This window comes from Kitasatospora cineracea (assembly GCF_003751605.1).
GTDB classification, from domain to species: Bacteria; Actinomycetota; Actinomycetes; order Streptomycetales; family Streptomycetaceae; genus Kitasatospora; species Kitasatospora cineracea.
In genome coordinates this window covers 172,652-284,728 of record NZ_RJVJ01000003.1, presented here as the reverse complement: position 1 = coordinate 284,728, position 112,077 = coordinate 172,652, and the positions used below count along the sequence as shown (strand labels likewise).

Sequence of the window (112,077 nt, the reverse complement as noted above, 5' to 3'; positions counted from 1 at the left end):
GACGAACGGCCAGGTGAGGGCGTGGCCGCCGAACGGGGCGGTGACCGCGCCGAGGGCCGGGGTGAGCAGGGTCGCGGTGGCCGCGCCGGCCAGGGCGTACCCGAGGCTCCACCCGCCCGGGGCCAGGAACACCCCGTGCAGGGCGAGGGCCGTCAGCACGCCGCTGTAGCCGAGCAGGCCCTGGCCGACCTGGTCGCCGGGCGCGCCGAACGCCCAGGCGGTGAGCAGGGCGGTGGCGCTGCCCGCGCAGGCCGCCAGGCCGGCGAGGCGGCCGGCGGCGAACAGTCCGGCCAGGAACAGCAGGCCGGCGTACCACTGCGGGAGGAAGAAGACCTGGCCGATGTTGGCGAAGAACCCGTGCCAGAGGTCGCCCCAGCCCGGCGCGGTGGTGCCGGTCGCGGGGGCGGGCAGTGCGGCGGGCGCCGGGGCGCCGTGCCACAGCTGCCGGAAGCCCGGGGCGGCGGCCGTGAGGGCGGTGGCGACCAGGCAGAACGGCGCGGTCAGGACGGGCAGCGCGGCCTTGGCGAGCAGTGCGGCGAGGCCCGCGGTGAGCACCACCGCGACCGCCGCGCCGAGCACCGCGACCGCGAGGGTCGCCGGGTGGCCCGCGCCCAGGAACACGGCGCAGGCCAGCGCCACCAGGCACCCGTTGTACCCGTGCAGCCCCGCCCCCACCGCGGTCCGGTCCAGCCCCAGCCCGTACGCCGCCGCGGTGGCGACGGCGCTGCCGAGCAGCCCGTAGAGGCCGTACTGCGGGCCGGCCGCGAACAGGGCCGCCGTGAAGAACAGCCCGCACACCGCGGACGGCATGAAATCGACCTGCGCGACACCGCGCAGGACTTCCCCGGGGAACCGGCCGAATACCGGCCGGATCGCCGCGGCGGCTTTCTCCCCGCCCCATTGCTGCCCCATGACTGCGCACCAATTTCCGGTACGGCCGGCCTGCCTGGAAGTTGGCCCCGGCGATTCCTCCGGAACCGTACTCCTGCGGATTGCGAATTCCATCAGGAGCAGGGAGTCACGCCAAATCCACGGAGCGTCACCACTCGGCCGCTGATCTGCAACAATCTGTTGAAGCAGCAGCCCAGCGGGACCGCCGGGAGGGGCATCCTTTGCCAATTTTTACCGGCTCGTGACGCTCCGTCGGCTTCGGTGACGGCTGCGCTTTCGCCGCAAAACAGACTTGGGCCGACAATTCAGGCGGCCGTTTGGTCGAGCGGACCGCCCGAATGCCGGGGCAGAGCCGGATCAGTTCCAGGGGCCGCTTCCCGGGTCCGCGCCGGGGTCCTCGTCGTCCTCGTGCAGGAACCGCGGATGTCCACCCACTGCTGCTCGATCGAGCCACACCCGAAGGCGTCGATGAACTGCCGCTCCCCGCCGTAAAGGCCGCACGCGTCCCGGCACCGGCTCGATGCCCAGCCACGGGCCGGCCGTACCTCACGTGCTGATCACGACGGGCCGGGCATCGTTCGAGCCCTACTCGCTGCAGATCTCACACGCGGTCCCGGGCGGCGTCCGCGCCGAGCATCCGGCGGAAGTCGGCCACCGCCGCGTCGAAATGACCGTGGTAGCCGCCCTGGGCCAGCCGCAGCACGAAGGCCACGGCGTCGTCCGGGTGCGGGTCGGTGTACGGCTGCCCGTTGTAGTCGAGGAACAGCAGCATCGACTCGAAGGCGGTGCGCTTGTTCCGGTCCGTCATCGGGTGGTTGCGGGCGAGGGACTCGCCGAGCGCGACCGCCTTGGCCCACACGTCCGGGTACGCGTCCGCCCCGAACGCCGAGGCCCGCGGGCGGCCGAGCGCGGAGCGCAGCAGCGAGCGCTCGCGCACCACCGCGACGCGGCCCAGCAGGTACTCGATGTCTTCCTCGTCCAGGTGCACGGCGGCCTCGTGGCGGGCGCTCACAGCTCGGCCAGCCTCTCCAGCGTCTCGGCGTTCGCCGCCCGGATCCGCGCCACCAGCGCGGCGCGGCGCGCGGCGTGCTGCTCGGACGGCCGGTCCTGCTCCTGCCGGTCCTGCTCCTGCTGCTCCACCGCGGTGCCTCCTCCCGGACGGGTTCGATCTCCGGGGTGGAAGCTAGCGGGCGGGACGGGGCGCGGTCGACCGGTTATTCGACCGGGCGGGCGGCGGACAGCGGGGGACGGCGGGGGACGGCGGTTCAGGCCGGGTGGTCGAGGTGGCCGGCGGCGGTGGCGAGAGCGGTGAGGACGGGGCGGATCAGGGGGTGGAGTTCGGCGCCGGCCCGGGTCGCGGCGAAGACCTTGCGGGTGGCGAGGGCGCTGTCGACGGGGCGGACGGCGATCGCGTCCGACTCGGTGCCGCGCAGGGCCGAGCGCGGGACCAGGGCCACTCCGGCGCCGGCCGAGGCCAGGGCGGTGACGGCCCGGAAGTCGTCGGAGGAGTGGACCAGCCGGGGCTGGAAGCCCGCGTGCTCGCAGGCCAGCAGGACCACGTCGTGGCAGGGGTTGCCCGGGTAGGGGCCGATCCAGGGCTCGGCGGCCAGGTCGGCGACCGCGACCGGACCGGTCCCGGCGGCGAGCGGGTGGTGCAGCGGGAGGACGGCGTCGAAGGGTTCGGCGTACAGCGGCAGCCGGGTCAGTCGGCGGTCGTCGGCGCGCGGGGCGCCGCGGTACTCGACGGCGACGGCGATGTCGGCGCGTCCGTCGAGCAGCATCGGCAGGCTGGCGTCGCCCTCCGCGTCCAGGACGCGGACCCGCAGGTCGGGGGCGCTGCCGGCGAGGGCGGCGACGGCGGGGGCGAGGACCAGGGCGATGCCGGTGGCGAAGGCGGCGACGGTGACCTCGCCGGCCGCGCCGGAACTGTAGGCCGCGAGGTCGGCCTCGGCGCGTTCGAGCTGGGCGAGGACGGCGTCGGCGTGGGTGAGCAGGATCTCCCCGGCGGCGGTGAGCCGGACCCCGCGTCCGGCCCGGACCAGCAGGGTGTGCCCGGTCTCCTGCTCGAGCGCGGCGAGCTGCTGGGAGACCGCGGAGGGGGTGAGGTAGAGCGCGGCCGCCGCGGCGGTCACGGTCCGGTGGTCGGCCACGGCCCGGAGGGTCCGCAGCCGTCGTGCGTCGATCACGGGTCAATTCTGCCAGCGCGGCGGACCCGTCCGGGACGGGGGCCGGACCCGGGACGGCGCGGGGCCCCGAGCAGGCTCGGCGCGCGACGGCACGGGGCCGGGGAAGGGGGTGGCGCGGGGCTCGGCGCGGGGCAGCGCGGAGTTCGGCGCGCGACGGCACGGGGCCGGGGAAGGGGGTGGCGCGGGGAGCCGGGAGTGGCTCCCCGCGCCGGTGGTCCGTCCCCGGAAGGGGGGTGGGGGGACGGACCCGGGTGGGACGCGGTTGAGGGTTCCCGCGCCCTGGTCGGGAGGGGGGTTCAGGCGCCGGGGGCGTCCAGCGCGGCGCGGGCGTCGATGAAGGCGGCGACGGCGCGTTCGACGTCCGCGGTGCTGTGGGCGGCGGAGAGCTGGACCCGGATGCGGGCGGCGCCGTGCGGGACGACGGGGTAGGAGAAGCCGATCACGTAGACGCCGCGTTCGAGGAGGAGTTCGGCGAGGCGGCCGGCCCGGGCGGCGTCGCCGACCATGACGGGGGCGATGGCGTGCTCGCCGGGCAGGATCTCGAACCCGGCCTCGGTCATCTTGGTCCGGAACAGCTCGGTGTTGGCGCGCAGCCGGTCGCGCAGGTCGTCGCTGGTTTCGAGCAGGTCGAGGACGGTGAGCGAGGCGGCGGCGATCACCGGGGCGAGCGAGTTGGAGAACAGGTAGGGGCGCGAGCGCTGGCGCAGCAGGGCGACGATCTCGCGGCGGGCGGCGACGTAGCCGCCGGACGCGCCGCCGAGGGCCTTGCCGAGGGTGCCGGTGATGATGTCGACGCGGTCCGTCACGCCGTGCAGTTCGGGGGTGCCGCGGCCGGTGGGGCCGACGAAGCCGACGGCGTGCGAGTCGTCGACCATGACCATGGCGTCGTAGCGGTCGGCGAGGTCGCAGATCTCGGCGAGCGGGGCGATGTAGCCGTCCATCGAGAAGACGCCGTCGGTGACGATGAGGCGGCGGCGGGCGTCCTGGGTGTCCTGGAGCTGCTTCTCGAGGTCGGCGAGGTCGCGGTTGGCGTAGCGGTGGCGGCGGGCCTTGGAGAGGCGGATGCCGTCGATGATGGAGGCGTGGTTGAGGGCGTCGGAGATGACGGCGTCGCGCTCGTCGAGCAGGGTCTCGAAGACGCCGCCGTTGGCGTCGAAGCAGGAGGAGTACAGGATGGTGTCCTCCTGGCCGAGGAACTGGGAGAGGCGCTGCTCCAGTTCCTTGTGGACGTCCTGGGTGCCGCAGATGAAGCGCACCGACGCCATGCCGTAGCCCCAGCGGTCGAGGGCGTCCTTGGCGGCGGCGACCACGGCGGGGTGGTCGGCGAGGCCGAGGTAGTTGTTGGCGCAGAAGTTGAGCACCTGGCCGCCGTTGCCGGAGGTGACGGCGATCTCGGCGGACTGCGGGGTGCCGATGACGCGTTCCGGCTTGAACAGGCCGGCTTCGCGGATCTCGGCGAGGGTGGCGGCGAGGTCGTCGCGGACGTTCTCGAACACGGGGGTGTCGCTCCTCACGAGGGGTCGGTGGGCGTGCGCGGGTGGCGAGTTACAGCGTCGTCCAGTCGAGGATGACCTTGCCGCAGTTGCCGCCGGCGGCCTCGTCGAAGGCGGCCTCGAAGTCCTGGGCGGCGTGCCGGCCGGTGATCACCGGGGTGAGGTCGAGTCCGCCCTCCAGCAGCACGGACATCGCGTACCAGGTCTCGAACATCTCGCGGCCGTAGATGCCCTTGATGGTGAGCATCGAGGTGACGACGTGCGCCCAGTCGACCGGGAAGTCCTCGGCGGGCAGGCCGAGCACGGCGATCTTCCCGCCGTGGGTCATGTTGGCGATCATCGACTGCATGGCCTCGGGGCGGCCGGACATCTCCAGGCCGACGTCGAAGCCCTCGCGCAGGCCGAGCTGGTGCTGGCCGTCCTCGATGGTGTGCTGCGAGACGTCCAGGGCGAGGGTGACGCCGAGCTTGCGGGCCAGGTCGAGGCGGTACGGGGAGACGTCGGTGATCATGACGTTGCGGGCGCCGGCGTGCTTGGCGACGGCGGCGGCCATGATGCCGATCGGGCCGGCGCCGGTGACCAGGACGTCCTCGCCGACCAGCGGGAAGGACAGCGCGGTGTGCACGGCGTTGCCGAACGGGTCGAAGATCGCGGCGACGTCGAGGTCGACGGGGACGCGGTGCACCCAGACGTTGGAGGCGGGCAGTGCGACGTACTCGGCGAACGCGCCGTCGCGGTTGACGCCCAGGCCGATGGTGTTGCGGCACAGGTGGCGGCGGCCGGCCAGGCAGTTGCGGCACTTGCCGCAGACCAGGTGGCCCTCGCCGCTGACCAGGGCGCCGACGGCGATGTCGGTGACGGCGGCGCCGACCGCGGCGACCTCGCCGACGAACTCGTGGCCGATGGTCATCGGGGTCTTGATGGTCTGCTGGGCCCAGCCGTCCCACTTGCGGATGTGCAGGTCGGTGCCGCAGATGCCGGTGCGCAGGACCTTGATCAGGACGTCGCCGGGGCCGATCTCCGGTTCCGGGACGTCGGTCATCCGGAGTCCGGGTTCGGCGTTCAGCTTGACGAGTGCCTTCACGGCGAGCGCTCCTGACGCGGGGTTCGGGCGGGCCTGCGGGTCGGCAGGCCCGGGTGCGGGCGTGCGGCGGTGCGCAGGCCCGGTGGGGCGGCCCGGTGTGCGGCGGCCACCGGCCGGGCAGGGTGAAATCTGCCTGGTCACGGTGGGTGCGGTCCATCGAGGAATTCTTAACGGGTGCCACAGCTGGGCTGAACGATCGTGCCCGAGCTGCCGCTCGGGTCCGGTTGCGGCATGCCGCAAGACACCCGGACGGAGCAGCGGGAGGGGCGCGGCAAGGGTGCGACGGGGGTGTCGGCCCGGCGGTGCGGGGCGGGTGGTGAGCGGGTGGCGGGCGGGTGCCGGGTGGTGTCCGGCGGGTCGCTGACGGAGGGTCAATCGGGTGTCCGGGTTTTGACCTAGCCTTGACATTCGGGATTGGTCCAGTCCATTTTGTTGTGCGCGCTCCCTACGCACCTCCGCCCCCATCCCCCACTGGAGGTACCCGTGCACGCCCCCAACCGCCGCGCCACCGCGGTCGGCGCGGCCGCGCTGCTGCTGGCCACGGCCGCCGTCGCGGCCGTTCCGAGCAGCGCGAGCGCTGCCAACATCCTGACCAACCCCGGCTTCGAGACCGGCACGCTGAGCGGCTGGTCCTGCTCCGGCGGGCTCGGCTCGGTGGTCTCCACCCCCGTCCACGGCGGCTCGAAGGCACTGGCCGGTGCGGTCAGCGCCTCGGACAACGCCAAGTGCACCCAGACCGTCGCGGTGCAGCCCAACACCACGTACTCGCTGTCGAGTTGGGTGCGCGGCAACTACGTGTACCTCGGCGTCACCGGCGGCACCTCGACCTGGACGCCGGCCGCGGCCGACTGGAAGCAGCTGACGGTGAGCTTCACCACCGGCGCCGCGCAGACCAGCGCCGAGGTGTACCTGAACGGCTGGTTCGGCCAGGGCACGTACTACGCGGACGACATCAGCCTGGACGGCCCGGGCGGCGGCACGCCGGACACCCAGGCCCCGACTGCGCCGGGCAACCTGACGGCCACCTCGACCGCGGCCACCCAGGTCTCGCTCTCCTGGGGCGCCTCGACCGACAACGTCGGCGTCACCGGCTACGACGTGTACCGGAACGGCACCCTGGCGACCACCGTCACCGGCACCACCGCGACGGTCACCGGCCTGAGCGCGGGCACCGCGTACGCCTTCACGGTGAAGGCGCACGACGCGGCGGGCAACGCCTCGGCCGCCTCCAACTCCGTTGCCGTAACCACGCCTTCGGGCGGTGACCAGCAGGCCCCGACCGCGCCGGGCAACCTGACGGCGACCGCCACGGCGGCCACCCAGGTCTCGCTCTCCTGGGACGCGTCCAGCGACAACGTCGGCGTCACCGCGTACGACGTGTACCGGAACGGCGCACTGGCCACCACCGTCACCGGCACCACGGCGACCGTCACCGGCCTGACCGCCTCGACCGCGTACACCTTCACCGTGAAGGCCCGGGACGCGGCGGGGAACACCTCGGCCGTCTCCAACTCCCTTGCGGTGACGACGCCTTCGGACGGCGGCGGCACGCCCGGGACCTTCAAGCAGGCCGCGCCGTACCTGTACAACGGCTGGGGCAACCCGCCGGCCGCGAGCACCGTGATGAACGCGACCGGCATCAAGTGGTTCACGCTGGCCTTCGTGCTGGCGCAGAACGGCTGCAACCCGACCTGGGACAGCCAGCGCCCGCTGCTCAACGGCGTGGACCAGCAGACCATCAACGCGGTGCGCGCCGCGGGCGGCGACGTCGTCCCGTCCTTCGGCGGCTGGTCGGGCAACAAGCTCGGCCCGAACTGCGCCGACGCGACCGCGCTGGCCGGCGCCTACCAGAAGGTGATCGACGCCTACAAGCTGAAGGCGATCGACATCGACATCGAGAACACCGACGAGTTCGAGAACTACACCGTCCAGGACCGCATCCTGAACGCGCTGAAGATCGTCAAGCAGAAAAACCCGGGCATCAGGACGATCGTCACCTTCGGCACCGCGATCAGCGGCCCGACCGCCCCCGGCAACCGGCTGATCGAGCAGTCCAAGGCGCTCGGCGCGGACATCGACGTCTTCACCATCATGCCGTTCGACTTCGGCAACGCGTCGACCGACATGTACGCCGCCACGGTCAGCGCCGCGACCGGCCTGAAGAACAAGCTCAAGTCGGTCTACGGCTGGGACGACGCCACCGCGTACTCGCACCTGGGCATCTCCGGCATGAACGGTCTCAGCGACAACAACGAGACCACCTCGATCGCCAACTGGACCGCGATCCGCGACTGGGCCAACACCAACCACATCGCCCGCCTGGCGTTCTGGTCGGTCAACCGGGACCGCGGCTGCGCGGGCGGCGGCCTGCAGGAGACCTGCTCCGGCATCGCCCAGTCCGACTGGCAGTTCACCTCCATCACGGCCGGCTTTACCGGCTGACGCGCCACCACTCCCCGACGGCCCCGGTCCCACCCCACAGGGACCGGGGCCGTCCCCGTGCCGGGGTTCGCGCTACGAGACGTCGGGGCGGGTCATCAGCGGTGCGCGCAGGTGCAGTTCGAGCCGGGGGCCGGTCAGCGGCACGGTGCTCCACACGGCCGTCGCGGTGCCCGCGGCGGCGTCGACGGACAGCCGGACCCGGTGCGGGGTGGTGACCAGGTGGAGGTCGGCGGTGAAGGTGTCGCCCTGCCAGGCGCCGGACGCGACGACGGGGCGGCCGAGCGGGGCGCTCTCCCGGCGGTCGCGGTGGCCCACCGCGAGGCTGATGCCCGTGCCCGTGCCCGTGCCACTGCCGGTGCCGGTGCCGGTGCCGGTGCTGGTGCCACTGCCGGTGCCGGGGAGCGGGCCGAGGTGCAGGTGCCAGCCGGTGCCGTCGGCGGCGGGGTCGACGCGGACGGCGGTGCCGTCGGGCAGTGCCGAGTCGGGGACGGAGGCGTCGAGCAGCGCGCAGGCCGTCCGGCCCGGGTCGGCGGTGCCCGGCGGCAGGGGCAGCGACAGCGTGCGCAGCCGGTCGGCCAGCTCGCGGTCCTCGCGGGGGCCGTCCGGGTGGTCGAGGCCGGGCAGCAGGCACTCCCAGAGGGCGTCGAACACCTCCTGGGACTCCCCCTGGGCGGTCACCGCGACCACCAGGTCGTGCCCGGGCACCACCACGCACTGCTGGCCGAACGCGCCGTGGCCGTGGTAGCCGTGGCGGGACATCCAGAACTGGTAGCCGTAGCCGCAGGAGAAGTCGGCGTCCGTGGCGCCCTCGATGAACGGCGCGCAGTCGACGTGCCGGCGGGTGGCCCGCTCGACCCACTCGCGCGGCACGAGCTGCCGCCCGGCCCGGCTGCCGCCGCGCAGCAGCAGTTCGCCGAAGGCGGCGACGGCCTCGGTGGTCAGGTGCAGGCCGTGGAAGCCGAAGGCGGCGCCGCTGGCGACCCGGTCCCACTCGGCGTGCTCGACGCCCATCGGCCGGAACAGGCGCTCGTCGAGGAACTCCGGCAGGCTGCGGCCGGTGACCCGTTCGACCATCCGGGCCAGCAGGAACGCCGCCGCGTTGTCGTAGACGTGCCGGGTCCCCTCCGGCGCGGTGAACGGCAGCCCCAGGAAGCCCTTCACCAGGTCCGTCGGCTCCCGCTCCCAGGCCGCGGCGAGGCTGTCCACCGGGTGCCCTGCGGTCATCGTCAGCAGGTGGTGGACGGTGATCCGGCGCCCCTGCCCCACCAGCCCGGCCGGAACGTGCTCGGGCAGCACGTCCACCACCCGGTCCGCCGGGTCGAGCAGCCCGTCGGCGACCGCCAGCCCCACCGCGACGGCCGTGAACGACTTCGTCAACGAGTAGAGCAGGTGCGGCCGTTCGGCCGTGTACGGCGCCCACCAGCCTTCGGCGACGACCCGCCCCCGGCGCACCACCATCAGCGAGTGGCACTCCACCCCCCGCGCCTCGAGCCGGTCCAGCACGGCGGCCACCGCCCGGGACGAGACCCCGACCTCGGCCGGCGCCGAACGCGGCAGCAGCGCCCCCCGGACGGACGGATCGAACAGCACGTGCGGGGCGGCCATGCGAACTCCCGGTCGAGCGAGGCGGATCCGGCCCGGAACCGGACCGTCGGCCCCGGCAGGCTACGGCCCGCACGGCCCCGGCTCCACGGATTTTCCACCCCGTCAGGAGCACGGACGGGCCGGGGCCCGGCCCTGCGGCTGCCGCGGCCGGACGCGTTGCGCGAGGGAGGTGAGGGAGGTGAGGTAGGCGAGGTGCTCGGGGTCGAGGTCGGTGGCCCGGCCGCGGTCCTCGATCGCGTGCAGCAGGGTGGCCCGGGCCAGGAAGCGGTACGCGAAGACCTCGGTGCTCGGGGCGCACCAGAACAGCTCGACCGGCGGCGGGGGGACCGACTCGCCGTCGGGGCCGTACCGCTCGCCCCGGTCGGCGGTCAGGTCACGGTTGCTGTGGACCACGGCGGAGCTCCCGTCGCGGTGCAGGTAGAGGTACAAGAGGTGGCAGTCCTGCGGTTCGCGCAGGAGCAGCACCAGCCGGTCGTCCGGGTGCAGCGGGCTGGGCAGCGGGCCGTGCGGATCCGTCCGGTAGCCGCTGGCCCGGTCCAGGCAGCGGTGCAGGCCGGAGCGGGTGATCAGGGCCGTGAAGTCGGCGGGGAGGGCGAGCCCGTCGGCTGCCAGGGCGGCCGCGATCCGGTCGGTCACAGGGGTGCGGTGCTCCAGTGACTCGCCGGTCTCCCCGAACCAGGCGTAGTCGCCGGTGAAGGACGCCTCGTCCAGCGGGGGCAGGGCGTCGAGGGGTTGCTCGGGGAACATCGGCCACCGGTGCGCGTCCCGCCGGTAGGGGTCGACCGTCGCGCCGAGCCAGTGGGCGGGGAGGCGGAGGGCCGTCGGGCCGGCGCCGATCGTGCGGTGACCGGGGTCCGGGGCGGCCGGGCCGGGCGGCGGTGCGGCGAGGACGCGGGTGTGCGGGCTCCAGCGGGCCGGGGGGAGTTCGGTGGCCGGGTGGCCGAGTTCGTCGGGCGGCGGGACCCGGCCGGGGGCGTCGCGCGGGTCGGGCTCCGGTCCGGGGACGAGGAAGTCGCCGAAGCCCTCGCGCAGTTGCTCGGGCCAGCGGGCGTCGACGGCGAGCGCCTCGGCGGTGCAGGCCGGGCAGTCCCCGTCGCTTCCGCCCCACATGCCGAACGGGGAACCCGACAGGTCCGACCGCTCGATCCCGCACAGGGTGCGGCGCGGGTGGGCGTGGGCGTGCCGTCCCGGTTCCGGCAGCAGGTCGGAGACCGCCCGCTCCCAGCGCGTCTCCCACGGCGCGTACGGGCTGCGGCTGACCCGGAGTTCCGGGCCGTGGGTGGTGGCCGTCGCCCGGCACCACGGGCACTCCCAGGTCTCGCGCCGCCACCGGGTGGGCGGCTCGTCCCACTTCGCCATGGCGTGGCCGCAGACTTCGCATCGCATGGCGGGCATTGTGGCGTCCGGCGCCGACACCCGGCGCCGACAGCCCACAGCCCACAGCCGGGACCGGCGCCCGGCGCCGGGGGGGCTCAGGCGAAGGAGTACGTGTAGTCGGGGAGTTCGATGTCGGCGGCCTTGGCGGCCTGGGCTTCCATCAGGTGGCGCAGCGGCCAGCGGGTCATCCAGCGCATGGAGGCGGCGCGCAGAGCGATCATCGGGGCGGTGGTGGGGGCGTAGCCGCGCATGCCGCCGGGCGGGAGTTGCTGGGCCTGGGCGGCGTAGGGGCGCAGGTGGTGCTGGTAGGCGGGGTAGGCGGTGGTGAAGTCGCCGCGGGCGGTGGCGAGTTCGCCCGCCAGGAGGTACGCGCCGACCAGGGCGAGGCTGGTGCCGAGGCCGGTGAGGGGGGTGGGGCAGCAGGCGGCGTCGCCGACCAGGGCGGTCCGGCCGCGGGTGTAGTGCGCGAGGCGGACCTGGCCGAGGTGTTCGAGGAAGAAGTCGTCGGAGTCGGCCATCGCGGCGAGCAGGCGGTCGGTCTCCCAGCCGGCGCCGGTGAACTTCTCGGTGAGCAGGCGCTGTTGGGCGGCCCGGTCGCGGCGGTCGAGGGCGAGCGGGGCGGAGCGGAAGCTGAGTCCGGCCTTGGTCTCGCCGGGCAGGCGGCCGGGGCGGGCCATCGCCACCAGGCCGCCGGGGGCGTTGTACATCAGGAACCAGCCGTCGAGGTCGAGGTCGATGCGGGTGGTGAACCAGGCGGTGTAGCCGCCGAGGGGGACGAAGTGCTCGCTCTCCGGGCCGAAGGCGAGGCGGCGGGTGACGGAGTGCAGGCCGTCGGCGCCGACCACCAGGTCGAAGCGGCGGGGCGGGGCGTTCTCGAAGGTGACGTGGACGCCGTCGGGGTCCTCGTGCAGGGCGGTGACGGTGTCGTCGAAGAGGTACTCGACGTCGTCGGCGACGGCCTCGTACAGCAGGTCGGCGAGGTCGCCGCGGAGGATCTCCAGGTCGGAGACGATGCCCTCGCCGCCGAAGAGTTCGGTGGGCAGCCGGGCGGTGTGCCGGCCGCGGCGGTCGACCAGGGCGATGCCGCGCTGGTCGACGGCGAGTTCCCGGGCCCGGTCGAGCAGTCCCATCCGGGCGATGACGGCGCGTCCGGCGCCGCGCAGGTCGACGGTCTGGCCGCCGGGCCGGGGGGCGGGGGCGCGTTCCACCACGACGGGGCGGAAGCCTGCCCTGCGTAGCCAGTACGCCAGGGCGGGGCCGGCGATGCCGCCGCCCGAGACGAGGATGTCGGGGTTGGTCGTCGCGTTCCTCATGACACCGAACGTACGGCGTACGCGCTGCACCATGCAAGCCTGAAAGTATGGAATTCGGGGATTGCCGCACTAGTGCACTAGTGCGGTGGGAAGGGGGCGGGAGCTGGTGCCGGGACGGCCTCGGCAGCTAGCATGGCTGCTCACTGGTGCACTAGTGCGGAGGTGGGGCGGGTGGACCGCTACGAGCAGATCGCGGGCGAACTGCGGGAGCGGATCGAGCGCGGCGAGCTGCGCCCGGGCGACCGGGTGCCGTCCACCCGGGAGATCACCCGGCGGTGGAACGTGGCGATGGCGACGGCCACCAAGGTGCTGGCGGAGCTGCGCGGCCGGGGCCTGGTGCGGGCCGTCCCGGGCGTCGGCACGGTGGTCGCCGGGAGCCCGGGCCCGGCCCCCTCCCCCGCCCCGGCGGCGGAGCGCCCGCCCGGGCGGCAGCTGCCCCGGCGCCCGGCGCCGGAGGGCGTCCTGACGGCGGAGCGGATCGTCGCGGCGGCGGTCGCGGTGGCCGACGGCGAGGGGCTGGAGGCGCTGTCGATGCGCCGGGTCGCGGCCGAGCTGGACGTGGCCACCATGTCGCTGTACCGGCACGTCCCGGACAAGGACGGCCTGGTGCACCTGATGATGGACCGGGTCTTCGCCGGGGTGTCGTTCTCCGCCGCGGACGCCGCGCTCGGCTGGCGGGCCCGCCTGGAGCTGGCCGCGCACCTGCTCTGGCGGACCTTCCGCGCCCACCCCTGGCTGGCCTCCGCGCTGTCGGTGACCCGGCCGCAGCCGGTGGCCAACGCGCTGCCGTTCGGCGAGTGGGTGCTGTCCGCGCTGGTCGCCGAGGGCCTGGACGTGTCGAGCGTGTTCACCGCCTACCTGACGCTGTTCAACTACGTCCGGGGCACCGCGCTCAACCTGGAGATGGAGGCCGCCGCCGAGGCCGCCACCGGGCAGGACGCCGAAGCCTGGATGGACCAGCAGGAGGACATGTTCATGGAGCTGGTCGCCGCCTACCCCACCTTCGTCCGGCTCACCCGGGAGGGCTACGACTTCGACCTCGACCAGCTCTTCGAGTTCGGCCTGCAGCGCCTGCTGGACGGGCTGGCGGTGCTGATCGGGCAGGTGGCACCGGACGGCAGGACGCCGCCCGGTCAGGACAGCAGGTCGCCCAGGTCGTAGGAGACCGGCTCCTCCAGCTGCGCGTACGTGCAGCTCTCCGGGGTGCGGTCGGGCCGCCAGCGCTTGAACTGGGTGGTGTGCCGGAACCGGGTGCCCTCGAGGTGGTCGTAGCCGACCTCGGCCACCCGCTCGGGGCGCAGCGGCACCCAGGAGAGGTCCTTGCTGCCGGTCCAGCGGCTGACCGCGCCGGGCAGCCGGCCGCTCGCCTGGGCCTGCGCGTCCTCCCAGCGCGCCCAGGGGTGGTCGCCGAGGTCGGCCGGGTCGAGGCGCAACGGGGCGAGTTCGGCGGCGAGTTCGGCCCGGCGGGCCATCGGGAAGGAGGCGCTGACGCCGACGTGCTGGAGGCGGCCGCCGGTGTCGTACAGGCCGAGCAGCAGCGAGCCGACCACCGGGCCGGACTTGTGCTCGCGGTACCCGGCCACCACGCAGTCGGCGGTGCGGGCGTGCTTGACCTTGAAGAGGGTCCGCTCGCCCGGCCGGTACGGGGCGTCCAGCGGTTTGGCGACCACGCCGTCCAGGCCCGCGCCCTCGAAGCGGGAGAACCAGTTCCGGGCGGTGTCCAGGTCGGTGGTGGCGGGGGCGAGGTGGACCGGCGGGACGGCACCGGCCAGCAACCGGGCGAGTTCGGCCCGGCGTTCGACCAGCGGGCGGCCGGTCAGGTCGTCCCCGTCCAGGGCGAGCAGGTCGAAGGCGACGAGGGTGGCGGGGGTGCGCTCGGCCAGGGTGCGGACCCGGGAGGCGGCCGGGTGGATGCGCTCCAGCAGTTCCTCGAAGTGCAGCCGCCCGTCGTGCGCGACGACGATCTCGGTGTCGACGACGCAGCGTTCGGGCAGCTGCTCCCGGACCGCGTCGACCACCTCGGGGAAGTACCTGGTCAGCGGCTTGGCGGTGCGCGAGCCGAGTTCGACCTCGTCGCCGTCGCGGAACACGATCGCCCGGAAGCCGTCCCACTTCGCCTCGTACTGCATGCCGGGCGGGATCGCGGCGACGGGCTTGGCCAGCATCGGGGACACCGGCGGCATCACGGGTAGCTGCATGCCTCCGATGGTGGCCCGGCGGAACGGCGGCGGGCGGCGTGTCGGGTCCGCTTCGGCGTGTCGGCGGGCGGGGGCGGCGCGGCAGCGGGGCGGCGTGCCTAGCGTGGGGGCATGGCTGGAGCAGCGGTGGAGCTGGAGGTCGGCGGCCGGACGGTGCGGCTGTCGAACCCGGACAAGGTGTACTACCCGGAGCCCGGGTACACGAAGCGGGACGTCGCCGAGTACTACCTGGCGGTCGCGCCCGGGGTGCTGCGCGGGCTGCGCGAGCGGCCGACCACGTTGCAGCGCTTCCCGGACGGGGTGGACGGCGAGTCCTTCTACCAGAAGCGCGCGCCGAAGAACCTGCCCGGCTGGCTGCCGACCGCCCGGATCGCCTTCCCGTCCGGGCGCAGCGCCGACGAGGTCTGCCCGACCGAGGAGGCCGCCGTGCTGTGGGCGGCGAACCTCGGCTGCCTGACCTTCCACCCCTGGCCGGTGCGCCGCGCGGACACCGAGCACCCGGACGAGCTGCGCGTCGACCTCGACCCGCAGCCCGGCACCGACTTCTCCGACGCCGTCCGGGCCGCCCTGCAACTGCGGCCGCTGCTCGAGGAGTTCGGGCTGACCGGCTGGCCGAAGACCTCCGGCGGCCGGGGCCTGCACGTGTACGTGCCGATCGAGCCGCGCTGGACGTTCACCGAGTGCCGGCACGCCGTGATCGCGCTCGGCCGCGAGCTGGAGCACCGCTCGGGCGGCGAGGTGACCACCGCCTGGTGGAAGGAGGAGCGCGGCACCCGGATCTTCGTCGACTACAACCAGATGGCCCGCGACCGCACCATCGCCTCCCCGTACTCGCTGCGCCCCCGCCCGCAGGCCACCGCCTCCACCCCGCTGCGCTGGGAGGAGCTGGAACGGGTCTCCCCCGCCGACTTCACGCTGCGCACCGTCCCGGCGCGGTTCGCCGAGCTGGGCGACGTGCACGCCGGGATGGACGGTCGGCGGGGCTCGCTGGAACGGGTGTTGGAGCTGTACGCGCACCAGGGGGCGGGCGACCTGCCCTACCCGCCGGACTTCCCGAAGATGCCGGGCGAGCCGGACCGGGTGCAGCCGAGCCGGGCGCGGGGGCGGGGCCGGGGGCGGGCCGCGGAGCAGTGAGCGGCGGGGCCGCTGCGGCGGCCGGTCAGTCGGTGGCGAGGCGGGCCGGGAAGCCTCCGGTGGCGATCGGGCCCCAGCGGCGCGGGGTGATCCGGATCAGCGACTTGCCCTGGCGGCGCATCGCCTCGCGGTACTCGTCCCAGTCCGGGTGCTCGCCGGAGATGTTCCGGTAGTACTCGACCAGCGGTTCCAGCGCCTCCGGCAGGTCCAGCACCTCGGCTTCGCCGTCGATCTGGACCCAGGGGCCGTTCCACTCGTCCGAGAGCACCACCACGCTCACCGCGGGGTCGCGCCGGGCGTTGCGGGTCTTGGCCCGTTCCGGGTAGGTGGAGACGACGATCCGGCCGTCGTCGTCGACTCCGCAGGTCAGCGGGGACGCCTGCGGGCTGCCGTCGGCGCGGCGGGTGAGCAGCAGCGCCCGGTGGCGGGGGCGGACGAAGTCCAGCAGCGCGGCCAGCTCCACCCGGGTGTTGGTGGCGATCGAAGGGCTCATGGCTGCCAGCCTAGGCGGTGGGGCGGCGCGCCCGGTGCGGCCCTGACGGGGTGTCGGGGTGTCGGGGAAGCGGGGTGGTCCGGGGACGGCGGGGTGTCGGGCGCGGCGGGGTGTCGGGCGCGGCGGGGTGTCGGGCGCGGCGGGGTGTCGGGCGCCGCCGGTGGTCATCCGGGGCCGGTGGGGCGGGTGCGCAGGCGTTCGCCCTGGGGGCCGAACAGGACCAGGTACTCGACGGGGCGGTCCGGGGCGGCGTTGGCGACGGCGTGCGGGGTGCGGGTGTCGAACTCGGTGGCCTCGCCTGCGGTGAGCAGCAGTTCGCGGTCGCCGAGGGCGAGGCGGAGGCGTCCGGAGAGCACGCAGAGCCACTCGTGGCCGGGGTGGGAGACCGGGCGCGGCCTGGGCGGGGGTGCGGTGGCGGCGGGCAGGACGTGCTTGTGGGCGTGCAGGCCGCCGACGTAGTGGGTCAGCGGGAGCACCGTCTTCGCGGCGCCCGGGTCGGTGCGGCGGTGCGGGGCGGGGCGGGCGGGGGCGGTGCCGGCGAGTTCGTCGAGCGGGACGCGGTACTCCCGGGCGAGCAGCAGCAGTGCCTCCAGGGTGGGTTTGCGGCGGCCGTTCTCCATCCGGGAGAGCGTGCTGGGGGCGAGGCCGGTGGCCCGGGAGACCTCGCCGAGGCTGCGGCCGTCCTGGGCGCGGGCGGCCCGCAGGCGCGGGCCCATGGTGGCCAGCAGGCGGTCCACGTCCGACGGCCCGTCCGGCCCGCCGGGTGCGCCGGGTGCGCCGGACGGGCCCGTCCCGCCCGGCTTGTCCGATCCGCCGGGCCCGTCGGGTCCGTCAGGTCCGTCGAGTCCGGCGGGTCCGTTCGGTCCGGTGGTTCCGGTCATTGCGGCCACTCCTCCCAGCTGCGGTGTTGCCAGTTCGGCAAGGGTAGTCGCCCCGGCGGACGGGGGCGGCGCATGATCGACGTGTCCCCGTCGCCGTTCCGCTCGTTGGAGGATTCGCCATGTCCGCTTCGCAGTCAACTCGCCGTCCCGGTGCGCCGGTTGCGGCCAGGCACCGGACCGTCGCCGGGCCCGCCGGGCGGCTGCACGCGGTGGAGCAGGGGGACGGGCCGCTGGTGCTGCTCGTGCACGGGTTCCCGGAGTCCTGGTACTCGTGGCGGCACCAGCTGCCCGCGCTGGCCGGGGCCGGGTACCGGGCGGTGGCGCTGGACGTGCGCGGGTACGGGCGTTCGTCCCGGCCGGCGGATCCGGCGGCGTACCGGATGCGGGAGCTGGTGGCGGACAACCTGGCGCTGGTGCGGGCGCTGGGCGAGGAGACGGCGGTGGTGGTCGGGCACGACTGGGGGTCGAACATCGCGGCGGCGTCGGCGCTGCTGCACCCGGAGGTGTTCCGGGCGGTGGGGCTGCTGAGCGTGCCGTACGCCCCGCCGGGCGGGCCGCGGCCGGGCGAGGTGTTCGCGGGGATGGGCGGGCCGGAGGAGTTCTACGTCTCGTACTTCCAGCGGCCGGGGCGGGCGGAGGCGGAGATCGAGCCGGACGTCCGGGGCTGGCTGGCGGGGTTCTTCGCGGCGCTGTCGGCGGACACCATGCCGGGGGCAGACGCGCCGGATCCGCACTTCGTCTCCCGGGCCGACGGCGGGACGCTGCGCGAGCGGTTCCCGCGGGGGGTGCGGCCGGCCTGGCTGTCGGAGGCCGATCTGGACGTCTACGCGGGCGAGTTCGAGCGCACCGGCCTGACCGGGGCGCTGAACCGCTACCGGAACATGGACCGGGACTGGGCGGAGCTGGCGGGGCTGGCGGGCCGGCCGCTGGAGCAGCCCGCGCTGTTCGTCGGCGGGACGCGGGACGCCTCGACCACCTGGATGGCCGAGGCGATCGACGCCTTCCCGCGCACGCTGCCCGCGCTGGCCGGCGCCCACCTGCTGGAGGGCTGCGGCCACTGGGTGCAGCAGGAGCGCCCCGCCGAGGTCAACGGGCTGCTGACCGGCTGGCTCGACGCGCTCCCGGAGATCTGACGGTTCGTCAGGAGAATTGCATGGAGCGCTCCTTGGCGGTTTCGGGGGTGGCGGTCGCGGCGGCGGCCGGGCGGCGCACCAGCAGGACGACCAGGGCGGCGGCGAGCAGTCCGGCCGTTCCGGCGGCCAGGTAGACGTGGTCGAGGGCGGTGGCGTAGCCGTGCCGGGGGTCGGCGGCGGGGTGGTCGCGCAGGGTGTTCTGGAAGACGGTGCCGAGGACGGCGATGCCGAGCGCGAGGCCGAGTTGGCGGGCGGTGTTGAAGGCGCCGGAGGCCATGCCGGCGCGTTCGCGCGGGACGGCGGCCAGCGCGGTGGACATCATCTGCGGGGTGGCCAGGCCGACGCCGACGCCGGTGAGCAGCAGTCCGGGCAGCAGGGCCGTCCAGCCGGTGCCGGGTGAGACCAGGGTGAGCAGCAGGGTGCCGCCGCCGATCAGGGCCAGGCCGAGGGCGATCGGCAGCCGCGGGGGCGCGCCGCGCAGCAGGCGGGTGGCGGCGGGGGCGGTGACGAACGCGGCGGCGGCCAGCGGGCAGACGGCGAGGCCGGCGTCCAGCGGGCTGAGGTGGAGGACCTGTTGGAGCCAGAGCCCGGTGTAGGTGAGTGGGGCGAAGGCGGCGGCGGTGAGCAGCAGTCCGGCGGCGGCGAGGCCGAGGAAGGCGGGGTTGCGCAGCAGGCGCAGGTCCAGCAGGGGGCGGGGGGTGCGCAGTTCGACGGTGGTGAAGGCGGCGAGGGCGAGGGCGGCGGTGGCCAGGGTGGTGAGCACCAGGGGGTCGCTCCAGCCGCGTTCGCCGCTCTCGATCAGGCCGTAGGTGAGGGCGGCGGCGAACAGGGTGAAGGCGGCGGCGCCGGGCAGGTCGGGGCGGCCGGTGGCGGGGCGGGGGCGGTCGGCGGTGAGGCGGCGGACGGTGAGCCAGCCGGCGAGGGCGGCGATCGGGAGGTTGACCAGGAAGATCGAGCGCCAGCCGAGCTGCTGGGTGAGCAGGCCGCCGAGCACCGGTCCGGCGGCGGCCGCGGCGCCGTTGACGGCGCCCCAGACGCCGAACGCGGTGCCCCGGTCGCGGCCCTGGTAGGCGGTGTTGAGCAGGGCGGTGGTGGAGGTCATCATGGCGGCGCCGCCGATGCCCTGGGCGGCGCGGGCGGCGATCAGGGCGCCGGCGTCGGGGGCGAGGGCGCAGACCAGTGAGGCGAGGCCGAAGACGGCGAGGCCTGCCAGGTAGAGGCGGCGGTGGCCGAGGCGGTCGCCGAGCGAGCCGAAGGCCATCAGCAGGGCGGCGAGGGTGAGGGCGTAGACGTCGACCACCCACTGCAGGGCGGTGAAGGTGGAGTGCAGGTCCTCGGACATCTCGGGCAGCGCGGTGTTCACGATGCTGGCGTCGACCAGCAGCATGAACGCGCCGACGCAGATCGCCGTCAGGGGTATCCACTTGCGCACGGGCGGGGTCGTCCTTCCGGGGACGGGGGTTTCGTTCTCCCCCGCACTGTCGCCCGGGGGCGTGGCTTTCCCCTAGCCGGTGCCTGTTTCGCGGCGCTTTTCGACAGGCCCTACGCTGGGACGATGGAATCCGACAGTCACGACGCTCTGGACCGGCGGCTGGTGCACGCGCTGCAGTTGGCGCCGCGGGCGGCGTTCAGCCGGCTGGCGGCGGTGCTGGGGGTCTCGGACCAGACGGTGGCGCGCCGGTACGGGCGGCTGCGCGGGGCGGGGGCGATCCGGGTGCTGGGGCTGTCGGACCCGGAGCGGCTGGGCGAGGTGCGCTGGCAGTTGCGGGTGCGCTGCTCGCCGGACTCGGCGGGGGCGGTGGCCACGGCACTGGCCCGGCGGGAGGACACCGTGTGGGTGTCGCTGAACTCGGGCGGCACCGAGATCGCCTGCTCGACCCGGACCCCGCCGGACCGTTCGGACCACTCGCTGCTGCTCCAGCACCTGCCGCGCACGCCGAGCGTGCTGGGGGTGAGTGCGCACTGCGTGCTGCACACCTTCTTCGGCGGCGCGCAGAGCCTGGCGGTCAAGTCCGGTGCGCTGAGCGCCGGGCAGGTCGCGGAGCTGGCGGCGGCCGGTCCGCGGGTGGCCGAACCGGACGGCCCGGTGCCGGAGTTGGACGCGGCGGACCGCCGGCTGCTGGCGGTGCTGGCGGTGGACGGGCGGGCCCCGCTGGCCGAACTGGCCGCGGCCTGCGGGAAGTCGGAGAGCACGGTGCGCCGCCGGCTGGAGGAGCTGGCCGCCTCGGGGGTGCTGTACTACGACCTGGACGTGGACTGGCTGATCTTCGGCCTGCGCACCCACACCTGGCTGTGGCTGAACGTGGTGCCGTCCGAACTCGCGGCCGCGGGCGCGGCGCTGGCCGGGCACCCGGAGGTGGCGTACGCCTGCGCGACCACCGGTCCGAGCAACCTGCACGCGGTGGTAATCACCCGCAGCGTGCGGGAGCTGTACGCCTACCTGACCACCCGGGTGGCGGCGCTGCCGGGGGTGCAGCACCTGGAGACCGCGCCGACCATCCGGATCGTGAAGGGCCCGGGGCCGCTGCCGCTGTCCTCCCCGCGCGACATCTGACGGTGCGTCAGCGGGTCGGCGGGGAGGGAGGATCGGGCTTCCTCAGCTGCGCAGGAACTCGCGGTTCAGGCGGGCGATGCCGGACAGCGGGATGCCCTTGGGGCAGGCGGTGGCGCACTCACCGGTGTTGGTGCAGCCGCCGAAGCCCTCGTCGTCCATCGCGCCGACCATGTTCCGCACCCGGGAGGCGCGTTCGGGGGCGCCCTGCGGGAGGACGTTGAGGTGGACGACCTTGGCGGCGGTGAACAGCATCGCGGAGCCGTTGGGGCAGGCGGCGACGCAGGCCCCGCAGCCGATGCACTCGGCGTGCTCGAAGGCCAGGTCGGCGGTCTCCTTGGGGACGGGGGTGGCGTGCGCCTCGGGGGCGGAGCCGGTGGGGGCGGTGACGTAGCCGCCGGAGCCGATGATCCGGTCGAGCGCGGAGCGGTCCACCACCAGGTCGCGGACGACCGGGAAGGCGCCGGCCCGCCAGGGTTCGACGTCGATGGTGTCGCCGTCGGTGAAGTGCCGCATGTGCAGCTGGCAGGTGGTGGTGCGTTCGGGGCCGTGGGCCCGGCCGTTGATGACCATGCCGCAGGCGCCGCAGATGCCTTCGCGGCAGTCGTGGTCGAAGGCGACGGGGCGCTCGCCGCGCAGGATGAGTTCCTCGTTGAGGGTGTCGAGCATCTCCAGGAAGGACATGTCCTCGCTGATGCCGGAGACCCGGTACTCGGTCATCTCGCCCGGGGTGTCCGGGCCTTGCTGGCGCCAGATGCGCAGGGTGAGGTTCACGCGTAGCTCCGCTGGGTGGGGTGGACGTGCTCGAAGACGAGCTCTTCCCGGTGCAGGACGGGGGCTTCGCCGGTGCCGGTGAACTCCCAGGCGGCGGCGTAGCCGAACTCCTGGTCGCGGCGGGCGGCTTCGCCCTCGGGGGTGGCGGACTCGGTGCGGAAGTGGCCGCCGCAGGACTCGGCGCGGTGCAGCGCGTCCAGGCACATGAGTTCGGCGAGTTCGAAGTAGTCGACCAGCCGGTTGGCCTTCTCCAGCGCCTGGTTGAGCTCCTCGCCGGTGCCGGGCACCTTGATCCGGCGCCAGAACTCGTCCCGGATCTGCGGGATGCGCTCCAGCGCGCGGCGCAGTCCGGCCTCGTCGCGGGCCATTCCGCACTCCTCCCACAGGAGTTCGCCGAGTTCGCGGTGGAAGGAGTCGGGGGTGCGGTCGCCGTCGACGGCCAGGATCAGGTTCAGCCGGTCGGCGGACTCGGCTTCCACGGCGGCGAGTTCGGGGTGGTCGGCGGGGACGGCGGCGAGCTTGGTGCGGCCCAGGTAGTCGTTGAGGGTGGGCGGCAGCACGAAGTAGCCGTCGGCCAGTCCCTGCATCAGGGCGCTGGCGCCGAGCCGGTTGGCGCCGTGGTCGGAGAAGTTGGCCTCGCCGATGGCGAACAGGCCCGGGACGGTGGTCTGCAGGTCGTAGTCGACCCAGAGCCCGCCCATCGTGTAGTGGATCGCCGGGTAGATCCGCATCGGGACGGTGTACGGGTCCTCGGCGGTGATCCGCTCGTACATCTCGAACAGGTTGCCGTACTTGGCCTCGACGGCGTCCCGGCCGAGCCGGGCGATCGCGTCGGCGAAGTCCAGGTAGACGCCCTGCCCGCCGGGGCCGACGCCGCGGCCCTCGTCGCAGACCACCTTGGCGGCCCGGGAGGCGATGTCGCGGGGCACCAGGTTGCCGAACGCCGGGTAGATCCGCTCCAGGTAGTAGTCGCGCTCGTCCTCGGGGATCTGCGCCGCCGGGCGGGTGTCGCCCTTCGCCCTGGGGACCCAGATCCGGCCGTCGTTGCGCAGCGACTCGCTCATCAGGGTCAGCTTGGACTGGTGGTCGCCGGAGCGCGGGATGCAGGTCGGGTGGATCTGGGTGAAGCACGGGTTGGCGAACAGGGCGCCGCGCCGGTGGGCCCGCCAGATAGCCGTCGCGTTGGAGTTCTTGGCGTTGGTGGACAGGTAGAAGACGTTGCCGTAGCCGCCGCTGGCGAGCACCACGGCGTCCGCGGTGTACGAGCGGATCTCGCCGCTGACCAGGTCGCGGGCGACGATGCCGCGGGCCCGGCCGTCGACGACCAGCAGGTCGAGCATCTCGGTGCGCGGGTGCAGCTCGACGTTCCCGGCGGCGATCTGCCGCGACAGCGCCTGGTAGGCCCCGAGCAGCAGCTGCTGGCCGGTCTGGCCGCGGGCGTAGAAGGTGCGGGAGACCTGGACGCCGCCGAAGGAGCGGGTGTCGAGCAGGCCGCCGTACTCGCGGGCGAACGGGACGCCCTGGGCCACGCACTGGTCGATGATCTCCACCGAGACCTCGGCGAGGCGGTGCACGTTGGACTCGCGGGCCCGGAAGTCGCCGCCCTTGACGGTGTCGTAGAACAGCCGGCGCACCGAGTCGCCGTCGTTGCGGTAGTTCTTGGCCGCGTTGATGCCGCCCTGCGCGGCGATCGAGTGGGCGCGTCGCGGGGAGTCCTGGAAGCAGAACTGGACGACGTGGTAGCCCTGTTCGGCCAGCGTGGCGCCCGCCGCGCCGCCGGCCAGGCCGGTGCCGACCACGATCACGGTGTGCTTGCGGCGGTTGGCCGGGTTGACCAGCTTGGCCTCGAACCGCCGCTGCTCCCAGCGCTGTTCGATCGGCCCGGCCGGGGCGGCGGTGTCGGCGACGGGCGTACCGAGGGTGTAGTCGAGGTAGCTCATTCCCGGGCTCCCGGTGGGGTGTTGGGGGTTCGACGGGTGCGGCACCGGGTTCACCGGACCAGTCCGGCCATCACGGCCACCGGCACCGACAGGAACCCGGCGGTCAGCAGCAGCGCCAGCGCGTTCGCACCGAGCTTCAGCGCCCGGTCGCGGCGCGGGTTGTTGACGCCCAGGGTCTGCGCGGCGCTCCAGAAGCCGTGCCGCACGTGCAGGCCCAGCGCCAGCATCGCCAGGCAGTAGATCGCGCCCGAGTACCAGGTCGAGAACGAGGCCACGATGTTCTGGTACGGGTGGCCCTCCTCGGCGGCCGGGTTCACCGTCAGGGTGGTCAGGTCGAGGATGTGCCAGACCACGAACAGCCCGAGGATCACCCCGCCCCAGCGCATCGTCCGGGTCGCGTAGGTGGCCCGCTGCCGCTGGTGGACGTACTTCACCGGGCGGGCCCGCAGGTCGCGGCGGGAGAGCTGGTAGGCGGCCGTGCCGTGCGCGACCACGGCCGCCAGCAGTCCGGCCCGGGCCAGCCAGAGGAACCAGCCGTGGTGCAGGAAGGGCTGGCCGATGGTGCGCAGCCAGTGCGCGTAGCCGTTGATGTCCGCCGGGCCGAAGAACACCTTGAGGTTGCCGAGCATGTGGGCCACCAGGTACGCCAGCATCATCAGCCCGCTGACCGCCATCACGGCCTTCTTGCCGACCGAGCTGCGCCACAGCGCCGCCAGGGAGGACGGGTGCCGGCCGGGGGCGGGGGTCCGGTTCGTCTGGTTCACCCGGTTCGCCCGGGTAGCAGGAGCCATGACCATGACCGTAAGCCGGGCCCGTCAGGGGTGTCCAAGACATGGAAGCGCGGGTCACGATAGGCAGTGCCTATGATGGCTGGTGTGCAGTTGCAGCAGCTCGCCTACTTCGTCGCGGTCGCCGACGCCCGGCACTTCACCCGGGCCGCCGAGCTCAGCCACGTCTCGCAGCCCTCGCTCTCCCAGCAGGTCCGCGCCCTGGAGCGGGAGCTGGGCGCCGAGCTGTTCCACCGCTCGCGCTCCGGGACGACCCTGACCGACGCCGGGGAGGCGCTGCTGCCGCTGGCCCGCCGGATCCTGGCCGACGCCGACAGCGCCCGGCGGGCCGTCGCCGAGACCGTCCAGCTGCGCCGGGGCCGGGTCCGCTTCGGCGCGCCGCCCTCGCTGTGCGCCAGCCTGGTCCCGCAGGTGCTGGGCAGCTACCGGGCCCGGCACCCCGGGGTCGACCTGCGGCTCACCGAGGGCGGCTCGCGCGACCTGGTCCGCGACCTGGAGGCCGGGCAGCTGGACCTCGCGCTGGTCATCACCCCCGCCTCCGCCGCCACCGACCCGCTGGCCGTCACCCCGCTGCTGCACGAGGACCTGGTGCTGGTCTCGGCCGCCCCGCTCCCCCGCCGCCGGGCCCGGATCACCGACCTGCGCGGCCGGGCCCTGGTGATGTTCCGCGAGGGCTACGACGTCCGCGAGACCACCCTCGCGGCCTGCCGGGCGGCCGGGTTCGAGCCCTCGTACGCGGTCGAGGGCGGCGAGATGGACGCCGTGCTGGCCGCCGTCCGGGCCGGTCTGGGCCCCGCGGTCGTCCCCGGCATGGTCGCCGCCAGCGCCGCCCTGCCCAGCACCCCCTTCGCCCCGCCCGGCCTCGGCCGCACCATCGCCCTCGCGCACGGCCGCGACCTGCCGCTCACCCGCGCCGCGGCCGCGTTCCGCGAGACCCTGCTCGCCTACCTCCGCGAGGCCGACCGCACCGACTCGCTGCCCCCGGGCACCCGGCTGCTCCCCGCCCCCCGGACCGGGACGGGCCCCGCGTAGGGTGGGTGCACGGAACATCGGTGCGACGAGAGGTGGTCCGGGTGACCGGGAACGTGGTGGCGGTCAGCAGCAACGGGGAGTACTCGTTCACGAAGCCGAACCGGGAGGGGATCCGGCTGGTCGAGGGCCTCGGGGTCGAGGGGGACGTGCACGCCGGGGTGACGGTGAAGCACCGCTCCCGGGTCGCGCAGGACCCCTCGCAGCCGAACCTGCGGCAGGTGCACCTGATGCACGCGGAGCTGTTCGGGGAACTGGCGGAGGCCGGGTTCACCGTCGCGCCGGGGCAGTTGGGCGAGAACGTCACCACCCGGGGCGTGGACCTGCTCGGGCTGCCGGTCGGGGCGCTGCTGCGGTTCGGGGCGGAGGCCGTGGTCGAGGTGACCGGGCTGCGCAACCCGTGCGCGCAGATCGACAACTTCCAGCACGGGCTGCTCAAGCAGGTGGTGGGGCGGGACGGGAGCGGGGCGCTGGTCCGCAAGGCCGGGATCATGGGCGTGGTCCGCTCCGGCGGCGAGATCCGCCCCGGCGACGGCATCACCGTCACGCTGCCGCCCGAACCGCACCGCCCGCTCGACCGGGTCTGAGCACCGGCCCCGGCGCGGTGCGCCCACGGAGCTTCACTATGCTCCGGGTTCCACTCGTTCGATCTTCACAAGGGGAACCCATGGACCGACGCGGCCTGCTCAAGGCGACCGGCGGCGCTCTCGGCGTGCTCGGCGGCGCCCAACTCGTCGGGGCCCAGTCCGCGCAGGCGGTGACGGGCGGCGGCCCGGTGGTGAACGTGCTGGACTACAAGCCGGCCGGCACCGACGACACCACCGCGTTCCACAACGCCTTCGACGGCAACCCGGGCGCCACCGTGCTGATCCCGCCGGGCACGTACACCCTGACCATGGGGGTGCGGCTGACCGCGGGCACCACGGTGGTCGCGTACGGGGCCCGGATCGTCCGGGGCGCCGACGCCTGCTCGGCACTGCTGCACAACGTCAACGGGGGCGTCGAGGCGCCGGGGTACACCGGGCCGGGCCGGATCAGCGTCCTGGGCGGGACGTGGGACATGGCGGGAGCGACGCTGACCCGGCAGACCGACGCGTTCGCCTTCGCGCACGCCGCGGACCTGCTGTTCCGGGACTGCGTGATCGTCAACGTGCCCTCGGCGCACGCGATCGAGCTGAACGCGGTGCGCGGGGTGCGGGTGCTGGACTGCGTCTTCGAGGGGATGAGCAGCGCCTTCGGCGCGGACAAGGAGGCCGTGCAGATCACCGGCGCGACCTCGTCCGCGAACCTGCCCGCGCCCCCGTACGACCTGACCCCGTGCGTGGACGTGCTGGTCTCCGGCTGCACGCTGCGACCCCCGACGGCCCCGGGCTACGTCAACTTCGGTGCGCTGTGCGGCGATCACGGCGGCGCGACGGGCATGGTGCACAGCAACGTCCGGGTGGTCGGCAACCGGATCGAGGGCGCCACCCTGGCCGCCGTCCGGGTCGTGGACTGGCAGCGCTCGGTGGTCAGCGGGAACACCATCGAGTCGGCGTCCAACGCGGGCATCGACGTCCGCTCGCTGGCGTCGAACCCGCTGGCGGGCCTGCTGGTCCAGGGCAACACCATCACCGGCACCGGCAATAGCGGCTCCCTCAGCGGCGGCATCACCGTGTCCGGCCGGGCCGAGGCGCCGATCACCGGCCTGGTGGTCAGCGGCAACGCGGTCGCGAACACCCAGGGCGAGCACGGCGTGTACGTCGGCTACGCGCCGCAGGCCGTGGTGAGCGGCAACACGGTCACCCGCACCCTGCGCAACGACAAGGCCAGCAACTGCCAGGCCGTCCAACTGGACTACTCGCCGGGCAGCGTGCTGACCGACAACACCGCCACCGACATCGCCGGCGACGGCCTGTTCGTGAACGCCAGCACCGGCAGCCTGGTCAGCGGCAACCGGGTCACCGGCTGCGCGACGCACGGGCTGGCCGCCAGTTCGGACGACCTGGCCGTCCGGAACAACGTGTTCTCCGGACTGAACACGGACGGCGCGGCGGACAAGTACGGCATCCGGGTCGGCGCCAACGCCAAGAACGCCTCGGTGCAGGGCAACGTGGTGCGCAGGAGCGGCGGCGCCCAGGACGCCACCGCGGCCGTCGCGGTGATGCCCGGCAGCACCGGCACCTGGGTGACCGGCAACGACCTGCGCGGGTGGGGCGCGGCGGCGCTGCTGAACCAGGGCACCGGCACCCTGACGGGCGGCGCCGACAACCTGTCGTAGGACACCGGTCAGTCCCGGTGGCGGGCCAGTTCGGCCCGCCCCCGGACGCCGTACTGGCGGTAGAGGCGGGTCAGGTTGGCCTCGACGGCCTTGACCGAGAGGTGCAGCCGGGCGGCGATCTCCCGGTTGGTGGCGCCGGAGCGGATCAGCGCGAGGATCTGCTGCTGCATGGGGGTGGGGTCGGCCTCCAGCGCGTCCAGGGCGGCCAGGGCGGCGGCGGCGTGCTGCTGCCAGGGCAGGCAGCCGGCCGCGGCGTAGCGGGTGTGGGCCTCCTGGAGGGCGGCGCGGGCGGCGGCCCGGCGGCGGGCGCGGCGCTCCAGGGCGCCCAGCGCGAGGTGGGCGCGGGCGAGTTCGAGGGGGTAGGGGTGGGTGTCGGGGATGAGGGCGCGCAGGGTGTCGGCGGCGCGGCGGGGGTCGGTGGCGGCGGTGAGGTGGGCCTCGGCGCGGTGCAGGCCCAGGGTGAGCACGTCGCGGCCGAGCCGGGTGGCGCGGTCGCGGGCGTCGGCGAGGGTGGCGGCGGCTTCCAGGTGGCGGCCGGAGAGGGTGAGCGCCTCGGCCAGGTCGGCGTCCACCAGGAAGAGCGAGGGGTCGGTGAACTCCATGATGCGGAGCATGAGTTGGCACTGCAGGAGGTGCTCGACGGCGGCCGGGTGGTTGCCGCGCAGGAGTTCGACCCGGCCGCGCAGGCCGTGGGCGTAGGAGAGCCATTCGCGGTCGTGGTCGCTCTCGGCGGCGCGGATCGCGGAGTCCAGGAGCTGGGCGGCGCGGTCGGCGGTGCCGCCGTTGAGCTCGGCGGCGCCGCCGAGGACGCGGGCCGGGCCGGGGCTGGGTTCGATCCGTTCGCGCAGGTCGTGGGCGGCGCGGCCGGCGGCGTACGCCTCGGTGCAGCGGCCGGCCCGCTCGTAGACGGAGGCGGCGATGTAGAGGACGTTGGCGAGGTCCTCGGTGCGGCCGGCGGCTTCGACCTCGGCGCGCAGGGCCTCGACCTCGGCGACGGCGCGGGGCAGGTCGCCGGTGCGCAGGGCGGCGACGGCGAGTCCTTCGCGGCAGAACACGGCGGCGGCGGTGGGGGGCCGGCCGGCGGCGAGGCGGCAGCCGCGTTCGAGTTGGGCGAGGCCGAGGGCGGGGTCGGTGAGCAGGGTCAACGGGGCGCGCTGGGCGAGGAGTTCGACCAGCAGGTCGGGGTCGTCGGCGTGGTCGGCGTGCTTCTCGGCGGTGGCGAGTTCGGCGAGTCCTTCGGCCCGGTCGCCGTGGTGCAGGGCGCGGACGGCGCGTTCCTGGTGGACGGCGGCGGTGAGCGCGGGGTGGCCGCCGGTGTCCTCGGCGGCGGCGGCGAGCAGGGGTTCGGCGCCGGGGTGGTCGGGGCCGAGCAACCGGGCGAGCAGCAGTCGGGCGTGCACCCGGACGTCGGCGGCGGGGGCGTCGGCGAGGCGTTCGCCGCAGGCGCGGGCGAGGTCGGGCAGGCCGGCGGCGGCGGCGTTGCGGGCGGCGGCGAGCAGGCGGCGTCCGGCGGTGTCGGGGTCGGGGGTGTGTTCGGCGGCGAGGCGGAGCAGTTCGGCGGCGGTGCCGGGGGCGCCGCGGGTGAGTGCGGTGTCGGCGGCGCGGTGCAGCCGGGAGGCGAGCTGTGGGTCGGGGGCGTCGGCGGCGAGGGCCTGGTGGCGGACCTGTTCGACCGGGTCGGCGGCGAGCTGGGCGAGCAGGCGGTGGGCGGCCCGCAGCGCTTCGGGGGCGGCGTCGGCGAGGACCACCTCGGCGACCAGGGGGTGGCTGAACTGGGGTGCGCCGGTGGGGTTCTGCTGGACGATGCCGTGGCGGCGGGCGGCGGCGAGCGGTTCGGTGACGGTGGCGGGCAGGTCGGTGCCGGGCCGGGCGGCGGCCAGGACGGTGAGCGACTGCCGTGCGGGGTCGGGGAGTTCGCCGAGCCGGGCGGAGACCAGGGCGCGCAGCCGGTGCGGGACGTCGAGCGGGCGGGCGGGGTCGGCGGCGAGTGCGCTCTCGCCGCCGCCGGCGGCCAGTGAGCGGCCCAACTCCAGTGCGTAGTAGGGGTTTCCGCCGCTGACGGCGTGCACCCGGGTGAGGGTGAGGCCGCTCAGGCGCAGGCCGAGGCGTTCGCGCAGCAGGGCGCCGGTGCCGCGTTCGCCGAGCGGGCCGACCGGGATCTCGCGGGCGGCGGGCGGGCAGAGGGCGCCCATCTCGGGTGCGGCGTCGGCGTGTTCGGTGCGTTCGGTGACGGCGATCCGCAGCTGCCGGTCGGTGAGGCGGCGGGCGGCGAAGGCGATGACCTGGCGGCTGGCCTCGTCGAGCCACTGGGTGTCGTCGAGCAGGACGAGCACGGGGCCGCGCTGGGCGAGCCGGCGGAGTGCTTCGAGGACGGCGACCCGGACGGCCAACGGGTCGGTGGGGGCGCCGGGTTGGGGGGCGCGGTGGAGCAGGGCGCACTCGAGGGCCTGGCGCAGGTGGTCGGGCAGGTCCTCGGCGAGGCCGGGGAGGGCCTCGCCGAGGAGGTCGATCAGGGCGAGGTGCGGCAGGTCCGCCTCGGCGGCGGTGGGGCTGCTGCGCAGGACGGTCTCGCCTGCCGTGCCGGCGTCCTGGGCGAGGGTGTCGAGCAGGGCGGTCTTGCCGATGCCGGCCGGTCCGTGCAGCAGGACGCCGCCGGTGGCGGCGAGTGCGGTGCGGATGTCGGCGAGCAGGTGCGCGCGGTCGACGAGCGGGGGCTCGGTCGGGCCCGCCGGGGTGCTGGCGGGTCCGGCCGGGCCGGGGAGGATGCCGGTCATGGCGGTCAGTGTGCCGTCTCGGAACCGGCTGCGCGAGGGTGTCGCATGAACACGACACCCCCGCGGGCTGCTGTTAAGTCCCCTTTAAGGCTTGATCGTTGGGGACTTCGGGGCGGGCCTCCGGTCAGCCGACGCTGACGTCGTCGATCAGGAAGATCGTCGACAGGTAGGCGTCCTCCTGGCCGGTGAACTGCAGGTTCACGGTCTGGCCGCGGAAGGCACTCAGGTCGACGGTCTTCTGCACGTAGCCGGCCGAGGCGTTGGCGTTGGAGTAGGTGGCCAGGGTCTGGCCGTTGGCGCTGACCTTGAGCGTGTCGTAGGCGGTCGAGCCGGTCTCCTGGGTGGTGACCTTGAGCCAGAAGGTGAGCTTGGGGCTGCCGCTGGACGGCACGGCGACGTTGTTCTGCGCGAGGGTCTCGCTGGCGGCGGAGCCGTAGCCCATCATCCAGGCGTACCAGGAGCCGCCGTGGGCCTGCTGCTGGGTGGAGTTGGTGATGTCGTCGGCGCTCTGGGTCCAGCCGGTCGCGCCCTGCTCGAAGTTCCCGTTGGTCAGCGCGTTGCCCGGGTTGGGGTTGCCGGTGGGCGAGGAGGTGGGCGACGGGGACGGCGACGGGTTGCCGGTGCCCGGGTCGGGCAGGGCGGTGCCGATGCTGACGGCGGCCCACGCCTTGGAGACGATGTAGCGCTCCTGCGAGTTCGCCCCGTACAGGTCGGCGGCGGCCTGGAGGGTGGCGGTGCGGGCCGAGGAGTAGTTGGTGGTGGAGGTCATGTAGGTGGACAGGGCGCGGTACCAGATCGCCGCGGCCTTGTCCTTGCCGATGCCGCCGAAGCTGTCGCCGTTGCACGGGGTGCCGTTGTGCGGGAGGCCGCCGATGGTCTTGGCGCCGGTGCCCTCGGCGGTCAGGTAGAAGAAGTGGTTGGCGATGCCGGAGGAGTAGTGCACGTCGACCTGGCCGGCCCGGCTGCTGTAGCAGGACAGCGAGGAGCCGTCGGCGGCCGGGTTGTCCATCCGGCGCAGGTAGCCGTTGCCCATGTTGAGCTTCTCGCCGATGTAGTAGTCACCGGGGTCGGTGCTGTTGCCGGCGTAGAACTCGACCATGGTGCCGAAGATGTCGCTGGTGGCCTCGTTGAGGCCGCCGCTCTCGCCCGAGTAGTTGAGGTTGGCGGTGGCGGCGGTGACGCCGTGGCTCATCTCGTGGCCGGAGACGTCCAGGGCGGTGAGCGGGATGTTGCCGTTCTGCGAGGAGCCGTCGCCGAAGGACATGCAGAAGCAGGAGTCGTCGTAGAACGCGTTCAGCAGCTGGTTGTCCACGTGCACGTAGGCCGGGGCGCCGCGGCCGTCGTTGCGGATGCCGGAGCGGTTGAAGGTGTTCTTGTAGAAGTCCCAGGTCTTGGCCAGGCCGTAGGAGGCGTCGACGGCGGCGCTCTCCCGGCTCGAAGTGGAGCCGTTGCCCCAGGAGTTGGACGACTTGGAGAAGGTCCGGGCGTTCTGCGCCGGGTTCGACTGCGGGCTGTTGTACGAGTCGTAGACGACGGTGCTGCCGTGCAGCGCGTCGGTCAGGGTGTAGCCGCTGCCGCCCTGGCTGGTCTCGATGGTGACCTGCCCGACGTTGACGCCGTTGCCGGTGCCGCTGACGGTCTGGTCGACCTCGTACTGGTCGAGCACCGCGCCGCTGCCCGCGTCCACCAGCACCGCCTCGCGGGAGGCCGCACCCGCGTCGCCGGAGCCGGTGACGGTGCTGCGGTAGGCCAGCACCGGCACCTTGCCGACCGCCCACACCACCAGCTGGCTGCCGTCCCGGTCGGTGGTGTGCGCCTGCTTGACGTGCTTGGCGCTGCGTTCGGCGGTCGCCCTGGCGTCCTGGCCGGACAGCTTCGGCGTCACCCCCGCGACCTTGATGGCGCCCTCGTGCGCCCAGGTGGTCGAGGTGGCCTTGCCGTTCTTCGCGTAGTGCACCACCAGGTCGCCGCCGACCACCGGCAGCCCGCGGTAGGTGCGGTCGTACCGCACGTGCCGGGCCCCGTCGTTGTCGACCAGCACGTCCTTGGCCACCAGGCGCTCGTCCGGCCCCAGGCCCAGCGTCTTCGCCAGCGCCCCGGCGTCCTTCGACGCCCGCTCCAGGTCCGCGTTGCGGCCCGCCTCGGTCGTCGCCCGGAAGCCTGCACCGCTCGCGGTGGTACCGCTCGCCAGTGCGGGGGACTGTGCACTCGCCACCATCACGGTGCCCAGGGTGAGGGCAGCCGCCACGGCCGACGCCAGCGCGGTCTTGCGGTTCATCGGGTTTCCTCCCACCGAGCCGGGGTTGATGGGGGACGGCCGACGACACCGATGGGGTGTGGCGTCGCGGCCGGGTTCAGCTCGGCGGCAGGACGCTAGGACCGCCGGCCGCTCCCGCAACATGCCCTCGCCGCTCGGCAAGGGCCGGTCAAGGGTGCGTCATGCCCGGCCCCAGGGAGACCCCCTGACGGGTCACCGACCGGTGTTCGGAAGGTGTTGACGCGGGCTGGGCGGGTGTCCGGCGGGCGGGCGGCACGCGTCAGCGGGCGATGCGGAAGCCGATGTTGCCGCTGGAGCTGTCGGGGGTGCTGGCGGAGCGGGCGGCGAGGCGGTAGCGGTTGCATTGACTTCCTCCCGGCTCTGAAGGAGCGGGATTCCTACCACCCGCGCCTGCGGGTCTCGGCGGGTTCCTGCTTCACCGCGCTGTGCCGGTACGGGTACCGGTCCCACCTGCGCTCCACAGGCCGGCACCGCCAGTCCGGCGGCCCTGGCGACGTTGACCGCCGCGTTGACGTCCCGGTCGAGGACTGCCCCGCACACCTCGCACGTCCACTCGCGGACGTCGAGGGGTTCGGGGCCGTCTTTGACCCCGCGCACGGAGCACACCGGGGAGGTCGGCTCGAACCGGCCGATCCTCACGAACGTGCGCCCGTACCGCGCGGCCTCGTACTCAAACATCGATACGAACGCCGACCATCCGGCATCGTGCACGGACTTGGCCGGGCGCGTGCGGGCGAGTCCCTTCACCGCCAGGTCCTCCACGGCGACCGCCTGGTTCTCGCGGATCAGCTTCGTGGAGAGCCGATGGTGGAACTCTCGGCGCGCGTCGGCAGCCCGCGCGACCGGCGCACGGGCACGTCGCCGATCTTCGGCAGGCGCAGCTTCCCGCCCGCTGTGATACCGCCACGACGCGTTGGCAGTGAACCGGATCGACTGCCGGGCGGCCTTGCGGGACTTGTACCGGGGCGGTCCCGTCCTGGGCCGCTTGCCCTTGAGCCCGTCGAAGAAGTTCCCGTACGCGGCGTCCGAGTCCCGAAGAGACTGCCGGAGGACCACCGAGGACACCTCGGCGCGCTACCCGCCGAAGGCCGGACGGAGCGTGCGCGGCGCGCTGAGAGGGAACCTACGGCCACCCCGAAGCCCCCCGCAACGGGTCCGCGGGCAGCCGGCGCACGCTGCTCACGGGCCCGTTGCGATGTTTCGCACACCGCCGACCGGCGCCCCTCGGCAGGGCCGGCCGGCCGGCCCCCACCGGTCCAGCCCCTCGTAGACGAGGGCGGTGCGGGAGCGGTGGTGCAGGCGGCGGCCGGGGGCGGCGAAGAGTTCGTGCTCGCCCCGGTGGATCTCGATCAGCGAGTCGGTGCCGCGCCACCAGGTGTCGGCCAGGCCCCGGACTTCAGGAACGGGTTCGAAGCCTGACAGGTCGAGCGCATCGACGTCGGCGCCGTGCAGCCGGACGACGCGTCGGGACCACAGCCGGGCGTGCTGAGCGAGGGCCTGCGACTCCACCCAGCCCACGACGCTCGCGTGCAGGGCGACGCTGCGCCCGTTGCCGAGCAGGCAGAACTCTCCTCCGGGACCGAGGTAGAAGGCGAACGGCACCGAGGTGCGCTGGTCGCCCGCCATGAACCACCAGCCGTCCTCGCGCTGCTCGGGCACGTCCGGGAAGAAGGGCTTGGGGCCGCCCTCGTAGTCGTTGGCGGGTGGCAGCACCAGGCCGCCCCAGGAACGGTCGAAGGCATCCATCCGGTCGATCACGTCCTCGGGGACTCCCCGCTCGCGCCACCAGGGGCGGTTGACGGGGTGTCGGTCCGTCCGGACGCCGTGGACGCTGACGAAGGATCGGGCCCGGGAGCTGAGCCCGGCCGGGAAGCTGCGGAGGGGTGCGGTGTCGTCTATGCGCCCGATGGTACGCAGTACCGGGCGGGCGTCCGGTGTTTTTCCCGGAGGTGTGAGAGTTGACTCTCGAATATCGTGAGAGGACACTCTCAGACCATGAGTTCCGGCAACCCGCTCGGTGACGTCGAGATCACCGATCCCCGCGCGATGCGCGCCCTGGCCCATCCCGTGCGGTTGGCGGTGCTGGAGCGGCTGCGGCTGCACGGGCCGGCCACCGCGACCGAGTTGGCTCCGCACGTGGGGGCCACGCCGACGGTGGCGAGTTGGCACCTGCGGCACCTGGCCGAGTTCGGGCTGGTGCGGGACGCGGAGCCCGGGCCGGACCGGCGCAAGCGGCGGTGGGAGGCGGTCGGGCGCGGGTTCCGGTTCGCGCCGGGGGCGGACGGGGCGGGGCGGGAGGCGGCCGGGGCGCTGGCGCAGGTGATGTTCCGGCGCTCCGCGGACGCGCCGGCCCGCTGGATGGCGGAGGTCGGTCCGGGCCTGCCGCCGCAGTGGCTGCGCTCGGCCGGACTGGCCGACACCCGGGTCGTCCTCTCCCCCGCCGAGTTGGCCGAACTCTCGTCCGCGATCGAGGGGTTGCTCGCCCCGTACGTCCACCGCGACCGCGCCGACCGGCCCGCGGACGCCCGCGCGGTGCGCCTGCTGCGCTACACCCTGCCGGAGGGGGACGGGCCCGAGGACGGGACGGAGTGACGTCGCCGCTGCGGGGCCACCGGGCGTTCCGGCGGTTCTGGGCCGGTCAGGCGGTCTCCCAGTTCGGCGACCGGGTCTCGGAGTTGGCGCTGCCGCTGATCGCGGTGGGCGCCCTGGACGCGAGCACCGCGCAGGTCGCCGGGCTGACGGCGGCGCTGTGGGCGCCGAACCTGGCGGCGGTCTTCCTCGGCGCCTGGGTGGACGGCCGCCCCGACCAGCGGCGGCTGCTGGTGCTGGCGGACCTGGTCCGAGCGGCGGCGCTGGCCACGCTGCCGGTGGCGGCGCTGTTCGGCGCGGTGACGCTGGGTCAGCTGTACGCCGTCGCGGTGGTGACGGGCGCGGCGGGCGTGCTGTTCGGCAACGCGTACGCGCCGTTCTTCGCCCGCCTGGTGCCGCGCTCGGCCTACCTGGCCGCCAACAGCCGTCTGAGCGGCACCCGTTCGGCGGCGCAGCTGGCCGGGCCGGCGCTCGGCGGAGCGCTGGTGCAGGCGCTGACGGCGCCCGTCGCGGTGCTGGCCGACGCGGTGTCGTTCCTGGTCTCGGCGCTGCTGGTGGGCGGCGTCCGGACCGACCGGCCGCCGACGGACGGGGCGGACGGACCGGACGGGGCGGACGGGGCGGTGCTGCGGCGGGCCCGGGAGGGGCTGGGGTTCGTGCTGCGGCACCCGTACCTGCGGGCGAGCCTGGGCTGCTGCACCACCGTCAACTTCTTCACCTTCCTCGGCTTCGGCCTCACCGTGCTGTTCGCGGGCCGGGAGCTGGGCCTGTCGGCGGGCCGGATCGGCCTGGCGTTCGGTCTCGGGGCGACCGGCGGCCTGCTGGGGGCGCTGGGGGCTCCGGCGCTGTCGCGGCGGATCGGCGCCGGGCGGACGATCGTGCTGGGTGCGGTGCTGTTCCCCGCGCCGATCGCGCTGCTGGCCGTGGCGGGCGGTCCGGTGTGGGCCCGGACGGGTGTCCTGGCGGCGGCCGAGTTCCTCTCCGGCCTGGGCGTGATGCTGTTCGACGTGCCGCTGAACGCCGTCCAGGCCGCCGTCGTCCCCGACCGGCTGCGCAGCCGGGTCTCCGGCGCGTTCGCCACCGTCAACTACGGGGTCCGCCCGCTCGGCGCGCTGCTCGGCGGCCTGCTGGGCACCGTGCTGGGCCTGCGCCCCGCCCTGCTCGTCGCGGCCTTCGGCGGGAGCCTCGCCGTGCTGTGGCTGCTCCCCTCGCCCGTCCCCCGGGTCCGCGCCCCGGAGTCCCTGGTGCCGCTCGACCTCCCGCTCCCGTCGGGCGGGGGCCGGGACGGGGCGGTGCGGGCGGCCCGGTAGGCGGTGGCGGGCGCGGCCGGTACCGGGCCCCGGGCCGCGGGTGGGCTCACTCCCGGCGGGTGGGTGCCGTCCGGCCGGTCCGTCGGGGGTCCGGTCCGGCCTCGCGGGTGGCGGCCCAGCTGGCGAGCAGGCGCAGGCCCTGTTCGGAGGGGGAGCCGGGTTCGGCGGTGTAGACGGTCAGGTGGAGGCCGGGGGCGGCGGTCAGCTCCATGCCCTCGTAGGCGAGGGTGAGGTCGCCGACGGCCCGGTGGTGGAAGCGCTTGGTGCCGCTGCCGTGGTGGCGGACGTCGTGGGCGCCCCAGCGGGTGCGGAACTCGTCGCTGCGGGTGGACAGTTCGCCGACCAGGTCGTGCAGGTCCTTGTCGTGCGGGTCGCGGCCGGCCTCGGTGCGCAGGATGGCGACGGTGATGTCGGCGGCCTGCTCCCAGTCCGGGTAGAAGCGCCGGGCGCCGGGGTCGAGGAACTGGTAGCGGGCGAGGTTGTCCTGGTTGCCGGGGTGGTCGTGCACCTCGGAGTAGAAGGCGCGGGCGAACTGGTTGGCGGCGAGCAGGTCCATCCGGCCGTTGCGGACGAACGCGGGGCCGCCGGTGACGGCGTCGAGCATCCACTGCAGGGCCGGGTGCGCCGTCCACTGCCGGGTGGCGCGGCGGCGGGGGCGGGCCAGCGCGTCGGAGCCGTCGGCGGCCTGGGCCAGGTGCAGCAGGTGGGCGCGTTCGGCGTCGTCGAGCTGCAGGGCGCGGGCGAGGGCCTCCAGGACGGCGGGTGAGGCCCCGGCCAGGTTGCCGCGCTCCAGCTTGGCGTAGTACTCGACGCTCAGGTCGGCGAGCGCGGCGACCTCGCTGCGGCGCAGGCCGGGCACCCGGCGGCGGGGGCCGGCGGGCATGCCCGCCCGCTCGGGGCTGATCTTCGCGCGCCGCGAGGTGAGGAACTCGCGGACCTCCTGGCTGTTGTCCACGCCTCCGACGGTACGACGCCCGGGGCCCGGGTGGGGTGTACCGCCGGTACACCCCACGGCCGTGGCTCGCTGCGCGCGGCGGGAGGGGTGGTCCGGACCAGGTGGCGCCGGTCGGCCCGGATGCCCGCCAGGGGCAACCGCTGGACCCCGCCCGCGAGTTCACCGGCCGGTTCGCCTACGCCGCCGCCGGTGCGGCCGCCGGTGCGCCGTCGGGACCGCCCGGGCGGCAGCCGCCCGGTCACGCCGTTTCCGCGTCCGCGCCGGCCAGGAACGGGCGCAGCAGCGCGAGCAGGGCGTGCGGGCGGTGCAGCGGGACGATGTGGCCGCAGTCCTCGATGACGTGCCCGGTCAGGTCGTCGGCGACCGGGCGGAGTTGGCGTTCCAGCGCGGCGCCGACGGGCCGGGCGCCCAGGGCCAGCGTCGGCACCGTCAGGCGGGCGGCGGCGACCGCCCGCTCGATCTGGGCCGCGCTCTCGGGCAGGGCCCGGTAGTACGAGAACGCGCAGCTCAGCGCCCGGCGGCCGGTGTACGCGCGGACGAAGGCGTCCCGGAGGGCGGGGCGCACCCCGTCGCCGAGCGTGCCGGTGTGCAGGAACCAGTCGACGTAGGCGGCCTCGTGGCCCTGCAGGACGGTCTCGGCGAGGTCGGGCGCGGCGGTGTGGAAGCCGAACCACCACGGCGGCCCGCCCGCGAGGAACTCCTCGGCGCCGGGCAGCGTGCCCAGCAGGGACTCCATGACGACCAGCCGCCGGACCAGGTCGGGGCGGTGCAGGGCGAGCAGGAAGGCCGGCGCGGCGCCCGCGTCGATGCCCGCCACCGCGGCCGAGCGGACGCCGAGTGCGGCGAGGAGCGCCTCGGCGTCCGCGGCCAGGGTGCCCGCGTCGTACCCGGTGGCGGCCCGGCTGCTCGCGCCGAACCCGCGCAGGTCCGGCGCGATGACGCGGTGGCGGTCGGCCAGGTCGGCCATGACGTCCGTCCACAGTTCCCAGGTGTGCGGGAAGCCGTGCAGGAGCAGGACGGCCGGACCGGATCCGGCGAGGGCGACGTTCAGTTCGACGCCGTTGACGGGGACGCGGCGCAGTTCGGGCACGGCAGGGCTCCAGGGGTGGTGGGTGGTGGTGTGGAAGGGTGACCAGGTCACGCTAGGGAACTAGGCTGGTCCGTCCAAGACGGCACTTCTCCCACAGGTGGTGAGCCCCGAGTGACCACATCGAGGACCGACGGACCCGGCCGGCGGCCCGGCGAGCGGGGCGACCTGCTGGATCCGGACTGCCCGACCCGCCAACTGCTCGACCGCCTCGGCACCAAGTGGACGTCGATGGCGGTCAAGGTGCTGGCCGAGGAGGCCCCGGACGAACTCCGCTTCGCCGAACTGCGGCGCCGCGTCCCCGGCATCTCGCAGAAGATGCTCTCCGTCACCCTGCAGAGCCTGGTCCGCGACGGCCTGGTCGCCCGCCGGGTGGAACCCACCGTCCCGCCCGCCGTCCACTACCGGCTCACCGGGCTCGGCCGGTCCCTCGAGGAACCGCTCTCCGCCCTGCGGCTCTGGGCCGAGGCGCACATGCCGGAGATCGACCGCAACAACCGGCTTGCCGACGCGCCGTAGTCCGGCCGGAGCCGGGTCCGACGCCCCGCGGTGGCATGTCCCGGCCCCGTCGGGGCAGTCGAGTGTCCGCAGGACGATCGACACACCCGGACAGAGGAGGCAGCTGTGACCAGCGGACTGTGGGGCTACGGGAACGCCGAGGGGTACGCCGCGGGCTCGGACCTGACCGGCTACCGGGTCGAGGCGACCGACGGCCACATCGGCAAGGTCGACAAGCACACCGAGGACGTCGACGCCGCCTACATCGTGGTCGACACCGGCCCGTGGATCTTCGGCCGCGAGGTCCTGCTCCCGGCCGGGACCATCACCCGGATCGACCACGACGAGAAGACGGTGTTCGTGGACCGGTCCAAGGACGAGGTGAAGAACTCGCCCGCCCGCGACGAGGGCCACCACACCGACGATCCCGCCTACCGCGACCAGCTCGGCGGCTACTACAGCGGCGGCATCATCTGACCCGCCCCCGGAGCAAGGGGCCCCGCACCGGCGGTGCGGGGCCCCTTCGCTGTCCCGGCTCCGCCGCAGGGGCAGAGGCGAGGGCGGGGGCGGGGACGGTCAGGTCGTTCGGCGGCGTCGCTTCATCTCCGCCTCGGCGATGTGGGTGCGGCCCTTCCCGAGGGCGTCGCGGACCTGTTGCTCTGCGGCGACGAATCGCCGGTGATAGCCGTCGTCGTAGGCCTCGACGATCTGGAAGGTCCACATCCCCGGCAGGACGTCGGCCCCCTGGACCTCGCGCTCGACCAGGTCGGCCTGGTCGTGGTGGCCGGCCTCCCGGAGCCGCCGCACCGCCTCGCCGACGGCCTTGTCCGCGTTGCCGGTCAGCTGGTGGAAGTCGTACAGGCGCCCCCGGGCCCGTTCGGTGGTCTCCAGCGCCTGCGACAGGAGCCCCAGCGCTTCCACGGTGGCGTCATCCATGCCGGGCGGCCGGTCGGACTGCCGCTGCGGTTCTCCGTCACTGGTCACGGGTTGTGCCCCTCTCTGCCGGGTCGGTCCGATCGCGTCTATCCCGCCGGACGGCGATGACACCCGGGTACCCGGATCCGGGTCGCGGTCCACCGGCCGGGCGGCGGAGGTCCTCCGGCGCCCGGCCGGTGCTCTCGGCCGGGGTCTGGCCTGGCTTCCCGCACGCCGCACGCCGCGCTCCGGCGCCCCGACGGCCCGGCCGCCCGCCGGAGCAGCCCGGACTCCCGCCGTAACGGACCGCAGCTGCTCGGTCCGGGCCCGCGTCCCCCGCATTGAACGCGTTCAAAATTTGCGGCATGATCGGCGCTGTGAAGCCCGGGGGGAGAACGGGGCCGGCGCCGCCGTGCCCTGCGCCCGAGCGGTCGTGGGAGAGGGGGGACCGTGGGAGACATCGGCAGGACGCGCTTGCCGGCCGTCGCGGTCGCGTTGATGTGGTGGTACGAGGGCTTCTGGTGCAAGGTCTTCCCCGGGCGGGCGGACCAGCGGGCCATCGTGGAGGGACTGCCCCTGCTGCCGGCCGGCGCGGCCAACGCGCTGCTGGTCGCCATCGGCCTCGCCGAGGTCGCGCTCGGGGTGTGGGTGCTGCTGGGGTACCGGCCGTGCGCCGCCGCGGTCGTGCAGACGGTCCTGGTGGTCGGCTTCAACACCGGGGGCCTGCTCGTCGGTTCGCAGCACATCCCCGAGCCCGGCCGGCTGGTGGTCCAGGACCTCGGGTTCCTCGCGCTGATCTGGCTGGTCGCCGCGCGCCGCACCGCGCCCGGCCCGGGGCGGCTGGACGGCGCCGTGCAGGGGGTCCGGGCGCGATGAGCCCTTCCTTCCTCACCCACCGCTCCGCAGCCGCACCGCGCACCCCGGACCCCGCCGCCGGTACGCCGTGGCGGACGGGCCGCCTGCTCGCCGGGCCCGCCGGCCGCCCCCGGGTGCTGTTCGGCCGCATGTACGAGGACCCGGCCGTGGAACTCGCCGCCTTCCCGCCGCCCGGCGCCCGGGTGCTGTGCATCGCGTCCGCCGGGGACACCGCGGCCGCGCTCGCCGCGGCCGGGTACGAGGTCACCGCCCTCGACCTGAACCCGGTCCAGCTCGCCTACGCCAGGACCCGGCTGGAGGACGGGGCGCCCGCCGCGACCGGCACCGCCGAGCGGCTGACCGGCCTGGGCCGGACCGCCGCCGCGGCCCTGCTGCCCGGCTGGCGGCCCGCGGCCGTCGCCGGTTTCCTGCGCCTGGACGACCCCGACGAGCAACGGCGCCGCTGGACGGCCGAGTTCGACGGGCCCGGGCTGCGGCTGCTGGCCGCCGCCGCCCTGCGGCCCGCCGGGGCGCTCGCCACCGTCCTGCGCCCGGGCTTCCGGTGCGTGCTTCCGCGCGGCTTCGACGAGGTGCTGCTGCGCAGGATCGCCCGGACCGTGGCCCGGCACCCCAACGCCGCCAACGACTGGGCCTGGCGGCTGCTGCTCGGCCGCGAACGCCCCGGCGCGGCCGCGGCCCCGGTCGGCCCGGGGCGGGTGCGGCTGGTGCGGGGCGAGGTCGTCGAGCACCTGGAGCGGTGCGCCGCCGGGAGCTACGACGCGGTGACGCTCTCCAACGTGGTCGACGGCCCCGGCCCGCGCTTCGCCCGGCGGCTGCGCGCCGCCGTCGAGCACGCGGTGCGCCCGGGCGGGACCGCGGTGGTGCGCAGCCTGCGCGAACCGGGCCCCGGCGGGGCCGGGCAGGCCGCCGAGGACCGGTCGATGATCTGGGGCGTGGTGCGGGTCGTCCGCACCGGAACGGACGGAGCGAGGGCCCGATGAAGCACCTGCTGCAGCGCCACCCCGTCCCGATGCGGACCCGCTTCGCCCACTCGCTGGTCCTCACCTACGCCCTGCCGCCGCAGGTCCTGGAACCGCTGCTGCCGCCGGGGCTCGCCCTCGACACCTACACCGACCCCGCCGGCACCGAGCACGGGTTCGTCGCCGCGGCCCTGGTGGACACCCGGGACCTGCGGCCCGCCTTCCTGCCCGCCGGCCTCGGCGCCGACCTGATCCTCACCGGGTACCGGATCTTCACCCGCTTCCCCACGCCCGGGGGACGGACCATGCGCGGGCTGAAGATCCTGCGCAGCGACACCGACAGCCGCACCATGGCCGTCGGCGGCAACCTGCTCACCCGCTACCACTACCGGCTCGCCCGGATCGGCAGCCGGGTCGTCGGCGACACCCTGGAGTTCCGGGTCCTCAGCCGCGACGGCCGGGCCGACCTGCACGTGCGGGCCGACCTCGCGGGCGCCCCCGCGGACCTGCCCGCCGGCAGCCCGTTCGCCTGCGCCAAGGACGCCCGGCGCTTCGCCGGTCCGCTGCCCTACACCTTCGAGCACGAGCCCCGGACCGGATCGATGATCGTGGTCAAGGCCGTCCGGACCCACTGGGAGCCGACCCCGGTGGCCGTCGAACTGCCGACCCCGCCCACCTTCTTCCAGCACGGCCCCTTCGCCGGAACGGCACCCGTGCTCGCCAACGCCTTCCACGTCGCCGACCTCGACTACGGCTGGGACGCCGGTCTGCGCCGCGCCGAGAACGGGGCCGAACGATGAGGCGGGCCACGGCGGAGCAGCGGAGCACCCGCGCGGTCCGGGAGGAGGCGGCCCGGGAGGAGGCGGTCCGGGAGGAGGTGGGCCGGGAGGAACCGGTTCGGGAGGAACCGGTTCGTTTCTCCGGCGTGCGGGAGGTCGTCCGCTACAACTGGCCCCTGTACGCGGCGGGCTGCCTCGCCGCCGGGGCGGGCCTCGCGCTCTCGCACCGGCTCCCCCGGCCCGCGGCCGCACTCGCCCGGGCGGGCGCGGCCGCGGCGGCCGCCCTGCTGACCAGCAGCACGGCCGCCACCTGGTGGGTCTACGACCGCTCGGAACTGCGCACCTTCGACTGGCTGGAGGAACTGCTGCCCGCCGGCCCGGGCGAGCACCTGGTCCTCTCCTCCGGCCTCGACGAGGCCGGCCGGCCGGTGGCGGCCCGCTGGCCGCAGCACCCCCAGACCGTGGTGGACCTCTACGACCCCGCCCTCATGACCGAGGGCTCGATCCGCCGGGCCCGCCGCCACGTGCCGCCCGCCCCGCGCACCCTTCCCGGACGCCCCGACCACCTGCCCGCGGCCACCGGCACGACCGACACCGTCCTCGCCGTCTTCGCCGCCCACGAGCTGCGCCGGACCGGCGACCGGCACGAGCTCTTCGCCGAATGCGCCCGGGTGCTGCGCCCCGGGGGTCGCCTCGTCCTGGTCGAGCACCTGCGGGACGCCGCCAACACCGCGGTCTACGGCCCCGGCGCCCAGCACTTCTTCCCCCGGCGGACCTGGCTGCGGGCCGCGGCCGGGGCGGGCCTGCACCTCGTCGCGCAGCGGCGGATCGGCGGTCTCGTCACCGCCTTCGTCTTCGCCGCCCCACCCGCAACCACCCCGCCCGCCGCCACCGCCACCGCCACCGCCACCACCACCGCCACCACCCTGGCCTCCGACTCCCCCGCCCCGACCGGAAAGCGCCTCGCACCGTGACCCACCTGCTCACCCTGGAAGGCCAACTGCGCCTGGTGGGTGCGGCCCTGATCGTGATGGGCGCGTTCCACGCCGTCCTGCCGCGGCTCATCGGCTGGCCGTCCGACCTCGCCGGGACCACCCTGCTGACCCGTCAGGTCTCCTACGCGCACCTCTTCTTCATCGCCCTGACCTGCGTCCTGCTCGGCCTGCTGCCGCTGCTGCTCGCCCCGGATCTGCTCGCCGGGGGCCGGCTCGGCACTGTCCTGCTGGCCGCGCAGACGCTCTTCTGGGGCCTGCGCTGGATCTTCCAGTTCACGGTGTTCTCAACGGAGTTGTGGCGCGGCGACCGGCTGCGGACCGCCGCCCACGTCGCCCTGTCGGTGCTGTGGACCTGGGTGACGGCCGTGTTCGGCTGCGCGCTGGTGGTGGCGCTCAGGGGCTGAGCGGCGCGGGCGGCGGGCAGTCGGTCAGGCGGTCGCCGTGCGGCGGCCGCCGTAGGAGGCGGTCAGGGCGTCGGCGACGGTCTCCGCGTCCGCCCGGGCCGCGTCGGCCGGGTACTCCGGCAGCAGGTCGTCCCAGACGGGCAGCCAGGAGCCGAACAGTTGGAGCTGGCCCGCCGGGCGGGCGAAGAACCAGAGGTGCAGGTGGGCGGCGCCGTCGCCCAGGCGGTAGACGTGGGCCCGGGAGACGTGCGGCAGGGCCTGGACGTGGCGGACGATGCGGGTGGTGAGCACGCCCAGTTCGGCGGCCAGTTCGTCGGGGAGTTCCGCCAGGTCGTAGTGGTCGCGCGGGTACAGCATCAGGGCCAGTGGCACGCCGACGCCCGCGACCCGGTCCAGCCGCCAGTGGTCGGTGAACCACAGGCCCTCGTCGCGGGCCCGGCACATCCCGCAGTCCGCCGGGTCCTCGCCGTGCCGCGGCGGCTCGGGCAGCACCGGCGGGCGCAGCGGCGAGACCCGCAGCCCCTCCGGCTCGAACGGGCTGATGTCCCAGCCGGTCATCCGGGCGAGCGGGAGCCGGAGTTCGCCGTCGGCGGCGGCGCGCGCGTGGTCGTAGAACTCGTCAGGTGTCATAGCCATGATCGAAAGGGTAGCCCCGGCCGCCAGCGCCCTGACGACCGGTCCGCTCCGGCGTCCTGACGGCCGGTCGGACCGCCCGGGTGGGACCGGAGCGCCCTGGTGGGGCCGGTGTTCAGCGGGCCAGGTCGCGGACCAGGGTGCTGCTCACCTGCGGGAGTTCGCCGTACTCGAGGTCGTCGCAGTCCACCGGGAGCTGGTGGATCACGGCGGCCAGCCGGGGCGGGAGCCGGACGTCGAGGCCCTCGTGGCACAGCGCGAGGATCTCGGCGAGGACGCCGGCCGGGAGCAGCGTGTCGCGGCCGCCGAGGACGGGTTGCGACGGGCGGGGGCCGGCCGCCAGGTTCTCGGCCTGGCGACGCCAGACCTCGGCGTCGAGGAACTCGCCGAGGCTGCGGTGCAGCAGGCTCAGGCAGGACGCGGCGGTGTAGGAGCCGCCGCCGGCCGCGAACTGCCACCAGAACTGGGCGCCTTCGCGATGGTGGGCGACGTACAGCAGCGCGCCGAGGACGAGGGCGCCCTCGGGGTGGATGTGCGCGTCGTTGACCAGCAGGTCCAGCGAGGCGGCGGCGGTGGGCATGGCCAGGACCAGGGAGGTGGCGAGGTCGAGTTCGTGGGCGGCCTGGAGGTGTTCGGAGGGGAACGGCCGGGGGGCGGTGAGCAGCCGGTCCCAGGAGACGGCCGGGCCTTCCGGGTCGTCCGGTCCGGTCGGGCCGCCCGGGCAGGGGCGGGGCGGCCGGGTGGGCGAGGGGAGACTGTCGCGTCCGGTGGTCATCGGGGTTCCCCGCTCCGGGCGCCGAGGGCCGCGGCCAGCCGGGCGAGGGCCTGGGCGGCGGTGGAGCGGACGTTGGCCTCGGTGGTGGCCAGGCAGTCGGCGATCTGCCGGTCCGTCAGGCCGAGCAGGTAGCGCAGCAGGACCACGTCGTGGCGGCGCTCGGAGAGTCCGCGCAGCGCGGCGTACAGCTCCCGGTGGCTGCCGTCGGTCTCCGGCAGGTGCTGGGCGCGCTCGGCGGCGATCCGCACCGCGCAGACCCAGAGCGGGACGTGTTCCGGGGGCGGCGGCGGTGCGCCGTCCATCATCCGCTGCAGCAGGGCCGCGCCGACCTCCTCCTTGAGGATCGTCCAGGCCTGGAAGGCCGGGAACTGCTCGCGCAGGATCCGCGGCCACTCCCGCCACACCCGGCTCTTGGCGAGTTCCACCGCGCCGCGCGCAACGGCCGGGTCGCCCAGGCGCGCACCGGCGAAGCCGGTCCACGTCCGGTGGTGGGTATCGCAGAATGCGTCGAACGTCAGGCGGTGCCGGTCGCCCACCGCCCACTCGCTCTCGTTCACGCCCACACTCCTCCCCAGCGGCCCCGGGTCGCCGGAACTCGCTTTCCCGGTAGGAACATTAAGGCGCATCAGGTGTCGAGATGGTAATCCGGCACAAGAGGTTTCAAGATCAGACATAAGTCGTTCCGACGGAAAATCCGACTGTTCGGCGCCCCGACCGGATCCGATCGCCCCCTGATCGATTCCGACCGTTCCGCCCGGCGGAGCGCCCGCGACGGGCAACCACCCTTGATTGTCGGTTCGTACGTATGGGCATAGTGGGCGGAGTGAGCGGAGTGACGGACGATCAGGGGGAGCTCGTGACAACGGACGCACGCGACCGGAGCGGCAGCAACGGCGGCCGGGGCGACGGCGTCGAGGTCAACCTCGACATCCACCTGGCGCACTCGGCCCGGATGTACGACTTCTACCTCGGCGGGACGACCAACTTCCCCGCCGACCGGGAGGCCGCCGGCCGTGCCCTGGCCGTCTTCCCCTACGCCCGCTCCGCCGCCCGCGCCAACCGCGCCTTCATGCGCCGCTCGACGCGCCTGCTCGCCCGCTCCGGCATCCGGCAGTTCCTCGACATCGGCACCGGCATCCCCACCTCCCCCAACCTGCACGAGGTCGCCCAGCAGGTCGTCCCGGACGCCGCGGTGGTCTACGCCGACAACGACCCGATCGTGCTGCTGCACGCCCAGGCCCTGCTGCACGGCACCGAACAGGGCGTCACCGCCTACGTCCAGGCCGACGTCCGCGAGCCCGACGCACTGCTCGAGGCCGCCGCCCGCACCCTCGACTTCGAGCAGCCGATCGCGCTCAGCATGAACGCCCTGCTGCACTTCGTCCCGGACGACGCGCACCGGATCACCGAGGGCCTCAAGGCCCGGCTGCCCCGCGGCTCCGCGCTGGTGATCAGCCACCTCACCCCCGACTTCGCCCCCGACGAGACCACCCGGCTGATCCAGGTCTACACCGCCGCCGGCACGCCCGTCGCGGCCTGCACCAGCGAGGAGTTCGGCCGCTTCTTCACCGGCTGGGACGTCCTCGACCCGGGCGTCGTCGCCACCACCCGCTGGAACCCCTCGCTGGAGGAGGACACCGAGCGGATCAGCGACGCCGGCGCCTCCTGCTACGGCGCGGTGGCCGTCCGCCCCTGAGCCCCGCGCCCGCCGTCGTCACCGCAGCCGCCCGCCGCGCCCGCCGCGCTCTCCGGGCTCTCCGCGATCGCCATGCCCACCGGGCTCTCCGCGATCGCCATGCCCACCGGGGCGGACGGCCAGGCGCGCATGGCCAGGGCGGCGATGCGTTCCAGGGTGGCGCGGTCGGCGCCGTCGCGGGCCTGGGTGGACATGCCCTGGATGACGGAGGCGTAGAAGGCCGCGAGGCCGTCCGCCTCGTCCCGGGTCACGGGGGGCAGTAGGCCGGCCGCGGCGTCGGCGGTGATCCGGGCGGCGAGGGCCTGTTTGACGCCCTCGCGGAGGGCGCGCAGTTCCTCCCGGACGTCCTGGGCGGCGTCGGTGGTGTTGGTGGCGCCGTCGACCACGAAGCAGCCCGGGGGGTGGCCGGGTTCGGCGTACCCGGCGGCGGCCAGTCCGAGCATCGTCTCGACGGCCTCGCGCGCGGTCGGCCGGGCGAGCGCCCGGGCGCTGTAGCTGCCGTGGGTGGCGGCGTAGCGCTGGACGGCGGCGGTGAAGAGCTGCCGCTTGTCGCCGAACGCCGCGTACAGGCTGGGCGGGTTGATGCCCATCGCCCTGGTGAGCCCGGACAGCGAGGTCGCCTCGTAGCCGTGGCGCCAGAACTCGGTCAGTGCCGCGTCGAGCGCGGCGTCCCGGTCGAAGCTGCGCGGGCGTCCCTTGGTGGCCATGGCGGTAATTCTATAGCGATCCCTACAGAGCGTGCTACGGTCATTTCGTAGCGACCGCTACAGAATTCAGGTGCCACACCGCGCCCGGAGGGGGAACTCCCATGTCCATCGCCACCGCATCCACCACGTCCGTCCTGCTTACCCCGCCCGCGCCGCTCGCCCGCACCGTGCTCGGCTCCGGTCCCGGCCTGGTGCTGGCCCACGGCGCCGGCGGCGGCACCGCCGCGAACTACGGGCCGCTGCTGGACGGCCTGGCCGCCCGGCACACCGTGGTCGGCGTCGACTGGCCCGGCAGCGGCGGATCCCCGCGCGCCGCGGGCCCGTTGGACACCGACGAGCTGGCCGACCAGCTGGTCGCCGCCGCCGACGCCGCGGGGCTCGAACGCTTCGCCCTGGCCGGGTTCTCGCTGGGCGGCCCGGTCGCCGTCCGGGCCGCCGCCCGCCACCCGGAGCGGGTCGTCGCCCTGGTGCTGACCGCGACCTTCGCCCACCGGGACGCCCGGCTCGACCTGGCCGCCCGGCTGTGGGGCGAGCTGTACGCGTCCGGCGCGCACGACCTGCTCGCCGAGCACCTGACCCTGGCCGCGTTCGGCCCCGACGCGCTGCAGGCCCTCGACCCGGCCGCACTGCGCGGGGCGATCGCCGCGGTGGCCGCCACCGTCCCGTCCGGCACGCCCGAACAGGTCGACCTGGTGCGGCGGATCGACGTCCGCGCGGACCTGGCCCGGGTCCAGGCGCCCACCCTGGTGATCACCACCACCGCCGACCCGCTGGTCTCGCCGTCCCTGCAGCGCGAGCTCGCCGACCGCATTCCCGGCGCCCGGACGGCCGAACTGCCCACCGGCCACCTGCCGTTCGCCGAGCAGCCCGAGCAGTGGCGGGCCCTGATCACCGACTTCCTGGCCGAGCACACCGCGACCACCGCCTGACGCACCCGCCCACCGCAGCCGGGCCGCTGTTAGCGTGCCGGGCATGGCGAACGGCGACGCGGTGAACGGCAGCACGGGCAACGGCGATGCGGGCAACGGCGATGCGGGCAGTGGCGACGCGGGCAGCGGCAGGGGCAGGACCGCCGCGCCCGGCTCGGTGGTCCTGGTCCTGGCGGCGGCGGTGGCCGGGGCGTGGGGCGTCGGGGCGCTGGCGGACGGGGTCGACGGGGCGGACGGGGTCCGGGACGCGCTGCGCGGGGACGGGCTGGCCGTGTTTGGCGGGTACGGGGCGGCGGTGCTGGCGGGCAGCGCGCTGCGGACGGCGACGCCGAAGTACCGTTCCCGGCCGGTGGGCGCGGTGTGGGCGGGGGCCGTGCTGGCACTGGCGTTCGGCGCGCTGCTGGCGCTGCTGGCCTGGCCGGTCGCGGAGATCGCCCCCGCTACGGGCCACGACCCGGTCTCGAACCGGGACCCGGGCTTCGTCTACCCGCTGTGGCTGGCGTTCACCCTGCTGCCGCCCGCGCTGGCCGCGGCGGGCGTGCAGATGGGGCTGCCGCTGGCCCCGCAGCCGAAGACCGGGACCGAGGCCGGGATAGAGGCCAGGGGCGGCTCCGGGGTACGGGCCCGGACGTCCCTCCCGCTGCCCGCCGCGGACACCGTGCGGCGCGGCGTGCTGCGCGGACTGGCCTGGGGGGCGGCCCCGTTCGGGTTGCTGCTGCTGTTGTCGGCGCTCTGAGCCGGCCTCCCGCGCCGGCCCGCGCCACCGCCCCGGAAACCCTTGGACGGGCGGGCGGCGGCCTGCTGCAATGGGCCGGGGAACGCCCGCGACGGAGGGGACGACGATGGCGGAGGACGCGCGGGGCGCGGCAGCGGACGGGCGGGGCACGGCGGCGGCCGAGGTCAGGCTGCGGTTGTCGGTGCGCGGCCTCACCGACGCCGATCTGCCGTCCTGCGGTTGGGCCGGTTCGCCGAAGCACGTGCGCGAGCTCGCCGGGCAGGTCCGGCGGGCCGCGGCGGGCGAGATCGACTACCTGGCGGCGTGCACGCCGGCCGGGCTGCCGGTGGCGCTGTGCGGCGTCGACTACGCGGTGGTGCCCGGGGCGGGCACGCTCTGGCAGCTCGGCGTCCATCCCGCCCTGCAGTCCTGCGGGATCGGCACGCTGCTGATCGGCGCCGCCGAGCGGCGGATCGCCGCCCGCGGCCTGGTCCGCGCCGAGCTGGGCGTCGAGGAGTCCAACCCGCGGGCCCGCGCCCTCTACGAGCGCCTCGGCTACCGCGCCTTCGGCCGGGCGCCCGACTCCTGGGACGTGGAGGACGAGGACGGCACGCTCCGCCGCTACGAGACGATGTGCGTCCTGATGCGCAAGATCCTGGCCTGAGCACGGACCGGGCGTCCGTCACCGGGCCGGGCGGGGGCGGGTCCGTTCGTGGATGCTCCCGCCGGGGGCGTACCAGCCGGCCTTCTTGCGGACGGCGGGGCTCGGGTCCTGGACGTGGCAGGTCCGCAGGGCGGTGGCGGCCCCGGGGTGGGTGTGGGCGAACTTGCCGACGAGTTCGGCGGCCCGGGCCCGCACCCGGGGGTCGGGGTCGTCGGCGAGGTGGCGCAGGGCGGGGGCGAGGACCTGGTCCGCGCCCGGGGCGCAGGTGTCGCCCTTGCAGCGGTCGCAGGCCAGGGCGTGGAAGGCGGCGATCCGGACCTCGGGGTCGGGGTCGTCGGCCATGGTGACGAGGCGGCCCATGGACGCGGTGTCGACCAGGTGGTCCAGGAGCCGGCAGCAGCCCTCCCGGACGGCCGCGTCGGGGTGGGACAGGCCGCGGCGGACGGCGTCCACCGCGTCCTCCCCGCGCCGCAGCAGCTCCCGGTGGGCGGCGACGGTGCGTTGCGGGTCGCCCAGGTAGGTGACGAGGGCTTCGTTGTCGGTCCTGACGAATCCGAGCACGTCCCCCAGTGTCGGACCGCACGAGCCGTCCCCGCAAAGGGATTTCACCCGCCCCGGGAGGTGCTGTCCGGAAGCCGCGGCCGGGTCAGTCGGTGGTGGGGGCGGTCAGGTCGAGGGTGAAGCTGAACCGGTCGCCGCGGTAGAGGGTGCGGACGAGTTCCAGCGGGCGGCCGGCGGCGTCGCGGCTGCGGCGGTGCAGCAGCAGCATCGGGAGGGCGGGCGGGGTGCCGATCAGCAGGGCCTCGCGCGGGGTGGCGAGCACGGTCTCGATCCGCTCCTCGGCTCCGGCGAGCTGGACGCCGCGGTCGCGCAGGTAGCCGTAGAGCGAGCCGGCCGGGTCGAACTCCGTTGCCAGCAGGGGGACTCGGGCCACCGGCAGGTAGGTGGACTCCAGGCCGACGCGTTCCTCGTCGGCGCGCAGCACGCGTTCGAGGTGCCAGAGCGGTTCGCCGGCCGGGACGGCGAGGCGGTCGGCGGTGGCGGGGTCGGCGGGCTGGCGGTCGAGGGCGATCAGGGTGCGGCCGGGGCGCAGGCCCTGGCGGGTGACGCCCTCGGTGTAGCTGGCCAGGGACAGCGGCTGTTCGATCTTGGCTCCGGCGACCACGGTGCCGCGGCCCTGGCGGCGCAGGCGGCCCTCGATCAGCAGGTCGCGCAGGGCCTGGCGGACGGTGGCGCGGGCGACGCCGTACCGCTCGGCCAGGCCGGCTTCGGTGGGGAGCCGTCCGCCGGGGCCCAACTCGTCGAGCAGTTCCTCGAGTTCGGCTTTGACCAGGTAGTACTTGGGCACCCGGCCGTGCTCGGGGACGCCGGACCGGGCGGGGGCGAGGGGGGCTCGGGGGGTGCCGTGGTTCACCGGCCCAGGGTAGCGATCGGCCGTCCGCCGGCCCGGCACCCCCTGGTCCGACCGCCCACAGAACATAACGAACAGATAACCGGTCTGGACTGAATTTTGGCGCTTGTTCATACAACCGTGGATTCGGTGCGGGCTCGCGCTCGCCCGGCCGCCCCATCCTCGGTTGCCGGTGCAACCGCACCGTGCCGCTTCCCCGTTGGGAGACCCCGTGCGCAACTCCCGTTCCACCATGGCCCTTTCCCTGTCCGCGGCGGCCGTCGTCGCGACCGCGCTGGTGCCGCTGGGCGGCTCGCCCGCCGCGGCCGCCACCGGCGCGTACAACGGCCTGCCGAACGGCAGCAAGCAGGCCAAGACGCTGGTCATCGGCATCGACGGCACCCGGTACGACAAGATCGCGGCGGCGGACGCGCCGAACCTGAAGGCGCTGATGGCCTCGGGCACCACGGCGACCTCCGACCTGTACGCGAACCCGCTGGCGCCGACCCTCTCCGGGCCGGGCTGGTCGACCATCGCCACCGGCGTGTGGCCGGACAAGCACAAGGTGCTGGACAACAACTTCACCGGTTCGCGCTTCGACCTGTACCCGGACTACGCGAGCCGGCTGGAGAGCGCCGACCCGGCCGCATCGACGCTGGTGATCGGCTCCTGGAACCCGATCACCGCGAACGTCTTCAACGGCACGGCCGACCTGCGGATCCCGGAGAGCGAGAACGACGCCAAGACCGCCTCGGACGCCGCCGACTACCTGGCGCACGGCAACCCGGACTCGGTGTTCCTGCACTTCGACGAGGTGGACGAGGCCGGGCACTCCTACGGCGGCGCGTCCAGCCAGTACCTGGCGGCGATCCACGGCGCGGACGGCCTGGTCGGGCAGGTGCTGGCCGCGCTCAGGTCCCGCGCCACCTACGCCTCGGAGGACTGGCTGGTCGTGGTCACCACCGACCACGGCCACACCGACGCGGGCGGCCACGGCGGCAACAGCGCCAACGAGCGGCAGACCTGGATGGTCCTGAACGGCCGGGGCTACGCCGCCGGGGCGCACCGCTACGACGTCAAGCCGGTGGACATCGCGCCGACCGTGCTCAAGCACGAGGGCGCGCCGATCGACCCGGCCTGGGGCCTGGACGGCAAGCCGGTGGACGAGATCGTGCCGGACGAGTTCGACGCGCTGCGGCCGAGCCTGCAGACCCGGGTCGACGAGACCGGCATCGGCTCGACGGTCAAGGGCTTCACCCGCACCCCGCCGGCCGGCTGGTCGATCGACAACTCGCGGATGCCGTCCGGCGGCGTCACCGAGTGGCGCGGCTGGGCGTTCGCCACCGACGAGTTCTGGACGGCGGCGCAGCTCGGCCAGGGCCGGGAGACCAACGTCCGGGCCCGCAACGTGTTCGCGGTCGCGGACTCCGACGAGTGGGACGACAAGTCGCACGGCACCGGCCAGTTCGACTCGACGCTGGTCAGCCCGGCGTACCCGGTGGCCGGCCGCACGCACGGCACGCTGTCCTTCGCCACCGACTACAAGGTCGACGGCCCGCAGACCGGCGACGTGTACGTGTCCTTCGACGGCGGCGCCGCGCAGCTGGTGAAGTCCTACCGGGCCGACCTGAACACGGTCGAGCACCTGGACGTGACCGTCCCGGCGGGGGCCTCGACGGCCCGCTTCCAGTTCCGCTACACCGGCACCAACTCGGCGTTCTGGACGGTCGACCAGGTCGTCTTCAGCTGACGGCGCCGTCCCGGGGCGGGCGGGTCCGGCCCGTCCCGGGACCGCTCAGCGGGTCTTGAGCACCACCTGCACCGCGAAGGCGACCTGATCGGCCGTCAGGTCGGCGCGGGCGGTCAGCCGCAGGCGCGGGACGCCGTCGGGGACGGACGGGGGCCGGAAGCAGCCGACGGCCAGGCCCTCGTCCCGGCAGGCGGCGGCCCAGCGCACCGCGTGCTCGGGGTCGTCGGCCCGGACGGCGACCACCGCGCCGTCCGGGGCGGAGGCGTCCAGGCCGGACTCGGCGAGCCGGTCGGCGAGTTCGCGGGCCACCCGCAGGGCGTCGGCGGCCCGGCCGGGCTCGGCCCGCAGCAGGCGCAGCGCGCCGAGGGCGGCGCCGACCGCGGCGGGGGCGAGGCCGGTGTCGAAGATGAAGGTGCGGGCGGCGGAGACCAGGTGGCGGATCACCCGCTCGGGGCCGAGGACGACGCCGCCCTGCGCGCCGAGCGACTTGGAGAGCGTCGCGGTGGCGACCACGTCGGGCTGTCCGGCGATGCCCGCGGCGGCCCCGGCGCCCGCGCCGCCCGGGCCGAGCACGCCCAGGCCGTGCGCGTCGTCGATGACCAGCGCGGCGCCGTGCGCGCGGGCGGCGGCGAGGTGGTCGGCGAGCGGGGCGGCGTTGCCGTCGACCGAGAACACCGAGTCGGTGACGACCAGGGCGCGGGGTTCGGTGCGGGTCGCGAGGGCTTCGCGCACCGAGGCGGGGTCGCAGTGCGCGGCCCGGGCGACCCGGCCCCTGGCGAGCCGGCAGCCGTCGATCAGCGAGGCGTGGTTGTGGGCGTCGGAGACGATCAGGGTGTCCGGGCCGGCCAGCGCGGTGAGCACGGCGAGGTTGGCGGTGTAGCCGGAGGAGAACACCAGGGCGGCCTGGTAGCCGCAGAACTCGGCGAGTTCGCGTTCCAGCGCGGTGTGCGCCTCGGTGGTGCCGGTGACCAGCCGGGAGCCGGTCGCGCCGCCGCCCCAGCGCACGGCGGCCTCGGCGGCGGCGGCCGTGACGGCCGGGTGCCTGGTCAGCCCGAGGTAGTCGTTGGAGGCCAGGTCGAGCACCGGGTCGTCGGCGGGCCGGCTGCGCAGCCGCCTGGTCAGCCCGGCGGCGTCCCGGGCCCTCGCCGCCCCGTCCAGCCAGTCGAACACCCGCTCCGGCGCCGCTTCCGCTCCGCTGACCTGCCCGTCTGCCACCATGCCCGGCACTCTTCCATCCGGCGCGCGGCCGGGGCAACGCGTACCGCCCCGATGTGCGACGGCCCACACTCCCCCGGCCCTCCGACCGGAGAACCGCTCGGGACCTGCTCGGAAACCGCTCGCGCCGGCGCCTCCGGCCCGTACGGGGGGCGGAGGCACCGGCGCGAGGGGGCGACCGGGACCGGTGGGGCTACCGGGGCTGACGGGGGGTCAGTTGCGGTAGCGGAACAGGATGCGGCCCCTGGTCAGGTCGTACGGGCTGAGTTCGACCAGGACGCGGTCGAAGGGGAGGATCTTGATGTAGTTCTTGCGGATCTTTCCGCTGATGTGGGCGAGCACGTGGTGGCCGTTCTGCAGTTCCACCTTGAAGGTGGCGTTCCGCAGGCACTCGAGGACGGTGCCCTCGAGCTCCAGGCCCTTGGCGACGCGTGGCAAGGGGTCTCGATTCTCTGGTGGGAGTGGGGGTGGTGCGGAGTTGGTGCGGGGCGGTGCGGGTGGTGCCGGTCAGTGGTGGATCAGGTGCAGGACCTGGCCGGTCCGTTCGGCGCCGAAGCTCTCGAAGAGGGTGGCGGCGGCGGTGCGGGACTGGTCGACCTCGGCCCAGGCGGTGGTGGTGCCCGCCTCGTGCAGGGTGTGCAGGGCGTGCGCGAGCAGGGAGCGGCCGAGGCCGTGCCGCTGGTGGGCGGCGCGGACCGCGAGCAGGCCGATCCGGGCGGGGCCGCGGCCGCGGACCACCCGGACCAGGCCGGCGTACCGGCCCCGGTGGACGGCGACCGCGTACAGCGACGGGTCGATCAGAGTGTCCCCCGGAGGGCAGGGCCGAACCTCGGCGGGCATGGTGTGCCAGCCGGGGCCGGCCTCGACCTCGGCCCGGATCTCCCGGTCCAGCTCGCGCAGTCGGGCCTCGTCGGCCGTCCCGGCGGGCAGGATCGTGACGCCCGGGGCGAGGGAGGGGACCGCGGCGGCGGTGGACAGGACGTACTCCCACTCCCGCCGCTCGGGGACGAACCCGGCCCGCTCCCAGCGGGCGGCCGGGGCCGGGTCGTCCGCGGCGAGCAGGGTGCGGAGCGGGGCGGGCAGGGCGGCGCGCACCGCGTCGGCGAGCGGCGCGAAGGCCGCGTCGTCCCAGACGTCGATGCTGACGTAGCGGAGGTCGTGGCGGCGGGTGGAGACGTCGGCGTGGCCGACGACCACGTCCCCGGACAGGGCCTGCCACTGGGTCTCGTCGACCCGGGTGATCTGCACGGGGTGCACGGTGTTCGTGCTGTTCACGGTGTTCATGGCTTTCGCCTTTCGGGAGTGCCTGCGTTGTCACGCGAGCGCTCCCGACGACACCTGTGTCAGTCGTTGCACCGTGGGGAAAGGGGGAGCACCCGCCTCGATCCAGCTCTCATGGGGAACTCACCTCCTCGCTTCCTGTTCACGGCGATCCGAACAGTAGCAACCTCCCGCCGCCCGGCCAACCGATTTATCGGACGTCCCGTTCCGGCTACCCGGCGGGCAGCAGCAGGACGGCGGCCGCGGCGGCCAGCAGGGCCAGGTTGAGGCCGATCCGGCGGTCGCCGCCGGTGAGGTGGACCGGGATCGCGCCGGCCTGGAGCAGCAGCAGGCCGGTCGCCGCGGCCGGGGCGAGCCAGGTGGCGGTGCCGGTCAGCGGGGGCAGCAGCAGCCCGGCGGCGCCGAGGAGTTCGAGCGCGCCGAGGGCGCGCAGGGCGGGCAGCGGGACCCGGTCGACCCAGGCCATCATCGGGCGGAGCCGGTCGGGGCTGCGGACCGCCTTCAGCGTGCCCGAGTAGAGGGAGAAGAGGGCGAGCAGCCCGGCGACGATCCAGTGGGCGAGTTCCATCGGTTCCCGTTCGGGGCGGGCCGCCGCGGTGCGGGGCCGGTGCGCGGGCCGCCGCCGGGCGGGGCCGGGCGGCGGGGGCGGCCGGGAGCGGCCGCGTCCCGTCCACCCCACCGCCGGGGGCGGGGCGCCGTCCAGGACCCGTTCCGGTCCGCCGATGCCGGCTGGGTATCGTCGCAGCGTGGAGCTACGGACCCTGCGGTACTTCGTGGCGGTCGCCGAGGAACTGCACTTCGGCCGGGCCGCCCGCCGCCTGCACCTGAGCCAGCCGCCGCTGAGCCGGGCGGTCAAGCAGTTGGAGGCCGACCTCGGCGCCCTGCTGTTCGTCCGCTCGCCGGCCGGGGTCGCGCTCACCCCGGCGGGCACGGTGCTGCTGGCGGAGGCGCGGACCCTGCTCGCCCGCGCCGACCGGCTGCGGGTGCGGGTCGGCGCGGCGGCCGGACGGGCGGGCCTGACCGTCGGCATCCTGGGCGACGGCACCGACCCGGGCGTGTTCCGGTCGGCGGCCGCCCACCGCCGCGACCACCCGGGCGTGGACGTCCTGGTCCGGGAGACCGACCTGACCGACCCGACCTGCGGGCTGCGCGCCGGGCTGGTGGACGTTGCCCTCACCCGGGCCCCGTTCGACGAGGACGGCCTGGCGGTGCGCACGCTGCGGTCCGATCCGGTCGGCGCGGTGCTGCGCGCCGACGACCCGCTGGCCCGCCGCGAGCGGCTGCGGTCGGCCGAGCTGGACGGCCGCCGCTGGTTCCGCTTCCCGCCCGGCACCGACCCGCGCTGGCAGGCGTTCTGGCACGGCGGCACCGAGCGGGAGGGCCCGGTGGTGCGCGGCGTGCAGGAGTGCCTGCAGGCGGTGCTGTGGAACGGCACGGTCGGGCTGGCCCCGCTCGGACACGACCTGCCCGCCGGGCTGGTGGTGGTGCCGGTGCCGGACCTGGCGCCGAGCCGGGTGGTGGTGGCCTGGAACGAGGGCGCGGCCGACCCGCTGGTCCGCTCCTTCGTCGAGACGGCGACGGCCGCCTACCGCGCCTGAGCGCCGGGGGTTCGGGAGGCTCGGGAGGCCCGGAGGCCCGGGAGGCCCGGAGGCCCGGGAGGCCCGGAGGCCCGGGAGGGGATCAGCAGGCGCAGGAGATGCCGGAGCGCGGGGCGGTCAGGTCGTCGACGGGGCGCTGCTCGGAGCCCGCGGCGGTGTCGTACGCGAAGCCCTCGCGGGCCCAGTACTCGAAGCCGCCGAGCATCTCCTTGACCCGGTAGCCGAGCCGGGCGAAGGCCAGGGCCGCGCGGGTGGCGCCGTTGCAGCCGGGGCCCCAGCAGTAGGTGACCACGGTCAGGGTCGGGTCGATCGCCTCCGGGGCCAGGTCGGCGATCTGCCCGGTCGGGAGGTGGACGGCACCGGGGATGTGCCCCTGGTCCCAGGCGGCCTTGCTGCGGGTGTCGACCACCACGATGCCGGGCGCGCCGGAGGCCAGGTCGGCGTGGACGTCCGAGACGTCCGCCTCGAAGGCGAGCCGGGCGGCGTAGTGGGCGGCGGCCTCGGCCGGGGCGGCGGCGGGGACGCTCAGGACGGCGCTGGTGGCGGTCTCGGTGCTCGTCCCGGCGGTGGCGGTGGCGGTGGCGGACATGGAGGTGCCTCGTTTCTGGCGGTGCGGGAGTTCCGGGCCGGGGGCCTTCCGGGCTGGGAGCCTTCCGGGTCGGGGGCCTTCCGGGCTGGGAGCCGGGGGTTCCGGTGGGCCGTTCCGGCGGCCCCGGTCGGCGACGGCTCCAGTCTCGCGGTCCGCACACCCGCCCCACGAGTGGCGTGAGCGCCTGTGACCGTCAAGATCCCGCCGGCCCGCCGTGCGCGGGCCGAGTGCTCACGCACCGGTGCCGACCGTTCCGCGCAGGCGGGCGAGGCCGGTGTCCAGGGCGGCTTCCAGGTGGGTGGCGGAGCCGCTGGTCATCAGGATCAGCACGCCGCCCTGGATCCCGGCGAGCAGCGCGGCGGCCTCTCGGTCGGCGTCCAGGTGCGGGGCGGTCGCGCCGTCGGCCTGCAGGTGGCGGATGCCGGCGGCGAGTTGGCGCTGCCACTGGTCGAGCAGTTCGCAGGCCACCGCCCGGGTGGCGTCGGTGGCGCCGCCGAGTTGGGCGAGGGCGGTGTGCAGGGGGCAGTTGGCGCCCTGGGCGCGGTAGCGGGCGAGGACCTTGTCGCGCCACTGCTGCCAGGCGTCCCAGTCGGTGAGGGCGCCGAGTTCGGGCTGCTGGTCCGCCAGCACCCGGTGCGCCTCGTGCCGGGCGACGGCGAGCAGCAGGTCGTCCTTCCCGCCGGGGAAGTAGTGGAAGAGCTGGCTCTTGCTGGTCGCGGTGCGGGCCATCACGTCCTCGAGGCGGACCGCGAACACGCCGTCTTCGCGGATCTGTTCGGCGGTGCCCTCGACGATGCGCTGCCGGGTGGCGGCGCCCTTGCGGGTCAGCGGCACGGTTCTCCGTAAGGTGTTGGTCGGCCCGGGAGGGCCGGATGTGGCTAACGGTTCTCTGCCTTCAGTGGCTTGCGAGGAGTGGCCGTCCGGCTCTTCGGGGTGCCCTGGCTGCTGATTGAGATGTGCGCGCTGTGTGCGGTCGCTGTTTACGGAGACGACGGCGGGGTGTTCCTCGGGCCGATGGAATGCAGGCGGGATCGAGGAGGGGCGAGTGGGAGAGCGAAGTGCCCGTGCTTGGGCGGGTGTTGACGCCGGCAAGGGCCATCACTGGGCGGCCGTGGTCGACGAGGCCGGCACAACGCTGTGGTCGAAGAAGATCGTCAACGACGAGACGGCGATCCTGACCGCGCTCGGCGAAATCCTGGAGCTGGCCGAGCAGGTCCACTGGGCGGTGGACATCTCCGGCACCGCCTCGGCACTGCTGCTGGCCCTGCTCGCCGCCCACGGCCAGCAGGCCGTCTACGTGCCCGGACGCACCGTCAACCGCATGGCCGGCGCCTACCGGGGCGAGGCGAAGACCGACGCCCGCGACGCCTACGTCATCGCCGAAACCTCCCGTCAGCGATGGGACTTCGCCGCGATCGAGGTGCCCGCCCAGCTCGCGGCGGACCTCGCACTGCTGACTGCGCACCGATCGGACCTGGTCGCCGACCGCGTGCGGATGATCAACCGGCTCCGCGACGTGCTCACCGGCATCTTCCCCGCCCTGGAACGGGCCTTCGACTACTCCGCGCACAAGGGCGCCCTGGTCCTGCTGACCGGCTACCAGACCCCGGCCGCCCTGCGCCGCCGGGGCCGGGCCCGGCTGACGGCCTGGCTCGCCAACCGGAGCGTGCGCGGCGCCGACGCGGTCGCCGCGACCGCGCTGGAGGCCGCCGAGGCCCAGCGCACCGTGCTGCCCGGCGAGGACGTCGCCGCCGCGATCGTCGCCGACCTCGCCGCACAGATCCTGGCCCTGGACGACCGGTTGAAGCGGATCGACAAGCAGATCCGCGACACCTTCCGTGCCCACCCGCAGGCCGAGATCATCGAGTCCCTGCCCGGCATCGGGCCGATACTCGGCGCCGAGCTCGTCGTCGCCGCCGGGGACCTGGCCGCCTACGCGGACGCCGGCCACCTCGCCTCGGCGGCCGGGCTGGTGCCCGTCCCCCGCGATTCCGGTCGCCGCACCGGCAACATGCACCGGCCGAAACGCTACAGTCGCCGCCTGCGACGGGTGTTCTACATGTCCGCGCAGACCAGCATCATGCGGGACGGGCCGAACCGGGACTTCTACCTCAAGAAGCGCGCCGAGGGCTGCAAGCATGTCCAGGCGATCATCGCCCTCGCCCGCCGCCGGGTCAGCGTCCTGTGGGCGCTCCTGCGCGACAATCGGATCTTCACCCCCGTTCTGGACGCGCAGGCAGCTTGACTCGGTCATTGAGACTCCTCCGGGGGGGCGGCGGTCAGGGCAGCAGGATCAGTTTGCCGGTGGTGCGGCGGGATTCGAGGTCGGCGTGCGCCCGGGCGGCGTCGGCGAGGGGGTAGCGGCCGGTGATCCGCTGGGTGAGCCGCCCGTCCAGGACCAGGTCGAACAGTTCGCCGGTGCGCCGCACCAGGTCCGCGCGGGTGGCGACGTGGTGGTGCACGACCGGGTAGCTGAGCAGGATGCTGTTGGGCAGGTCGGTGGGCCGCAGGGTCGGGACGCCCATGAAGGGCCCGTAGTAGGCGTGCACGCCGTGCGGGCGCAGCGACAGCTGGGAGGAGGCGAAGGTGTCGGCGCCGCCGCCGTCGTAGACCACGTCGGCCCCGCGTCCGCCGGTGAGTTCGCGGACCTGCTGCTCGAAACCGCCGCCGGAGTGGACCAGGACGTGGTCGGCCCCGGCCCGCTCCGCCACCGCGGCCTTCTCCGCCCGGGAGACCAGCCCGATCACGCTGCCGCCGCGGGCCTTCACCAGCTGGGTCAGCAACTGGCCCACCCCGCCGGCCGCCGCGTGCACCACGGCGGTGCTGCCCGGGGCGACGGGGTACGTCTCGGTGGTCAGGTGGTTGGCGGTCAGGCCCTGCATCAGCAGGCCGCCCGCGACCTCGTCCGACACCCCGTCAGGCACCTTGACCAGCGCGGCGACCGGGACGGCCAGCAACTCGGCGTAGCTGCCCGGGTGGTAGAACCAGGCCACCCGGTCGCCGACCGCGAGCTCCTCGACGCCCGCGCCGAGAGCGGTCACGTACCCCGCCCCCTCGGCCCCCAGCACCGCCGGCGCCGCCCAGCCCGGACCGCCCTGGGCCCGCGCGCCGACGTCCATGTAGTTGACCCCGACCGCGGCCGACCGCACCAGCACCTCCCCCGGTCCGGGCACGGGGTCGGGCAGTTCGGTCCAGCGCATCACCTCGGGACCGCCGTGCTCCTCGATCCGGATCGCCTGCATGGCGCACCGCCTTCCTGCTTGGGCCCGCCCGCCGTCGGCCGGGCACGTTCAGCACGGTAGGCAGCCGAAAATGGACCAGCAAGTCCAGAAACGCCCGCTCCGGACCACGGCCCGCCCCCGACCCCCGCAGGCAGTCCCCCGCCTCGCCGTCCGCGTACATCAGCAGCCCGGTCCTGAACCCCGCAGTGCTCTCTCCCATGTTCCCCGACGGCCGGTCGGAGCCCGCCCCGGCAGCCGGGCGGGTCCTTGCCCGGTGGGGGTGCGGTCGGTGAGGGTGGGGCGGGAGCGGAGGGAAAGGGGAGGCGGATGGAGATCGTCGAGCGGGTGTGGACGGAGCCGTGGGAGGGGTTGCGGTGCACGCCGGTCGGGGGCAGTGCGGTCGGGGTGGTGGTGCTGTCGGGGTCGAGCGGGCGGGTGGAGGCGGCGCGGGCGCGGGTGTTGGCGCGGGTGGGGTTCGACGCGTTGACGATCCGTTGGTTCGGCGGGCCGGGGCAGCCGCCGGGGGTGTGCGAGGTGCCGTTGGAGACCTTCACGGCGGCGGTCGACCTGCTGCGGGCGGACGGGCTGCGGCGGGTCGGCCTGCTCGGGACGTCGAAGGGCGCGGAGGCGGCGATGCTGACGGCGGTGCGCGACCCGCGGGTGGACGCGGTGGTCGCGCTGGCGCCGACCTCTCTGGTGTGGCGCAACGTCGGGGCGGGGCTGGACGGTGCGGACCGCCCGGCCCGTTCCTCCTGGACCTGGCGGGGGCACCCGCTGCCGTTCGTCCCGACGGACGAGAGCTGGACGCCCGCGGAGCCGGCGGGCGTCCCGGTGGCCATCCGCGGCTGGTACGAGCAGAGCGAGCGGACGTTCGCGGCGGACCTGCCCGCGGCCCGGATCCCGGTGGAGCGGGCCCGGGCGGAGCTGCTGCTGGTCGCGGGCGGGGCCGATGCGATGTGGCCGTCGCTCCCGTACGCCGAGCGGCTGCGCGAGCGCCGCCGCGCGGCCGACGGCGCCCGCACCGTGCTGGTCGGCGACCCGGCGGCGGGCCACCGGGTGGTGTTCCCCGGCGAGGTGCCGCCGCCCCCGTCCACGGTCTTCGACCACGGCGGGACCCCGGCGGCGGCCGCCCGGCTGGGTGCGGCGGCCTGGCCGCACCTGCTCGACGTGCTCGGCGGCGGCCTGCTGCCGGCGGACGGGGGCTGAGCCCCGGGCGGTCGGTCGGCGGGCGCGGCGGTGGCCGGCCCGGTGGGGTGCGGGAGGTCGTCGCCGGCGCCGGCCGGGTTCCGCGAGTGGCCGACGAGGTGGCTCGGCTCGCAGCTGCGGGGCGCAGGCGGCGAAGGAGCCGCGGTCCCGGCCGGGGCGGGGCGGGAGCCGGTCCTGCCCCGGGCGTGTTCACCGTTCGGGGGCCGGTGGCGCACCGGGCCGCGACCGAGGCCGAAGCGGGCGTCCGGCCCGCCGGGGGTCCCGGGACGGGCCGGGTCCGGGGCCGGGTCCGGCTGGTAGATTCCGGGGCAGACCGGCCCGCGCGGCCCGTCCTGCGCCCCGGCGCGGCCCGGTCGGGATGACCGGGGAGGAAGTCTTGGCCGCCGTACGCATGCTCGCCGCGCGCTACCGTCTGGACGAGCTGATCGGGCGCGGCGGGATGGGCCAGGTCTGGCACGGGTGGGACGTGGCGCTGCAGCGCCGGGTCGCCGTCAAGCTGCTGCACACCGAACTGCACGACCCGCGCGGCACCGACCTGTTCCTCAACGAGGCCCGGCTCGCCGCCGGGCTCGGCCACCCCGGCATCGTCACCGTCCACGACCTGGGCCGGGAGCCCGACGGCACGGTCTACCTGGTGATGGAGCTGCTCACCGGCACCGACCTGGCCGTCCGGCTCCGCGCGGACGGACCGCCCCCGGTCGCCGAGGCCGTCGACTGGACGCTCCAGCTCTGCGACGCGCTCGCCTTCGCGCACGCCGCGCAGGTCGTCCACCGGGACCTCAAGCCCGCCAACCTGTTCCTGGCCCGGAACGGCCGGCTGAAGATCCTCGACTTCGGCATCGCCAAGCACCACGAGGGACGGTCCGACACCCACAGCCGGGTGATGGGCACCATGGCGTACATGCCGCCGGAGCGCTTCCACGGCCGCTCCGGCGACCACCGCGGAGACCTGTACGCCCTCGGCTGCGTCCTGTTCGAGTTCCTCACCGGCCGCCCGCCGTTCGGCGCCGGGGACCCGGTCCCGCTGATGATGCGCCACCTCGCCGAGCCCCCGCGCCCGCCCGGCCCCGAGTCCCTCCACCCCGTTCCGCCCGCCCTCGACCGGCTGGTCCTCGACCTGCTCGCCAAGGACCCGGCCGCCCGCCCCCGCTCCGCCGCCGAGGTCACCGACCGCCTCCGCGGCCTCGCCACCGGCAACGGGATCGAGAGCGGGGACGGAAGTCGCGGACCGCGGACTCCCTGGCCGACGACCGTCCCGGCCGACGCGCCCCGGTTCCCGACCGCCGCGCCCCGGTTCCCGACCGACGCGCCCCGGTTCCCGACCGCCGCCACCGTCCCGACACCCGCACCGGCCACCCCGCCGACCGCCGCGACTTTCCCGCTACCCACCCCGACACCGCTGCCCGCCCCTGCACCGCCGACCGACACCCGACCGCTCCCGCCGACGGCCGTCACGACCCCGCTTCACGCCCCGGAGCCCGGATCGCACGCCGGGGAGTCGACGTACGTCGACTGGATCCGGACACTGGACGCCGCCGGTCAACTCCCTCTGCCCGAGCAGCTGTTGGCCCGGCACGGCCGGGGCTACCAGTCCCCCGCCTGGGTGGACGCCGTGGCCCGGGCCTGGCCGGCGGCCGGGATCGGTGCGCTGCTCGCCACCTACGAGGACGCCCGGCTGCCCCGGCTCGCCAACGAGATCGTCCGCAGCATTCCCGCCCGCCGCACCACCGCCGAACTCCCCGCCCTCCTCGCCGGGCTCCGCGCGGCCGGGCAGCACCTGCGCCTCACCATGCTGACCGCCGCCCTCGAAGCCCTCGACCCGCAACTCCCGTACCCGGCACCGGCACCGGCAGCCGCACCGGCACCGGCACCGGCACCGCCCTCGGCCGCGCCCGCCGCGCCTGCCGCGCCCGTCGCGCACGTCGCACCCGTCGAGACGGAGCGGGCCGCACTGCTCGCCCGGTTCGCCCACCGCACGCGGGCCGTCGAGGCGGAGCGGGCCGCGCTGCTCGTCCGGCTGGCCCGCGGGATGCGGGCGGTTGCGGCCCGACCGGGGGTGCCGCCGTTCGCGGCGGTCGTCACGGCGGTGGGTGCGCTCACCGCCGCTGGGGTCGCGGACGAGGCGGCGTTCCTGGAGTGGATCCGGTCCCGGCCGTCGGGCCCGGAGCGGTTCCGGGCGGAGTGGCTGCCGACGCTGCACCAGGTCCGGCACCCGGGGATCTCGCCGGACGACCTGGTGACGACGGTCGCCCGGGCCTGGCCGGCCGCCGAACTCGGTGCGGTGGTCGCGGCGTTCCACGCCGCCGGGCAGTTCGCGGTCGCGGAGCGGCTGGTCTGCCTGGCCCCGGCGGTCCGGGCGTCCGCGGAGTTCCCCGACCTGGTCGCCGGGTTCCGCCGGGCGGGCCAGCACGGGCGGCTGGAGGTCCTGCTCCGGGAGGCCGGGCGGCTGTCCCCGCTGTCCGTCGCGGCGGCCGCCGCGAACCTCACCGCCGCCGGGGAGGCCGACGCCGCCCTGACGGTCCTGCACCCCCGGCCGATGACGCTGTCCGAACGCCGGAACCTGCTGCTCAACCGGGGCCCGCTCCGCTGACCCCGCAGCCCCGCTCCCGCACCCCGGCCCGACGGCCCGTCAGGAGCCGTCCGCGGCGCCCTGTTCGCAGGCGGCCATGGTGCGGACGAACAGGACGCCCCGGCGCGGCGGTCAACCGCCGTCCCGTTCCGCACACGTCCTTCGACTCCTGTACGCACAGGGGTTGACGTGGTCGCGCAGACACCCCTAACTTCACGTCTTGAAAAAGGTCCAGACCAAAGCCGGCAGGGCTGTTGGCCACCACCACGTCGATCCCCCGTCAGGGGGACGTTCCGCCCTGCCCGGACCGCTCCGGACGCTCCCTCAGGCATCGCTTCGCGTTCACTACCTGAACGAGTGAACGTTCTCCCCCACGAGGAGCCGCCTTGATCCGCACCCGTTCCCGCGCCCGTTCCCACGCCCGTTCCCGTAGGGCCCTGCGCGCTGCCGCGGCCGCCGTCGCGCTGCCCGCCACGGTGGCCGGCCTGCTGGTGGCCGGCGCCGGTCCGGCCTCGGCCGCCGCCAACGCGGGGCCCGGCTTCCCGGCGCACTACGCGGCGCCGTACCTGGAGACCTGGAACTCGCCGAACACCCTGGCGGACGCCCGCAACAGCGGCGGGCTGAAGTACGTCACCCTGGCCTTCGTGATCAGCGACGGCAGCTGCAACGCCACGTTCAACGGCAACACCTCGATCACGGACGCCGGTTGGACCAACGCGATCAACGCGCACCGGGCGGCCGGCGGCGACGTGATCGCCAGCTTCGGCGGCGCCTCCGGCACCGAGCTGGGCCAGGCGTGCACCAGCGTCTCCACCCTCCAGGCCCAGTACAAGCGGGTGGTGGACGCACTCAACCTGACCAGGATCGACCTGGACGTGGAAGGCGGCGCGCTGAACGACACCGCCGCCAACGACCGCCGCAACCAGGCGCTGGCCCAGCTCCAGCAGGCCCAGGCGGCCGCGGGCAAGCGCCTGGACGTCAACTACACGCTGCCGGTCAGCCCTTCGGGACTCGAATCCAACTCGATCAGCCTGCTGAACAACGCCAAGAGCCGCGGCCTGACCGTGAACGCCGTCAACATCATGACGATGGACTACGGCTCGCCGATGGACATGGGCCAGGCCGCGATCAGCGCCGCCAACGGCCTGCACACCCAGCTGGGCCAGATCTGGACCTCCAAGACCTCCGACCAGCTGTGGGCGATGGAGGGCAACACCCCGATGATCGGGGTCAACGACACCACCTCCGAGGTGTTCTCCACCGCCAACGCGCAGACCCTGGAGTCCTTCGCCGCGTCCAAGGGCATCCAGCTGCTCGCCTTCTGGGCGGTCGGCCGGGACAAGGCGTGCGCCAGCACCGGGACGCTGTCCGACAGTTGCAGCGGCACCCCGCAGTCGGCGTACCAGTTCTCGAAGACCTTCAACGCGATCACCGGCGGCGGCAGCACCCCGCCGCCGAGCGGCCGGACCGGGCAGATCACCGGCTACGGCGGCAAGTGCGTGGACGTGGCGGCCGCCAGTTCCGCCAACGGCACCGCCGTGCAGCTCTACGACTGCAACGGCACCGCCGCCCAGCAGTGGACGGTGGGCACCGACGGCACGGTCCGGGCCCTGGGCAAGTGCCTGGACCTGACCTCGGGCGGCACCGCCAACGGCACCCAGGCCCAGCTGTACGACTGCAACGGGACCGGCGCCCAGCAGTGGCAGGCGCAGTCGAACAAGACCCTGGTGAACCCGGCCTCCGGCCGCTGCCTGGACGCCACCGGCCCGTCCTCGGCGAACGGCACCCGGCTGCAGGTCTGGGACTGCTTCGGCGGCGCCAACCAGCAGTGGAACCTGCCCGCCTGACGACCCGCCGACCCCGCTTCCTGAGAAAGGAGCAACCCCCATGCGTCGAAAGTCACTCCTCCCGCTGACGGCGACCGCCGGCCTGCTGGCCTCCTCGGCGGTGCTGCTCTCCCCCGCCCCCGCCGCTCTGGCGGCCGTCCCGACCGGGGCGACCACCCTGGTGGCGCAGAACTCCGGCAAGTGCGTGGACGCCGCCGCGGCCGCCACCGCCAACGGCACCGCCGTCCAGCAGTACGCCTGCAACGGCACCACCGCCCAGCAGTGGCAGGTCCAGGACCTCGGCAACGGGTACGTCCGGATCAACAACCAGAACGACACGTCGAAGGTGCTGGACGTGGTCGACGTCTCCACCGCCGACGCCGCCAAGGTCCAGCTGTGGACGTACGGCGGCGGCCTGAACCAGCAGTGGCAGGCGGTCGCCGAGGCGGGCGGCGCCTACCACTTCGTCAACCGCAACAGCGGCAAGTGCCTGGACGTGCCGAGCGCCTCCACCGCCGACGCGGTGCAGTTGCAGCAGTACGCCTGCAACGGCACCGCCGCGCAGTCCTTCACCTTCGGGAGCACCGTCACGAACCCGCCCGGCACGCCCGACTTCGGGCCGAACGTGGCCGTCTTCGACCCGTCGACGCCCGCCGCGACCGTCCAGGCCAAGCTGAACGCGGTCTTCTCGCAGCAGGAGACCAACCAGTTCGGCACCCAGCGCCAGGCCCTGCTGTTCAAGCCGGGCAGCTACAACGTGGACGCCAACGTCGGCTTCTACACCCAGGTCGCGGGCCTCGGCCTGTCCCCCGACGACGTCACCATCAACGGCGCGGTGCACGCCGAGGCCGACTGGTTCCAGGGCAACGCGACGCAGAACTTCTGGCGCTCCGCCGAGAACCTGTCGGTCAACCCGACCGGCGGCACCGACCGCTGGGCGGTCTCCCAGGCCGCGCCCTACCGCCGGATGCACGTGCGCGGCAACCTGCAGCTGGACGACGGCGGCTGGTCCTCGGGCGGCTTCATCGCCGACTCGAAGATCGACGGCCAGGTCCGCTCCGGCTCCCAGCAGCAGTGGCTGTCGCGCAACGCGCAGTGGGGCAGCTGGACGGGCTCCAACTGGAACATGGTGTTCGTCGGCGACGTCAACGCGCCCGCCAACTCCTTCCCCAACCCGCCCTACACCACCGTGAACCAGACCCCGGTGGTGCGCGAGAAGCCCTTCCTGTACGTGGACTCCGCGGGCGCCTACAAGGTGTTCGTCCCGGCGCTGCGCACCAACACCTCCGGCACCAGCTGGGCGGGCGGCGCGCAGCAGGGCAGCTCGCTGCCGATCGACCAGTTCTTCATCGTGAAGCCGGGCGCGACCGCGGCCGACATCAACGCGGCGCTGGCGCAGGGCAAGAACCTGCTGTTCACGCCGGGTGTCTACCACCTGAACCAGACCCTGAACGTCAACCGCGCCGACACCGTGGTGCTCGGCCTGGGCCTGGCCACCCTCGTCCCGGACAACGGCGTCACCGCCGTGAACGTCGCCGACGTGGACGGCGTCAAGCTGGCCGGGCTGCTGATCGACGCCGGGACGGTCAACTCCCCGGTGCTGATGCAGATCGGCGCGGCGGGCTCGTCCGCCGACCACAGCGCCGACCCGACCTCGCTGCACGACGTGTTCTTCCGGATCGGCGGCGCGGGCGTCGGCAAGGCCACCCAGTCACTGGTGGTCAACTCCAACAACGTGATCGGCGACCACATGTGGCTGTGGCGCGCGGACCACGGCAGCGGGGTGGGCTGGACCAGCAACACCGCCGCGAACGGGCTGGTCGTCAACGGCAACGACGTCACCATGTACGGCCTGTTCGTCGAGCACTACCAGCAGACCCAGGTGATCTGGAACGGCAACAACGGCCGCACCTACTTCTTCCAGAACGAGCTGCCGTACGACCCGCCGAACCAGGCGGCCTGGACGAACGGCTCGACCCGCGGCTACCCGGCCTACAAGGTCGCCGACTCGGTGACCGCCCACGAGGCCTGGGGGCTGGGCTCCTACGCCTACTTCAACGTCAACCCGGCCGTGGTCGAGGAGCACTCCTTCGAGGTCCCGAACCGCTCCACCGTCCGCTTCCACGACATGGTGACCGTCTCGCTCGGCGGCACCGGCACCATCGCCCACGTCATCAACGCGACCGGCGGCCCGTCCAACTCCACCACCAACGTGGCCAACCTGGTCGCCTACCCGTAAGCCCGACCCCAGCCCGGCCGCAACCGGCCGGCGGCCGGGGCCGCCCCTCCGTGCGGGAGGGGCGGCCCCGGCCGCCTTGCCGTCTGCCGCCTTGCCGCCTTGCCGCCTGCCGTCAGCCGGTGGTGGCGGCCCGCTCGGCGGCGCCGCGCAGGACGCAGAACTCGTTGCCCTCCGGGTCGGCCAGCACCGCCCAGCCGGTGCCGTCGGCGTTGCGGCGGTCGGCGACCAGGGTGGCGCCGAAGGCGAGCAGCCGGTCGACCTCGGGGTCGCGGGCGGTGTCGGGGCGCAGGCACAGGTGGACCCGGTTCTTGACCGTCTTGGCCTCGGGCACCTGGTTGAAGTAGAGCACCAGCCCGTCGGCCAGGGTCACCTGCGTCTCGCGGTCGCCCGGCCCGCTGTCCGGGTCGACCGGACGGCCCGTCACCGCGCTCCAGAACCGGGCCAGTCCATGGGCGTCCGCACAGTCGATCGCCACGTTCTGCACCAGGGAAACCATGCGGCGAGTCTGCCGCACCGACCGGCCGGAAGCCACCCGCCCGCGCCGGTCGGCACGGCATGGGAGCGCGGCCACCGGGTATCCGGCGGGGGCACGGGGGCAGGGAGCGGAACGCGGGAACGGGAGGGCCTCGACAGTGGGCAGGGCGCGGACCACTTCGGCGGGAGCCGGACAGCAGGAGGCAGCGGCCGTGGACGTGGAGCCGGCGGGCGGCCGGCCGTCGGCACGGGACTGGAAGCGCTGGCGGACGTGGAGGCCCGGGAGCGCCCCGGCGGCGTCGGGCGACGTCCCGGCGGCACCCGCGTCCACGGGTGCCGCGCGGGCCGAGCGGACCAGGCCGGCGTTCATGCAGCGGCGCGGGCCGTTCTCCTTCCTGATCCGGTGGCTGATCCTGCTGGCGGGGCTGGCGCTGACCGTGGTGTTCGCGGTCGCGCTGGCCCGGGTGACGCTGGTACCGGAGCCCGGTGCCCGGGACCTGGTGCACCCCAACTTCCACCTCGGCGCCTCGCTGCGGGGCTACCTGGACCAGCCCGCCGTCCGGGCCGCCGTCCAGCAGGTCGGCGGGAACGTCCTGCTGGGCGCGCCGTTCGGGGTGCTGCTGCCGGTGCTGTTCCCCCGGCTGCGCAGCGTGCTGGCGGCGACCGCGCTGACCGCGCTGGTGATGGTCACGGTCGAGGCGGCGCAGGGCCTGCTGGTGGAGGGCCGGGCCTTCGACGTGGACGACGTCCTGCTGAACACACTCGGCGCCCTGCTGGCCCACCTGCTGCTGGGCCGCCGGATCGGCCGCGCCCTGTACGAGCGGCCCCGGGCCCGGGGCTGAGCCCCGAGCAACGGACCCGCAGAGCCCGGCGGACCCCGGCGGACCACGCGGTGGCGGTGCGCGTCAGCGGCGGGCGGCCCAGACCTGGCGTTCGGTGCGCACCGCGAGGTCCGGGCGCAGCGCGATGCTGTCCGGGCCGTCGGCGTCGACCAGCCGGTCGAGGGCGGCCAGGTCCGCGGGGTCGAGCGTCTCGGCGGCGGCGGAGCGGATCCGGCGCAGGGTGGCCAGGGCGTAGCGGCCGACGGAGGGGTGCTCGGTGGCGGCGATGTCGACGGTGACGGCGCGTTCGCCGGTGACGGTGAGCCCGGCGGCGGTCAGGATCGGCCCCCAGTCGGCGCCCCGGTGCGGGACGTGCTCGGCGTGCAGGCGGTCGGTCGCGGCGTGGCAGCGCTCCTCCAGGCCGGGGCGCTCGGCGGGCGCGTCGGGCGGCAGGAAGCGCGGGAAGCCGGCCAGTTCGACCAAGGCGAGCACGCCGTCCGGGCCGAGGAGGTCGCGGACCTGGCGCAGTGCCCGGACGGGGTCGGCCAGGTGGTGCATCGAGGCGGACGCCCAGACCAGGTCGGGGGTGCCGAGGTCCGGCCAGTGGGCGCCGTCCAGGTCGGCCTGCACGGTGGCGATCCGGCCCGCCAGGCCCAGGGCGTGCGCCTTCTCGCGCAGGCGCAGCAGGTGGCCGGGCGAGGCGTCGACGGCGGTGATCCGGGCTTCGGGGAAGCGGCGCAACAGGGCGAAGGTGCCGGCGCCGGTGCCGGCCCCGAGGTCGACGACGTGCCGCGGTTCGGCGTCCAGCGGCAGCCAGGCGGTGATCGCGGCGAGGTGCTCGGCCAGCACCTCGGCGTCCAGGTCGAGGACCTCGGCCTGCGCGGCGTCGTCCTCGGCGGGGTGCCGGTGCTGCTGGTGGCCGTGGTCGTGGTCGTGACCGTGGCCGTGCTGGTGACCGTGGCCGGGGGCGGGGGTGTGCGGGTGGCTCATGGGGCCACCGTACGGCTGCCATGCGCACGGGGCACACACCCTCCCGGAACGCGCAAGGGACGGGCCCCCGGGCATGCCGCACGCGCAAGTGGCCGGTGGCCGGCCGCTACAGCTGGTCGGGGACCGCGTGGGTGAGCGGGCGGTCGGCGTCGGTGAGGCAGGAGATGGCCCGCTGGTGCAGGTCGCCGAGCCGGTCGCGGACGGTGACCCGCACGTACAGGTCCCGGACCACCACGAGCGCGGGCTCGGTGAGCCAGCCGAGCAGGCAGTTGCTCTCGCCGCCGAACACGCTGTTCGGGCTGATGGAGGCCAGCCGGTAGTCCGTGCCGGGGCGCAGCCCGTACGGGGCGACGGCCGCGATCGCCCCGGCCCGGTCGGTCCAGCCGGTGCTCGGCGCCGGTCCGGTCGGCTCCTCCGCGGAGGGCGCGGGGACGCCGAAGTCGATCCAGTACTCGACGGAGACCACCACCACCGCGCTCTGGCCGCTGTTGACCAGGTGGCACGTCCAGGCGAGCGCCCCGTCGGGCGCGTGCCCGGTACCCGGCCAGGCCCGGCTGCCCAGCAGCGGCTGCACGGTGCGGGCGAACTGGGCCCGGGCGATGATCGCCCCGATCCCGGCCATCAGTGCGGCGGTGGCGCTCTGCGCGTCGAGCAGCTGCCAGGACCACGGCCAGTCCCGCTGCCCGTCCGCCGACAGGTTCTGCCGCACCATGGTGTGCACGAACAGCAGCGCCGACACCGCGGCCAGTCCGTTGAGCGTCCAGACCACGAACGGACTCCGCCGCACCACCCGCTGACGCAGGTCCACGATTCCCCCTCCCCCGCCCCGGGCCCGTCGAATCGAACACCCGGCGCGCCCCCAGCGTCCCGCCGATCCGCCCGCGGCGGAAGAGGGCCGCCGCGGGCGGAGGGCCGCCGCTACCGGAGGGCCGCTGCTACCGGGGGCGGACCCCGCTCACCCGTGGTCGTAGACCGTCACCGGTACGCCCCGGGCGGTGAGCCGGGCGGTGATCAGCGGTTCGACCCGTTCCCACCTGCCGCCCGCCAGGCCGCAGCCGATCCGCGGCATGTGGACGGAGGCGCCGAGCCGTTCGGCCTCGGCGGCCAGCTTGGCCAAGGCGGCGTCGATCGCCTCGTAGCGGACCGGGACGCCCGTGGAGCGGGCGGTGCGGGTGCCGCGCTGGCCGACCAGGTTGGCCACCCACAGGTAGGGGCTGACCTGCACCAACTGGAGGGCACCCAGCCCGAAGTCGTTGCCGGCCCGCTCCCGGTGCCAGCGGCGGAACGCGGCCTCCGGTTCGGGCCAGCGCCGGGAGAGCGCCAGCACGAACCCCTTGCCCCAGCCCCCGAGGTCGTTGCACACGTGCGCGATGATCCGCACGCCCTTGCCCTGCGGCGCGGTGGCGTCGCCCCGCACGTAGGTGATGGTCTCTCCCATCCGGGCATCCTGGCACCTCCCGCTGACACGCCGTCGGGCGGTCAGCGGGCCGGCCGTTCCTCCGGGCGCGCGCCCGCCAGCGGGACGGGGGTGAACATCGGCGGTTCCCGGTCGGGGGTGAGGGCGGTCGGGCCGTAGATCCAGTCGGTGAACGCGTAGTCGTCGGCGGCCCGTTCGCGCAGGACCGCGTTGCGCCGGAGCCGAGCCTCGCCGTCCAGGTGCCACAGGTCGCCCCAGCTCCGGGCGGTGGTCTGGACGCGGCGGCAGTGCTCCACCCGGACGTCCTGGTAGGCGGCCAACGCGGCGTCCCACTGCGGGAGTCCGCCCTCGCCCGTCAGCCGGGCGGCGTGTTCGGCGAGCACCCAGCCGTCCTCGATCGCCATGATCGCGCCCTGGGCCATGTACTGCAGCGGCGGGTGCGCGGCGTCGCCGAGCAGGGCGATCCGGCCGTGCACCCAGGTCTCCACCGGGTCGCGGTCCATCATCTGCCACCAGCGGTCGCGCCACATCAGCGGGATGCCGGTGCGGACGGTGTCGCAGGTCGCCCCGAACGCGGCGTCGAGTTCGTCGGGGGTACCCCAGTCGGGGTCGCCCGCCTTGGCCTTCGGCGACTCGAAGACCGCGACCTGGTTGAACATCTCGCCGCCGCGCAGCGCGTACTGCACGAAGTGGCAGCGCGGGCCGACGTACACGGTGACGTCGTGCTCGGCGACGCCGTTGCCCCGGACCTGCTCGATCGGGACGGCGGCCCGGTAGGCGACGTAGTCGGAGCTGACCACGTCGTCGCCGACCAGCTCGCGGCGCGCCACCGAGTGCAGCCCGTCGGCGGCGATCACCAGCGGGGCCCGCTCCGTGCTGCCGTCCGCCAGCACCGCCCGGGCGCCGTCGCCGTCCTGCCGGTAGTCGACCACGGTGCGGTCGGTGAGCAGTTCGACCCCGACCCGCCGGCAGGCCCGCAGGAAGATGCCGTGCAGGTCGCTGCGGTGGATCACCAAGTACGGGTAGCCGTAGCGCCGTTCGAGGTCGCGCAGGTCGAGCCGGGTCAGCTCGCGGGCGTCCAGCGCGTCGCGCATCACCATCCCGTCGGGCAGCACGCCCAGCTCGCGGGCCTCGTCCAGCAGGCCGTAGTCGGCGAGGATCCGGGTGCAGTTGGGCGCGATCTGCAGCCCCGCCCCGACCTCGCCGAACTCCTTCGCCCGCTCCAGCACGCGCACGCCCAGGCCCTTGCGGGCCAGCGCGAACGCGGCCGCGAGACCGCCGATGCCGCCGCCGACGACGAGCACGTCAGGGGTGGTGGGAGGGTTCATGGGCTGCTTCTTTCGACATCACGGGGAGGCACGGGAAGGCACGGGGAGGCACGTGCACGCCCGGGAGGGGCGTGGGAGGACGGGGCCGGGGTGTCAGAGCCAGGGGCCGAGAGGCGGGGCGCCCTCAATGTGCTGACGCCCAGTCAGATAGGCGGTGATGAGCGGCAGTTCGGCCGTCACGTAAGTGCTCTCGCCCTCGCCCGGGAGGTACCACCGGGCGCTGTCGTCCGGGGTGCGCAGGGTGAGTGCCGGGCCCGGCGCGGCCGCCCGCTTGGCCAGGACGTCCTCGCAGAGCGCGGCCAGGAAGCCGGCCGGGAGGTCGGCGAAGGCGGTGCCGGCGGCCAGGTCGACGGCGTGGACGCAGGCTTCGCGGGCGCGCAGCCAGGGGAGTTCGGCGGCGGGGACGGTGCGGCCCTGGGCGGTGGTGACGGGGGCCTGCCACTGCTCGGGGGTGAGGGCGTCCAGGCCGGCGGTCAGCCGCTCGGCGGATTCCCTTACCCAGGCGGTGAGTTCGGCGGCGGGCAGGGCGCGGCCGCGTTCGATGCCGGCCAGCCGTTCCTCCGCGGAGGCGTACATCGGGGTGGGTTCGCCGGTCGCGGCCCAGTGCACCAGGTTGCCGAGTGCGTCGGCGTTGGCGGCGAGGTGGGCGGCGAGGTGGGCGCGGCTCCAGCCGGGCAGCGGGGTGGGGGCGGCGTACTCGGCGGGGCCGAAGTCCTCGGCGGCGGCGAGGAAGAGCCGGGTGCCGAGCGCCGCCCATTCCCGGCCCCGGCGGGCGTCTGGGCGTTCACGCGGCGCCGCCGTCCGGGACGACGCGGTTCTCCAGCCGGCCGAGGCCCTGGATCTCGGTGACGACGGTCTCGCCGCCGCTCAGGTAGCGGGCGGGCTTGCGGGCGTGGCCGACGCCGCCGGGGGTGCCGGTGGCGATCAGGTCGCCGGGGTTGAGCCGGATGACGGTGGAGACGTACTCGACCAGGGCGACGGGGTCGAAGAGCAGGTCGCCGGTGTTGTCGGACTGCATGGTCTCGCCGTCGACGGTGAGCGTGACGTCGAGCGCGGGGCGGACGCCGCCGGGCAGTTCGTCGGGGGTGACGAGGTACGGGCCGACGGGGGTGGTGGAGTCCCAGGTCTTGCCCTGGAGCCACTCGCGGGTCCTGAACTGCCAGTCGCGGCAGGTGATGTCGTTGAGGACGGTGAACCCGGCGATCGCGGCCTCGGCCTGCTCGCCGCGGGCCCGGCGCGCGGACTTGCCGATGACGACGGCGAGTTCGACCTCCCAGTCGAACTCCGCGGTCTCCGCGGGGCGCAGGATGTCGTCGCCCGCGCCGATCAGCGAGTCGGCGAACTTGGCGAACAGGGTGGGGTGTTCGGGCAGGTCGCGGCCCATCTCCTGGATGTGGTTGCGGTAGTTGAGGCCGACGCACACCACCTTGGAGGGCCGCGGCACCACGGGTGCGAACTCGGCGCCCGCCATCGGGTACGTCGCCCCGGTCGCGGCGGCGGCGGTCCCCGCCCAGTCGTCCTCCGCGAGCAGCGCGCCGAGGTCGGGGTACCCGAGGTCGGTCAGGGTGTCGCCGTCGAGCCGGACGGCGCGGGTGGTGCCGCCGGTGCGGAGGGTGGCGAGCTTCATCGGGTGGTTCCTTCCACGTGGGTGCGCTGCAGGTGCAGGGCTTCGAAGATCGGGGCGTCGCTGAACCGGAACAGGTCGAGCGCGCCGGAGTCGGAGTCGGTGCCGCCGGCCTCGGAGCGGACCGAGAGCGGCTGCCAGGAGGGGACGGTGAACAGGTCGCCGCGGGCGACCGTCCAGGTGCGCTCGCCGACCGTGACGGTGCCGGAGCCGTCGAAGACCTGGTAGACGGAGGAGCCGGTCTCCCGGACGGGGGCGGTCTCGGCGCCGCGGGCGATCCGGTGCATCTCGGCCCGCAGGGTGGGGAGCACGTCGCCGGCGGTGGCCGGGTCGGTGAACCGGACGGCGGCGTGGCCGGGTTCGACGGTGCCGCCGAACCCCTCGGCTTCCAGGGCGAGCTGGTCGGCAAGGGCCCGGTCGGTGTGCTCCCAGCGGTAGGCGAGCAGCGGGCTGCCGGGGCCGGGGCGGGGGGCGCCGACCGGGCGCAGGCCGGGGTGGCCCCAGAGGCGTTCGGCCCGGGAACGGTCGGGGGTGGCGCGTTCGGCTTCGGAGATCCCGTCCCGGCCGAACTCGAAGAACTGGGTCTCGCCCGCGTACTGGAACGGGATGTCGAGGCCGTCGATCCAGGCCATCGGCTCGCTGGTGGCGTTGTGGTGGGCGTGCCAGTTCCAGCCGGCCTGCGGGAGGAAGTCGCCGCGGCGCATGGCGACGGGGTCGCGGCCGACCACGGTCCACACGCCCTCGCCCTCGACGACGAAGCGGAAGGCGTGCTGGGTGTGGCGGTGCTCGGGGGCGTCCTCGCCGGGCATCAGGTACTGGACGGCGGCCCACAGGGTGGGGGTGGCGAACGGGCGGCCGCCGAGCGCGGGGTTGGCCAGCGCGATGGCCCGGCGTTCGCCGCCGCGTCCGACCGGGACCAACTCGCCCGCGCGGGCGGCGAGTTCGCGCAGCTTCTGCCAGCGCCACAGGTGCGGGGCGGCGTGCGAGCGGGGGTGGGCGGGCATCAGGTCGCCGATCTCGGTCCACAGCGGGACGAGCAGCTCCTGTTCGAAGCCCCGGTAGAGCTCGTGGAGCGCCGGGGTGACCTCGGGCTGCCCGGCCGCGGCGACGGCCTGGAGCCGGACCGGGGAGCCCGTTGCGGGGTCTGGGGCGGGAGTGGACTCGATCACGGGCTCAGCGTGCCTCGTCCCGCCCAGGAGAACGGGTAGATTCTTCAGAGCAGAACAGTCACCGAAAGGCCCCGCCGTGGACAAGCCGCTGAAGACCCCGCCGCCGTACCCGATCGCCAGCGTGGACCACGCGCTGCGGGCCGCGACCATGCTGCAGCTGGAGGGCGGGGCCACGGTCTCCCAGGTCGCCGAACGCCTGGGCGTGGCCCGCTCCACCGCCCACCGGATCCTGGGCATGCTGGTCTACCGGGACTTCGCGGTGCAGGACGACGACCGGACGTACCGGGCCGGCCCGGTGCTGGAGCTGGCCGCGCACTCCCGCTCGCTGGTCTCCCGGCTGCGCCCGGCCGCGCTGCCGCACCTGCGCCGGGCGGTGGACGTGCTGGACGAGACGGTGAACCTGATCGTCCGGGCCGGGGACACCGCCCGGTTCATCGCCAGCGTGGAGTCCGCGCAGACCCTGCGGGTCGGCTCGCGCGAGGGCATGGTCTTCCCCGCGCACCGCACCACCGCCGGGCTGCTGCTGCTCGCCGAGCTGACCGACGAGCAGCTGGAGGAGGCCTACGCCCCCGAGCGCTACCGGGACCGGCCCGGCGACCGGCCCGACCTGCCGCAGCTGCGGACCGAGCTGAAGCGGCTGCGGCGGGCCGGTTTCGCGGTCAACCGGGAGCGCTCCGAACGCGGCCTGGTCGCCGTCGGGGTGACCGTCCGGGACGCGGCGGGCACGGCGGTGGCGGGCCTGTCGGTGTCGATGCCGGGCGTCCGCTACGACCCGCACCGGCTGCAGTCGCTGGTGGCGGTGCTGGAGGCGGCGGCCCGCGCCCTGGAGGCGGACCTCGCCGAACAGCCCTGACCCCGCCCCCTCCTGACGCCCCGTCGACGATGCGAGCCGGGGCACCCGTCATGGGCGCCCCGGCTCGGAGTCGACGGCGAGGAAAGCGGACGGACTGGAGTCGTTATGCATACGAAAGGAGAAGGAAGCCCGTCCATGGCCTCACCGAGCCGCCACGGTAGCACCCGCCCCACCCCCGGGTCACCCGCTTTTCCCCGCCCCTGAGCCCGCCCCTGCTCCGCCACCGGACCCACCCCGGCCCTGACCCCTCCTTGCCGACGGGCCGTCAATCGGGTTGCGGACCGCCGGGTCGGGGTGTGTGCTCCCGCCCATGACGATTGTGCCGGGGACGCCGAGCCCCGAGGGGACGCGCGGGGCGATGGACGCGCTGCGGGAGTGGCAGGACGACGGGGCGCCGATGCAGCTGCACCCGGGGGACCTCGGCTGGAACCACCGCTTCGGCGCCGCCGGGACGGCCGCGGTGGTCCGGACGTGGATCCGGGACGGGCGGATCCTGGCCGTCGGGATGCAGGACTCGCCGACGGTGTTCCGGATGACCGCCGCCCCCGGCACCTTCCGGGACGAGGAGCTGGCCCGGCAGCTCGCCGACGACCTCTCCCGGCCCGGACGCGGCGTGCTGCCGGCCGGCCGGGTGTCCGTCGAGGCGCCGCTCGGCCTGCTGCTCCACGACCTGCTGACCGAACGGGGCTGGGGCCTGGACGAGCCTTGGACGCCGCTGTTCCGCGACCTCGCCGCCCCGGTGGAGGACCCGGGCGTGCCGGTCGAGGTGATCGGCCCGGAGCGGGCGCAGGGCTTCGCCGAGGTCCTGCGGTCGGCGTTCGCCACCCCGCGGCCCTCGGCCGCGTACTGGCACGCGATGTCGGCCGGGCCGTCCTACCACCGGGACGCCCGCTGCCTGGGCGTCTTCGACCGGCGGGGCGGCGCGGCGGCGGTGGTCACGGTGTGGTCGGCGGGCCCGGGCCGGCCGGGGCTGGTCGAGCCGATGGGCGTGCACGCGGACCACCGCGGCCGCGGCCTGGGCCGGGCGATCACCCTCGCCGGGGCGGCCGCCCTGCGGGAGCTGGGCTCGTCGAGCGTGCGGGTGTGCACGCCGAGTTCCAACGTCGGCGGCGTCGCCACCTACCGGGCGGCCGGGTTCGCGGCGCAGCCCGGGATCGGCGACCGCGTCCGCCCGGCCTGACCCCTCCCCCGGCCTTGGAACGGAACGGAACGGGTCGGGGGCCGGGATGAGGCCGGGCTCAGGCCGGGATCAGGTCGCGCAGGTTCTCCGGCGTGATCGCCACCGAGCCCTCCGGCAGGCCGTCCGGCCGTTCCAGGCCCAGGTAGGTGACCGGGCCGTCCGGGAGCCGCCCGTCCCAGGTCTCGACCTCCGCCCCGTTCGCGGCCATCAGGCCGATCAGGTGGCGGACCGTCAGGTAGCTGCGCGCGACGCCGGCCCGCAGCAGGTCGGCGACCGTGCCCCGGTTGCCCTCGACCTGGTTGGCGGACGGCTCGCCCCGCAGGTGGACGTGCAGCCAGCGGGCGTACCACCGGCCGTCCTCCCGGCGTTCGAACACCAGCGGCAGGGCGACCCGTCCGGCGCCGCGCAGGTCGGACTTCATCCGGACGGTGCGCGGTTCGAACGGGCGGCCCTGCTGCTCGTCCTCGCGCAGCATCCAGCCGAAGAAGGACTCCTCGACCTCCTGGAAGCCCTCGCCCTCGTACACGTTCACCTCCGGCACGACGAACGCGCCGGAGACCGACGGCAGCCGCAGGTTGATGAACTCCGAGGCGCCGTCGGGCGCTTCGACCACGTCCCCGGAGTGCTCGCCCACCAGGGAGCCGAGCCGGGTGAACGAGAGCCAGGTCGGGTCGCCGTAGTCCCGGTCGAGGATCAGCGCGGACAGGTCGAAGTCGGTGCGCCGCTCGCGCTGCTTCCAGTACACGAAGAACCGCAGCAGCTCGCCCCGGACGGGCTGCACCGAGCCGCGCGGCAGCACGCCGATCCCGGTGGCGCTCGCGTTGCCGCTCAGCGGCAGGGCGACGTCCAGGACCTCCGGGTCGACCAGCAGCCGGGGCGGCCGGTCGGTGGGCAGGCGGCGGACGGTCTCGGCGTCGAGGGCGGCGATCAGGCGTTCGCGTTCGGCGGCGGGCAGCGGCGGGCGGTGGTCCGCGGTGACGTGGCTGCGGGCGTACCGGTTGACGAAGACCCGCCGTTCGGGGCCCGCCCCGGTCCGGTTGCCCAGGTGTTCGCGCAGCGAGAGCAGCAGCCGGCCGGACGCGGCGGGCAGGGCGCGTTCGGCGGCGGCGGCCACCGCGGCCCGGTCCCGCTCGGTGCGGGCGGTGCGCAGCAGCCGGTCCAGGGCGCGCAGCAGCTTGCCGGGGGCGGCGGCGGCCAGCAGGTCGGCGGCGGCGGCGACCTCCCCGGCGGCGAGCAGGTCCTCGACCCGGCCCGCCGTACCGCGGACCTGTGCCGTGCCGCGGGCGACGGCGAACACCTCGGCGGCGTGCGGCCACTTCGGGTACTCGTGCGGGTGCAGGCGCTCGCCGAGCCGCTTGAACGGCTCGCGGTGCGGCAGCACGTCGGCGAGCTTGCCGGGGGCGGCGGCGACCAGCCCGTCCAGCGCGGCCAGCAGGGCCCGGCGTACCGGGCGCGGCAGCGGGCCGAACCTGGTCGGCGCGGCGAGCGTCACGTCCCCGCCGGACAGTGCGCAGGCGGTGCGCAGCACGTCGGTGACGGTGTCCACGAGCAGCGGCGAACCGGCTTGCAGCCGGGCCGCGTTGACGGTGGCCCGGTTCTCCCGGACGGGTATCGCGGCGGGCTGCAGGCCGTCCGCGCAGTGCCGGGCCAGCTCCGCCAGGTCGCGCAGCGCCTGCTCGCCGAGCGGGGTGGTGCTGCCCGCCAGTGCCAGGTAGAGCGCGGCGGCCTCCTCCTCGGGCGTGCCGCCGAGGTGCAGCACCGTCACCCGGTCGCCCGCACCGGCGATCAACTCCCGGTGCGCGGCCAGCAGTTCGGCGTACCCGTGCCGGTACACGCCGTAGCCGTCCAGCGTCAGCAGGTCGACCCCGACGAGCCCGGCCTCCCCCTCCTCGGCACCCGCGGTGCGGGCCAGCAACTCCCGCCAGAACTCCTCGGTGTCCGGCACGTTGCGCGGGAAGTCCACGAAGTACGCGTTGTGCTGCACGTGGTCGCCGACCAGCTCCCGGACGGCGGCCAGCCCGCTCTCGGCGAGCCGCCCGGCCTCCGCCCCCGGCAGCCCGGACAGCCGCTCCAGCAGCTCCCCGGACAGCTTGAACCCCACCGACATCAACGCGGCATCGAACTGCCGCGCCACCACCGCCCCTTGCCCTTCTCCCCCGGCCCCGCCCTCCGGCACGGGCAGACGGCGGGCGTGGCGGACGATCAGCGGCGTGAGCACGTACGACATGCCCCGCATGCTCGCAGACCCACCCGCCGCCCCGCACCCGGTTTCCCCGCCGCCGGGACCGCCGCCGGGACCGCCGGGGGACGGCCGGGGGGACGGCCCGGGGGGAGCGGTCCGGGGCGCTGCGCCGACCGGTGCGGTCGAACCTCATCACTGTCAGTCGGCACTGTCAGTCGGCGTCGCGCCGACGCTCCTTCAGGTGGTCGAGGGAGTCGACGTACTTGAGCATCAGGCGGGCGAACTCCAGGCGCTCGGTCTCGGCCCAGTCCGCGGTGATGTACTCGAACGCGGAGCGCTGGTGGCGGCGGAAGCGGGCCATCAGCTGGGCGCCCCGGGGGCTGAGGTGCAGGACGGTGCGGCGGCCGTCGTGCTGGGAGGCGGTGCGCAGCAGGTAGCCGGCCTTGATGTTGTCGGTGACCATCCGACTGGCGACCGAGGGGTCGACGGCGAGGAGTTCGGCGATCGCGCCGACGGTGACCTCGGCCTCCGAGTCGCGGGTGTGCTCCAGGACGAGGTTGAGTACCAGGGTGCGGCTGAGGTCCTTGGCGGAGATCGGGTGCTCGACGTCCAGCAGCGAGGTGCGGCGCAGCTTGCCGAAGGCCGGGCCGACGGCGTCCAGCAGCTCGTCGGCCGTGGGGTGCGGCCAGTGGGCGTCGTTCTTCGTCATGCGCCCATGGTAGGTGCGTGACGGCGCGCAGGAACATGCCGACCCGCAGAAGCATGCAGGTTTCCAATAATGTGCTGCTCGGCAATTACATGCATGACAGCATGCATTAACAGCCCGACCCGGGCCGGCCGGCGGCCATCCGCCCGCCTCCCGTCCCTCTCCGCCCATCTCCACCCATCTCCACCCACGGGGGTTCCCATGACTGTCCTCATCACCGGTGCGCGCGGCCAGATCGGCCGCGCCGTCCTCGATCGGCTGCACGCCGCCGGCCGGCCCGTCCGCGCCGCCAGCGCCCGCCCGTCCGGGCTCGACGTCCCGGCCGGAGTGGAGCGGGTCGAGCTGGTGCTGAACCGGCCCGACACCTTCGCGGCGGCGCTGGCGGGCGTGCGCCAGGTGTTCCTGTACCCGGAGCCCGCGGGCATCGACGCGTTCGTCGCGGCCGCCGAGGCCGCGGGCGTGGAGCACGTGGTGCTGCTCTCCTCCGCCGCGGTCCTGTCGCCGGACGCGGAGAGCGACCCGCTGGGCTCGCACCACCTGCTGGTCGAGCGCGCCCTGACGGCCTCCGCCCTGCCCGCCACCCTGCTGCGCCCGGACGCCTTCGCCAGCAACGCCCTCGGCTGGGCCCACCCGATCGGCGCCGGCCTCCCGGTCCAACTCCCCTACCCGGACGCCGTCCTGGCCCCGATCCACCCCGCGGACGTCGCCGACGTCGCGGTCGCCGCCCTGACCGGCCCCGCCCTGCGCGGCCGCGCCGTCACCCTCACCGGCGGCCGGCGCCTCACCCTGCGCGAGCAGGTCGGCGTCCTGTCCGAGGTGCTCGGCCGCCCCGTCCCGGTGGAGACCATCACCCGCGCCGAGGCCGAACGCCAGCTCTCCCGCTTCATGCCCGCCCCGATGGCCAACTCCCTGCTCTCCTTCTGGGCCACCGCCACCACCACCCCGACCCCCCTCGCCGACACCACCCGCACCCTGCTCGACACCCCGGAACGCACCTTCCACCAGTGGGCCACCGAACACGCAGCCGCCTTCACCACTGCCTGACGCCCACTCAACTCGCCTCCCCAACAGCGGATCGTACGCTGACGGCCGACCGCGGGGGCGCCCCCCTCGGCACACTGTTCGGGACGGCGGTGTCCCCCGCTGAGGCGGCTCAGGACAGGGCCGGGATGACTTCCGCGCCGTAGGCGTCGATGACGGCTTCGCGGGCGTCGTGCATCGCGTACAGCGCGAACTGGTCGACGCCGGCGTCGCGCAGGACGCGGAGTTTCTCGATGTGGGCGGCGGCGGGGCCGAGGAGGCAGAAGCGGTCGACGACGGCGTCGGGGACGAAGTCGGTGGAGGGGTTCCCGGCGCGGCCGTGGTGGCTGTAGTCGTAGCCGTGGCGGTCCTTGATGTAGGCGGTGAGTTCGTCGGGGACGAGGTCGGAGTGCTCGCCGTACTTGGCGACCAGGTCGGCGACGTGGTTGCCGACCATGCCGCCGAACCAGCGGCACTGTTCGCGGGCGTGGGCGAGGTCGTCGCCGACGTAGGCGGGGGCGGCGACGCAGACGGTGACGGCGGCGGGGTCGCGGCCGGCCTCCTCGGCGGCCCGGCGGACGGCCTTGACCATCCGTTCGGTGAGGTAGGGGTCGGCGAGTTGGAGGATGAACCCGTCGGCCTTCCGGCCGGCCAGGGCGAGGGCCTTGGGCCCGTAGGCAGCCATCCAGACCGGCAGCCGACCGTCCCGGATCCACGGGATGCGGATCGGGGTGCCGTCGACCTCGGCCTCGCGGCCCTCGGCGAGGTCGCGGATCGCGTCGATGGCGGCGCCGAGCCGGGCGAGGGTGTTGGGGCGGCGGCCGGCCACCCGCATCGCGGAGTCGCCGCGGCCGATGCCGCAGACCGTCCGGTTGCCGTACATGTCGTTGAGGGTGGCGAAGGTGGAGGCGGTGACCTCCCAGGCGCGGGTGCCGGGGTTGGTGACCATCGGGCCGACGTGCAGGCGTTCGGTGTGTTCCAGGATGCGGCTGTGGATGACGAAGGGTTCCTGCCAGAGCACCGCGGAGTCGAAGGTCCAGCCGTGGCTGAACCCGGCCCGTTCGGCGCGGCGCATCAGGCCGACGACCTCGGCGGCCGGCGGGTCGGTCTGCAGGACGAGTCCGAAGTCCACGCGGGGGCTCCTTGAAGGGGTCAGAGGTACTGGCAGGTGGAGCGGGGCAGGAAGGTGCCGTGTCCGGGGCGGCCGAGGTAGTCGCCGCGGTCGAGCACGACCTCGCCGCGGGAGAGCACGGTCTCGACCCGGCCGGTGACGGTGCGGCCCTCGTACGCCGAGTAGTCGACGTTCATGTGGTGGGTGGCGGCGGAGAGGGTCTGCACGGCGTGCGGGTCGTAGATCACCAGGTCGGCGTCGGCGCCGGGGGCGATGGTGCCCTTGCGCGGGTGGAGGCCGAACATCCGGGCGGGGGCGGCGCAGGCGAGTTCGATCCAGCGGCGGCGGCTGATCCGGCCCTCGACGACGGCCTGGTGCAGCAGGTCCATCCGGTGCTCGACGCCCGGCAGCCCGTTGGGGATCTTCGAGAAGTCGCCGCGGCCGAGTTCCTTCTGCCCCTCGAAGCAGAACGGGCAGTGGTCGGTGGAGACCACCTGGAGGTCGTCGGTGCGCAGGCCGCGCCAGAGCGCGTCCTGGTGGTCCCTGGGGCGCAGCGGGGTGGAGCAGACGTACTTGGCACCCTCGAAGCCGGGTTCGGCGAGGTTGTCGGTGGACAGGAACAGGTACTGCGGGCAGGTCTCGCCGAACACCGGCAGTCCGAGGTCGCGGGCGGCGGCGAGTTCGGCGAGCGCCTCGCGGGCGGAGACGTGCACCACGTACAGCGGCGCCCCGGCGACCCGGGCGAGTTGGATCGCCCGGTGGGTGGCCTCGGCCTCCAGCAGCGCCCGGCGGACTTCGCCGTGGTACCGCGGGTCGGTCTCGCCGCGGGCCAGGGCCTGTTCGACCAGGACGTCGATGGCGGGGCCGTTCTCGGCGTGCACCATGGTGAGCGCGCCGGTCCCGGCGGCCTGCTGCATGGCGCGCAGGATCTGCCCGTCGTCGGAGTAGAAGACGCCGGGGTAGGCCATGAACAGCTTGAACGAGGTGACGCCCTCGCCGACCAGTCCGGGCATCTCGCGCAGCACGGCCTCGTTGACGTCCGAGACGATCATGTGGAAGGCGTAGTCGATCGCGCAGTTGCCGTCGGCCTTGGCGTGCCAGTCGTCGAGCCCGGCGCGCAGCGAGGAGCCCCTGCTCTGGACGGCGAAGTCGACGATGGTGGTGGTGCCGCCCCAGGCCGCGGCCCGGGTGCCGGTGGTGAAGGTGTCGGAGGCGCGGGTGCCGCCGAACGGCATCTCCATGTGGGTGTGCGCGTCGACGCCGCCGGGGACGACGTACTTCCCGCTCGCGTCGAACACCCGGTCGGCGTTCCAGTGCCGGCTGCCGGGCAGGGCGAGGGCGGCGATCCGGCCGTCCTCGACCAGCACGTCGGCGGGCACCTCCTCGGCGGCGGTGATGACCAGGCCGCCGGTGATCAGGGTGCGGGCCATCGCGCTCAGCCCTCGGTCAGCGGGCCGTAGGCGTCCGGGCGCCGGTCCCGGTAGAACGCCCACTGCTGGCGGACCTCGTCGATCAACCCGAGGTCGAGGTCGCGGACGACGAGTTCCTCGCGCTTGTCGGAGGCGACCTCGCCGACGAACTGCCCGCGCGGGTCGACGAAGTAGCTGGTGCCGTAGAAGTCGTCGTCGCCGTACTCCTCGACGCCGACCCGGTTGATCGCGGCGACGAAGTACTCGTTGGCGACGGCGGCGGCGGGCTGCTCCAGCTGCCACAGGTAGGCGGACAGGCCGCGGCTGGTCGCCGACGGGTTGTACACGATCTCCGCGCCTGCGAGGCCCAGTGCCCGCCAGCCTTCCGGGAAGTGCCGGTCGTAGCAGATGTACACGCCGACCTTCCCGACCGCGGTGTCGAACACCGGCCAGCCGAGGTTCCCGGGCTTGAAGTAGTACTTCTCCCAGAATCCGCGCACCTGCGGGATGTGGTGCTTGCGGTACTTGCCGAGGTAGCTGCCGTCGGCGTCGATCACGGCGGCGGTGTTGTAGTAGAAACCGGCCTTCTCGATCTCGTACACCGGCGCGACGACCACGATCCCCAACTCCCGGGCCAGCGCCTGCATCCGCCGCACCGTCGGCCCGTCCGGGACGGGCTCGGCCCAGGCGTAGTGCTCGGGTTCCTGCACCTGGCAGAAGTACGGGGCGTTGAACACCTCCTGGAACCCGATGATCCCCGCCCCCTGCCCGGCCGCGTCCCGCGCGGCCCGCTCGGCGGCGGCCAGCATGGTCTCCTTGTCCCCCGTCCACGCGGTCTGGAACAGGGCAGCCCTGACGACACGGCTCATGGGCACAACTCCTCGGCTCGACGGCGCGAAGGCGCGGCGGGAAATGGCGCGGTAACGCGGCAGCGCAGTGGCGCGGTGGCGCTTCAGCGCTGTAGAGCGTCGAGACTAGGAGCTTTGCGGCGAATGGGTGGGTGCCACGCGGGGAGAGCCGGAAATTCGCCTTCCCGCACATTCCTCCGATTTTCCACCGATCATCCGGCCATTCGATCCGCCGATCACTAGATCACTAGATCACTAGATCACTAGATCACTAGATCATTCTGCCACTCGATTATTCAGTCCTGCAGTCATTCAGTCCTCCGGTCATTCGGTCATTCGGTCATTCGGTCCTCCCGGTACGGGATTTCCGGATCAGCGCGCAGCGGCGTCCGCGAGGGCCCGGACGATCAGGGCGGCGGAGGTCGCACCCGGGTCCTGGTGGCCGACGCTGCGCGAGCCGAGGTAGGAGGCGCGGCCCCGGCGGGCCTGGAGCGGGGTGGTGGCGCGGGCGCCCTGCTCGGCGGCGTCGGCGGCCGCGGCGGTCGCCCCGGCGAGGGCGGCCCCCGCCGCGGCGGCGGTGCGCAGGGCGTCCACGGCCGGGGTCAGCGCGTCGACCATCGTCTTGTCGCCCGGCTCGGCACCGCCCAGCGCCCGGACGGCGGCGAGGCCCGCGGCCAGTGCGTCCGCGCAGGCCGCGGGGCCGGCGTCCGGTGGGAGTTCGGCCCCGGCCACCCGGAACGCCTGCCCGTACAGCGGCCCGGAGGCGCCGCCGACCTTGGCCAGCAGCGTGCTGCCGACCGTGCGCAGCAGCGCGCCCGCACTGTCGAAGCCGGCGGAGCCGTCCGGCCCCGCGTCGTCCAGTGCGGCGAGGACGGCGGTGAAGCCCCGGCGGAGGTTGCTGCCGTGGTCGCCGTCGCCGATCGCCGCGTCGAGCGCGGTGAGTTGCTCCTCGGCGCGTCCGACGGCCGCGGCGGCGGCCCGGATCCACGCCTCGGCGAGGGCGGTGTCGAGGGTCTCGTGCGTCATGGTGCTGTGTCACTTCCTACCGGGAACCGCCCAGTACTGTCGTCCGTCACGTCCATCACGTCCGTCGTGTCCGGACCAGGGCGGGGGTGTCGGCCGGGGCGTCCCACAGTTCCAGCATCCGGGGGTCGGCGCCGGTCAGGGTGATCGAGAAGCCGGCCATGTCGAGGCTGGTGACGTAGGAGCCGACCAGGGTGCGGGCGGCGGGGAGGCCGTGCTCGGCGAGGCGGTCGGTGACGGCGGCGCACAGGACGTACAGCTCGATCAGCGGGGTGCCGCCGAGGCCGTTGACCAGCAGGATCGGCTGCTCGTCCGGGCCGGGCCGGTAGTCGTCCAGGATTGCGTCGACGGCCGTGGCGGCCAACTCGCGGGCGGGGCGCAGCCGGTCGCGGCGGCGGCCGGGCTCGCCGTGGATGCCGACGCCGACCTCGATCTCGATCTCGTCCTCGGCGAGGTCGAAGCCGGGGCGGCCGACCGCCGGGTTGGTGGCGGCGGTGAGCGCGATGGCGAACGAGCGGGACGCGGCGACGACCCGCTCCCCCAACTCCCGGACCTCGTCCAGGCCGACGCCGCGTTCGGCGAGCGCGCCGCAGATCTTGTGCACCAGCAGGGTCGCGCCGGTGCCTCGGCGGCCGGCCGCGGAGTCCCGGACGGCGACGTCGTCGTCGACCAGGACGGTGGCCACCCGGTGGCCCTGCTCGACGGCGAGTTCGGCGGCCAGCCGGAAGTTGAGCACGTCGCCGGTGTAGTTCTTCACCACGAACAGCACGCCCGCGCCGTTGTCGGCGGCCTGGGCGGCGGCCAGGATCCGGTCCGGCGGAGGTGAGGTGAACAGGTCGCCGGGGCAGGCCGCGTCCAGCATGCCCGGGCCCACGAACCCGACGTGCAACGGCTCGTGGCCGGAACCGCCGCCCGACACCAGCGCCACCTTCGGCCCGGCCGGACGCACCGCCCGGGTGACCACCCGCCGGTCGAGGTCCACCGCGAGCGCGGGGTGGGCGGCGGCGAGCCCGGCCAGCGCGTCGTCGACGACGCTCTCCGGGCTGTTGATCAGCTTCTTCACGGCGGTCGTGCCCCTTCGTCCGCACCCGGCCGATTCGTTGGATTCCATCCGGTTGCAACGATTGATCCGATTCATCAGCTTCATCGGCTTCATCCGATTCATCTGATTCATTCGTTTCGTTCGTTTCACCGGATTCCGGCCGACGCTACCCCAACCCCCGTGCCCCGCCGTCGAACCCCGCCACGCCCCGCGCGGCGCGCCCGGCCCCGGCGCCGGCCGCCGGTAGGCTGCGCCGCATGCGCGCTCCGGTCGGTCTGGTCCTGGTCTCCCACAGCCCGCACCTGGCCCGCGGCGTGCAGGAACTGCTCGCCGAACTGGCCGACGACGTCCCGGTGCTGCTCGCCGCGGGCACCGAGGACGGTTCCCTCGGCACCAGCTACGACCTGACGGCCCGCGCGGTCCGCGCCGCCGACCGCGGCACCGGCGTCCTGCTCCTGGCCGACCTCGGCAGCTCCGTCCTGACCGCCGCCCTCGTCCTCGCCGACCTCGCCCTCCCCGCCGCCGCCCTCGCCGACGCCCCCTTCGTCGAGGGCGCCGTGGCCGCCGCCGTCACCGCCGCCACCGGCGCCCCGTTCCCCGAGGTCCTGGCCGCCGCCGAAGGGGCCCGCGACTTCCGCAAGCGCCAGTAGGGGCCCGCTCGGACGGACGGAGCAGCGGCGCGTTCCCGAACGCCCCGATCACGGCAGGCGCCGGGCGGGGGGACCTTTCGGGGGCGGGCGGAACCGGGCAGGATGGGACCGTGATCGGCTACTGGAATCCGCTCCCCGCGGCCCGGCGGGTGGTCGAGAGCCTGGGGGAGCAAGCGGAGCAACTCTTCACGGGCGCATGGGAACAACGCAACTGGCGCAACGTGCCCGGCCCTTTCTACGCCGGCGACACGGACAGCATGGCCGTCGGGCGCCTGGACGCTCCGGACCACATCGCCTACGACGATGACCTGGGCGGCGGTTTCGGGTCCGAGTTCGTCTACCGCCAACCGGTGAACGAGCACGAGACGGCAGCCGTGGTCCACGGCTGCCGGCTGGAGCTGTACCGGGGCTACAACTGGGACGGCGACGACCACTGGACGGCGGGGACCGTCCGCGACTGGTGGCGGGACCGGGCCCGGGTCAGGGATTGGGCGGTCGCCATCGCCGCCGACTGGGGTGCGGACACCCACCCCCACTGGGACTTCAACGCCGATCCCCGCTACCTCGGCCACTACCACGATGCGGCCCGGGGGCACCGGGACTTCATCGCCTACATCGACGACGGGCTGGAGTCGTACCTGCGCGGCTACCTCTTCTGGCTCGAACAGCGCCGCGAGCCGCGCGACGGCGAGCCCCTCCCCCGCCTCTAGGCAGTGCCGCCGGAGCGCTCCCGGACGGCGGGCGCGGCGGGCCGCGGACTCCCCGGTGGCGGTCAGGCGGGGAGGAGGCGGTCCAGGGCGCGGCGGGTGCGGGTGGCGGCGAGGGGGTCGCGGAGGAGTTGGAGGGCCTGGTTGAGGGCCAGGTAGATGCCGGTCAGCTCGTGGACGACCTGTTCGGGGTCGGTGTCGGAGGGGAGTTCTCCGGCTTCGACGGCGAGGCGGACCTCGCCGGCCAAGCGGCGGCGCCAGACCATCAGCAGGCGGGCGACGTTGCGGCGGACGGGGCCGTCGTGGGCGTCGAACTCGACGGCGGCGGTGGTGAACAGGCAGCCGCCGGGGAAGACCTCGCGGGCGTGTTCGAGGTAGTCGATCCAGCTCTGGCAGACGGCCCGCAGGCGGCGCAGGCCGGGTTCGACGGTCGCCGCCGGGTCCCAGACCAGAGCGGTGAAGAGTGCGGAGGCCCGTTCCAGGGTGGCGAGTTGGAGGGCTTCCTTGGTGCCGAAGTGGCCGAGCACGCCGGCCTTGGAGAGGCCGAGGTCGGCGGCCAGCCGTCCGATGGTCAGCCCTTCCAGCCCGTCGACCGAGGCGAGGGCGACGCTGCGGTCGATGATCCGGGCCCTGGTCCGGCGGGTCTCGACCACCGTGCTGCGCGGGCTCATCCGATCCTCCTCCGCGGTCCGCCTCGTCCGGGTGCGCCCGATCCGCGCCCCGGCCCGGAATCCTACGTCGTGCGGCCCCGGGGTGCGGCGGCCCGCGCGGCCGGGCGGGGTTCGGCGCGCCTTCCCCGCCCCACTTGTCGTCCAACCGACGAGAAGTGTTATCGTCTAAGTGACGCTAACGCCTGCCGGGTCGACCGCACCAGGAGGACACCGTGGAAGAACAGCAGCCCAGCACCTCCGCCCCCACCCCCGACCCGCGGAACGACCCCTGGGACGACCCGTGGAACGACCCCCGGGAGGACTCCCCGGACGACCTGCCCGGACGCCTCCGGCACGCCCTGTTGACCGACTCCGCCCCCGGCGTCCTCGTCGCGTTGCTCACCCACCCCCGGATGCCGTCCGACCTGGTGGACCAGTTGCTCGACGACCCGTCCGAGGAGGTCCGGCGCGCCGCCACCCGCCGGACCCGCGACACCGCGGCGCTGTGGCGGGCCGCGGAGGACGTCCCGACCGTCCGCGCGGCCGCGGCCGCCAACCCGCACGCCCCCGCCGACCTGCTGGCCGAACTCGCCGCCGACCACGACGGGGGCGTCCGGGCCGCGGCCGTCCGCAACTCCGCCTGCCCGCCCGCGCTGCGCCGACGCACCACGGCCGGTCCGACCGCCTTCCCCGCCACCTGCGCCTCGAAGCGCTGAACCGACCGGAACGCCGACCCCGACCGAAGCACCGACCCCGGCCGGAACGCCGAACCGACCGGAACGCCGACCCCGACCGAAGCACCGACCCCGGCCGGAACGCCGAACCGACCGGAACGCCGACCCCGACCGAAGCACCGACCCCGGCCGGAACGCCGAACCGACCGGAACGCCGACCCCGACCGAAGCACCGACCCCGACCGGAACGCCGAACCGGCCGGAGCGCTGACCCCGCCCGAAGCGCCGAACCGACCGGAGCGCTGACCCCGCCCGGGCCCGTCACCACCCCGGGCGGTACTCCAACAGGAGGCCCCCGTCCGGGAGTTCCCCACCTCCGCCGGGCGGCACCCGCCGGAACCCGGCCTTCTCCCAGGCGCGCACGGCCCGGACGTTCGCCGCCGCCGGGTCGACGGTCACCCGCCGCCACCCCGACTCCCCGACCAGGTGGGCGAGCAGCGCCCGCGCGGCGTCCGGCCCCAGGCCCCGGCCCCGGGCGTGCGGCACCAGGACCAGGTCGAGGCCGCCGCCGTCCGGCCCGGCCCGCCAGTACTGGGCGTAGCCCACCGGTGCGTCCGCGGCGAGCACCAGGAACGACTCCACCTGCGGGCGCCGCCGCCCCAGGTACTTCTCGGCGACCTCCTGCCGCGACAGCGGCGCCCCGCCCCAGTGCTCCACGAACCCGGGGTCGGCGAACCACCCGGCCAGGAGCTCCAGGTCGTCCTCGCCCGTCGGAACGAGCCTGGTCAGCACCCCGTCCAGCCCGGAACCGCCACCCACCGCGCCCACCTCTCCCCCGCTGTTCGACACCCCCCAGCGTTCCATGCCCGCCCGGTCAACGGCGCCGGCGCGCCTGCGGCCCGGGCCCGTCCGGCAGCAGGCCGGTGCGCCGGGCCGTCAGCAGCGACCATCCCGCGAGGTTGCCGGTCGGCCAGGCGGTCAGTTCCGCCAGGCGGGCCGGCCAGCCGGGCTCGCGCAGCAGGGTGGTGAGTTGCGCGAGGAGCGCGGCCCGCCCGCCCGGTGGCCGGTCGAGGACGGCGGCCTCTCCCCGCGGGTCGGCGAGGTAGCCGGCCAGGGCGAGGACGGAGTGGCAGCGGTCCGCGGTCGGGGCGAGGCGTCCGACGTGGTCCGCGTAGTGGGTGAGCAGTTCCCGGGCGTTGTCGAGCCGGGCGAGGGTGGCGCCCGTGCCCGCGCAGTCGGTGGTGGCGCGCAGCAGCCGTCCGGTCTGGTCGACGACCTCGCCGTCGGCGTGCGGGTCGGCGATCGCCCGTTCGACGTCCGCGGCGACGAGCGTCTCGGCGGCGAAGTACCCGTTGAAGTCGCCGTGGTCGGCGGCCCGGCGGCGCAGCCAGTGGACGGCCTGCGGGTCGGCGGGCCGGTCGGGGTCGGCCAGCGGGTGCGGGCCCTGCCACCACGGGTAGTGGGCGCGGGGGTCGGCGATCCGGTTCAGCGCGTGCACGCAGTGGGTGCGGACGGTGCCGGTGGTCCGCCCGGCCAGCCGGCCCAGGGCCGGGGTGGCGGCCGCGTTCGGCAGGCGTTCCAGCGCGTCGGCGGGGAGCCGGCCGAACGGGGAGCCGAGCAGCCCGACGGTCAGGATCAGCGGGACGTCGCTCTCGACGGCCGTCTCGGCCAGCAGCGCGAGCCCGGCCGCCACCGCCTCCCGCCCGGTGCCGCGGCGCACCAGCCAGCGGCCCACCGTGCGCAGCAGCGCGGGCGGGTGACGCCTGCTCAGGTCGCGGACCGCCGGGTCCCGGTGCCGCGGCACCGGCACCTGCGCCAGCGCGCTGTCGAGCAGCCGCAACGAGACCGGGCTCAGCGGGCGGCCGAGCCGCTGGTCGAGGACGGCCGCGGTGCGGGCGCCCCCCGACCCCGTCTCCGCGAGGTCCCGGCGGTACCGCTGCCCGCGGTCCGGCTCCGGCGGGAGCACGATCCCCCGCAACGGGCCGTCGGGGTCCAGGCGGTGCAGCCGCAGCGCGTACTCGTACAGCGGCACCCGCGCACCGGGGGCGGTCACCGGGGGGTGCCGGACTCGATTCTCTTCACACCCCGGAGCCTGGCATCCCGGACCCCCTACGGGCAAGGGGCCGACGCTCCCGGCCCGGTGACCGGGCATCAGTCGGTGGCCGGCCGCGCCGGGCCGTCGGGTATCTCGGTGGCGGCGGATCGTCCGCGCTGCCAGAGTGCCCTGGTGCTGAACGAATCCGATGTGCTCGAAGTGCTGGACCTGCTCGAGAGCGCCGGGGCGGTGGCCTGGGTGGACGGCGGCTGGGGTGTGGACGCCCTGATCGGGGAGACGACCCGGGCGCATGCGGATCTCGACCTGGTCGTCCTGGCGGACCAGCTCGACCTGGTGCGGGGCGCGCTGGCCGGAGCCGGGTTCACGGAAGTCCTGCGGGACCGGCTCCCCACCGCCCTGGCCGTCGCGGACGGCGCAGGCCGGGAGATCGACCTGCACCCCGTCGTCGGCTCCGCCCGGGAGGACGGCCGGCAGCTCCTCCCGGGCGGCGAACGGTTCCACTACCCGGCGCCGGCGAACGGGACCATCGGCGGACGCCGGGTCCCGTGCGTCGACGCGGCGACGCAGGTGCGGTGCCACCTCGGCTACGCGGCCACGGACAAGGACCGGCAGGACATGGCCCGGCTGCACGCCGGCACGGGAGTCGAGCTTCCGCCGGGTTACCCGCCTGCGCCGTGAGAGGCCGCCGTCCCGGTCCCGACGGCTGCCCGCCGACCGGGAGCCTCGACGGCTGCTCGACGGGAGTCGCGGGCCGCCCGTTCAGGCGCTGAGCTCCCGGGACCGTCCGGCCCAGCGGACCACGAGCGGCACGGCCAGGCCGGCCGCGACGAAGACGCCGCCCATGGCCAGCCAGCCGGGGGCGCCCCAGCCCAGGCAGAGCAGGCCGAGCAGGCCCGGGGCGACGGTGTAGCAGAGGCCCATGCCGATGCCGAACACTCCGGAGTACTGTCCCTGCGCGTGCGCGGGGGCCAGCCGGAAGCGCAGTTCCAACGACCCGGCCGCGTGCCACAGCGAGCCCACGGTGTGGACGGCGACGCCGGCCGTCATGACGGCTGCGGCGGCCCAGCCCGGCAGGCCCGGGGCCGTTGCGATGACCGCCATGCCGAGCAGGAACGCCAGCCCGGCGCGCCGGGTGGCCCGGCCGGCGACCTGTCCGCCCTTGATCCCGCGGCTGGTGCGGATCTGCAGGACGACCACCATCACGGTGTTGACGGCGAGCGCGACGCCGGTGAACCAGCGCGGCGCCTGGGTGTGCAGGACCACCCACAGCGGCAGGGCGTAGGTCACCACCTCGCCCTGGATCCACAGGATGCCGTCCAGGACGACGAACGCCATGTACGGCTTGTCCTTGAGTGCGAGCCACCGGTTCGACCCGGTCGCTGCGGGCAGCGGTTCCAGCTCGGGCAGCCGGAGCACGACGACGGCGCAGCCGACGAAGGTCAGGGCGTTGGCGACGATGAGCGCGCGGTAGGCGGAGCCGGAGTCGAGCTGGATCACCACACCGGCGGCCAGCGCGCCGAAGGTGCTGGCCAGGAAGGCGGTCGAGCGCAGGTAGGAACGGAACTTCGGCACCTCGTCACCGCCGAACCGGCGGATCATCGGGCCGCGCGCCGCACCCCCCGAGGCGCCGGCCAGGTCGGTCACCGCCATGGACACCATGAACGCCGTGAACGAGTGGGCGAACAGCAGCGACAGCATGGAGGCGGCCTGGATCAGCAGGGTGACCAGGAAGACGCCGCGCGGGCCGCGGCGGTCGGCGAGGTGCCCGACGGGCGGGCCGGCCAGCAGGCCGACCACTCCCGCGACCCCCAGCCCGAGCCCGACCTGCCCGAGCGGCAGGCCGATCACCCGCAGCGCGTACAGCGGCGCCGTCGCCAGGAAGGCCGCGGTGCCGAGCTGGTTGACGAAGCCCCCGAGGGCCAGCCGGCGCTGGGGGCCCGACTCCAGGAGCAGCCCCCGGCGCACCGGCCAGGACCGACGGTCCGGGGCGGTGTCCTCCTGGCGGCCGTCGGGGGGCAGCGTGCTGGTCTGACTCACGTGGGACTCCTGGACGTTGGCCACGGCTGGGCGGGGACGGTCTGCGCGGTGCGGTGCGGTGCCCGGGAGTGAACGGCGCATCGCACGCGCCCCGGCGGACCCCGGGGAGGGGTCCGGCCGAAGCCGCCCCTCCCGGTCCGCCCGCCGCGCCCCCCGGTCCGCGACTCAAAGCTTCAAGATCATCGCAAAGGAGGACGCCCGCCGCTCCCGAATCCGCCAAACCGCCGGTCCGCCGCCCCGGCCGCACCTGCGGGGAGCACCCGGCCCGGCCCTGTCCGCGCCGCACTGCACCGCACCGCACCTGCGAGGCCCGGGTTCGATGAACCGAATCCCGGACGGTCGGACTCCCCGTAAAGCCGGTCGAACCCCGCAGAGCCGGGTCGGCCCGCTCCGGCCCCTGCGGCGTCCATCCTTCGGGCCGCCGTTTAGCTTCCGATCGGTCGGTTGCTATATTCCTGGCCGTTGCCCCGGCACCGGTCGGGTGCCGCTGCGGAAGGGGAACGCCATGCCCGGAGTCCGGATCGCCGCTCTCGGCCACCACCAGCCCGGCCGGGTGCTCGGCAACGACGAGCTGGCGACGATGGTGGACACCAATGACGAGTGGATCCGGCGGCGCACCGGGATCGTGACCCGGCGGATCGCCGGACCGGACGAGTCGGTGACCGACCTGGCGGCGGGGGCCGCGGCGAAGGCGCTGGCGGCGTCGGGGCTGGACCCGGCGGACATCGGGCAGGTCACGGTGGCCACCTGCAGTGCGGTGGACCGCTGCCCGTCGATCGCGGCGCAGGTCGCGGGCCGGCTGGGCATCCCGTCCGCGGTGGCGTTCGACCTGAACAACGGCTGCGCCGGGTTCTGCACCGCGCTGTCGGTGGCGAACCACTCGCTGCTGGCGGGCGGCGCCAAGCACGCGCTGGTGATCGGCGCGGAGAAGATGTCGGACCTGGTCGACTGGACGGACCGGCGCAGCTGCATCCTGCTGGGCGACGGCGCGGGCGCGGCGGTGCTGTCGGCCACCGACGGGGACACCAGCGCGATCGGCCCGGCGGTCTGGGGTTCGGACCCGTCGCGGGCGAGCGCGGTGCGGCTGCTGGGCGAGTGGCACCCGCAGTTCGAGCAGGACGGCCAGGCGGTGTTCCGGTGGGCCACCACCGAGCTGCCCGCGCTGGCCGAACAGGCGTGCCGGGCGGCCGGGTTGAGCCCGGCGGAGCTGGACGGGGTGGTGACCCACCAGGCGAACCTGCGGATCATCGAGTCGCTGGTGCAGAAGCTGGGCCTGTCCGAGGACGCGGTGATCGCCCGGGACGTGGTGGACTCCGGCAACACCTCGGCGGCCTCCGTGCCGCTGGCGCTGGCGAAGCTGGTGGAGCGCGGCGAGCTGCGCTCCGGCGCCCGGGTGCTGCTGTTCGCGTTCGGCGGCGGCCTGTCCTGGGCCGGCCAGGTGGTGACCTGCCCGTGAGGCCCGTCCCGGGCCGGCCAGGCGGTCACTCTGCCCGCGAGACCCGTCCTGGGCCCCGCCAGGCGTCACCCGCCCGCGAGACCGGCCCAGGGCTGCCGGGAGGGTCTCAGCAGCGCGTGCAGGTGATGGTGAGCGCGATCGTGTCCGGCGGCGGCGGGGAGTTCAGGTAGGGGGCGATCCAGCCCGCGAAGCCGTCGCCGCCCTCGATCGGGCCGTAGTGCCAGCGCTGGTTCGGGGCGAGCGGGGTGCCGTCGCCGTTGGCGATGTGCGGGTCGCCGGGCGTCCAGCCCTGGGGGCAGCGGGCCACCACGCCGCCGGAGGAGCCGACCGCGGTGACCGTCTCGACGTTCGGGTCGGCCGCGGCGGCTGCCGGTCCGGCGGTCACCGCCGCCAGGGAGGCCAGGGCGGCGGCCAGGGCGAGGCCGGGGCCGAGGATGCGCTTGCGCGTCAGCGTCATGGAGGTCCTTCCGTTGCTCGCGCCGCCCACGTCGGTTCGTGGACGGCCGACCGGCATCATCTCCGTCACGCAGCGTGATATCACCAGCGCTGCCCGCAACCACTCGTTCGGCCGGAGCGCGGAGCGGGCGGTGGTGCGGGGGCGAGCTTTGCCCGCGGTGATCGAGTGCGGGCAAGATAGCGGGGTGACCCTCCTGGACCTGATGCCGAAACCCGCCACGCCCGACTCGCTGTTTGAGACCTTCGCCGAGTGGGCGTCGGAGCGCGGCATCACCCTCTACCCCGCCCAGGAGGAGGCGCTGATCGAGCTGGTCTCCGGGAACAACGTGATCCTGGCGACCCCGACCGGGTCGGGCAAGTCCCTGGTCGCGGCGGGCGCGCACTTCGCCGCGCTGGCCGAGGGCAAGCGGACCTTCTACACCGCGCCGATCAAGGCGCTGGTGTCGGAGAAGTTCTTCGACCTGTGCAAGGTCTTCGGCACCGAGCAGGTCGGCATGATGACCGGCGACGCCTCGGTGAACCCGACCGCGCCGATCATCTGCTGCACCGCCGAGGTGCTGGCGCAGATCGCCCTGCACGACGGCCCGCGCGCCGACATCGGCCAGGTCGTGATGGACGAGTTCCACTTCTACGCCGAGCCGGACCGCGGCTGGGCCTGGCAGATCCCGATCCTGGAGCTGCCGCAGGTGCAGTTCCTGCTGATGTCGGCGACCCTCGGCGACGTCCGCCGCTTCGAGGAGGACCTGACCCGCCGCACCGGCCGCCCGACCACCGTCGTCCGCTCGGCGACCCGCCCGGTGCCGCTGTTCTACGAGTACCGGCGCACCAACCTGCACGACACGCTGGAGGAACTGCTGACCACCGGCCAGGCGCCGGTGTACGTCGTGCACTTCACGCAGAAGGAGGCGGTGGAGCGGGCGCAGTCCCTGATGAGCATCAACATGTGCTCGAAGCAGGAGAAGGACGCGATCGCCTCGCTGATCGGCAACTTCCGCTTCACCACCAAGTTCGGCCGCAACCTGTCCCGGTACGTGCGGCACGGCATCGGCGTGCACCACGCGGGCATGCTGCCCAAGTACCGCCGCCTGGTGGAGCGCCTGGCGCAGGCGGGCCTGCTGAAGGTGATCTGCGGCACCGACACGCTCGGCGTGGGCGTCAACGTGCCGATCCGCACGGTGCTGTTCACCGCGCTGTCCAAGTACGACGGGCAGCGGGTGCGGATCCTGCGGGCCCGCGAGTTCCACCAGATCGCCGGACGGGCGGGGCGGGCCGGGTTCGACACCGTCGGCCAGGTGGTGGCGCAGGCCCCCGAGCACGTGGTGGAGAACGACCGGGCGCTGGCCAAGGCCGGCGACGACCCGAAGAAGCGCAAGAAGGTGGTCCGCAAGAAGGCCCCGGACGGCTTCGTGTCCTGGACCGAGGAGACCTTCGAGCGCCTGATCGGGGCCGACCCGGAGCCGCTGGTGTCCCGGTTCAAGGTCAGCCACGCGATGCTGCTGTCGGTGATCGGCCGCCCGGGCAACGCCTTCGACGCGATGCGCAAGCTGCTCACCGACAACCACGAGGACCGCTCCGCCCAGCGCCGCCACATCCGCACCGCGATCGCCATCTACCGCTCGCTGCGGGAGGGCGGCGTGGTCGAGCAGTTCGACGAGCCGGACGCCGAGGGCCGCATCGCGCGCCTGACCCTCGACCTGCAGGAGAACTTCGCGCTCAACCAGCCGCTGTCCACCTTCGCGCTGGCCGCCTTCGACCTGCTCGACCCCGAGTCGCCCTCGTACTCCCTGGACGTGGTCTCGGTCGTCGAGGCGACCCTCGACGACCCGCGGCAGATCCTCGCCTCGCAGGAGAACAAGGCGCGCGGCGAGGCCGTCGCCGAGATGAAGCGGGACGGCGTCGAGTACGAGGAGCGGATGAACCGGCTCCAGGAGATCAGCTACCCGAAGCCGCTGGAGGAGGAGCTCGGCCACGCCTACGAGGTGTACCGCCGGGCGCACCCGTGGATCGGCGACCACCCGCTGCGGCCGAAGTCCGTGGTGCGCGACCTGTACGAGCGCGCGATGACCTTCACCGACTACGTGGGCTTCTACGAGCTGGCCCGCACCGAGGGCATCGTGCTGCGCTACCTGGCGGGCGCGTACAAGGCGCTGGAGCAGACCGTCCCGGACGACATCAAGACCGACGACCTCAAGGACGTCATCGCCTGGCTCGGCGAGCTGGTCCGGCAGGTCGACTCCTCGCTGCTGGACGAGTGGGAGGCGCTCGCCAACCCGACCGAGCCGGAGGCCGCCGAGGTCCGCCTGGACGACAAGCCCGCCCCCGTCACGGCCAACGCCCGGGCCTTCCGCGTCCTGGTCCGCAACGAGCTGTTCCGCCGGGTCGAGCTGTGCGCGCTGGAGCACTACGACGCGCTGGCCGAACTCGACGGCGAGGACGGCTGGGACGCCGACCGCTGGGCCGACGCGATGGACGGGTACTGGGAGGAGTACGACGACCTGTTCACCGGCCCGAACGCGCGCGGCCCGAAGATGCTGCTGATCGAGGAGGTCGAGGACGAGGGCCTGTGGCGGGTCCGGCAGATCTTCGACGACCCGAACGGCGACCACGACTGGGGCATCTCCGCCGAGGTCGACCTGTACGGCTCGGACGAGGAGGGGCGCGCCGTCGTCAAGATCACCTCGGTCGGCGCGCACTGACCTTCCCCTTCAGGACCCCGGCTGCTGCGCCGCGTAGTGCGCGAGGTACGCCAGCAGCCGGGGGTCGGTGGGGCCGTCGCCGTTCGCGAAGTCCAGGAAGATCCGGCTCTCCACCCAGTAGCGGTGGGCGAACTCCTCGAACGAGGCGGCGCACCAGCGGATCGCCGCCGGGTCCGCCAGGTCCTCGTCCGGTTCCTCCCCCTCGGCGACCAGTTCGAACTGGCCCTCGTAGTCGAGCCAGGAGTGCACCACGAAGCTCTCCCCGCCGGGCCGCAGGTAGAGGTACCAGAGCACGCAGTCCTGCTGGTCGCGGAAGAACCGGACCAGGTACGCCCCGGGTTCGACCGGGCTGGGCAGCGGGGCCGAGAAGTCCGTCCAGTTGCCGGCCGGGGCCACCTCGTCGAGCGACCGGAGCAGCCGCCCGTCCCGGTGGTAGGCCAGGAAGTCCGCCGGGAGCGCCAGCCCGAGGCCGGCCACCGCCCGTTCCAGCTCGGCGAGTTCGGCAGCCTCGGTGTCCGGCACCGGCTCCCCGCTCAGCCCGCCGAGCCAGTCGAAGGCGCCGGTGAACCCGGCCGGGTCGAGCGGGGGCAGCGTGTCGAACGGGTAGCGCTCGTAGGTGGCGGCGCAGTCCCGGTACGGGCCGAGTTCGTGGTGGCACCACTCGGCTTCGAAACGGACGGTCACGGGGGCCTCGGCGGTTCGGTGGGAGGTCGGTCGGTGTCCCCGGAGGGTAGCGGCACCCGCCGACAGTGCGGGCGGGCCCCTAGGATGGCGCGATGGAAGAGCTGGTGCGGGTGCCGTCTGAGGTCCGGGAGCGGTTCGCCGTCCGGTTCGGGGCCGGGGTCGCGGGGTGGTGCGACGAACTGCCCTCCCTGGTGCGGGAGTTGGCGGGGCAGTGGGGGTTGGAGGTGGTTGCGGCGGGCGGCGGCGGCACCTCGCGGGTGTTCCGCTGCGTGCGCGGCGGTGAGGTGGTGTGGCTGAAGCTCACCCCGGAGCCGCCGATCGCCCGCGAGGAGGCCGAGGCGCTGCGGCGCTGGGCGGCGGTGCCCTCGGTGGTGGCGCTGCTCGCCGCGGACCTCCCGGCCGGGGCCCTGCTGCTGGCGGACGTCCGGCCCGGTACGACGCTGCGGCGACTCGGCTGGAACCTGCCGGAAGTCGCCGCCCTGCTGAGGGACTTGCGCACCCCCGCCGGGCCGGGGGCGGACCCGGTGCTGCGGCCGGGGGCGGACTCGGTGCTGCGGCCGCTCGCCGACCGGGTCGCCTTCCTCCTCGACCTCGCCGAACGCCGCGGCAGGCCCGTCCCGGCCGCGCAGCGGGCGGCCGCCCTGGAACTCGCCTCCGGCGGACCGGTCGGACTCGTCCACGGCGACCTCCACCCGTCCAACGTGCTCGCCGGCCCGGACGGCCGCCCGGTGGCGATCGACCCGCGGCCGTGCTGGGGCGACCCGGACTTCGACGCGGTCGACTGGGTGCTGGAGGGTGCCGCGGACCTGGCCGGGCTGGAGCGGCGGATCGCCGCCCTGGCCGCCCTCGTCCCCGGTCTCTCCCCCGACCGCCTGCTGGCCTGGTGCCGGGCCCTGAGCGCCCTGACCGCCAACCCCCTGCCGGCCTGAGCGGCCCTCAGGTCCCGGCCGTGGCGGCCAGGTGGGCGGCGATGGTGCGGGCGCAGGTGGCGGGCGGGGTGTGGGTGGTGTCGACGGCCAGGTCGTAGTGGACGCCGCGGTGGACCCGGGCGGCCTGGTCGGCGGCCATGCCGGTGGTGCGGTCGCCGCGGGCGCGTTCGCGGGCGGCGGCCTCGGCGGGGTCGCAGTGGACGGCGACCCAGAGCACGTCCAGGCCGCGCAGGGCCTCGCGCCAGCGCTGCTGGGAGGCGGGGCCGGAGAGGAACACGTCGTCGACGATCACCGGCGCGCCGGCCCGGGCGGTGGCCGCGATGCCCGCTATCCAGGCGGCCTCCAGGGCGCGGAAGCCCGCGCCGACGGAGACGGTGCCGTCCGGCGCGAACCCGATGCCGGTGCCGGTGTCGATGCCGGTGCCGGCGCCGGGGACAGGCTCGGGGGTGGCCTCGCGCAGGGCCGGGGGCAGGGCGTCGACCAGGTCGTCGATGCTGAAGGCCAGCCAGGGGCGCGGCAGTTGCTCCTGGAGGGCGCGGGCGAGGCTGCTCTTCCCGCTGCTGGAACCGCCGTTGAGCACGATCACCCGGGTCGTCGCCATGGCCCCACCGTAGCGGCGTCCGGGCTCAGCGCGGGGTGAGGCCGTCCAGCACCAGGTCGACCAGGGCGGTGACGAAGGCGGGGGTGACGGGTTCGCCGAGCAGCAGGTGGCGGGCGAACAGCGGGCTCATCAGGGCTTCGACGGCGGCCCGGGGGTCGGCGTCGGGGCGGATCTCGCCGCGGGCGGCGGCGCGGTGCAGGAGCTGTTCGGCGCGGGTGAGGCGGTCGGCCCAGTAGGCGTCGCGGCCGCTGCGGGTCTCGGCGGTGGCGGGGGCGATGCTCAGGTGCAGCAGGGCGGGGCCCTCGGGGGTGTCGAGGAAGGCGCCGAGGGCGGTGAGGAGTCGGCGCAGGTCCTCGCGCAGGCTGCCGGTGTCGGGCAACGGCATGGCCTGGTCGGTGTAGTCGGCGAGGGCTTCGCGCAGCAGTTCCTCGCGCGTCCCCCAGTTCCGGTAGACCGAGGTCTCGTGCACTCCGGCGGCGGCGGCGACCGCGGCGACGGTGGCGGCCTCCAGGCCGCCCTCGGCGAGCAGCCGCACGGTGGCGTCCAGTACGGCCCGGCGCATCGCGGCGCCGCGGCGGCGCAGCGGGGCGGTGGCCTTGAGCTGGGGAGTCTCGTCCTGGGGCACACCGGGAGCCTAACGCAAGACTCCTTGCGTTGCATCGGGCGGCGACGTAGCCTCGACAACGCAAGTCACCTTGCGATAGCCCGCGGTACGCCGGGGTGTCGCGAGCGGCAACGAGGCCGCCGACGGCTCGCCGCCGGCCGGAGAGGAACGAGACCATGGCTACGATGCGCGCCGTCCGCCTGCACCTGCCCACCCGCACGCTGAGCGTGGAGGAGGTGGAGCGTCCGGTGCCCGGCCCCGGCCAGGTGCTGGTGAAGGTCGAGGCGGCCGGCGTCTGCCTGTCCGACGTGCACCTGATCGAGGGTTCGCTCACCCCGCTGTACCTGCCCGGCGAGAGTGTCACGCTGGGGCACGAAGTCGCGGGCACCGTGGCCGAGTTGGGCGCGGAGCCGGGCCGCTGGCAGGTCGGCGACCGGGTGGTGCTGCAGGCCGGCGAGAAGCGCGACGGGATCACCTGGACCCGCGGCGTGGACTACGACGGCGGCTGGGCCGAGTACGCGCTGGCCCGGGTCGACACGCTGTTCGCCCTGCCCGACTCGATCCCGTTCGAGCAGGGCTCGATCATCCCGGACGCGGTCTCCACCCCGTGGGGCGCGGTGACCACCACCGGCGGTGTCCGGCCGGCCGAGCCGGTCGGCGTCTGGGGCGTCGGCGGCCTGGGCGCGCACGGCGTCCAGCTGCTGCGGGCGATCGGCGCCAACCCGATCGTCGCCGTCGACCCGGCGCCCGCCGCCCGCGAGCGCGCCCTCGCCTTCGGCGCGGACCTCGCCCTGGACCCGGCCGACCCCGAGCTCGCCGCCAGGATCGGTGCGGCCACCGGCGGCGCGGGCCTGGCCGCCGCGTTCGACTTCGCGGGCGTCCCCGCCGTCCGCGAGCAGGCCATGAAGGTGCTCGGCGCGCACGGCCGGCTGGTGCTGGTCGGCCTCACCGACCAGCCGCTGACGGTCACCGACAGCATCCGCTTCTCCTACCTCCAGCAGCAGATCCTCGGCCACTACGGCTCCGAGGAGGGCGCCGTCCCCCAGCTGATCTCCCTCGCCGCGGGCGGCCGGCTCGACTTCTCCCGCTCCGTCAGCGAGGTCCTCCCGCTGGAGCGGGCCGCCGAGGCCGTCGAGCGGCTGCAGACCAAGCAGGGCAACCCGATCCGGCTGATCCTCAAGCCCTGAGGGCCCGTCAGGGGCGCTGTTAGGCTACGACCGTGTTCGAGTACCACGGCTGGATCAAGGTCCTGATCACCGCCGCCGCCGAGGACGACGACTCCGAACCGGCCCGCACCATGGCGGCCGTCGAGGACATCGGGCGGCGCATCCAGGAGATCCACAACCCCTACCTGCTCGATGTGAGGTGGATGAACGGCGAGGCGTTCGTCCACCTCGCGGGCGCCCCCAACCACCGCGACCCGGAGATCCTCCGTTTCTTCGCGGAGGTCGGCGAGCGGGCCCCGGGGTCGTACGGCCTGCTGCACGTGCGGGACGACGAGGACCCCGAGTGGTGGAACGGGGTCCGGGTGCTGCGGATGGTGCGCGGTCAGGTGACCGAGCACCCGGAGCCGCTGCTGTCGCCCTGCATCCCCGTCCTGGAGGACCCTGACCCGCTCACCCTCACGTCCGAGGAGTAGCCGCTCAGGCCGTCTCCGCCGCCTCCGTTGTCCCTGCCGTCTCCGTTGTCCCCGCCGTCTCCGCCGGTTCCGCGAGCGCGGGGGCCGGGGTCGGGGTCGGGCGGTGCCAGGTGGCGATCCACAGGGCGGTCAGGGCGGCGGAGGTGCCCGCGGCGGCCATGGCGGGGCCGGTGCCGGTGAGGGTGGCGGCGGTGCCGAAGAGGGCGGGGCCGATGCCCTGGAGGGTCATGTTGCCGGAGCCGAGCAGGGTGAACGCCTGGCCCTGGGCGTCCGCGGGGAGCGCGTCCAGGAACGGGCGCTGGAGGCCGAGCGCGTAGGCGAAGCCGAAACCGGCGGCCAGCAGGGCGGCGGCGCACAGCGGGAGCGGGACGGGCAGCGCGAAGACCAGCAGCGGCAGGCCCATCAGCGCGGCCAGCGGTGCCACCAGGCGCTCCCGGGTGGCGGGGGCGGCGAACCGGCCGACCAGCAGGTCCCCGACCAGCATCCCGACCGGCAGGCAGGCCAGCAGGAAGCCGTAGCCGCCGGTCGGGAAGCCCCGTGACCCGGCGTACGCGATGACCAGCGACTCGGCGCCGGTCACCGCCGCGGACGGCAGCCACTGGGCGAGCAGCAGGCGGCGGACCGGGGTGCGGCGCAGCAGGTCGCCGTTGCCGCGCAGGCTCTGCCGGAGCACCGAGCCGGTGGCGCGCCGCAGCGGCGGCAGGTCGGGCAGCCGCAGCCGGATCGCCAGCGCGTTGGCGAGGTGCAGCCCGGCGGCGACCAGCAGCGCGCCGGGCGGGCCGAGCAGGGCGACCGTCACGCCGCCGCCGGCCAGGCCGAGCAGTTGCGCGCCGGAGGAGGCGACGTTGGTCAGCGAGCGGCCGAGCACGTACGCGTCGCCCTGCAGGGTCTCGGCGACCAGCCGGCCGGACGCCCCGTTGAAGACGGGGGTGAGCACCGCGACCGCGCCGACCAGCAGCAGGCTGGCCGCGACCGGCATCCGCACCAGGGCGAGCAGGGCGGCGGCGGTCGCGTCCAGCAGGTACCCGGCGGTGATCAGCAGCCGGGGGCGCAGGCTGTCGGTGAGCGAGCCGAGCAGCATCGAGCCGAGCAGTTGCGGCAGGAACCCGATGCCGAAGGCGACGGCGCTCAGCAGGGCGGAGCCGGTGCCCGCGTAGATCAGCACGGCCAGGGTGGTGATCCGCAGCGAGTCCCCGACGATGCCGAGGGTGCGGGTGGTGAACAGCAGTCGGAAACGCGGGTCGCCCAGCACCTCGCGGTAGGTCGTCATGGCGGCGAGCCTGGCGTCCGGGGGCGGCGCGGGCGAGAGATTCGTCCCTGGACGTAAGGTCGTGGGGCGGCGGACGGCCGTCGGTGTGTCGGTGTGTCGGTGTGTCGGTGTGTCGGTGTGTCGGCGGGAGCGTGGAGGGAGTGCCGGGTGCTGAGGTACGAGGTGGCCACGGAGGACCTGGTGCGCAGCCGGTTCGCGCTCTCGCCCGCGTTCGAACTGGCCAACCTGCTGCGGCTGTTGGACCGGGGCGGGGAGCGGTCGCTGCCGCCGGGGTGGCGGGAGCGGCTGCGCCCGGCGTTCCTGCGGCTGCGGGCGGATCCGGCGGTGCGGGCCGCGCTGGCGCTGCACAACGAGAAGTTCGGGGCGGACTTCATCGCCATCCCGCCGCGCGGCATGGACCAGACCTGGGCGGACGACCTGGCGGCGGTCCTGGCCGCCCCGCCGGAGCCGGCCCGGGCGGAGATCGCCCGCTGCCTGGCGGCCCGGCCCGACACCGACGGCCCGGCCCGGGCCGTGCTGGCCGCGCCGGACGCGGTCCGGCAGGTCGCCGAGGCGCTCGACCGGACCTGGCACGCGCTGCTGGCCCGGGACTGGCCGCAGCTGCGCGCCCTGTGCGAACGCGACGTGGTGCACCGGGCGGGCGAGTTGGGCCAGCGCGGCTGGGCGGCGGCGCTGGCCGGGCTGCACGAGAACGTCCGCTGGCGGGACGGCGGCATCGAGGTCCTGCCGTTCGACGCCGCCACCACCTACTCGCTGCGCGGCGCGGGGCTGCTGCTGGTGCCCTCGGTGTTCGTCTGGCCGAACGTCGCCGCGCACCACGACGAGCCGTGGCCGTGCACCCTGATCTACCCGGCCCGCGGCATCTCCGCCCTCTGGGAGCCGGGCGCCGCCGTCCCGCCCGACGCGCTGGCCGCCCTGCTCGGCCGCTCCCGGGCCCGCGTCCTGGCCGCCCTGGACACCCCCGCCAGCACCACCCAGCTCGCCCGCAGCCTGCACCAGACCCCCGGCGCGGTCGCCGACCACCTCGCCGTCCTGCGCGCCGCCGGCCTCCTCTCCCGCGCCCGCGCGGGCCGTTCGGTCCTCTACCGCCGCACCCCGATGGGCGACGCCCTGATCGGCTCGGCCCCCTGACCGGTGCCCGGGCCCGGCGCCCGCCGCCCGGGGTGTGGGCGGGCGTCGCTACAGTGCGGCCATGACTGACATCACTGCGGCGGACTCCGACTGGGACCGCCAACTGGCCGACGGTTTCGCCGTGTTGCTCGGGCGGCCGCTCGATGCGTTCGACGCCGGGGCGGTGTACGCGGCCGAGGTCGACGGCAACCTGCTGGCCGAGACCGGCTTCAGGCAGGAGCCGGCCTGGGTGCGTCCGGCCGCGCTGCGCGGGGAGGAGTCCGTGCCGGGGCTGTGGGTGTACGACGCGGGGCGCGAGCTGCCGCGGTTCGACGCCGCCCGGTCCCTGTTCGACTTCCCGGCGGGCGCGCCGGGGCGGGACGCGCTGCCGCCGGCGTTCCTGGCCGCGGTCGGGGCGGCCTGCTTCCGCCCGTCGCTGATCCGCGGCGCGGACCTCGCCCCGCTGGTCGAGGAGCACGGGGTCGACCTGGCCGACCCGGCCTGCCGGGGCGCCTGGTCGGTGTACTTCGCCCGGCTGGTGTCGGACGGCACCCTGTTCGGGGCGCTGGTCGCGGCGCTGCAGACCGGGCGGGGCCCGGCGGAGCTGCTGGAGTTCGAGTTCGAGCCGGAGGAGGAGGTCGAGGAGTCCTGGCGGGAGGGGCTGGCCGGGGTGGCGCACCCGGAGCTCCGGCACCACCTGGGCTTCTTCTGCACCGAGGGCGAGAGCGGCCTGATGCCGGTCGACTGCGGGAGCACCGGGCACCGCCTGGACGGGGACGGCTGCGCGGGGGTGATGGGCTGGGAGGACGGGTACGGCCAGCTCGAGGTGAACGTCGTCCGGCTGAGCGAGCAGGTGGCCGGCCCGCAGCGCTGAGCTCCGCGTCCGCGGCGCCTGCCCCGCCCGGCCCGCCTGCCCCGCCCGGCCCGTTCGGCCCGCCTGCCCCGTCCGGCCCGTTCGGCCCGTCTGCCCCGTCCGGCCCGCTGCGGGAAATCCGTTGGCCCGGGGCGGGGCGGGGCTGAATGCTCGTCGCATGACGGAGCTGATCCTGCACGAGGGCGAGATCCCGGCCGACGCGGCGACGGTGCGCGCGCTGCTGCGCGAGCAGCGGCCGGAGTGGGCCGGGCTGCCGGTGGTGGCGGCGGGCGCGGGCACCGACAACCGGATGTTCCGGCTGGGCGACGGGCTGCTGGTGCGGCTGCCGCGCACCGCGGAGCACGCGGGGGCGCTGCGCAAGGAACGGCACTGGCTGCCCGGGATGGCCGCGCGGCTGGCGCCGCTGCGGGTGCCGGAGCCGGTGCACGCGGGGGTACCGGGGGCGGCGTTCCCGCTGGACTGGTCGGTGTACCGGTGGATCGAGGGCGCGCCGCCGGGGCCGGGGACGGTGTCCGACTGGGCCGCGCTCGGCACCGCGCTGGCCGGGGCGGTCCGGGCGCTGCACGCCGCGCCGCTGCCGGCGGCGGGTGAGCGGGCGGGCCTGGACGGTTACCGGGGGCGGGAGTTGGGGCTCTGCGACGGGTGGGTGGGGCAGCGCCTGGCCGAGCTCCGGGCGAGCGGCGGGGACGGTCTCGACCTGCCGCTGCTGGCCGGGCTGTGGCGGGCGGGGGTGGAGCTGCCCGCGCCGTCCGGGCCGCCGGTGTGGCTGCACGGCGACCTGAAGCCCAGCAACCTGCTGGTCCGGGACGGCGCGCTGCACGCGGTGATCGACTTCGGCGGCCTGGCGGTCGGCTTCCCGGACGCCGAGCACGCCCCGGTCTGGGACCTGCCGGCAACCGCGCGCCGGGCGTACTGGCGGGCGGCCGCGCTTCCCCGGGAGACCTGGCTGCGCGCCCGGGCCTGGGCGGTGGCGGTGGCGGCGGCCGGGCTGCCGTACTACCGGGAGCGCGATCCGGCCTTCGCCGCCGAGTGCCGGGCCCGGCTGACCGCCCTTCAGCAGCACCCGGAGGAGGGGGACCCGGGCCGGTCCTGAGCCCGTCACCGGCATCGCAGTCGGGTCTCATCAATCCTTACAGTCGGGTTTCATCAATCCTCCACAGCTGATCTTGCGTCAATCTGTATCTTTTTTGCGTTCACCCGTGGACTTCCTGCCGTCGTGCGCCCTACGCTCGGCACGCCCGGCCACCACCCGGGCCCTCCCCCGCAGGAAGCACGGTCATCCATGCTGAATCCCCCCACGCGCGCCAGACGGACCGTCGCGTCCCTGGCCACGCTCGCCCTGGGCGCCTCCGGGCTGCTGGCGGCGGCGTTCGTCAACGCCGGCCCGGCGCACGCCGCCGCCGTTCCCGCGCTCTCCCCGCTGGCCGTCCCGGGCCGCGGCGCGAGCGTCCCGTTCATCGAGCAGGAGGCCGAGTACGCGGCCACCAACGGCACCGTGGTCGGGCCGGACCGGCTGTACGGCCACCTGGTCTCGGAGGCCTCCGGGCGGCAGGCGGTGACGCTGAACGCGACCGGGCAGTACGTCGAGTTCACCCTCACCGCGCCCGCCAACTCGATCGACTTCCGCTACAGCCTGCCGGACTCCGCGGACGGCAAGGGCCGCGACGCCTCGATGGACCTGCTGGTCAACGGGCAGAAGCTGAAGAGCGTCGACGTGACCTCCAAGTACAGCTGGTACTACGGCGGTTACCCGTTCAACAACAACCCGGGCGACAGCAACCCGCACCACTTCTTCGACGAGACCCGCACCCTGCTGGGCACCACCTATCCGGCGGGCACGAAGATCCGGCTGCAGGTGTCCTCCACCGCCCAGTCGCCGACCTTCACCATCGACCTGGCCGACTTCGAGAACGTCGCCGCGCCGATCCCCAAGCCCGCGAACGCGATCGACGTGGTCGCGGACTTCGGCGCCGACCCCACCGGCGCCACCGACTCCACCGCCAAGTTCCAGGCCGCGGTCAACGCGGGCGCGGCGCAGGGCCGGACGGTCTACATCCCGCAGGGCAACTTCACGCTGTACGACCACGTGGTGGTCGACAAGGTGACGCTGGCCGGCGCGGGCCCCTGGTACAGCGTGCTGGGCGGGCGCGACCCGATCAACCGCAACCGGGCGGCCGGCATCTACGGCAAGTACGTGGCGGGCGGCGGCTACGGCGGCGGCGTCCGGCCGCAGGAGGCGGGCGGCCCGAGCCAGAACGTCACGCTGAAGGACTTCGCCATCATCGGCGACGTGCGCGAGCGGGTCGACGACGACCAGGTCAACGGCCTGGGCGGCGCGATGTCCAACTCCACCGTGGACAACCTGTGGATCCAGCACACCAAGGTCGGCGCCTGGATGGACGGTCCGATGGACCACTTCACCATCAAGAACAGCCGGATCCTCGACCAGACCGCGGACGGCGTCAACTTCCACACCGGCGTGACCAATTCGACGGTCACCAACACCTTCCTGCGCAACACCGGTGACGACGGCCTGGCCTCCTGGCCGGAGCGGCTGGCGAACACCAACGACAGCTTCACCCACAACACGGTGATCCTGCCGATCCTCGCCAACAACATCGTCACGTACGGCGGCAAGGACTTCACCATCTCGGACAACGTGATGGCCGACACCATCACCAACGGCGGCGGCCTGCACATCGCCAACCGCTACCCGGGCGTCACCTCCGGCAACGGCACCGCCGTCTCCGGCACCATCACGGCGGCCCGCAACACCCTGATCCGCACCGGCAACAGCGACTACAACTGGCAGTTCGGGGTCGGCGCGATCTGGTTCGACGGCCTGAACGAGCCGATCACCGGCGCGACCATCAACGTCACCGACACCGACATCCTGGACAGCTCCTACGAGGCGATCCAGACCATCGAGGGCGGCGTCACCGGCGTCAACCTGACCAACGTGAACATCGACGGCGCGGGCACCTACGCGATCCAGGCACAGGCCAACGCCCAGATAAAGTTCACCAACGTCACCGCCAAGAACATCGCGCAGGCCGCCACCCCGATCCACAACTGCGTGGGCACCGGCTTCCAGATCACCGACGGCGGCGGCAACTCCGGCCTGAACGGCTCCACCTGCACCGGCCAGTGGCCCGCGCCGGTCTGGACGTACAACGGCGTGCCGGTCGGCGGCGGCAACGGCGGCACCTCCTCGCCGTCCCCGTCCCCGTCCACCTCGAACCCGTCCTCGCCGTCCCCGTCGCCGTCCACCTCCACCGGCCCGACCTGCCCGAGCGGCACCGGCAACCTGGCCCAGGGCCGCCCGGCCACGGCCTCCGGCACCAGCCAGACCTACGGCCCCGGCAACGCGGTCGACGGTGACGCCAACAGCTACTGGGAGAGCACCAACAACGCCTTCCCGCAGTGGATCCAGGTCGACCTGGGCTGCTCACTGAGCCTGACCAAGGCCGTCCTGAAGCTGCCCCCGGCCACCGCCTGGGCCACCCGGACCCAGACCCTCACCGTCCAGGGCTCCACCGACGGCACCACCTTCACCACCCTGGTCGGTTCGGCCGGCTACACCTTCGACCCGGCCACCGGCAACACCGCCACCATCAACCTCCCCGCCACCCCGACCCGCTACCTGCGCCTCAACGTCACCGGCAACACCGGCTGGCCCGCCGCGCAGCTCTCCGAGTTCCAGGTCTTCGGCGGCGGCAACGGCAGCTCCTCCCCGTCCCCGTCCTCCTCGCCGTCCCCGTCCTCGTCGCCCTCGTCCTCCTCGGGCCCGACCTGCCCGGCCGGCACCGGCAACCTGGCCCAGGGCCGCCCGGCCACGGCCTCCGGCACCAGCCAGACCTACGGCCCCGGCAACGCGGTCGACGGTGACGCCAACAGCTACTGGGAGAGCACCAACAACGCCTTCCCGCAGTGGATCCAGGTCGACCTGGGCTGCTCCCGCAGCCTCTCCAAGGCCGTCCTGAAGCTGCCCCCGGCCACCGCCTGGGCCACCCGGACCCAGACCCTCACCGTCCAGGGCTCCACCGACGGCACCACCTTCACCACCCTGGTCGGTTCGGCCGGCTACACCTTCGACCCGGCCACCGGCAACACCGCCACCATCAACCTCCCCGCCACCCCGACCCGGTACCTGCGCCTCAACGTCACCGGCAACACCGGCTGGCCCGCCGCGCAGCTCTCCGAGCTCCAGGTCTTCGGGGCCTGACGGATCATCAAGGTACTGATGGACATCGGGCGATGATCATCAACTGATTGACGTCCATGCTTTGACGAACACCTGTGTGCGGACATCCGTCCACTGACGAACGTCCGCCGACCGGCGGGCCCCCGTCCCCCGACGAGGGCCCGCCCCCGAACCGGTACCGCCCGGGGTTCTGACGGGCGGGGAGCCTCCTCCGGCCCCGGGCAGTGCCGCACCCTCGATCCCGTCCGGTCACCGCGACCGGGCGGGATCGAGCCGTTGTGCCAACACGGCTGCTGTCAGCGGCTCGTGATAGGCAGTCAGGATGACCACTTCACTCGGATTCCCGGAACTGCTGGACCTCGTCGACGAGCGCTCCGCCGCACTGCGCAAGACCGTTGCCGACGCGCCGGACCTGGCGGTCCGCGTCCCCAGCTGCCCCGACTGGACGCTGTCGGACCTGGTCGACCACCTCACCGCCGTACACCTCTTCTGGGCGTCGGCCGTCGCCGCGGGCCCCGACTTCGTCCCCGCCCGCCCCGAGCCGGAGACCGGGCTCCCCCTCGACCGGGCGCTCGCGAACTCCGAGGCC

The 112,077-nt window shown here is 74.7% G+C and carries 104 protein-coding genes and 2 pseudogenes (2 of these 106 only partly in view); 46 read left to right on the top strand and 60 right to left on the bottom strand.

What is annotated here, in order from left to right; all coding sequences use genetic code 11:
• From EDD39_RS35450 to tdh, 6 genes are all read right to left on the bottom strand, one after another.
• On the bottom strand, nt 1-912 hold the 5' portion of the coding sequence (locus EDD39_RS35450; RefSeq protein WP_123563697.1) for an urea transporter. Its footprint begins 60 nt before the window's first position; the window shows 912 of its 972 coding nt (coding positions 1-912); it begins with the start codon at nt 910-912; the stop codon falls past the left edge of the window.
• A gap of 580 nt (nt 913-1,492) precedes the next feature.
• Complete coding sequence (locus EDD39_RS35445; RefSeq protein ID WP_341869201.1) at nt 1,493-1,903, bottom strand: type II toxin-antitoxin system death-on-curing family toxin; 411 nt, start codon at nt 1,901-1,903, stop codon at nt 1,493-1,495.
• A complete protein-coding gene (locus tag EDD39_RS42430) occupies nt 1,900-2,031 on the bottom strand; it encodes a hypothetical protein (protein WP_279634038.1) in 132 nt (43 codons plus the stop codon). Before EDD39_RS42430 ends, EDD39_RS35445 begins: the two co-directional genes overlap by 4 nt.
• A 125-nt stretch (nt 2,032-2,156) precedes the next feature.
• Complete coding sequence (locus EDD39_RS35440; RefSeq protein ID WP_123563696.1) at nt 2,157-3,077, bottom strand: LysR family transcriptional regulator; 921 nt, start codon at nt 3,075-3,077, stop codon at nt 2,157-2,159.
• 296 nt (nt 3,078-3,373) lie between these two features.
• Nucleotides 3,374-4,573, bottom strand: coding sequence for a glycine C-acetyltransferase (locus tag EDD39_RS35435; RefSeq protein ID WP_123563695.1), 1,200 nt, complete (start codon nt 4,571-4,573; stop codon nt 3,374-3,376).
• A gap of 49 nt (nt 4,574-4,622) precedes the next feature.
• Nucleotides 4,623-5,654 (bottom strand): L-threonine 3-dehydrogenase, encoded by a 1,032-nt coding sequence (tdh, locus tag EDD39_RS35430; protein ID WP_123563694.1) that lies wholly within the window; start codon nt 5,652-5,654, stop codon nt 4,623-4,625.
• 483 nt (nt 5,655-6,137) lie between these two features.
• Between tdh and EDD39_RS35425 the strand changes: the two genes are divergently transcribed.
• A complete protein-coding gene (locus tag EDD39_RS35425) occupies nt 6,138-8,096 on the top strand; it encodes a fibronectin type III domain-containing protein (protein ID WP_123563693.1) in 1,959 nt (652 codons plus the stop codon).
• 72 nt (nt 8,097-8,168) lie between these two features.
• On the opposite strand, the gene EDD39_RS35420 is transcribed toward EDD39_RS35425, so the two are convergent.
• The 3 genes from EDD39_RS35420 to EDD39_RS35410 form a co-directional block, all read right to left on the bottom strand.
• On the bottom strand, nt 8,169-9,701 hold the full coding sequence (locus EDD39_RS35420; protein ID WP_123563692.1) for a serine hydrolase domain-containing protein: 1,533 nt from the start codon (nt 9,699-9,701) through the stop codon (nt 8,169-8,171).
• A 102-nt stretch (nt 9,702-9,803) separates the two neighbouring features.
• Nucleotides 9,804-11,087, bottom strand: a complete 1,284-nt coding sequence (locus EDD39_RS35415; RefSeq protein WP_148089587.1) for a hypothetical protein — start codon at nt 11,085-11,087, stop codon at nt 9,804-9,806.
• Between the two features lie 86 nt (nt 11,088-11,173).
• Nucleotides 11,174-12,391 (bottom strand): FAD-dependent monooxygenase, encoded by a 1,218-nt coding sequence (locus tag EDD39_RS35410; protein ID WP_123563690.1) that lies wholly within the window; start codon nt 12,389-12,391, stop codon nt 11,174-11,176.
• Nucleotides 12,392-12,562: 171 nt separating this feature from the next.
• Between EDD39_RS35410 and EDD39_RS35405 the strand changes: the two genes are divergently transcribed.
• Nucleotides 12,563-13,552, top strand: coding sequence for a TetR/AcrR family transcriptional regulator C-terminal domain-containing protein (locus tag EDD39_RS35405; protein WP_123563689.1), 990 nt, complete (start codon nt 12,563-12,565; stop codon nt 13,550-13,552).
• Here EDD39_RS35405 and EDD39_RS35400 read toward each other — a convergent pair.
• Nucleotides 13,525-14,589: an ATP-dependent DNA ligase gene (locus tag EDD39_RS35400; RefSeq protein ID WP_123563688.1), complete on the bottom strand. Its 1,065-nt coding sequence runs from the start codon at nt 14,587-14,589 to the stop codon at nt 13,525-13,527. The genes EDD39_RS35405 and EDD39_RS35400 overlap by 28 nt on opposite strands.
• 111 nt (nt 14,590-14,700) lie before the next feature.
• On the opposite strand from EDD39_RS35400, the gene ligD reads away from it, so the two are divergent.
• On the top strand, nt 14,701-15,723 hold the full coding sequence (ligD, locus tag EDD39_RS35395; RefSeq protein WP_208765749.1) for a non-homologous end-joining DNA ligase: 1,023 nt from the start codon (nt 14,701-14,703) through the stop codon (nt 15,721-15,723).
• A 25-nt stretch (nt 15,724-15,748) separates the two neighbouring features.
• Here ligD and EDD39_RS35390 read toward each other — a convergent pair whose 3' ends face one another.
• The gene (locus EDD39_RS35390) at nt 15,749-16,216 is read right to left on the bottom strand and encodes a PPOX class F420-dependent oxidoreductase (protein WP_123563686.1); all 468 of its coding nucleotides are present in this window, start codon (nt 16,214-16,216) and stop codon (nt 15,749-15,751) included.
• A 164-nt stretch (nt 16,217-16,380) separates the two neighbouring features.
• Nucleotides 16,381-16,932 (bottom strand): helix-turn-helix domain-containing protein, encoded by a 552-nt coding sequence (locus EDD39_RS35385; protein WP_123564065.1) that lies wholly within the window; start codon nt 16,930-16,932, stop codon nt 16,381-16,383.
• A 284-nt stretch (nt 16,933-17,216) separates the two neighbouring features.
• Here EDD39_RS35385 and EDD39_RS35380 point away from each other — a divergent pair, with 284 nt between their 5' ends.
• Nucleotides 17,217-18,230 (top strand): alpha/beta fold hydrolase, encoded by a 1,014-nt coding sequence (locus EDD39_RS35380; protein ID WP_123563685.1) that lies wholly within the window; start codon nt 17,217-17,219, stop codon nt 18,228-18,230.
• Nucleotides 18,231-18,237: 7 nt separating this feature from the next.
• On the opposite strand, the gene EDD39_RS35375 is transcribed toward EDD39_RS35380, so the two are convergent.
• Nucleotides 18,238-19,662: an MFS transporter gene (locus EDD39_RS35375; protein ID WP_123563684.1), complete on the bottom strand. Its 1,425-nt coding sequence runs from the start codon at nt 19,660-19,662 to the stop codon at nt 18,238-18,240.
• A 123-nt stretch (nt 19,663-19,785) separates the two neighbouring features.
• On the opposite strand from EDD39_RS35375, the gene EDD39_RS42425 reads away from it, so the two are divergent.
• On the top strand, nt 19,786-20,784 hold the full coding sequence (locus tag EDD39_RS42425; RefSeq protein ID WP_123563683.1) for an Lrp/AsnC family transcriptional regulator: 999 nt from the start codon (nt 19,786-19,788) through the stop codon (nt 20,782-20,784).
• A 42-nt stretch (nt 20,785-20,826) separates the two neighbouring features.
• Here the strand turns inward: EDD39_RS42425 and EDD39_RS35365 are convergent, their stop codons facing one another.
• From EDD39_RS35365 to EDD39_RS35355, 3 genes are read right to left on the bottom strand one after another with little or no spacing between them, the layout of a single operon-like run.
• Nucleotides 20,827-21,555 (bottom strand): succinate dehydrogenase/fumarate reductase iron-sulfur subunit, encoded by a 729-nt coding sequence (locus EDD39_RS35365; RefSeq protein ID WP_123563682.1) that lies wholly within the window; start codon nt 21,553-21,555, stop codon nt 20,827-20,829.
• A complete protein-coding gene (locus EDD39_RS35360) occupies nt 21,552-23,495 on the bottom strand; it encodes a fumarate reductase/succinate dehydrogenase flavoprotein subunit (protein ID WP_123563681.1) in 1,944 nt (647 codons plus the stop codon). The genes EDD39_RS35365 and EDD39_RS35360 overlap by 4 nt, the downstream gene beginning before the upstream one ends.
• Nucleotides 23,496-23,545: 50 nt before the next feature.
• The gene (locus EDD39_RS35355; RefSeq protein WP_123563680.1) at nt 23,546-24,286 is read right to left on the bottom strand and encodes a succinate dehydrogenase cytochrome b subunit; all 741 of its coding nucleotides are present in this window, start codon (nt 24,284-24,286) and stop codon (nt 23,546-23,548) included.
• Between the two features lie 84 nt (nt 24,287-24,370).
• On the opposite strand from EDD39_RS35355, the gene EDD39_RS35350 reads away from it, so the two are divergent.
• The 3 genes from EDD39_RS35350 (at nt 24,371) to EDD39_RS35340 (ending at nt 27,572) form a co-directional block, all read left to right on the top strand.
• A complete protein-coding gene (locus tag EDD39_RS35350) occupies nt 24,371-25,315 on the top strand; it encodes a LysR family transcriptional regulator (RefSeq protein ID WP_123563679.1) in 945 nt (314 codons plus the stop codon).
• Nucleotides 25,316-25,356: 41 nt separating this feature from the next.
• The gene (locus EDD39_RS35345; RefSeq protein ID WP_123564064.1) at nt 25,357-25,899 is read left to right on the top strand and encodes an MOSC domain-containing protein; all 543 of its coding nucleotides are present in this window, start codon (nt 25,357-25,359) and stop codon (nt 25,897-25,899) included.
• 80 nt (nt 25,900-25,979) lie between these two features.
• Complete coding sequence (locus EDD39_RS35340) at nt 25,980-27,572, top strand: right-handed parallel beta-helix repeat-containing protein (protein ID WP_162870318.1); 1,593 nt, start codon at nt 25,980-25,982, stop codon at nt 27,570-27,572.
• A gap of 8 nt (nt 27,573-27,580) precedes the next feature.
• Here EDD39_RS35340 and EDD39_RS35335 read toward each other — a convergent pair whose 3' ends face one another.
• The 4 genes and pseudogenes from EDD39_RS35335 to EDD39_RS35320 form a co-directional block, all read right to left on the bottom strand.
• Complete coding sequence (locus EDD39_RS35335) at nt 27,581-30,346, bottom strand: helix-turn-helix transcriptional regulator (RefSeq protein WP_123563677.1); 2,766 nt, start codon at nt 30,344-30,346, stop codon at nt 27,581-27,583.
• 124 nt (nt 30,347-30,470) lie between these two features.
• Complete coding sequence (locus tag EDD39_RS35330; protein ID WP_123563676.1) at nt 30,471-32,624, bottom strand: M4 family metallopeptidase; 2,154 nt, start codon at nt 32,622-32,624, stop codon at nt 30,471-30,473.
• Nucleotides 32,625-33,122: 498 nt separating this feature from the next.
• Nucleotides 33,123-33,680 (bottom strand): annotated as a pseudogene (locus EDD39_RS42610) (zinc ribbon domain-containing protein); the annotation flags it as partial.
• Nucleotides 33,681-33,803: 123 nt separating this feature from the next.
• Nucleotides 33,804-34,382, bottom strand: coding sequence for a hypothetical protein (locus EDD39_RS35320; protein WP_244257473.1), 579 nt, complete (start codon nt 34,380-34,382; stop codon nt 33,804-33,806).
• Nucleotides 34,383-34,619: 237 nt separating this feature from the next.
• Here EDD39_RS35320 and EDD39_RS35315 point away from each other — a divergent pair, with 237 nt between their 5' ends.
• On the top strand, nt 34,620-35,216 hold the full coding sequence (locus EDD39_RS35315; RefSeq protein ID WP_123563675.1) for an ArsR/SmtB family transcription factor: 597 nt from the start codon (nt 34,620-34,622) through the stop codon (nt 35,214-35,216).
• On the top strand, nt 35,213-36,523 hold the full coding sequence (locus tag EDD39_RS35310) for an MFS transporter (RefSeq protein ID WP_123563674.1): 1,311 nt from the start codon (nt 35,213-35,215) through the stop codon (nt 36,521-36,523). The genes EDD39_RS35315 and EDD39_RS35310 overlap by 4 nt, the downstream gene beginning before the upstream one ends.
• A 46-nt stretch (nt 36,524-36,569) precedes the next feature.
• On the opposite strand, the gene EDD39_RS35305 is transcribed toward EDD39_RS35310, so the two are convergent.
• Both EDD39_RS35305 and EDD39_RS35300 read right to left on the bottom strand, forming a co-directional pair.
• Entirely contained in the window at nt 36,570-37,478 is a 909-nt protein-coding gene (locus EDD39_RS35305) for a helix-turn-helix transcriptional regulator (RefSeq protein WP_123563673.1), read from the bottom strand.
• A gap of 238 nt (nt 37,479-37,716) precedes the next feature.
• Entirely contained in the window at nt 37,717-38,568 is an 852-nt protein-coding gene (locus EDD39_RS35300; RefSeq protein ID WP_123563672.1) for an alpha/beta fold hydrolase, read from the bottom strand.
• 111 nt (nt 38,569-38,679) lie between these two features.
• Here EDD39_RS35300 and EDD39_RS35295 point away from each other — a divergent pair, with 111 nt between their 5' ends.
• Nucleotides 38,680-39,084: a winged helix-turn-helix transcriptional regulator gene (locus EDD39_RS35295; protein WP_123563671.1), complete on the top strand. Its 405-nt coding sequence runs from the start codon at nt 38,680-38,682 to the stop codon at nt 39,082-39,084.
• A gap of 105 nt (nt 39,085-39,189) precedes the next feature.
• Nucleotides 39,190-39,540 (top strand): PRC-barrel domain-containing protein, encoded by a 351-nt coding sequence (locus EDD39_RS35290; RefSeq protein ID WP_123563670.1) that lies wholly within the window; start codon nt 39,190-39,192, stop codon nt 39,538-39,540.
• Between the two features lie 99 nt (nt 39,541-39,639).
• Here EDD39_RS35290 and EDD39_RS35285 read toward each other — a convergent pair whose 3' ends face one another.
• Nucleotides 39,640-39,999 carry a hypothetical protein gene (locus EDD39_RS35285; protein WP_123563669.1) on the bottom strand — a complete coding sequence of 120 codons (360 nt, stop codon included), beginning with the start codon at nt 39,997-39,999 and terminating at the stop codon, nt 39,640-39,642.
• Nucleotides 40,000-40,452: 453 nt separating this feature from the next.
• Here EDD39_RS35285 and EDD39_RS35280 point away from each other — a divergent pair, with 453 nt between their 5' ends.
• From EDD39_RS35280 to EDD39_RS35260, 5 genes are read left to right on the top strand one after another with little or no spacing between them, the layout of a single operon-like run.
• A complete protein-coding gene (locus EDD39_RS35280; protein WP_208765748.1) occupies nt 40,453-40,854 on the top strand; it encodes a DoxX-like family protein in 402 nt (133 codons plus the stop codon).
• Nucleotides 40,851-41,834 carry a DUF3419 family protein gene (locus tag EDD39_RS35275; RefSeq protein ID WP_208765747.1) on the top strand — a complete coding sequence of 328 codons (984 nt, stop codon included), beginning with the start codon at nt 40,851-40,853 and terminating at the stop codon, nt 41,832-41,834. Before EDD39_RS35280 ends, EDD39_RS35275 begins: the two co-directional genes overlap by 4 nt.
• Nucleotides 41,831-42,613 (top strand): DUF2071 domain-containing protein, encoded by a 783-nt coding sequence (locus EDD39_RS35270; RefSeq protein WP_208765746.1) that lies wholly within the window; start codon nt 41,831-41,833, stop codon nt 42,611-42,613. Before EDD39_RS35275 ends, EDD39_RS35270 begins: the two co-directional genes overlap by 4 nt.
• Nucleotides 42,610-43,566 carry a class I SAM-dependent methyltransferase gene (locus EDD39_RS35265; RefSeq protein ID WP_123563668.1) on the top strand — a complete coding sequence of 319 codons (957 nt, stop codon included), beginning with the start codon at nt 42,610-42,612 and terminating at the stop codon, nt 43,564-43,566. Before EDD39_RS35270 ends, EDD39_RS35265 begins: the two co-directional genes overlap by 4 nt.
• Nucleotides 43,563-43,991 (top strand): hypothetical protein, encoded by a 429-nt coding sequence (locus EDD39_RS35260; RefSeq protein ID WP_123563667.1) that lies wholly within the window; start codon nt 43,563-43,565, stop codon nt 43,989-43,991. Before EDD39_RS35265 ends, EDD39_RS35260 begins: the two co-directional genes overlap by 4 nt.
• Nucleotides 43,992-44,015: 24 nt before the next feature.
• Here the strand turns inward: EDD39_RS35260 and EDD39_RS35255 are convergent, their stop codons facing one another.
• From EDD39_RS35255 to EDD39_RS35245, 3 genes are all read right to left on the bottom strand, one after another.
• Complete coding sequence (locus EDD39_RS35255) at nt 44,016-44,627, bottom strand: HIT family protein (RefSeq protein WP_030462343.1); 612 nt, start codon at nt 44,625-44,627, stop codon at nt 44,016-44,018.
• A 112-nt stretch (nt 44,628-44,739) separates the two neighbouring features.
• A complete protein-coding gene (locus tag EDD39_RS35250; protein ID WP_208765745.1) occupies nt 44,740-45,399 on the bottom strand; it encodes a hypothetical protein in 660 nt (219 codons plus the stop codon).
• The gene (locus EDD39_RS35245; RefSeq protein ID WP_123563666.1) at nt 45,396-45,956 is read right to left on the bottom strand and encodes an RNA polymerase sigma factor; all 561 of its coding nucleotides are present in this window, start codon (nt 45,954-45,956) and stop codon (nt 45,396-45,398) included. The genes EDD39_RS35250 and EDD39_RS35245 overlap by 4 nt, the downstream gene beginning before the upstream one ends.
• A 395-nt stretch (nt 45,957-46,351) precedes the next feature.
• Here EDD39_RS35245 and EDD39_RS35240 point away from each other — a divergent pair, with 395 nt between their 5' ends.
• Nucleotides 46,352-47,095 (top strand): SAM-dependent methyltransferase, encoded by a 744-nt coding sequence (locus tag EDD39_RS35240; RefSeq protein WP_244257508.1) that lies wholly within the window; start codon nt 46,352-46,354, stop codon nt 47,093-47,095.
• Here EDD39_RS35240 and EDD39_RS35235 read toward each other — a convergent pair.
• A complete protein-coding gene (locus tag EDD39_RS35235) occupies nt 47,068-47,802 on the bottom strand; it encodes a TetR/AcrR family transcriptional regulator (RefSeq protein ID WP_123563665.1) in 735 nt (244 codons plus the stop codon). The two genes, EDD39_RS35240 and EDD39_RS35235, sit on opposite strands and share 28 nt — an antisense overlap.
• A 101-nt stretch (nt 47,803-47,903) precedes the next feature.
• Here EDD39_RS35235 and EDD39_RS35230 point away from each other — a divergent pair, with 101 nt between their 5' ends.
• The 3 genes from EDD39_RS35230 (at nt 47,904) to EDD39_RS35220 (ending at nt 50,110) form a co-directional block, all read left to right on the top strand.
• Entirely contained in the window at nt 47,904-48,731 is an 828-nt protein-coding gene (locus EDD39_RS35230; protein WP_123563664.1) for an alpha/beta fold hydrolase, read from the top strand.
• A 43-nt stretch (nt 48,732-48,774) separates the two neighbouring features.
• On the top strand, nt 48,775-49,467 hold the full coding sequence (locus EDD39_RS35225) for a hypothetical protein (RefSeq protein ID WP_123563663.1): 693 nt from the start codon (nt 48,775-48,777) through the stop codon (nt 49,465-49,467).
• Between the two features lie 106 nt (nt 49,468-49,573).
• Nucleotides 49,574-50,110, top strand: coding sequence for a GNAT family N-acetyltransferase (locus tag EDD39_RS35220; RefSeq protein WP_123563662.1), 537 nt, complete (start codon nt 49,574-49,576; stop codon nt 50,108-50,110).
• 18 nt (nt 50,111-50,128) lie between these two features.
• On the opposite strand, the gene EDD39_RS35215 is transcribed toward EDD39_RS35220, so the two are convergent.
• Nucleotides 50,129-50,671 (bottom strand): HEAT repeat domain-containing protein, encoded by a 543-nt coding sequence (locus EDD39_RS35215; protein ID WP_123563661.1) that lies wholly within the window; start codon nt 50,669-50,671, stop codon nt 50,129-50,131.
• Nucleotides 50,672-50,756: 85 nt separating this feature from the next.
• A complete protein-coding gene (locus tag EDD39_RS35210; protein ID WP_123563660.1) occupies nt 50,757-51,524 on the bottom strand; it encodes a GntR family transcriptional regulator in 768 nt (255 codons plus the stop codon).
• Nucleotides 51,525-51,753: 229 nt separating this feature from the next.
• On the opposite strand from EDD39_RS35210, the gene EDD39_RS35205 reads away from it, so the two are divergent.
• Nucleotides 51,754-53,250, top strand: a complete 1,497-nt coding sequence (locus EDD39_RS35205) for an alkaline phosphatase family protein (RefSeq protein ID WP_244257472.1) — start codon at nt 51,754-51,756, stop codon at nt 53,248-53,250.
• A gap of 45 nt (nt 53,251-53,295) precedes the next feature.
• On the opposite strand, the gene EDD39_RS35200 is transcribed toward EDD39_RS35205, so the two are convergent.
• The 4 genes from EDD39_RS35200 to EDD39_RS35185 all read right to left on the bottom strand — a co-directional run bounded on the left by EDD39_RS35200 (nt 53,296) and on the right by EDD39_RS35185 (nt 56,314).
• Nucleotides 53,296-54,468 (bottom strand): 8-amino-7-oxononanoate synthase, encoded by a 1,173-nt coding sequence (locus EDD39_RS35200; RefSeq protein WP_244257471.1) that lies wholly within the window; start codon nt 54,466-54,468, stop codon nt 53,296-53,298.
• A gap of 210 nt (nt 54,469-54,678) precedes the next feature.
• Complete coding sequence (gene infA / locus EDD39_RS35195) at nt 54,679-54,903, bottom strand: translation initiation factor IF-1 (RefSeq protein WP_030463886.1); 225 nt, start codon at nt 54,901-54,903, stop codon at nt 54,679-54,681.
• Between the two features lie 69 nt (nt 54,904-54,972).
• A complete protein-coding gene (locus EDD39_RS35190) occupies nt 54,973-55,749 on the bottom strand; it encodes a GNAT family N-acetyltransferase (RefSeq protein WP_123563658.1) in 777 nt (258 codons plus the stop codon).
• Between the two features lie 208 nt (nt 55,750-55,957).
• Nucleotides 55,958-56,314 (bottom strand): DoxX family protein, encoded by a 357-nt coding sequence (locus EDD39_RS35185; RefSeq protein WP_123563657.1) that lies wholly within the window; start codon nt 56,312-56,314, stop codon nt 55,958-55,960.
• Between the two features lie 178 nt (nt 56,315-56,492).
• Between EDD39_RS35185 and EDD39_RS35180 the strand changes: the two genes are divergently transcribed.
• A complete protein-coding gene (locus tag EDD39_RS35180) occupies nt 56,493-57,344 on the top strand; it encodes a LysR family transcriptional regulator (RefSeq protein WP_244257470.1) in 852 nt (283 codons plus the stop codon).
• A gap of 82 nt (nt 57,345-57,426) precedes the next feature.
• Here the strand turns inward: EDD39_RS35180 and EDD39_RS35175 are convergent, their stop codons facing one another.
• Complete coding sequence (locus tag EDD39_RS35175) at nt 57,427-57,933, bottom strand: rhodanese-like domain-containing protein (RefSeq protein ID WP_123563656.1); 507 nt, start codon at nt 57,931-57,933, stop codon at nt 57,427-57,429.
• 231 nt (nt 57,934-58,164) lie between these two features.
• Nucleotides 58,165-58,767, bottom strand: a complete 603-nt coding sequence (locus EDD39_RS35170; RefSeq protein ID WP_123563655.1) for a TetR/AcrR family transcriptional regulator — start codon at nt 58,765-58,767, stop codon at nt 58,165-58,167.
• A 211-nt stretch (nt 58,768-58,978) separates the two neighbouring features.
• On the opposite strand from EDD39_RS35170, the gene EDD39_RS35160 reads away from it, so the two are divergent.
• Nucleotides 58,979-60,178 carry an IS110 family RNA-guided transposase gene (locus EDD39_RS35160; RefSeq protein ID WP_123563654.1) on the top strand — a complete coding sequence of 400 codons (1,200 nt, stop codon included), beginning with the start codon at nt 58,979-58,981 and terminating at the stop codon, nt 60,176-60,178.
• Between the two features lie 34 nt (nt 60,179-60,212).
• Here EDD39_RS35160 and EDD39_RS35155 read toward each other — a convergent pair whose 3' ends face one another.
• On the bottom strand, nt 60,213-61,175 hold the full coding sequence (locus tag EDD39_RS35155; protein WP_123563653.1) for a quinone oxidoreductase family protein: 963 nt from the start codon (nt 61,173-61,175) through the stop codon (nt 60,213-60,215).
• Nucleotides 61,176-61,481: 306 nt separating this feature from the next.
• Between EDD39_RS35155 and EDD39_RS35150 the strand changes: the two genes are divergently transcribed.
• The 4 genes from EDD39_RS35150 (at nt 61,482) to EDD39_RS35135 (ending at nt 68,994) form a co-directional block, all read left to right on the top strand.
• Complete coding sequence (locus EDD39_RS35150) at nt 61,482-62,360, top strand: acyl-CoA thioester hydrolase/BAAT C-terminal domain-containing protein (RefSeq protein ID WP_123563652.1); 879 nt, start codon at nt 61,482-61,484, stop codon at nt 62,358-62,360.
• Nucleotides 62,361-62,736: 376 nt separating this feature from the next.
• Entirely contained in the window at nt 62,737-64,950 is a 2,214-nt protein-coding gene (locus EDD39_RS35145) for a serine/threonine-protein kinase (RefSeq protein ID WP_162870317.1), read from the top strand.
• Nucleotides 64,951-65,315: 365 nt separating this feature from the next.
• Complete coding sequence (locus EDD39_RS35140; RefSeq protein WP_244257469.1) at nt 65,316-66,776, top strand: chitinase; 1,461 nt, start codon at nt 65,316-65,318, stop codon at nt 66,774-66,776.
• 40 nt (nt 66,777-66,816) lie between these two features.
• Nucleotides 66,817-68,994, top strand: a complete 2,178-nt coding sequence (locus EDD39_RS35135; RefSeq protein ID WP_123563650.1) for an RICIN domain-containing protein — start codon at nt 66,817-66,819, stop codon at nt 68,992-68,994.
• A gap of 112 nt (nt 68,995-69,106) precedes the next feature.
• Here the strand turns inward: EDD39_RS35135 and EDD39_RS35130 are convergent, their stop codons facing one another.
• Nucleotides 69,107-69,490, bottom strand: a complete 384-nt coding sequence (locus EDD39_RS35130) for a VOC family protein (protein ID WP_123564055.1) — start codon at nt 69,488-69,490, stop codon at nt 69,107-69,109.
• A 190-nt stretch (nt 69,491-69,680) separates the two neighbouring features.
• Here EDD39_RS35130 and EDD39_RS40460 point away from each other — a divergent pair, with 190 nt between their 5' ends.
• Complete coding sequence (locus EDD39_RS40460; RefSeq protein ID WP_244257468.1) at nt 69,681-70,310, top strand: VanZ family protein; 630 nt, start codon at nt 69,681-69,683, stop codon at nt 70,308-70,310.
• Between the two features lie 63 nt (nt 70,311-70,373).
• Here EDD39_RS40460 and EDD39_RS35120 read toward each other — a convergent pair whose 3' ends face one another.
• From EDD39_RS35120 to EDD39_RS35090, 7 genes and pseudogenes are all read right to left on the bottom strand, one after another.
• Nucleotides 70,374-71,279, bottom strand: coding sequence for a class I SAM-dependent methyltransferase (locus tag EDD39_RS35120; RefSeq protein ID WP_123563648.1), 906 nt, complete (start codon nt 71,277-71,279; stop codon nt 70,374-70,376).
• Nucleotides 71,280-71,385: 106 nt separating this feature from the next.
• Entirely contained in the window at nt 71,386-72,087 is a 702-nt protein-coding gene (locus tag EDD39_RS35115; protein ID WP_123563647.1) for a hypothetical protein, read from the bottom strand.
• Between the two features lie 147 nt (nt 72,088-72,234).
• Nucleotides 72,235-72,717 carry a macro domain-containing protein gene (locus EDD39_RS35110; RefSeq protein WP_123563646.1) on the bottom strand — a complete coding sequence of 161 codons (483 nt, stop codon included), beginning with the start codon at nt 72,715-72,717 and terminating at the stop codon, nt 72,235-72,237.
• 41 nt (nt 72,718-72,758) lie between these two features.
• Nucleotides 72,759-74,024, bottom strand: coding sequence for an FAD-dependent monooxygenase (locus EDD39_RS35105; protein ID WP_208765743.1), 1,266 nt, complete (start codon nt 74,022-74,024; stop codon nt 72,759-72,761).
• 93 nt (nt 74,025-74,117) lie between these two features.
• A pseudogene (locus EDD39_RS35100) lies at nt 74,118-74,756 on the bottom strand (maleylpyruvate isomerase family mycothiol-dependent enzyme); the annotation flags it as partial.
• A 52-nt stretch (nt 74,757-74,808) separates the two neighbouring features.
• The gene (locus EDD39_RS35095) at nt 74,809-75,651 is read right to left on the bottom strand and encodes a fumarylacetoacetate hydrolase family protein (protein WP_123563645.1); all 843 of its coding nucleotides are present in this window, start codon (nt 75,649-75,651) and stop codon (nt 74,809-74,811) included.
• Entirely contained in the window at nt 75,648-76,817 is a 1,170-nt protein-coding gene (locus tag EDD39_RS35090; protein WP_123563644.1) for a cupin domain-containing protein, read from the bottom strand. Before EDD39_RS35090 ends, EDD39_RS35095 begins: the two co-directional genes overlap by 4 nt.
• Before the next feature lie 76 nt (nt 76,818-76,893).
• On the opposite strand from EDD39_RS35090, the gene EDD39_RS35085 reads away from it, so the two are divergent.
• Together EDD39_RS35085 and EDD39_RS35080 are read left to right on the top strand one after the other, a co-directional pair.
• Complete coding sequence (locus EDD39_RS35085; protein ID WP_123563643.1) at nt 76,894-77,670, top strand: IclR family transcriptional regulator; 777 nt, start codon at nt 76,894-76,896, stop codon at nt 77,668-77,670.
• 310 nt (nt 77,671-77,980) lie between these two features.
• Complete coding sequence (locus tag EDD39_RS35080) at nt 77,981-78,850, top strand: GNAT family N-acetyltransferase (RefSeq protein WP_123563642.1); 870 nt, start codon at nt 77,981-77,983, stop codon at nt 78,848-78,850.
• A 58-nt stretch (nt 78,851-78,908) separates the two neighbouring features.
• On the opposite strand, the gene EDD39_RS35075 is transcribed toward EDD39_RS35080, so the two are convergent.
• Nucleotides 78,909-81,077, bottom strand: a complete 2,169-nt coding sequence (locus EDD39_RS35075) for a TerD family protein (protein WP_123564053.1) — start codon at nt 81,075-81,077, stop codon at nt 78,909-78,911.
• 166 nt (nt 81,078-81,243) lie between these two features.
• On the bottom strand, nt 81,244-81,741 hold the full coding sequence (locus EDD39_RS35070) for a MarR family winged helix-turn-helix transcriptional regulator (RefSeq protein ID WP_123563641.1): 498 nt from the start codon (nt 81,739-81,741) through the stop codon (nt 81,244-81,246).
• Between the two features lie 198 nt (nt 81,742-81,939).
• Between EDD39_RS35070 and EDD39_RS35065 the strand changes: the two genes are divergently transcribed.
• Nucleotides 81,940-82,782 carry an SDR family oxidoreductase gene (locus EDD39_RS35065; RefSeq protein WP_123563640.1) on the top strand — a complete coding sequence of 281 codons (843 nt, stop codon included), beginning with the start codon at nt 81,940-81,942 and terminating at the stop codon, nt 82,780-82,782.
• Between the two features lie 109 nt (nt 82,783-82,891).
• Here the strand turns inward: EDD39_RS35065 and EDD39_RS35060 are convergent, their stop codons facing one another.
• The 5 genes from EDD39_RS35060 to dhaK all read right to left on the bottom strand — a co-directional run bounded on the left by EDD39_RS35060 (nt 82,892) and on the right by dhaK (nt 88,212).
• A complete protein-coding gene (locus EDD39_RS35060; protein WP_123563639.1) occupies nt 82,892-83,890 on the bottom strand; it encodes a TIGR03842 family LLM class F420-dependent oxidoreductase in 999 nt (332 codons plus the stop codon).
• Nucleotides 83,891-83,910: 20 nt separating this feature from the next.
• Complete coding sequence (gene hydA / locus EDD39_RS35055; RefSeq protein WP_123563638.1) at nt 83,911-85,299, bottom strand: dihydropyrimidinase; 1,389 nt, start codon at nt 85,297-85,299, stop codon at nt 83,911-83,913.
• Nucleotides 85,300-85,304: 5 nt separating this feature from the next.
• Nucleotides 85,305-86,147: a nitrilase-related carbon-nitrogen hydrolase gene (locus EDD39_RS35050; protein ID WP_123563637.1), complete on the bottom strand. Its 843-nt coding sequence runs from the start codon at nt 86,145-86,147 to the stop codon at nt 85,305-85,307.
• 351 nt (nt 86,148-86,498) lie between these two features.
• Nucleotides 86,499-87,152 (bottom strand): dihydroxyacetone kinase subunit DhaL, encoded by a 654-nt coding sequence (gene dhaL / locus EDD39_RS35045; protein ID WP_123563636.1) that lies wholly within the window; start codon nt 87,150-87,152, stop codon nt 86,499-86,501.
• A 55-nt stretch (nt 87,153-87,207) separates the two neighbouring features.
• Nucleotides 87,208-88,212: a dihydroxyacetone kinase subunit DhaK gene (gene dhaK / locus EDD39_RS35040; RefSeq protein ID WP_208765742.1), complete on the bottom strand. Its 1,005-nt coding sequence runs from the start codon at nt 88,210-88,212 to the stop codon at nt 87,208-87,210.
• 236 nt (nt 88,213-88,448) lie between these two features.
• On the opposite strand from dhaK, the gene dhaM reads away from it, so the two are divergent.
• Nucleotides 88,449-88,841 (top strand): dihydroxyacetone kinase phosphoryl donor subunit DhaM, encoded by a 393-nt coding sequence (gene dhaM / locus EDD39_RS35035; protein WP_123563635.1) that lies wholly within the window; start codon nt 88,449-88,451, stop codon nt 88,839-88,841.
• A gap of 257 nt (nt 88,842-89,098) precedes the next feature.
• Complete coding sequence (locus tag EDD39_RS35030) at nt 89,099-89,551, top strand: ferredoxin family protein (protein WP_208765741.1); 453 nt, start codon at nt 89,099-89,101, stop codon at nt 89,549-89,551.
• Between the two features lie 62 nt (nt 89,552-89,613).
• Here EDD39_RS35030 and EDD39_RS35025 read toward each other — a convergent pair whose 3' ends face one another.
• Nucleotides 89,614-90,219: a TetR/AcrR family transcriptional regulator gene (locus EDD39_RS35025; protein WP_030460902.1), complete on the bottom strand. Its 606-nt coding sequence runs from the start codon at nt 90,217-90,219 to the stop codon at nt 89,614-89,616.
• A gap of 212 nt (nt 90,220-90,431) precedes the next feature.
• On the opposite strand from EDD39_RS35025, the gene EDD39_RS35020 reads away from it, so the two are divergent.
• Nucleotides 90,432-90,914: a hypothetical protein gene (locus EDD39_RS35020; RefSeq protein ID WP_123563634.1), complete on the top strand. Its 483-nt coding sequence runs from the start codon at nt 90,432-90,434 to the stop codon at nt 90,912-90,914.
• 279 nt (nt 90,915-91,193) lie between these two features.
• Here EDD39_RS35020 and EDD39_RS35015 read toward each other — a convergent pair whose 3' ends face one another.
• Nucleotides 91,194-91,721 carry a GNAT family N-acetyltransferase gene (locus EDD39_RS35015; protein ID WP_244257467.1) on the bottom strand — a complete coding sequence of 176 codons (528 nt, stop codon included), beginning with the start codon at nt 91,719-91,721 and terminating at the stop codon, nt 91,194-91,196.
• A gap of 25 nt (nt 91,722-91,746) precedes the next feature.
• Nucleotides 91,747-92,925, bottom strand: a complete 1,179-nt coding sequence (locus EDD39_RS35010) for a hypothetical protein (protein ID WP_123563632.1) — start codon at nt 92,923-92,925, stop codon at nt 91,747-91,749.
• A gap of 174 nt (nt 92,926-93,099) precedes the next feature.
• Between EDD39_RS35010 and EDD39_RS35005 the strand changes: the two genes are divergently transcribed.
• Nucleotides 93,100-93,606 (top strand): nucleotidyltransferase domain-containing protein, encoded by a 507-nt coding sequence (locus EDD39_RS35005; RefSeq protein ID WP_244257466.1) that lies wholly within the window; start codon nt 93,100-93,102, stop codon nt 93,604-93,606.
• A gap of 81 nt (nt 93,607-93,687) precedes the next feature.
• On the opposite strand, the gene EDD39_RS35000 is transcribed toward EDD39_RS35005, so the two are convergent.
• Nucleotides 93,688-94,965 (bottom strand): MFS transporter, encoded by a 1,278-nt coding sequence (locus tag EDD39_RS35000; RefSeq protein ID WP_244257465.1) that lies wholly within the window; start codon nt 94,963-94,965, stop codon nt 93,688-93,690.
• 505 nt (nt 94,966-95,470) lie between these two features.
• Between EDD39_RS35000 and EDD39_RS34995 the strand changes: the two genes are divergently transcribed.
• On the top strand, nt 95,471-96,421 hold the full coding sequence (locus EDD39_RS34995; RefSeq protein ID WP_123563630.1) for a beta-ketoacyl-ACP synthase III: 951 nt from the start codon (nt 95,471-95,473) through the stop codon (nt 96,419-96,421).
• A 106-nt stretch (nt 96,422-96,527) separates the two neighbouring features.
• Here the strand turns inward: EDD39_RS34995 and EDD39_RS34990 are convergent, their stop codons facing one another.
• Nucleotides 96,528-96,878, bottom strand: a complete 351-nt coding sequence (locus EDD39_RS34990) for a hypothetical protein (protein ID WP_123563629.1) — start codon at nt 96,876-96,878, stop codon at nt 96,528-96,530.
• Nucleotides 96,879-97,080: 202 nt separating this feature from the next.
• On the opposite strand from EDD39_RS34990, the gene EDD39_RS34985 reads away from it, so the two are divergent.
• Nucleotides 97,081-99,573, top strand: a complete 2,493-nt coding sequence (locus EDD39_RS34985) for a DEAD/DEAH box helicase (protein ID WP_425269810.1) — start codon at nt 97,081-97,083, stop codon at nt 99,571-99,573.
• Between the two features lie 9 nt (nt 99,574-99,582).
• Here the strand turns inward: EDD39_RS34985 and EDD39_RS34980 are convergent, their stop codons facing one another.
• A complete protein-coding gene (locus EDD39_RS34980) occupies nt 99,583-100,257 on the bottom strand; it encodes a hypothetical protein (protein WP_123563627.1) in 675 nt (224 codons plus the stop codon).
• Nucleotides 100,258-100,349: 92 nt separating this feature from the next.
• Here EDD39_RS34980 and EDD39_RS34975 point away from each other — a divergent pair, with 92 nt between their 5' ends.
• Nucleotides 100,350-101,186: an aminoglycoside phosphotransferase family protein gene (locus EDD39_RS34975; RefSeq protein WP_123563626.1), complete on the top strand. Its 837-nt coding sequence runs from the start codon at nt 100,350-100,352 to the stop codon at nt 101,184-101,186.
• A 7-nt stretch (nt 101,187-101,193) separates the two neighbouring features.
• Here the strand turns inward: EDD39_RS34975 and cpt are convergent, their stop codons facing one another.
• Nucleotides 101,194-101,787, bottom strand: a complete 594-nt coding sequence (cpt, locus tag EDD39_RS34970) for a chloramphenicol phosphotransferase CPT (RefSeq protein WP_208765740.1) — start codon at nt 101,785-101,787, stop codon at nt 101,194-101,196.
• 25 nt (nt 101,788-101,812) lie between these two features.
• Nucleotides 101,813-102,349, bottom strand: a complete 537-nt coding sequence (locus tag EDD39_RS34965; protein WP_123564048.1) for a TetR-like C-terminal domain-containing protein — start codon at nt 102,347-102,349, stop codon at nt 101,813-101,815.
• Between the two features lie 218 nt (nt 102,350-102,567).
• Between EDD39_RS34965 and EDD39_RS34960 the strand changes: the two genes are divergently transcribed.
• Together EDD39_RS34960 and EDD39_RS34955 are read left to right on the top strand one after the other, a co-directional pair.
• Nucleotides 102,568-103,578 carry a zinc-binding dehydrogenase gene (locus tag EDD39_RS34960; RefSeq protein ID WP_123563625.1) on the top strand — a complete coding sequence of 337 codons (1,011 nt, stop codon included), beginning with the start codon at nt 102,568-102,570 and terminating at the stop codon, nt 103,576-103,578.
• Between the two features lie 32 nt (nt 103,579-103,610).
• Nucleotides 103,611-104,030 (top strand): Imm7 family immunity protein, encoded by a 420-nt coding sequence (locus EDD39_RS34955; RefSeq protein WP_123563624.1) that lies wholly within the window; start codon nt 103,611-103,613, stop codon nt 104,028-104,030.
• A 4-nt stretch (nt 104,031-104,034) separates the two neighbouring features.
• Here the strand turns inward: EDD39_RS34955 and EDD39_RS34950 are convergent, their stop codons facing one another.
• Entirely contained in the window at nt 104,035-105,300 is a 1,266-nt protein-coding gene (locus EDD39_RS34950; RefSeq protein WP_123563623.1) for an MFS transporter, read from the bottom strand.
• A 147-nt stretch (nt 105,301-105,447) separates the two neighbouring features.
• Between EDD39_RS34950 and EDD39_RS34945 the strand changes: the two genes are divergently transcribed.
• The 5 genes from EDD39_RS34945 to EDD39_RS34925 all read left to right on the top strand — a co-directional run.
• Nucleotides 105,448-106,431 (top strand): ArsR/SmtB family transcription factor, encoded by a 984-nt coding sequence (locus tag EDD39_RS34945; RefSeq protein WP_123563622.1) that lies wholly within the window; start codon nt 105,448-105,450, stop codon nt 106,429-106,431.
• A gap of 61 nt (nt 106,432-106,492) precedes the next feature.
• A complete protein-coding gene (locus EDD39_RS34940) occupies nt 106,493-107,284 on the top strand; it encodes a hypothetical protein (RefSeq protein ID WP_123563621.1) in 792 nt (263 codons plus the stop codon).
• A 157-nt stretch (nt 107,285-107,441) separates the two neighbouring features.
• Complete coding sequence (locus EDD39_RS34935) at nt 107,442-108,377, top strand: phosphotransferase (protein ID WP_341869364.1); 936 nt, start codon at nt 107,442-107,444, stop codon at nt 108,375-108,377.
• A 189-nt stretch (nt 108,378-108,566) separates the two neighbouring features.
• Entirely contained in the window at nt 108,567-111,509 is a 2,943-nt protein-coding gene (locus tag EDD39_RS34930) for a discoidin domain-containing protein (protein ID WP_123563620.1), read from the top strand.
• Nucleotides 111,510-111,810: 301 nt separating this feature from the next.
• Nucleotides 111,811-112,077, top strand: the beginning of a protein-coding gene (locus tag EDD39_RS34925) for a maleylpyruvate isomerase N-terminal domain-containing protein (RefSeq protein WP_123563619.1). The gene runs 360 nt beyond the window's last position; only the first 267 of its 627 coding nucleotides appear in the window; it begins with the start codon at nt 111,811-111,813; the stop codon falls past the right edge of the window.

Bases quoted from the DNA above. Each gene is read 5' to 3' on its own strand.
- EDD39_RS35420 (WP_123563692.1), bottom strand. From the start codon at position 9,701: ATGGCCGCCCCGCACGTGCTGTTCGATCCGTCCGTCCGGGGGGCGCTG.
- EDD39_RS35415 (WP_148089587.1), bottom strand. From the start codon at position 11,087: ATGCGATGCGAAGTCTGCGGCCACGCCATGGCGAAGTGGGACGAGCCG.
- EDD39_RS35410 (WP_123563690.1), bottom strand. From the start codon at position 12,391: ATGAGGAACGCGACGACCAACCCCGACATCCTCGTCTCGGGCGGCGGC.
- EDD39_RS35400 (WP_123563688.1), bottom strand. From the start codon at position 14,589: ATGCAGCTACCCGTGATGCCGCCGGTGTCCCCGATGCTGGCCAAGCCC.
- ligD (WP_208765749.1), top strand. From the start codon at position 14,701: ATGGCTGGAGCAGCGGTGGAGCTGGAGGTCGGCGGCCGGACGGTGCGG.
- EDD39_RS35390 (WP_123563686.1), bottom strand. From the start codon at position 16,216: ATGAGCCCTTCGATCGCCACCAACACCCGGGTGGAGCTGGCCGCGCTG.
- EDD39_RS35385 (WP_123564065.1), bottom strand. From the start codon at position 16,932: ATGGGCCCGCGCCTGCGGGCCGCCCGCGCCCAGGACGGCCGCAGCCTC.
- EDD39_RS35380 (WP_123563685.1), top strand. From the start codon at position 17,217: ATGTCCGCTTCGCAGTCAACTCGCCGTCCCGGTGCGCCGGTTGCGGCC.
- EDD39_RS42425 (WP_123563683.1), top strand. From the start codon at position 19,786: ATGGAATCCGACAGTCACGACGCTCTGGACCGGCGGCTGGTGCACGCG.
- EDD39_RS35360 (WP_123563681.1), bottom strand. From the start codon at position 23,495: ATGAGCTACCTCGACTACACCCTCGGTACGCCCGTCGCCGACACCGCC.
- EDD39_RS35355 (WP_123563680.1), bottom strand. From the start codon at position 24,286: ATGGCTCCTGCTACCCGGGCGAACCGGGTGAACCAGACGAACCGGACC.
- EDD39_RS35340 (WP_162870318.1), top strand. From the start codon at position 25,980: ATGGACCGACGCGGCCTGCTCAAGGCGACCGGCGGCGCTCTCGGCGTG.
- EDD39_RS35335 (WP_123563677.1), bottom strand. From the start codon at position 30,346: ATGACCGGCATCCTCCCCGGCCCGGCCGGACCCGCCAGCACCCCGGCG.
- EDD39_RS35330 (WP_123563676.1), bottom strand. From the start codon at position 32,624: ATGAACCGCAAGACCGCGCTGGCGTCGGCCGTGGCGGCTGCCCTCACC.
- EDD39_RS35315 (WP_123563675.1), top strand. From the start codon at position 34,620: ATGAGTTCCGGCAACCCGCTCGGTGACGTCGAGATCACCGATCCCCGC.
- EDD39_RS35285 (WP_123563669.1), bottom strand. From the start codon at position 39,999: ATGGATGACGCCACCGTGGAAGCGCTGGGGCTCCTGTCGCAGGCGCTG.
- EDD39_RS35275 (WP_208765747.1), top strand. From the start codon at position 40,851: ATGAGCCCTTCCTTCCTCACCCACCGCTCCGCAGCCGCACCGCGCACC.
- EDD39_RS35270 (WP_208765746.1), top strand. From the start codon at position 41,831: ATGAAGCACCTGCTGCAGCGCCACCCCGTCCCGATGCGGACCCGCTTC.
- EDD39_RS35265 (WP_123563668.1), top strand. From the start codon at position 42,610: ATGAGGCGGGCCACGGCGGAGCAGCGGAGCACCCGCGCGGTCCGGGAG.
- EDD39_RS35255 (WP_030462343.1), bottom strand. From the start codon at position 44,627: ATGGCTATGACACCTGACGAGTTCTACGACCACGCGCGCGCCGCCGCC.
- EDD39_RS35250 (WP_208765745.1), bottom strand. From the start codon at position 45,399: ATGACCACCGGACGCGACAGTCTCCCCTCGCCCACCCGGCCGCCCCGC.
- EDD39_RS35240 (WP_244257508.1), top strand. From the start codon at position 46,352: ATGTACGACTTCTACCTCGGCGGGACGACCAACTTCCCCGCCGACCGG.
- EDD39_RS35235 (WP_123563665.1), bottom strand. From the start codon at position 47,802: ATGGCCACCAAGGGACGCCCGCGCAGCTTCGACCGGGACGCCGCGCTC.
- EDD39_RS35230 (WP_123563664.1), top strand. From the start codon at position 47,904: ATGTCCATCGCCACCGCATCCACCACGTCCGTCCTGCTTACCCCGCCC.
- EDD39_RS35225 (WP_123563663.1), top strand. From the start codon at position 48,775: ATGGCGAACGGCGACGCGGTGAACGGCAGCACGGGCAACGGCGATGCG.
- EDD39_RS35220 (WP_123563662.1), top strand. From the start codon at position 49,574: ATGGCGGAGGACGCGCGGGGCGCGGCAGCGGACGGGCGGGGCACGGCG.
- EDD39_RS35205 (WP_244257472.1), top strand. From the start codon at position 51,754: ATGGCCCTTTCCCTGTCCGCGGCGGCCGTCGTCGCGACCGCGCTGGTG.
- EDD39_RS35200 (WP_244257471.1), bottom strand. From the start codon at position 54,468: ATGGTGGCAGACGGGCAGGTCAGCGGAGCGGAAGCGGCGCCGGAGCGG.
- EDD39_RS35190 (WP_123563658.1), bottom strand. From the start codon at position 55,749: ATGAACACCGTGAACAGCACGAACACCGTGCACCCCGTGCAGATCACC.
- EDD39_RS35185 (WP_123563657.1), bottom strand. From the start codon at position 56,314: ATGGAACTCGCCCACTGGATCGTCGCCGGGCTGCTCGCCCTCTTCTCC.
- EDD39_RS35175 (WP_123563656.1), bottom strand. From the start codon at position 57,933: ATGTCCGCCACCGCCACCGCCACCGCCGGGACGAGCACCGAGACCGCC.
- EDD39_RS35155 (WP_123563653.1), bottom strand. From the start codon at position 61,175: ATGCAGGCGATCCGGATCGAGGAGCACGGCGGTCCCGAGGTGATGCGC.
- EDD39_RS35150 (WP_123563652.1), top strand. From the start codon at position 61,482: ATGGAGATCGTCGAGCGGGTGTGGACGGAGCCGTGGGAGGGGTTGCGG.
- EDD39_RS35135 (WP_123563650.1), top strand. From the start codon at position 66,817: ATGCGTCGAAAGTCACTCCTCCCGCTGACGGCGACCGCCGGCCTGCTG.
- EDD39_RS35130 (WP_123564055.1), bottom strand. From the start codon at position 69,490: ATGGTTTCCCTGGTGCAGAACGTGGCGATCGACTGTGCGGACGCCCAT.
- EDD39_RS35120 (WP_123563648.1), bottom strand. From the start codon at position 71,279: ATGAGCCACCCGCACACCCCCGCCCCCGGCCACGGTCACCAGCACGGC.
- EDD39_RS35110 (WP_123563646.1), bottom strand. From the start codon at position 72,717: ATGGGAGAGACCATCACCTACGTGCGGGGCGACGCCACCGCGCCGCAG.
- EDD39_RS35105 (WP_208765743.1), bottom strand. From the start codon at position 74,024: ATGAACCCTCCCACCACCCCTGACGTGCTCGTCGTCGGCGGCGGCATC.
- EDD39_RS35095 (WP_123563645.1), bottom strand. From the start codon at position 75,651: ATGAAGCTCGCCACCCTCCGCACCGGCGGCACCACCCGCGCCGTCCGG.
- EDD39_RS35080 (WP_123563642.1), top strand. From the start codon at position 77,981: ATGACGATTGTGCCGGGGACGCCGAGCCCCGAGGGGACGCGCGGGGCG.
- EDD39_RS35075 (WP_123564053.1), bottom strand. From the start codon at position 81,077: ATGTCGTACGTGCTCACGCCGCTGATCGTCCGCCACGCCCGCCGTCTG.
- EDD39_RS35070 (WP_123563641.1), bottom strand. From the start codon at position 81,741: ATGACGAAGAACGACGCCCACTGGCCGCACCCCACGGCCGACGAGCTG.
- EDD39_RS35065 (WP_123563640.1), top strand. From the start codon at position 81,940: ATGACTGTCCTCATCACCGGTGCGCGCGGCCAGATCGGCCGCGCCGTC.
- hydA (WP_123563638.1), bottom strand. From the start codon at position 85,299: ATGGCCCGCACCCTGATCACCGGCGGCCTGGTCATCACCGCCGCCGAG.
- EDD39_RS35050 (WP_123563637.1), bottom strand. From the start codon at position 86,147: ATGAGCCGTGTCGTCAGGGCTGCCCTGTTCCAGACCGCGTGGACGGGG.
- dhaL (WP_123563636.1), bottom strand. From the start codon at position 87,152: ATGACGCACGAGACCCTCGACACCGCCCTCGCCGAGGCGTGGATCCGG.
- dhaM (WP_123563635.1), top strand. From the start codon at position 88,449: ATGCGCGCTCCGGTCGGTCTGGTCCTGGTCTCCCACAGCCCGCACCTG.
- EDD39_RS35030 (WP_208765741.1), top strand. From the start codon at position 89,099: ATGGCCGTCGGGCGCCTGGACGCTCCGGACCACATCGCCTACGACGAT.
- EDD39_RS35025 (WP_030460902.1), bottom strand. From the start codon at position 90,219: ATGAGCCCGCGCAGCACGGTGGTCGAGACCCGCCGGACCAGGGCCCGG.
- EDD39_RS34995 (WP_123563630.1), top strand. From the start codon at position 95,471: ATGCCCGGAGTCCGGATCGCCGCTCTCGGCCACCACCAGCCCGGCCGG.
- EDD39_RS34990 (WP_123563629.1), bottom strand. From the start codon at position 96,878: ATGACGCTGACGCGCAAGCGCATCCTCGGCCCCGGCCTCGCCCTGGCC.
- EDD39_RS34985 (WP_425269810.1), top strand. From the start codon at position 97,081: ATGCCGAAACCCGCCACGCCCGACTCGCTGTTTGAGACCTTCGCCGAG.
- EDD39_RS34975 (WP_123563626.1), top strand. From the start codon at position 100,350: ATGGAAGAGCTGGTGCGGGTGCCGTCTGAGGTCCGGGAGCGGTTCGCC.
- cpt (WP_208765740.1), bottom strand. From the start codon at position 101,787: ATGGCGACGACCCGGGTGATCGTGCTCAACGGCGGTTCCAGCAGCGGG.
- EDD39_RS34965 (WP_123564048.1), bottom strand. From the start codon at position 102,349: ATGCGCCGGGCCGTACTGGACGCCACCGTGCGGCTGCTCGCCGAGGGC.
- EDD39_RS34960 (WP_123563625.1), top strand. From the start codon at position 102,568: ATGGCTACGATGCGCGCCGTCCGCCTGCACCTGCCCACCCGCACGCTG.
- EDD39_RS34950 (WP_123563623.1), bottom strand. From the start codon at position 105,300: ATGACGACCTACCGCGAGGTGCTGGGCGACCCGCGTTTCCGACTGCTG.
- EDD39_RS34940 (WP_123563621.1), top strand. From the start codon at position 106,493: ATGACTGACATCACTGCGGCGGACTCCGACTGGGACCGCCAACTGGCC.
- EDD39_RS34935 (WP_341869364.1), top strand. From the start codon at position 107,442: ATGACGGAGCTGATCCTGCACGAGGGCGAGATCCCGGCCGACGCGGCG.
- EDD39_RS34930 (WP_123563620.1), top strand. From the start codon at position 108,567: ATGCTGAATCCCCCCACGCGCGCCAGACGGACCGTCGCGTCCCTGGCC.